The sequence below is a fragment of the Gluconacetobacter sacchari genome, assembly GCF_014174255.1.
In the GTDB taxonomy this organism is placed as follows: Bacteria; Pseudomonadota; Alphaproteobacteria; order Acetobacterales; family Acetobacteraceae; genus Gluconacetobacter; species Gluconacetobacter sacchari.
In genome coordinates, this window is the sequence record NZ_JABEQJ010000013.1 from 1 (window position 1) to 115,343 (window position 115,343).

95 protein-coding genes (1 of these 95 running past the window's edge) are annotated in these 115,343 nt (G+C 67.6%); 46 read left to right on the forward strand and 49 right to left on the reverse strand.

Going from position 1 to position 115,343, the window contains the following annotated elements; translation table 11 throughout:
* Nucleotides 1-287: 287 nt before the first annotated feature.
* Complete coding sequence (gene ubiM, locus HLH48_RS11020) at nucleotides 288-1,466, reverse strand: 5-demethoxyubiquinol-8 5-hydroxylase UbiM (RefSeq protein WP_182997565.1); 1,179 nt, start codon at nucleotides 1,464-1,466, stop codon at nucleotides 288-290.
* Between the two features lie 16 nt (nucleotides 1,467-1,482).
* The gene (locus tag HLH48_RS11025; RefSeq protein WP_182997566.1) at nucleotides 1,483-2,073 is read right to left on the reverse strand and encodes a nitroreductase family protein; all 591 of its coding nucleotides are present in this window, start codon (nucleotides 2,071-2,073) and stop codon (nucleotides 1,483-1,485) included.
* A gap of 179 nt (nucleotides 2,074-2,252) precedes the next feature.
* Here HLH48_RS11025 and hisB point away from each other — a divergent pair, with 179 nt between their 5' ends.
* From hisB to HLH48_RS11065, 8 genes are all read left to right on the forward strand, one after another.
* Nucleotides 2,253-2,849, forward strand: coding sequence for an imidazoleglycerol-phosphate dehydratase HisB (hisB, locus tag HLH48_RS11030; RefSeq protein ID WP_182997567.1), 597 nt, complete (start codon nucleotides 2,253-2,255; stop codon nucleotides 2,847-2,849).
* Nucleotides 2,846-3,238 (forward strand): hypothetical protein, encoded by a 393-nt coding sequence (locus tag HLH48_RS11035; protein WP_182997568.1) that lies wholly within the window; start codon nucleotides 2,846-2,848, stop codon nucleotides 3,236-3,238. The genes hisB and HLH48_RS11035 overlap by 4 nt, the downstream gene beginning before the upstream one ends.
* On the forward strand, nucleotides 3,235-3,906 hold the full coding sequence (hisH, locus tag HLH48_RS11040; protein ID WP_182997569.1) for an imidazole glycerol phosphate synthase subunit HisH: 672 nt from the start codon (nucleotides 3,235-3,237) through the stop codon (nucleotides 3,904-3,906). The genes HLH48_RS11035 and hisH overlap by 4 nt, the downstream gene beginning before the upstream one ends.
* A complete protein-coding gene (gene hisA, locus HLH48_RS11045; protein ID WP_182997570.1) occupies nucleotides 3,903-5,258 on the forward strand; it encodes a 1-(5-phosphoribosyl)-5-[(5-phosphoribosylamino)methylideneamino]imidazole-4-carboxamide isomerase in 1,356 nt (451 codons plus the stop codon). The genes hisH and hisA overlap by 4 nt, the downstream gene beginning before the upstream one ends.
* On the forward strand, nucleotides 5,258-6,031 hold the full coding sequence (gene hisF, locus HLH48_RS11050; protein ID WP_182997571.1) for an imidazole glycerol phosphate synthase subunit HisF: 774 nt from the start codon (nucleotides 5,258-5,260) through the stop codon (nucleotides 6,029-6,031). The genes hisA and hisF overlap by 1 nt, the downstream gene beginning before the upstream one ends.
* 28 nt (nucleotides 6,032-6,059) lie before the next feature.
* Complete coding sequence (locus HLH48_RS11055) at nucleotides 6,060-6,539, forward strand: phosphoribosyl-ATP diphosphatase (protein ID WP_182997572.1); 480 nt, start codon at nucleotides 6,060-6,062, stop codon at nucleotides 6,537-6,539.
* 18 nt (nucleotides 6,540-6,557) lie between these two features.
* Complete coding sequence (locus HLH48_RS11060; RefSeq protein WP_182997573.1) at nucleotides 6,558-6,938, forward strand: histidine triad nucleotide-binding protein; 381 nt, start codon at nucleotides 6,558-6,560, stop codon at nucleotides 6,936-6,938.
* A 119-nt stretch (nucleotides 6,939-7,057) separates the two neighbouring features.
* Complete coding sequence (locus tag HLH48_RS11065) at nucleotides 7,058-7,543, forward strand: hypothetical protein (RefSeq protein WP_246387248.1); 486 nt, start codon at nucleotides 7,058-7,060, stop codon at nucleotides 7,541-7,543.
* 45 nt (nucleotides 7,544-7,588) lie between these two features.
* On the opposite strand, the gene HLH48_RS11070 is transcribed toward HLH48_RS11065, so the two are convergent.
* The gene (locus HLH48_RS11070; protein ID WP_182997574.1) at nucleotides 7,589-8,728 is read right to left on the reverse strand and encodes an anhydro-N-acetylmuramic acid kinase; all 1,140 of its coding nucleotides are present in this window, start codon (nucleotides 8,726-8,728) and stop codon (nucleotides 7,589-7,591) included.
* Nucleotides 8,728-9,480 (reverse strand): GntR family transcriptional regulator, encoded by a 753-nt coding sequence (locus HLH48_RS11075; protein WP_182997575.1) that lies wholly within the window; start codon nucleotides 9,478-9,480, stop codon nucleotides 8,728-8,730. Before HLH48_RS11075 ends, HLH48_RS11070 begins: the two co-directional genes overlap by 1 nt.
* 315 nt (nucleotides 9,481-9,795) lie before the next feature.
* Between HLH48_RS11075 and HLH48_RS11080 the strand changes: the two genes are divergently transcribed.
* Nucleotides 9,796-12,237 (forward strand): TonB-dependent receptor, encoded by a 2,442-nt coding sequence (locus HLH48_RS11080; RefSeq protein ID WP_182997576.1) that lies wholly within the window; start codon nucleotides 9,796-9,798, stop codon nucleotides 12,235-12,237.
* Nucleotides 12,238-12,258: 21 nt separating this feature from the next.
* A complete protein-coding gene (locus tag HLH48_RS11085; protein WP_220795088.1) occupies nucleotides 12,259-13,545 on the forward strand; it encodes a serine hydrolase domain-containing protein in 1,287 nt (428 codons plus the stop codon).
* Here HLH48_RS11085 and HLH48_RS11090 read toward each other — a convergent pair.
* The 12 genes from HLH48_RS11090 to tkt form a co-directional block, all read right to left on the reverse strand.
* Nucleotides 13,539-14,162: a YitT family protein gene (locus HLH48_RS11090; protein ID WP_220795089.1), complete on the reverse strand. Its 624-nt coding sequence runs from the start codon at nucleotides 14,160-14,162 to the stop codon at nucleotides 13,539-13,541. The two genes, HLH48_RS11085 and HLH48_RS11090, sit on opposite strands and share 7 nt — an antisense overlap.
* Nucleotides 14,163-14,245: 83 nt before the next feature.
* Nucleotides 14,246-14,434 (reverse strand): hypothetical protein, encoded by a 189-nt coding sequence (locus HLH48_RS11095; RefSeq protein ID WP_182997578.1) that lies wholly within the window; start codon nucleotides 14,432-14,434, stop codon nucleotides 14,246-14,248.
* Nucleotides 14,435-14,496: 62 nt separating this feature from the next.
* Nucleotides 14,497-15,585 (reverse strand): retropepsin-like domain-containing protein, encoded by a 1,089-nt coding sequence (locus HLH48_RS11100; protein ID WP_182997579.1) that lies wholly within the window; start codon nucleotides 15,583-15,585, stop codon nucleotides 14,497-14,499.
* Nucleotides 15,586-15,610: 25 nt separating this feature from the next.
* Entirely contained in the window at nucleotides 15,611-16,180 is a 570-nt protein-coding gene (locus HLH48_RS11105; protein ID WP_182997580.1) for a gluconokinase, read from the reverse strand.
* Nucleotides 16,177-16,881 carry a ribose-5-phosphate isomerase RpiA gene (rpiA, locus tag HLH48_RS11110; RefSeq protein WP_182997581.1) on the reverse strand — a complete coding sequence of 235 codons (705 nt, stop codon included), beginning with the start codon at nucleotides 16,879-16,881 and terminating at the stop codon, nucleotides 16,177-16,179. The genes HLH48_RS11105 and rpiA overlap by 4 nt, the downstream gene beginning before the upstream one ends.
* 63 nt (nucleotides 16,882-16,944) lie before the next feature.
* Nucleotides 16,945-17,682: a 6-phosphogluconolactonase gene (gene pgl, locus HLH48_RS11115; RefSeq protein WP_182997582.1), complete on the reverse strand. Its 738-nt coding sequence runs from the start codon at nucleotides 17,680-17,682 to the stop codon at nucleotides 16,945-16,947.
* Nucleotides 17,682-18,500: a Cof-type HAD-IIB family hydrolase gene (locus HLH48_RS11120; RefSeq protein WP_182997583.1), complete on the reverse strand. Its 819-nt coding sequence runs from the start codon at nucleotides 18,498-18,500 to the stop codon at nucleotides 17,682-17,684. The genes pgl and HLH48_RS11120 overlap by 1 nt, the downstream gene beginning before the upstream one ends.
* A gap of 139 nt (nucleotides 18,501-18,639) precedes the next feature.
* Nucleotides 18,640-19,482: a Cof-type HAD-IIB family hydrolase gene (locus tag HLH48_RS11125; RefSeq protein ID WP_182997584.1), complete on the reverse strand. Its 843-nt coding sequence runs from the start codon at nucleotides 19,480-19,482 to the stop codon at nucleotides 18,640-18,642.
* Nucleotides 19,479-21,011: a glucose-6-phosphate dehydrogenase gene (gene zwf / locus HLH48_RS11130; protein WP_182997585.1), complete on the reverse strand. Its 1,533-nt coding sequence runs from the start codon at nucleotides 21,009-21,011 to the stop codon at nucleotides 19,479-19,481. The genes HLH48_RS11125 and zwf overlap by 4 nt, the downstream gene beginning before the upstream one ends.
* Before the next feature lie 240 nt (nucleotides 21,012-21,251).
* A complete protein-coding gene (gnd, locus tag HLH48_RS11135; protein ID WP_182997586.1) occupies nucleotides 21,252-22,247 on the reverse strand; it encodes a phosphogluconate dehydrogenase (NAD(+)-dependent, decarboxylating) in 996 nt (331 codons plus the stop codon).
* Between the two features lie 112 nt (nucleotides 22,248-22,359).
* Entirely contained in the window at nucleotides 22,360-25,227 is a 2,868-nt protein-coding gene (locus tag HLH48_RS11140; protein ID WP_182997587.1) for a bifunctional transaldolase/phosoglucose isomerase, read from the reverse strand.
* A gap of 118 nt (nucleotides 25,228-25,345) precedes the next feature.
* Complete coding sequence (tkt, locus tag HLH48_RS11145) at nucleotides 25,346-27,454, reverse strand: transketolase (protein WP_182997588.1); 2,109 nt, start codon at nucleotides 27,452-27,454, stop codon at nucleotides 25,346-25,348.
* A 400-nt stretch (nucleotides 27,455-27,854) separates the two neighbouring features.
* Between tkt and HLH48_RS11150 the strand changes: the two genes are divergently transcribed.
* From HLH48_RS11150 to HLH48_RS11165, 4 genes are all read left to right on the forward strand, one after another.
* Entirely contained in the window at nucleotides 27,855-28,925 is a 1,071-nt protein-coding gene (locus HLH48_RS11150; RefSeq protein WP_182997589.1) for an MBL fold metallo-hydrolase, read from the forward strand.
* Nucleotides 28,926-28,959: 34 nt separating this feature from the next.
* Entirely contained in the window at nucleotides 28,960-29,508 is a 549-nt protein-coding gene (locus HLH48_RS11155; protein WP_182997662.1) for an ankyrin repeat domain-containing protein, read from the forward strand.
* Between the two features lie 106 nt (nucleotides 29,509-29,614).
* Entirely contained in the window at nucleotides 29,615-30,685 is a 1,071-nt protein-coding gene (hisC, locus tag HLH48_RS11160; protein ID WP_182997590.1) for a histidinol-phosphate transaminase, read from the forward strand.
* A gap of 165 nt (nucleotides 30,686-30,850) precedes the next feature.
* Entirely contained in the window at nucleotides 30,851-31,114 is a 264-nt protein-coding gene (locus tag HLH48_RS11165; protein WP_182997591.1) for a mitochondrial import receptor subunit TOM20, read from the forward strand.
* Between the two features lie 73 nt (nucleotides 31,115-31,187).
* On the opposite strand, the gene HLH48_RS11170 is transcribed toward HLH48_RS11165, so the two are convergent.
* Nucleotides 31,188-32,870 (reverse strand): Na+/H+ antiporter, encoded by a 1,683-nt coding sequence (locus tag HLH48_RS11170; RefSeq protein ID WP_182997592.1) that lies wholly within the window; start codon nucleotides 32,868-32,870, stop codon nucleotides 31,188-31,190.
* 261 nt (nucleotides 32,871-33,131) lie between these two features.
* Between HLH48_RS11170 and gabT the strand changes: the two genes are divergently transcribed.
* Nucleotides 33,132-34,403, forward strand: a complete 1,272-nt coding sequence (gene gabT / locus HLH48_RS11175) for a 4-aminobutyrate--2-oxoglutarate transaminase (RefSeq protein ID WP_182997593.1) — start codon at nucleotides 33,132-33,134, stop codon at nucleotides 34,401-34,403.
* Between the two features lie 159 nt (nucleotides 34,404-34,562).
* Here gabT and HLH48_RS11180 read toward each other — a convergent pair whose 3' ends face one another.
* Complete coding sequence (locus HLH48_RS11180; protein WP_182997663.1) at nucleotides 34,563-35,855, reverse strand: DEAD/DEAH box helicase; 1,293 nt, start codon at nucleotides 35,853-35,855, stop codon at nucleotides 34,563-34,565.
* 364 nt (nucleotides 35,856-36,219) lie between these two features.
* Nucleotides 36,220-37,194, reverse strand: a complete 975-nt coding sequence (locus tag HLH48_RS11185; protein WP_182997594.1) for a TolB-like translocation protein — start codon at nucleotides 37,192-37,194, stop codon at nucleotides 36,220-36,222.
* A gap of 477 nt (nucleotides 37,195-37,671) precedes the next feature.
* On the opposite strand from HLH48_RS11185, the gene HLH48_RS11190 reads away from it, so the two are divergent.
* Nucleotides 37,672-38,721 (forward strand): MBL fold metallo-hydrolase, encoded by a 1,050-nt coding sequence (locus tag HLH48_RS11190; protein ID WP_182997595.1) that lies wholly within the window; start codon nucleotides 37,672-37,674, stop codon nucleotides 38,719-38,721.
* A 111-nt stretch (nucleotides 38,722-38,832) separates the two neighbouring features.
* On the opposite strand, the gene HLH48_RS11195 is transcribed toward HLH48_RS11190, so the two are convergent.
* Nucleotides 38,833-39,777: an alpha/beta hydrolase family protein gene (locus HLH48_RS11195; RefSeq protein WP_220795090.1), complete on the reverse strand. Its 945-nt coding sequence runs from the start codon at nucleotides 39,775-39,777 to the stop codon at nucleotides 38,833-38,835.
* A gap of 148 nt (nucleotides 39,778-39,925) precedes the next feature.
* On the opposite strand from HLH48_RS11195, the gene HLH48_RS11200 reads away from it, so the two are divergent.
* Nucleotides 39,926-40,708 carry a LytTR family DNA-binding domain-containing protein gene (locus tag HLH48_RS11200; protein ID WP_182997596.1) on the forward strand — a complete coding sequence of 261 codons (783 nt, stop codon included), beginning with the start codon at nucleotides 39,926-39,928 and terminating at the stop codon, nucleotides 40,706-40,708.
* 146 nt (nucleotides 40,709-40,854) lie between these two features.
* On the opposite strand, the gene HLH48_RS11205 is transcribed toward HLH48_RS11200, so the two are convergent.
* Genes HLH48_RS11205 through HLH48_RS11235 form a run of 7 tightly spaced genes read right to left on the reverse strand, consistent with a single transcriptional unit; the run spans nucleotide 40,855 to nucleotide 47,529 of the window.
* Nucleotides 40,855-41,421, reverse strand: coding sequence for a thioredoxin domain-containing protein (locus tag HLH48_RS11205; RefSeq protein WP_182997597.1), 567 nt, complete (start codon nucleotides 41,419-41,421; stop codon nucleotides 40,855-40,857).
* The gene (locus HLH48_RS11210; RefSeq protein ID WP_182997598.1) at nucleotides 41,418-41,957 is read right to left on the reverse strand and encodes a MauE/DoxX family redox-associated membrane protein; all 540 of its coding nucleotides are present in this window, start codon (nucleotides 41,955-41,957) and stop codon (nucleotides 41,418-41,420) included. The genes HLH48_RS11205 and HLH48_RS11210 overlap by 4 nt, the downstream gene beginning before the upstream one ends.
* Nucleotides 41,958-41,985: 28 nt before the next feature.
* A complete protein-coding gene (locus HLH48_RS11215; protein ID WP_182997599.1) occupies nucleotides 41,986-42,516 on the reverse strand; it encodes a hypothetical protein in 531 nt (176 codons plus the stop codon).
* 38 nt (nucleotides 42,517-42,554) lie between these two features.
* Nucleotides 42,555-43,115, reverse strand: coding sequence for a methylamine dehydrogenase light chain (locus tag HLH48_RS11220; RefSeq protein ID WP_182997600.1), 561 nt, complete (start codon nucleotides 43,113-43,115; stop codon nucleotides 42,555-42,557).
* Nucleotides 43,116-43,162: 47 nt separating this feature from the next.
* The gene (locus HLH48_RS11225) at nucleotides 43,163-43,777 is read right to left on the reverse strand and encodes a thioredoxin domain-containing protein (protein ID WP_246387249.1); all 615 of its coding nucleotides are present in this window, start codon (nucleotides 43,775-43,777) and stop codon (nucleotides 43,163-43,165) included.
* Nucleotides 43,777-44,952: an amine dehydrogenase large subunit gene (locus HLH48_RS11230; RefSeq protein ID WP_182997601.1), complete on the reverse strand. Its 1,176-nt coding sequence runs from the start codon at nucleotides 44,950-44,952 to the stop codon at nucleotides 43,777-43,779. The genes HLH48_RS11225 and HLH48_RS11230 overlap by 1 nt, the downstream gene beginning before the upstream one ends.
* A gap of 27 nt (nucleotides 44,953-44,979) precedes the next feature.
* Nucleotides 44,980-47,529, reverse strand: a complete 2,550-nt coding sequence (locus tag HLH48_RS11235; protein WP_264813051.1) for a TonB-dependent receptor — start codon at nucleotides 47,527-47,529, stop codon at nucleotides 44,980-44,982.
* Between the two features lie 283 nt (nucleotides 47,530-47,812).
* On the opposite strand from HLH48_RS11235, the gene HLH48_RS11240 reads away from it, so the two are divergent.
* The gene (locus HLH48_RS11240; RefSeq protein WP_182997602.1) at nucleotides 47,813-48,763 is read left to right on the forward strand and encodes a LysR substrate-binding domain-containing protein; all 951 of its coding nucleotides are present in this window, start codon (nucleotides 47,813-47,815) and stop codon (nucleotides 48,761-48,763) included.
* Nucleotides 48,764-48,793: 30 nt separating this feature from the next.
* Here HLH48_RS11240 and HLH48_RS11245 read toward each other — a convergent pair whose 3' ends face one another.
* From HLH48_RS11245 to HLH48_RS11265, 5 genes are all read right to left on the reverse strand, one after another.
* On the reverse strand, nucleotides 48,794-49,573 hold the full coding sequence (locus tag HLH48_RS11245) for a sulfotransferase family 2 domain-containing protein (protein WP_246387251.1): 780 nt from the start codon (nucleotides 49,571-49,573) through the stop codon (nucleotides 48,794-48,796).
* Between the two features lie 176 nt (nucleotides 49,574-49,749).
* Complete coding sequence (locus tag HLH48_RS11250) at nucleotides 49,750-50,541, reverse strand: class I SAM-dependent methyltransferase (RefSeq protein ID WP_246387252.1); 792 nt, start codon at nucleotides 50,539-50,541, stop codon at nucleotides 49,750-49,752.
* Nucleotides 50,542-50,742: 201 nt separating this feature from the next.
* Nucleotides 50,743-52,995, reverse strand: coding sequence for a TonB-dependent receptor (locus HLH48_RS11255; protein WP_182997603.1), 2,253 nt, complete (start codon nucleotides 52,993-52,995; stop codon nucleotides 50,743-50,745).
* Nucleotides 52,996-53,076: 81 nt separating this feature from the next.
* Nucleotides 53,077-53,874 carry an AraC family transcriptional regulator gene (locus HLH48_RS11260; RefSeq protein WP_182997604.1) on the reverse strand — a complete coding sequence of 266 codons (798 nt, stop codon included), beginning with the start codon at nucleotides 53,872-53,874 and terminating at the stop codon, nucleotides 53,077-53,079.
* A gap of 63 nt (nucleotides 53,875-53,937) precedes the next feature.
* On the reverse strand, nucleotides 53,938-54,099 hold the full coding sequence (locus HLH48_RS11265; protein WP_182997605.1) for a hypothetical protein: 162 nt from the start codon (nucleotides 54,097-54,099) through the stop codon (nucleotides 53,938-53,940).
* A 172-nt stretch (nucleotides 54,100-54,271) separates the two neighbouring features.
* Here HLH48_RS11265 and HLH48_RS11270 point away from each other — a divergent pair, with 172 nt between their 5' ends.
* The 3 genes from HLH48_RS11270 to HLH48_RS11280 are packed head-to-tail and all read left to right on the forward strand — an operon-like array spanning nucleotide 54,272 to nucleotide 57,710.
* Nucleotides 54,272-56,272 carry a S9 family peptidase gene (locus tag HLH48_RS11270; protein ID WP_182997606.1) on the forward strand — a complete coding sequence of 667 codons (2,001 nt, stop codon included), beginning with the start codon at nucleotides 54,272-54,274 and terminating at the stop codon, nucleotides 56,270-56,272.
* Nucleotides 56,269-56,727: an APC family permease gene (locus HLH48_RS23555; RefSeq protein ID WP_182997607.1), complete on the forward strand. Its 459-nt coding sequence runs from the start codon at nucleotides 56,269-56,271 to the stop codon at nucleotides 56,725-56,727. The genes HLH48_RS11270 and HLH48_RS23555 overlap by 4 nt, the downstream gene beginning before the upstream one ends.
* Entirely contained in the window at nucleotides 56,667-57,710 is a 1,044-nt protein-coding gene (locus tag HLH48_RS11280; RefSeq protein WP_182997608.1) for an amino acid permease, read from the forward strand. The genes HLH48_RS23555 and HLH48_RS11280 overlap by 61 nt, the downstream gene beginning before the upstream one ends.
* A gap of 14 nt (nucleotides 57,711-57,724) precedes the next feature.
* On the opposite strand, the gene HLH48_RS11285 is transcribed toward HLH48_RS11280, so the two are convergent.
* Nucleotides 57,725-58,363 (reverse strand): FMN-binding negative transcriptional regulator, encoded by a 639-nt coding sequence (locus tag HLH48_RS11285; RefSeq protein WP_182997609.1) that lies wholly within the window; start codon nucleotides 58,361-58,363, stop codon nucleotides 57,725-57,727.
* 231 nt (nucleotides 58,364-58,594) lie between these two features.
* On the opposite strand from HLH48_RS11285, the gene HLH48_RS11290 reads away from it, so the two are divergent.
* Nucleotides 58,595-60,733, forward strand: coding sequence for a PepSY domain-containing protein (locus HLH48_RS11290; RefSeq protein ID WP_182997610.1), 2,139 nt, complete (start codon nucleotides 58,595-58,597; stop codon nucleotides 60,731-60,733).
* 147 nt (nucleotides 60,734-60,880) lie between these two features.
* Nucleotides 60,881-61,981: a Rieske 2Fe-2S domain-containing protein gene (locus HLH48_RS11295; RefSeq protein WP_408871448.1), complete on the forward strand. Its 1,101-nt coding sequence runs from the start codon at nucleotides 60,881-60,883 to the stop codon at nucleotides 61,979-61,981.
* Here HLH48_RS11295 and HLH48_RS11300 read toward each other — a convergent pair.
* Nucleotides 61,978-62,979: a LysR substrate-binding domain-containing protein gene (locus HLH48_RS11300; protein WP_182997611.1), complete on the reverse strand. Its 1,002-nt coding sequence runs from the start codon at nucleotides 62,977-62,979 to the stop codon at nucleotides 61,978-61,980. The two genes, HLH48_RS11295 and HLH48_RS11300, sit on opposite strands and share 4 nt — an antisense overlap.
* Before the next feature lie 310 nt (nucleotides 62,980-63,289).
* Between HLH48_RS11300 and HLH48_RS11305 the strand changes: the two genes are divergently transcribed.
* Genes HLH48_RS11305 through HLH48_RS11325 form a run of 5 tightly spaced genes read left to right on the forward strand, consistent with a single transcriptional unit; the run spans nucleotide 63,290 to nucleotide 70,386 of the window.
* Nucleotides 63,290-65,740, forward strand: a complete 2,451-nt coding sequence (locus HLH48_RS11305; RefSeq protein WP_182997612.1) for a TonB-dependent receptor — start codon at nucleotides 63,290-63,292, stop codon at nucleotides 65,738-65,740.
* Between the two features lie 42 nt (nucleotides 65,741-65,782).
* A complete protein-coding gene (locus HLH48_RS11310; RefSeq protein WP_182997613.1) occupies nucleotides 65,783-67,153 on the forward strand; it encodes an aminotransferase in 1,371 nt (456 codons plus the stop codon).
* Nucleotides 67,150-68,565 (forward strand): amidase family protein, encoded by a 1,416-nt coding sequence (locus HLH48_RS11315; protein WP_246387253.1) that lies wholly within the window; start codon nucleotides 67,150-67,152, stop codon nucleotides 68,563-68,565. The genes HLH48_RS11310 and HLH48_RS11315 overlap by 4 nt, the downstream gene beginning before the upstream one ends.
* A 31-nt stretch (nucleotides 68,566-68,596) precedes the next feature.
* Entirely contained in the window at nucleotides 68,597-70,114 is a 1,518-nt protein-coding gene (locus HLH48_RS11320) for a sodium:solute symporter family protein (protein ID WP_182997614.1), read from the forward strand.
* Nucleotides 70,111-70,386 carry a hypothetical protein gene (locus HLH48_RS11325; RefSeq protein ID WP_182997615.1) on the forward strand — a complete coding sequence of 92 codons (276 nt, stop codon included), beginning with the start codon at nucleotides 70,111-70,113 and terminating at the stop codon, nucleotides 70,384-70,386. The genes HLH48_RS11320 and HLH48_RS11325 overlap by 4 nt, the downstream gene beginning before the upstream one ends.
* A gap of 4 nt (nucleotides 70,387-70,390) precedes the next feature.
* On the opposite strand, the gene HLH48_RS11330 is transcribed toward HLH48_RS11325, so the two are convergent.
* Nucleotides 70,391-71,347, reverse strand: a complete 957-nt coding sequence (locus HLH48_RS11330) for a GlxA family transcriptional regulator (RefSeq protein ID WP_182997616.1) — start codon at nucleotides 71,345-71,347, stop codon at nucleotides 70,391-70,393.
* Nucleotides 71,348-71,476: 129 nt separating this feature from the next.
* On the opposite strand from HLH48_RS11330, the gene HLH48_RS11335 reads away from it, so the two are divergent.
* Genes HLH48_RS11335 through HLH48_RS11345 form a run of 3 tightly spaced genes read left to right on the forward strand, consistent with a single transcriptional unit; the run spans nucleotide 71,477 to nucleotide 74,443 of the window.
* Nucleotides 71,477-72,370, forward strand: coding sequence for a BKACE family enzyme (locus HLH48_RS11335; RefSeq protein WP_182997617.1), 894 nt, complete (start codon nucleotides 71,477-71,479; stop codon nucleotides 72,368-72,370).
* A gap of 4 nt (nucleotides 72,371-72,374) precedes the next feature.
* Nucleotides 72,375-73,853 (forward strand): carnitine 3-dehydrogenase, encoded by a 1,479-nt coding sequence (locus HLH48_RS11340; protein WP_182997618.1) that lies wholly within the window; start codon nucleotides 72,375-72,377, stop codon nucleotides 73,851-73,853.
* Nucleotides 73,850-74,443, forward strand: a complete 594-nt coding sequence (locus HLH48_RS11345; RefSeq protein WP_182997619.1) for an alpha/beta hydrolase — start codon at nucleotides 73,850-73,852, stop codon at nucleotides 74,441-74,443. Before HLH48_RS11340 ends, HLH48_RS11345 begins: the two co-directional genes overlap by 4 nt.
* A 268-nt stretch (nucleotides 74,444-74,711) precedes the next feature.
* Here the strand turns inward: HLH48_RS11345 and HLH48_RS11350 are convergent, their stop codons facing one another.
* The 7 genes from HLH48_RS11350 to HLH48_RS11380 form a co-directional block, all read right to left on the reverse strand.
* Nucleotides 74,712-75,659 carry a glycine betaine ABC transporter substrate-binding protein gene (locus HLH48_RS11350; RefSeq protein ID WP_182997620.1) on the reverse strand — a complete coding sequence of 316 codons (948 nt, stop codon included), beginning with the start codon at nucleotides 75,657-75,659 and terminating at the stop codon, nucleotides 74,712-74,714.
* Entirely contained in the window at nucleotides 75,659-77,182 is a 1,524-nt protein-coding gene (gene betC / locus HLH48_RS11355) for a choline-sulfatase (RefSeq protein WP_182997621.1), read from the reverse strand. The genes HLH48_RS11350 and betC overlap by 1 nt, the downstream gene beginning before the upstream one ends.
* A gap of 238 nt (nucleotides 77,183-77,420) precedes the next feature.
* Nucleotides 77,421-78,722 carry a sensor domain-containing diguanylate cyclase gene (locus HLH48_RS11360; RefSeq protein WP_182997622.1) on the reverse strand — a complete coding sequence of 434 codons (1,302 nt, stop codon included), beginning with the start codon at nucleotides 78,720-78,722 and terminating at the stop codon, nucleotides 77,421-77,423.
* A gap of 92 nt (nucleotides 78,723-78,814) precedes the next feature.
* Nucleotides 78,815-80,494, reverse strand: a complete 1,680-nt coding sequence (locus HLH48_RS11365; protein ID WP_182997623.1) for a SulP family inorganic anion transporter — start codon at nucleotides 80,492-80,494, stop codon at nucleotides 78,815-78,817.
* Between the two features lie 3 nt (nucleotides 80,495-80,497).
* Nucleotides 80,498-81,931, reverse strand: coding sequence for a DUF2252 domain-containing protein (locus HLH48_RS11370; protein WP_182997624.1), 1,434 nt, complete (start codon nucleotides 81,929-81,931; stop codon nucleotides 80,498-80,500).
* Nucleotides 81,932-81,998: 67 nt separating this feature from the next.
* Nucleotides 81,999-82,310, reverse strand: coding sequence for a winged helix-turn-helix domain-containing protein (locus tag HLH48_RS11375; protein ID WP_182997625.1), 312 nt, complete (start codon nucleotides 82,308-82,310; stop codon nucleotides 81,999-82,001).
* 6 nt (nucleotides 82,311-82,316) lie between these two features.
* Nucleotides 82,317-82,940 (reverse strand): hypothetical protein, encoded by a 624-nt coding sequence (locus HLH48_RS11380; RefSeq protein WP_182997626.1) that lies wholly within the window; start codon nucleotides 82,938-82,940, stop codon nucleotides 82,317-82,319.
* 351 nt (nucleotides 82,941-83,291) lie between these two features.
* Between HLH48_RS11380 and HLH48_RS11385 the strand changes: the two genes are divergently transcribed.
* Nucleotides 83,292-84,836: a carbohydrate porin gene (locus tag HLH48_RS11385; protein ID WP_246387254.1), complete on the forward strand. Its 1,545-nt coding sequence runs from the start codon at nucleotides 83,292-83,294 to the stop codon at nucleotides 84,834-84,836.
* A gap of 36 nt (nucleotides 84,837-84,872) precedes the next feature.
* Here HLH48_RS11385 and HLH48_RS11390 read toward each other — a convergent pair whose 3' ends face one another.
* Nucleotides 84,873-85,652 carry an alpha/beta hydrolase gene (locus HLH48_RS11390; protein WP_246387255.1) on the reverse strand — a complete coding sequence of 260 codons (780 nt, stop codon included), beginning with the start codon at nucleotides 85,650-85,652 and terminating at the stop codon, nucleotides 84,873-84,875.
* Nucleotides 85,653-85,767: 115 nt separating this feature from the next.
* On the opposite strand from HLH48_RS11390, the gene hflX reads away from it, so the two are divergent.
* Nucleotides 85,768-87,120: a GTPase HflX gene (gene hflX / locus HLH48_RS11395; protein ID WP_182997628.1), complete on the forward strand. Its 1,353-nt coding sequence runs from the start codon at nucleotides 85,768-85,770 to the stop codon at nucleotides 87,118-87,120.
* A 67-nt stretch (nucleotides 87,121-87,187) separates the two neighbouring features.
* Here the strand turns inward: hflX and HLH48_RS11400 are convergent, their stop codons facing one another.
* Nucleotides 87,188-87,682 (reverse strand): VOC family protein, encoded by a 495-nt coding sequence (locus HLH48_RS11400; RefSeq protein WP_182997629.1) that lies wholly within the window; start codon nucleotides 87,680-87,682, stop codon nucleotides 87,188-87,190.
* Between the two features lie 120 nt (nucleotides 87,683-87,802).
* Here HLH48_RS11400 and HLH48_RS11405 point away from each other — a divergent pair, with 120 nt between their 5' ends.
* Complete coding sequence (locus tag HLH48_RS11405; protein ID WP_246387256.1) at nucleotides 87,803-88,384, forward strand: amidohydrolase family protein; 582 nt, start codon at nucleotides 87,803-87,805, stop codon at nucleotides 88,382-88,384.
* Nucleotides 88,385-88,455: 71 nt separating this feature from the next.
* Here the strand turns inward: HLH48_RS11405 and HLH48_RS11410 are convergent, their stop codons facing one another.
* On the reverse strand, nucleotides 88,456-90,549 hold the full coding sequence (locus tag HLH48_RS11410) for a S46 family peptidase (protein WP_220795092.1): 2,094 nt from the start codon (nucleotides 90,547-90,549) through the stop codon (nucleotides 88,456-88,458).
* Between the two features lie 251 nt (nucleotides 90,550-90,800).
* Nucleotides 90,801-93,251 carry a membrane-bound PQQ-dependent dehydrogenase, glucose/quinate/shikimate family gene (locus HLH48_RS11415; protein WP_182997630.1) on the reverse strand — a complete coding sequence of 817 codons (2,451 nt, stop codon included), beginning with the start codon at nucleotides 93,249-93,251 and terminating at the stop codon, nucleotides 90,801-90,803.
* Nucleotides 93,252-93,899: 648 nt separating this feature from the next.
* On the opposite strand from HLH48_RS11415, the gene HLH48_RS11420 reads away from it, so the two are divergent.
* The 6 genes from HLH48_RS11420 (at nucleotide 93,900) to HLH48_RS11445 (ending at nucleotide 100,095) form a co-directional block, all read left to right on the forward strand.
* The gene (locus HLH48_RS11420) at nucleotides 93,900-95,504 is read left to right on the forward strand and encodes a carbohydrate porin (RefSeq protein WP_264813071.1); all 1,605 of its coding nucleotides are present in this window, start codon (nucleotides 93,900-93,902) and stop codon (nucleotides 95,502-95,504) included.
* A 197-nt stretch (nucleotides 95,505-95,701) separates the two neighbouring features.
* The gene (locus tag HLH48_RS11425) at nucleotides 95,702-96,904 is read left to right on the forward strand and encodes an aspartate aminotransferase family protein (RefSeq protein ID WP_182997631.1); all 1,203 of its coding nucleotides are present in this window, start codon (nucleotides 95,702-95,704) and stop codon (nucleotides 96,902-96,904) included.
* Complete coding sequence (gene argF / locus HLH48_RS11430; RefSeq protein ID WP_182997632.1) at nucleotides 96,901-97,896, forward strand: ornithine carbamoyltransferase; 996 nt, start codon at nucleotides 96,901-96,903, stop codon at nucleotides 97,894-97,896. The genes HLH48_RS11425 and argF overlap by 4 nt, the downstream gene beginning before the upstream one ends.
* Entirely contained in the window at nucleotides 97,893-98,213 is a 321-nt protein-coding gene (locus tag HLH48_RS11435; protein WP_182997633.1) for a hypothetical protein, read from the forward strand. The genes argF and HLH48_RS11435 overlap by 4 nt, the downstream gene beginning before the upstream one ends.
* Nucleotides 98,214-98,236: 23 nt before the next feature.
* Nucleotides 98,237-99,196 (forward strand): Hsp33 family molecular chaperone HslO, encoded by a 960-nt coding sequence (gene hslO / locus HLH48_RS11440; protein WP_182997634.1) that lies wholly within the window; start codon nucleotides 98,237-98,239, stop codon nucleotides 99,194-99,196.
* Nucleotides 99,197-99,264: 68 nt separating this feature from the next.
* Nucleotides 99,265-100,095, forward strand: coding sequence for a hypothetical protein (locus HLH48_RS11445; protein WP_182997635.1), 831 nt, complete (start codon nucleotides 99,265-99,267; stop codon nucleotides 100,093-100,095).
* Nucleotides 100,096-100,250: 155 nt separating this feature from the next.
* Here the strand turns inward: HLH48_RS11445 and HLH48_RS11450 are convergent, their stop codons facing one another.
* The gene (locus tag HLH48_RS11450) at nucleotides 100,251-102,338 is read right to left on the reverse strand and encodes a protein-disulfide reductase DsbD family protein (RefSeq protein ID WP_182997674.1); all 2,088 of its coding nucleotides are present in this window, start codon (nucleotides 102,336-102,338) and stop codon (nucleotides 100,251-100,253) included.
* A 130-nt stretch (nucleotides 102,339-102,468) separates the two neighbouring features.
* Between HLH48_RS11450 and hrpB the strand changes: the two genes are divergently transcribed.
* The 6 genes from hrpB (at nucleotide 102,469) to HLH48_RS11480 (ending at nucleotide 109,677) form a co-directional block, all read left to right on the forward strand.
* Nucleotides 102,469-105,027, forward strand: coding sequence for an ATP-dependent helicase HrpB (hrpB, locus tag HLH48_RS11455; protein ID WP_182997636.1), 2,559 nt, complete (start codon nucleotides 102,469-102,471; stop codon nucleotides 105,025-105,027).
* 75 nt (nucleotides 105,028-105,102) lie between these two features.
* Nucleotides 105,103-106,209 carry a S1C family serine protease gene (locus tag HLH48_RS11460; RefSeq protein ID WP_182997637.1) on the forward strand — a complete coding sequence of 369 codons (1,107 nt, stop codon included), beginning with the start codon at nucleotides 105,103-105,105 and terminating at the stop codon, nucleotides 106,207-106,209.
* Between the two features lie 110 nt (nucleotides 106,210-106,319).
* Nucleotides 106,320-107,000, forward strand: a complete 681-nt coding sequence (locus HLH48_RS11465; RefSeq protein WP_182997638.1) for a winged helix-turn-helix domain-containing protein — start codon at nucleotides 106,320-106,322, stop codon at nucleotides 106,998-107,000.
* A 21-nt stretch (nucleotides 107,001-107,021) separates the two neighbouring features.
* Nucleotides 107,022-108,584, forward strand: coding sequence for a HAMP domain-containing sensor histidine kinase (locus HLH48_RS11470; protein ID WP_182997639.1), 1,563 nt, complete (start codon nucleotides 107,022-107,024; stop codon nucleotides 108,582-108,584).
* Between the two features lie 20 nt (nucleotides 108,585-108,604).
* Complete coding sequence (locus tag HLH48_RS11475) at nucleotides 108,605-108,934, forward strand: hypothetical protein (protein WP_246387257.1); 330 nt, start codon at nucleotides 108,605-108,607, stop codon at nucleotides 108,932-108,934.
* Complete coding sequence (locus HLH48_RS11480; protein ID WP_182997640.1) at nucleotides 108,931-109,677, forward strand: SIMPL domain-containing protein; 747 nt, start codon at nucleotides 108,931-108,933, stop codon at nucleotides 109,675-109,677. The genes HLH48_RS11475 and HLH48_RS11480 overlap by 4 nt, the downstream gene beginning before the upstream one ends.
* A 92-nt stretch (nucleotides 109,678-109,769) precedes the next feature.
* Here HLH48_RS11480 and HLH48_RS11485 read toward each other — a convergent pair whose 3' ends face one another.
* Complete coding sequence (locus tag HLH48_RS11485; protein WP_246387262.1) at nucleotides 109,770-112,040, reverse strand: TonB-dependent receptor; 2,271 nt, start codon at nucleotides 112,038-112,040, stop codon at nucleotides 109,770-109,772.
* Nucleotides 112,041-112,883: 843 nt separating this feature from the next.
* Nucleotides 112,884-115,343: the 3' portion of a TonB-dependent receptor gene (locus HLH48_RS11490; protein ID WP_182997642.1), read on the reverse strand. It continues 144 nt past the right edge of the window; 2,460 of the gene's 2,604 nt are visible here — the last part of the coding sequence; its start codon lies beyond the right edge, outside the window — the gene reads right to left on this strand; the stop codon is at nucleotides 112,884-112,886.

Here is a 115,343-nt window from a genome sequence, read left to right on the forward strand (position 1 = left end):
CAAACCCAGGCTAAACCCAGATCAACCAAACCCTAACAAACCTACTCTTCGCAGGCCATCAGAACGCCGCCAACATATCCCTTCCATTCCAGATTCTATTGTCAATGAACATCTTCTAATCTCATCCACCCCCAACAGGGCCAAAGAAACTAGCAGAGCCAGGCCACCAGGTCAAGAACAGCAGCCCCGGCGGTGAACAGCGATCTACACCCCACCCCAAACACCGTCAACAGAGAAAAAGACCCGCATAACCTTTTTTCTGACCCGCAAATCAGAAAACGGCAGTTTCACGCCACTTTCCCACGGTCAATCAGCAGGTTCGTCACCACAGCCTTGAACGGAGACAGAGAATCCGCCGCACGCAAACCAGCACGACGAACCGCACGAAAGGGAGAGCCGTCGCGCGTATACAAGCTCGCAATCCCGTTGGTCGCACCAAACAGTGGGGCCGTGGACAGACGGTGACGGATGGAAAAGCGCCGCAATGCCGCCGCCGACCCAGGATCGCCGTCGCGCGCCATTCCGGCCGCGATTTCCTGGGCGAGGATATCCTGACCCTTGAGACCCAGATTGAAGCCGTGCGCCGTGATCGGATGCATGCCCACCGCCGCGTCACCGATCAGCGCGAAGCGCCGCGCCGCGAAGCGATGCGCATAGACCGCCCGCAGGGGGTAGACGTGGCGCGTGCTGACCAGCCGCATCATGCCCAGCCGATTGCCGATGCGGGCCATGATCTGCTCATTGAAGTGATCGCGCTCCATCGTTCGCAGCGCCTCGATCTGCTCGGGCGGCAGGGTCAGGACCAGCGAGGAGGCACCCCCATTGACGGGCAGCAGCGCGATGGTCTGCCCGTCATCGAACCATTGGATCGCCACATGATGGTGCGGCGATTCGTGCGCCATGCGGCAGACCAGCATCGATCGATGGAAATCATGGATGATCGCGCCGATGCCTTGCAGGCGGCGGATTTCGGAAAACCGGCCATCGGCCGCGATGGCCAGGCGCGACGTGACGTCGCCCCCTTCGGCCAGCACGGTGACGCTATCGCCCTCGTCGCGCACGCGGCGGGTCGCGACGCCGGCACGCAGGGTGATGCCGGGACGGGACGCGGCCTCTTCATACAAGGCCCGGCGGATCAGGTGGTTGGAGACCAGATAGCCCAGCGCCTCGACGCCCTGGCCGTTGGTATCGAAGGTCAGCGGATGATTGTGCCGTCCGGTTTCCACCCGCGCTTCGCGCAGGGGGGAAATGCCCACCGGCGGGATGCGTGCCCAGGCCCCGGCATTGCGCAGCAGCGAGACCGAATGATGGGTCAGGGCGATTTCCCGCCCGTCGAAGGCGGGTTCGGCCAGCACGGCCTGGGACGCGCGTTCCAGCACGGTGACCGACAGGCCGGCGCTTTCCAGCGACAGGGCGGTGGCCAGGCCGGCGGGACCGCCGCCGATGATCGTAACGTCGCTGCGCATGTCGCCCTCCCGCATGCTAGGCCTTGTCCGCCCCGAAGGTAACGGGCGCGCCGTGCCATTCCGCCACGTATCCTTCCACCGGCCGGCGCGCCGGCGCCGCCCGGTTCCGCTCCGGCGTGCCGACGAACAGGAAGCCCGCCAGCCGGTGCGGCGCCGGGAAGCCGAGGGCGGCGGCCAGCGCGGGGTCGACGGCCATGTCGCCGGTCACCCAGACGCCGCCGAAGCCGGTCGCATGCAGGGCATTGAGGACGTTCATCGCCGCCGCCGCCACCGCCATTTCCTGCTCGATCAGCGGGATCTTGTCCTCGGGGCGCAGATGCATGCCCAGGGCGATGGTCAATGGCATGGTGGAGAAGCGACTGCGGCGCTTTTCGATCTTCTCGGCCGGTACGTTCGGGTCCCGCGCCAGCATGCCGGCCACCACGAGTGCCGCCAGTTTCGGCCGGGCCTCACCGCGGATCAGCACATAGCGCCACGGCCGCAGGCGGCCATGGTCGGGCGCGCGCATCGCGGTGGAAAGGATATCCTCCAGCACCGATCCCTCGGGCGCGGGTTCGGACAGGGCGTCGGTCGATGAGCGGGACAGCAGGCTGTCGAGCGCGGCCATGGCGGGGCTCCTTTCGGTCTGGGGCCCCGGCAGCGGTCGCGCGGCCCTGGCCGGCACCATGCCGCAGAAGGAGGGGGAAGCCAATATCCGCCACCCCTGGCGCGGGACGCCCGGGGGACGCAGACTCCACACAGACAGGAGAGTGGCCTAACGCGGCCCCGTCCTGTAGGAGAACGGGCATGGATACTGCCCGCACAGCCACGATTCATCGCGTCACCAGCGAGACCGACATCACCCTCCGGCTGGATCTGGACGGCACCGGCCAGTCCCGGATCGCCACCGGAATCGGTTTTTTCGATCATATGCTGACCGCGCTGGCCCGCCATGGCCTGTTCGATCTGGAGATCGAGGCCAAGGGCGACCTGCATATCGACTTCCATCACACCACCGAGGATACCGGCATCGCGCTGGGGCAGGCCTTTGTCCGCGCGATCGGCGACAAGCGGGGCATCCGCCGGTTCGGCCACGCGCTGGTGCCGCTGGACGAGGCGCTGAGCGAAGTGGTGGTGGATATCTCCGGCCGCCCCTTCCTGGCCTGGTCGGTGGATTTCACCCGCGACAAGATCGGCGAGATGGATACCGAGCTGTTCGAGGAATTCTTCCGCGCCTTCGCCATGAGCGCCCTGCTGACGCTGCACGTCACGCAGAAGGCCGGGCGGAACTGCCACCATATCGCCGAGGCCTCGTTCAAGGCGGCGGCCCGGGCGTTGCGCATGGCGGCGGAGCCCGACCCGCGCGCGGCCGGAAGCATTCCCTCGACCAAAGGCGTGCTGTGACGACCTATTCCTCCTGGTTTCGGAGCGACGGCCGGCGGCCGCCCATTTTGGTGGCCGAACGCCTGTCCTGGCGCGTGCTGCTGCTGGGCTGGCTGGGGCTGGTGATCCAGGGAAGCTGGATCGCCGGGCTGCTGGCGGGCGCCGCCAGCCTGATCCTGCTGGGCGCGGTCGCCGCGCTCCATCTGCCGGTCCCGCCGTTCTGGATCGGGCTGCATCTGCTGCTGGGCCTGTGCGCCGCCGATATCAGGGAATGGGAATTGCGCCTGAACGGCCTGGCCGCCGGCCCGGTGGTCGTGGCCCAGGGCCGCGAGGCCGCGCTGCTGCGCCTGCTGGAGCGCAATCCCACGCTTGCGCGCACGCGCGGCGAGACGGCGGAGGCATCGGCATGACGGCCGCGACGCGTTCCATCGTCGTCATCGATTATAATGGCGGCAACCTGGCATCGGCCGCGCGGGCTTTGACGCGCGCGGCGGCGGATAGCGGCATCGACGCCGAGGTGACGATCTCGGCCGATCCACGCGCGGTGCGCGCGGCGGACCGGATCGTACTGCCCGGGCAGGGCGCCTTCGCCGACTGCGCCGCCGGGCTGGAGGCCGTGCCGGGGCTGCGCGCGGCCATCATCGACGCGACGGATGCGGGGACACCCTTCCTGGGGATCTGCGTGGGCATGCAGTTGATGGCCGAACGCGGGCTGGAACATGCCGTCACCCCCGGTTTCGGCTGGATCGCGGGCGAGATCGCGCCGATGGAGGCGCCGGGGCTGCGCCTGCCGCAGATGGGGTGGAACCGGCTCGACTTCACGCCGGGCGCGCATCCGCTGACCGACGGGTTGGACGCGGACGCCCACGGCTATTTCGTCCATTCCTATGCCTTGCGCCATGGCGTGCCGGACGAACTGGTGGCGACCACCGAGTATGGCGGGGCCGTGCCGGCGATCGTGGCCCGTGGCAACCGCGCCGGCACGCAGTTCCATGTCGAGAAGAGCCAGACGGTCGGCCTGCGAATCCTGTCGAATTTTCTGCGCTGGGCTCCGGCCCGTGAAGGAGCCCCGGCATGAGCGGCATCGGCAGATCCACCGGGGACCAGCCGCGCAGCGAACGGGTCCAGTCCCTGACGGAGGACGATATCCAGGCGCTGTGCGAGGCCACCGACGCCGCGATCCTGGATGGCGGCGGGTTCGGCTGGCTGAACGTGCCGGGCCGCCAGGCGATGGAGCGGTATTTCCGCGGCCTGCTGATGGTGCCGGAACGCATGCTGTTCGTGGCGCGGCTGGACGGCATCATCGTCGGCGCCGCCCAACTGGTTCGCCCGCCGCGCAACAACGAAGCGCAGGCGATGAGCGCCACGCTGATGCATCTGTATGTCGCGCCCTATGCCAGGGGGCACGGGCTCGGCCGGCTGCTGCTGCTGGAGGCCGAGCAATGCGCGCGGGCGATGGGCTATCAGATCCTGAACCTGGATGTGCGCGAGACGCAGGAGGCCGCGATCCGGCTGTTCCGCACCTTCGGCTTCTATCAATGGGGCACCCATCCCAGCTATGCCCGCGCCGACGGGCGGACGATGCGGGGCCTGTTCTTCACCAAGCGTCTACAGGATAATGAGCGGGTGGTGCCCGCCCACCCGCAGGCGGCTTCCGTTCCCATTCCCGCCACAGGACCCGCCAGCGTGACCGGCCACAGCCTGACCCTCTATCCCGCCATCGACCTGAAGGACGGTGCCTGCGTGCGCCTGCGCCGGGGGGAGATGGATGACGCCACCGTCTATTCCGACGACCCGGGCGCGCAGGCCCGCGCGTGGATCGCGGCCGGATGCGGCTGGCTGCATGTGGTCGATCTGAACGGCGCCTTCGCCGGAAGATCGGCCAATCGGGCGGCGATCGAAGCCATCATCGCCAATGCCACGGTGCCGGTGCAGTTGGGAGGCGGGTTGCGCGACCTGGACAGTATCGAACGCTGGCTGGCCGCCGGAATCACCCGCGTGATCCTGGGCAGCGTGGCGGTGAAGAACCCCGAACTGGTCCGCTCCGCCTGCCGCGCCTTCCCCGGCCGGATCGTCGCCGGCATCGATGCGCGGTCGGGACAGGTGGCGACCGAGGGCTGGGCCGAGACCTCGGACATGAGGGCCATCGACCTGGGCCGCCGGATGGAGGATGTGGGCGTTGCCGCAATCATCTTCACCGAGATCAGCCGCGACGGCATGCTGACGGGCATCGACATTCCCCAGACCGCCGAACTGGCGGACAGCCTGTCGATCCCGGTCATCGCCAGCGGCGGTGTGGGCGATGTCGAGCATCTGCGCGCGCTCCGGGCCGCCACCGTCACCGCGCCGGGGATCGAGGGCGTGATCGTCGGCCGCGCGCTGTATGACGGACGGGTGGACCCGGCCGATGCGCTGCGGATCCTGTCCTGATGCTGAAGCTGCGGGTCATTCCCTGCCTGGACGTGAAGAACGGACGGGTGGTGAAGGGGGTCAATTTCGTCTCGCTGCGCGACGCGGGCGACCCGGTGGAGCAGGCGGCGGTCTATGACGCCGCCGGCGCCGATGAACTGACCTTTCTGGACATCACCGCCAGCCACGAGAACCGCGACACGATCCTGGACGTGGTCAACCGCACGGCGGAGAAGATCTTCCTGCCGCTGACCGTGGGCGGCGGCGTGCGCGCCACGGACGACATGCGCCGCCTGCTGCTGGCCGGCGCGGACAAATGCGCGATGAATTCCGCCGCCGTCGGCCGCCCCGACCTGGTCAACGAGGCCGCGCGCAAATTCGGCAGCCAGTGCGTGGTCGTGGGTGTCGATGCCCGCTCGGACGGCCATGGGTCGTGGGAGGTCTATACCCATGGCGGCCGCACCCCCACCGGCCGCAACGCCATCGACTGGTGCCGCGAAGTGGTCGAGCGCGGTGCCGGCGAGATCCTGCTGACCAGCATGGACCGCGACGGCACGCGCAGCGGCTTCGACCTGGATCTGCTGCGCGCCGCCTGCGGCGCGGTGCGGGTGCCGGTCGTGGCCTCGGGCGGCGTCGGCACGCTGGCGCATTTCGTCGAGGGCGCGCGGGCCGGCGCCACCGGCCTGCTGGCCGCCAGCGTGTTCCATTTCGGCCAGTTCACCATCCCGCAGGTCAAGCAGGCCCTGGCCGATGCCGGCCTGCCGGTTCGCCGCACGCCCGCCGCCAGATCCTGAACGGCGCAGATACCCAAGCGAGGGCCCGATGCCAAAAATCCCCAAGATCACGCGCAAGAACCCCGACACCAAGGCCGCCGGCAAGAAGGGGGTCACCAAGAAGACGGCCCGGAAGAAGGCCGCCCCCGCCGCCGTCGTGAAAGCCGCCCCCACCCTGCCCGCCGAGCCGGCGGCAACGGCGGAGATCCTGGACCGGCTGTTCAATGTCGTCGTCTCGCGTCAGGGCACCGATCCGACCGTCAGCCATTCGGCGCGCCTGCTGTCGCGCGGCCGGCGCAAGATCGCGCAGAAATTCGGCGAGGAAGCGGTCGAATGCCTGATCGAGGCCGTCGCCGGCAATACCGAGGAACTGGTCGGCGAAAGTGCCGACGTGCTGTACCACCTGATCGTCATGTGGGTTGATGCCGGCATCCATCCGTCGGATGTATGGGCCGAACTGACGCGCCGCGAGGGCACCAGCGGCATCGCCGAAAAGGCCAGCCGCCCCCGCGACCCGCTGGCGGTGTAAACGCAAGGAGGCATGTCCATGGCCGTTTCCGGACGGGGTCCGTACGATCCGCAGAACGTCTTTGCCAAGATCCTGCGCGGGGAAATCCCGTGCCGCAGGGTCTTTGAGAACGAATATGCGCTGGCGTTCCACGACATCGCGCCCCAGGCGCCGGTCCATGTGCTGGTGATCCCCAAAGGGCCTTATGTCTCCTTCGCCGATTTCAGCCAGACGGCCGGCGAGGCCGAGATTGCGGGCTTTACCCGCGCGGTCGGGCATGTGGCGGCATTGCTGGGGCTGGAAGATAGCGGATACCGCCTGCTGGCCAACATGGGGGTCACGGCGGGGCAGGAAGTGCCGCATTTCCATGTTCATCTGTTTGGCGGGGCCGCGTTGGGGCCGATGCTGCATCGGCCCTGAACGGACGCCCTGGCACGAGGCCTGCCTCCTGCCCCTCGATTGCCAGAACAGGGGTGGCGTCGGCCGGAATATTGATTAAAATATTTCAAAACATTGCCACGAACGGGGAGCGAACGGGAATGAATGTGTGGAACCGCGTGCCGATGCGTGCCCTTGCCGTCGTGGGCATGGTGGCCTGCCTGCCATCCTGTGCCACGACCGCCGAGCGGATCGCGCAGAAGGAGGACCATCTGGCCGCGGCGGGCTTTGCCCTGAAACCCGCCACGTCACAGCAGCAGCAGGCCATGCTGAATCGCCTTCCGCCGCATCATTTCGTCCGCCGGACGCATGGCAACGCCGTGTTCTACGTGTATGCCGACCCGACGGTCTGCGATTGCCTGTATGTCGGCGACCAGGCCGCCTACGACAATTACCAGAGCTATCGCCAGCAGAAGATGCTGGCCGACGAGCAGCAGATGACGGCGACGGAATACCAGGACGCCACATGGAACTGGAACGCATGGGGCCCGATGACCGGCCCCGGCTGGGGCGGGTGGAACCCGGCCTGGAACCCTGCCTGGGGCAACTGGGACCCTGGCATGGGACAGTATAACGCCGGCTGGTAAGCCGGGTCCGGCGGCGCCGGAAGCGCTTTTGGTCGAGGGCAGCGATCACCCGTCTCGCCGGGTGTTGTCCGATATGTCGCGGAGCCAGTCCGGGATTGGGGAAAGCGCCGAGCAGGTCAGGCGCCCGCCGGACAGGCACGCCGGACCGCCGGTGATGGCGGGGGCGGAAAGCGGCAGGCGCCGCAAGGCGCGCACCGCGAGAAAGCCGAAACATTCGGCCTCGATCATGTCGCCATCGCGGCCGGTCGCCTCGATCGGGTCGACCGGCGCCTGGAGCGCGCGCGCCAGACCCTCCATGATGACCGGATTGTGACGGCCGCCGCCGCAGACATACCAGTGCCGCGGCGGCGCGGGCAGCGCCGTGCGGCGCACCGCCTCGACGGTGAAGGCCGCGAGCGTCGCGGCGCCATCCTCCGGGGTGCATCCGGCGACGATCCGCAAGGCGGAGGCGAATGTCAGGCGGTCCAGCGATTTCGGGGCCGGACGGGCGAAATACGGGTCGGCGAGCATCCGTTCGAGCCGGGCATGGTCGATCGTTCCGGCGCGGGCAAGCCGGCCGTCGATGTCGCAGGCGATTCCGGTATGGCTGAACGCCCAGTCGTCGAGCAGGGCGTTGCCGGGTCCGGTATCGCAGGCCAGGATGCCGCCATCGGCGTCGATGAACGTCACGTTGGCCACGCCGCCGATATTGAGGACGGCGAGCGGACCGGCCATATCGCGCATCAGGGCGGCATGGAACCACGGCGCGAGCGGCGCGCCCTCTCCTCCGGCCGCGACGTCGGCGCCACGGAAGTCATGGATCACGGGCAGGCCGGTTTCGCGCGACAGCAGCGCCGCGTCGCCGATCTGCCATGTGCGCCGCTCGGCCGGCGCGTGGAGGATCGTCTGGCCGTGGAACCCGACAAGCGCCACGCCGGAGACGAGGCTGCCCAGATGCCGCACCGCCTCGACATGCCGCAGCGTGATCTCCCGCTCGACCGACAGGAGTTCGGGATCGTCGGCGGGAAGCGAGACTGCCCGGTCGAGCAGCGCGCGAGCCCGGGCCCGCAGCGCGGGTGAATAGGCAAGGCTCACACCCTGGCCGCAGCGTTCCACCCGTTCGCCATCCGTGCGGATGGCGGCGGCGTCCACGCCGTCCAGCGACGTGCCGCTCATCAGGCCGATGACGGTCAACATCCTGGCCATCACGGCTCTCCCGCGTGGCGCAATTCGACGACGAAATCGTAGAGATCGGCGCGATAGGACGAGAATGTCACCTCAAGGACTCTTCCATCGGCGAGAAAGGACCGTCTTTCGATTTCCAGCACCGCGTCCGGGCTGTCGAGCCGCAGCAGGTCCCGCTCACGGGACGTGGCGAGGCGGGCGCGTATGCGCTGCAACGCCCGGACCGGCAGCAGGTCGCGGGTTTTCAGGGCGTCGTAAAACGAATCCCCGACCGCGTCCGGGGCGGGCAGATAGGATTGCGAAATCACCGCGGCCTCGATCGCCATGGGCTGGCCGTTGGCGGTGCGGATGCGTTTCAGGCGAATGACGCGGTTTCCGGGGGCGATCCCGAGTGCCATCGCCTCGTCCGAATTCGCCCTGGCGACGCATTTGTCGAGCCAGATCGAGCCGGGCTCATAACCCCGCGCCCGCATGTCTTCCGAAAAGCCGAGCAGGATGGAAAGCGGCTGCTCGATCCGCCCGGCCACGAATGTGCCGGCGCCGGGCTTCTGGTTCAGGATGCCCGCCTCGACCAGTTGACCCAGCGCCTTGCGGATGGTCACGCGGGACACGCCGGTCATTTCAGCCAGTTCCCGCTCGGGGGGGATGGCGTCGCCCAGGCGCAGGGTGCCGCCGGCAATCAGGTCCCGCAGCCTGTCGCCGACCTGGAGATATAGCGGCTTGCGGTCATCCGGATCGGGCGTCAGAGCGCGGAAAAGCTGTTCGGTCGTCATGATGTCCATCGCAACCCCGATAGCCCCGAAAAACGCGACGCGCGGGCGCGCCTTCGCATTGCGCCAATGTAACGCTTTTATAATACCATATCAATACCTTGTGTGGGCTTCATTGTCTGAAGACACACCACAAATCCGGGTGATCTTCACATAGTTGCCCAAAAATTAAGAATCCACATCTGATTCGATAGCGGAATGCCTTGTGTGCGGTTTAGTTTGGTATTAAATTGGACTTGTACGTTGCGCGAAGACGGGCGCGGCCGGAACGTTTCGGTTGGCCTGCCGCCCCTCCCTGAAGACAGGAGTGACTATCTGATGCGTCATCGCATTTGCTGGATTCTTGCATCGGTTTCCCTGATGGCGCTCCAGGTGGGCAGGGCGGAAGCGGCACCGGTTTTCGCCCATCGGAAGGCCGCGTCGCGTCCTGTTCACCACGCGCGGACGCCGGTCACCGGACACGGCACGCTGCCGGCGCCCGGGTCCGCCGCATTGCCGCCACGACGGAAATCGCCGGACGTGGCGCAATCGTCTCCGGAAGAGATCAATGTCCATGCGGCGATCCAGACCGCAACCGGCGTCACGGGTTCGACCCCGGGCGGCGGCCTGATGCCGGAGCAGACGGCCGCCAAATCCATCAGCGGCCTGACGCGGGACTTCATCGCCAAGCAGAGCCCGACCAGCAGCCCGCTGACGATGATGGCGAGCTTGCCCGGAGTCGTCACCAGCAGCGGCGATCCGCTCGGCACGAGCGATCAGCAGGCCGGCCTGTCGGTTCGCGGGCTCACGCAGTTCGAGCTGGGCTATACATATGAGGGCATCCCGGCCGCCGACCCGCTGAACTTCTTCATTTTCACGAGCACGACGGCGGATAACGAAAATATCCAGAGCCTCAGTCTCGCGCAGGGGTCGGCGGATATCTCGGCGCCGCTCTACAACGCCGTCGGCGGCCAGCTCTCCGAAACCTTGCGCGATCCGTCGCAGCATTCCGGCGGCCTGATCAACCTGGCCTATGGGTCCTATGGTCTGAATCGCGAATTCGGCAGGGTCGACAGCGGCGAGATCGGCCATAGCGGCGTCAAGGCGTTTGCTTCCTTTTCGTATGAAAGCGCCGATAACTGGCGCGGCCCCGGCCGCATGACCCGATACCATGTCGATGCCAAGGTGCTGAAGGAGTGGGGGAAGGACAACCGGACATCGTTCGTCCTGTCCTATAACAGTCCGACGGGCTATTATCTGCAAACGCCGTCTCTGGCGCAGTGGAAGGCGCTGGGGACGAAAGCCAATTATGCAGCCAGCTTCCGGACCGGCGGCGCATCCTACTATCGCTTCGAGGAAAACCAGCGGAATTCCCTGATCCTTGGCGCACCGCTCCATGTCCGCCTCGCGGATACGCTCACTGCCGATGCCACGCCCTATTACACCTATTTCTGGGGATACGGAGATGGCGGCACCACATTGGGCACGGCCAACAGCTATGTCGGCAACCAGGATACCGGCCCGCTTCAGGTCGGATCGACGGCAAAATCGATCATTGCCGCGGCGATCGACACATTCCACGAGCAGCATAGCGGCTTGAACGCGGCGCTGCACTGGACGACGAAGCACAATACCCTCTCGATCGGATACTGGTATTCCTACTACACCCAGCAGGAGCACTCGTTTTACGGCCAGGCGGACGAGAATGGGAACGTCGCCTCGATGATCGGCGATTATCCGATCTATACCGCGGCCGGCATTCCGCTGTCGCGATACAACATCAATTTCGTCCAGCAGACGAATTCGATCTTCATTCACGACCAGGTCAGGGCATTTGACGACAGGCTTATGATCGAGGCGGGCTTCAAGGAAGCGATGGTCTCGCGCATGTCGACCCAGTTGATTCCCGGGGCGCACTACAAGACGACCGCGAATTATGCCGAACCGCTGCCGCAGTTTGCCGCGCGCTTCAAAATCACGCCGCATGACCAGATCTATATCAACGGGACGACGGCCTTCCGCGCGCCGTCCTCCATCCTGACGATGGCCGATTACTTCAGCACGACGACGGGCGTGCTCGCCCACAGCCGCGCGACCAACCTCGCCCCCGAATATTCGATCGGCGAGGAAATCGGCTATCGGCATTATGGCCTGGTGAACGTCTCGCTCGCGCTCTTCAACTACAATCTGACGAACCGGCAGCTCAGTTCGACGGTCTATCTCAACGGGGTCGCCACCACGGCATCCATCAATGCCGGCGGCCAGACCTCCAGGGGCGCCACGCTGGAACTGGGCCTGCGTCCCTGGCATCATTTCAGCCCGTATCTGTCCGGGCAGTATCTGCATGCCACGATCGACAACAACCTTCCCGCCGGCGGCGATTTTCTCGCGACGCGGGGCAAGACGGCGGTCAATACGCCGGAATTTTCCGGCGCGATCGGGCTTTCCTACGACAATGGCAGCGTGTTCGGCAATTTTGCCCTGAACTATGTCGGCTCTCAATACACGACATTCATGAACGACCAGAAGATCCCGTCGTACATGACCGCGAACGTAACGGCCGGATATCGCTTTCCGAGCTATCATTTCATCAAACATCCGCAGATCCAGCTCAACCTGGTCAACCTGGGCAACAGCGGTTATCTGTCGGGCGCATCGAGCCTTGTCGGAAACGCGAAAAAGACGACGGGTGTCCGTGGCAGCGCCATTGCCGCCCAGACCCCGCTCTACTACGTTGGCGGCGGATTCGCCGGCGTGGTCTCCGTGACGGCCGGGTTCTGATACATGGCGGGGGTGAACGGTATGCGACGGCTCGGGATCTTCGTCGGCATTGCCCTGGCTGCTGCCGGCCATGCCACCTGCCTGGCCGCGTCCGCGCCGGAAGCCTGCGGGATACTGGACAGCATGCCGGCTGGTGGCGACGACGGCAGGTTCGCCGGCATCGATCAGGCAATCCGGCAGGGTCTCGGCCCGGACGGGCTCTATCCCGGCGCCGTCATCCTCATCGCCCATGACGGTCATGTCGCGCACCTCGCGGCATTCGGGAACGCGCAGGACCTCGTCGTCGGCAAGGACGGGCGCGTGGCGCCCCTTGCCCCGCCGCGTCCGATGCGGACGGACGAGATCTTCGACATGGCTTCCGTTTCCAAGATGGAGGCGACGACCGCCGCGATCCTGCATCTTGTCGACCAGAACCGCCTGCATCTGGACGACCGGCTGGGCCGGCTGCTGCCGGTCTTCGCCGGAACGGACAAGGCGGCGATGACCGTCGAGCAGCTTCTGACGCACCGCGCCGGCTTGTGGGAGTGGCAGCCCACATGGCTGCACCGGGATGCGACGGGCAGCGTGCTGCCGTTTCTGGCGCGACTTCCACGCCGCTACGGAATCGGCGAGCGCTGGGCGTATTCCGATCTCGGCTTCATGATCCTGGGGGCGATCGTGTCGCGCGTGAGCGGCATGCCGCTGGACGCCTATGTCCGCAAGGAACTGTATCTGCCGCAGAAGATGCCCGATACGGGCTATCTGCCCTCTCCGGCGCTTGCCCCGCGCATCGCCGCGACCTCCCAGGGGGATGCCTATCAGCGGCGGATGGCCGAAACCGGCAAGCCTTTCCCCATCATGTTCCCCCCCGACCGCGCCGGCCCCGTGGCCTATCGCACGGATTTTCTCGTCGGGCAGGTCAACGACGCCAATAGCTGGCTGGGCTGGGACGGCGTGGCGGGACATGCGGGGGTGTTTTCGACCGCGCTCGACCTGGCCCATTATTTGCAGACTCTGCTGAACGGCGGCTGCTACGGCAACTGGCGGCTCGCCTCGCCAGCGGTGCTGGCCCGTTTCGAGCAGACTCCGTTCGATGCGAAACAGGCTCTCGGTTTCCGAAAAATCCAGATTGATGGCGTGACGACGCCGATCTTCGGTCATTCCGGGTTTACCGGGACGCAATTCATGTTTGCCCCGGCGCTAAACCTGTCCGTCGTGCTGCTGACGAACAGGCTGCACCGCCCGGATTCGGCATCGCTGCATTATCCCGCGCTGACGGCGCTGTGGAATCAGGTCATGCGCGGCGCGGTGACGGCAGCTATTCAGTAGCCGGTATAGCGACCTGGCCGATGGAAGGTGGCAACCACGCCACTGATCGCGACCGCGCTGATGGCGGAAAGGCCGACATGGGGCAGGTCGATCGCCAGCGTCGACATGGTCAGGATGAAGCAGTCGATGGCCAGTTGAACCTTGCCGACGTTCCAGCCCCGGTGCTTGTAGAGCCACAGCGTGACGACGCCCGTGCCACCGACGCCGGCCTGGTGGCGGGCGAGGGACAGGATGCCCATGCCGATGACGGTGCCGCCGAAGAAGGCGGCCCAGAGAGGCGCGATGAAACCGAGCGTCATGATATGGGGGAACAGTAGCGCGAACAGGGTGATGCTGCTGCTGACCAGGAAGGTCTTGACCGTGAAGGCCCACCCCATCGTGCGGCTGGCGAAGATGAGGAACGGGATATTGATCAGTGTGAACAGCGTGCCGGCCGACAGCGGCAGGATATAGGACAGCAGCAGCGCCACCCCGGCCACGCCGCCGGTGACCAGCCCGGCACGATGCAGGCAGGCCAGGCCCAGCACGATCAGCGAACAGCCGATCACGAGGGCATAGGCGTCCTCGAACAGCGAATGGCGCAGGGCGGCGGAAGCGTCGGCGGACGGGCGGGACATGGCGGCCATGGATCGGAGCGAGGAAAGGCGGAACCTTTCCTAAAAAGCCTGCCCCGGCGTGTAAAGGGCGCCGCCCGCCCCCGTCAGTGCGTGGCGCGGTCGATATCGCGGCCGATCTTCTCGGCCGGTCCCTTGGGCGGGTCCACGGTATCCTGCACCTTGTCGCCCAGGCGATCGATCTTCTGGCCCAGTGTCTCGGGCTTCTTCTTGCATCCCGTCAGGGCGACGCACCCCAGGGCGACACCCAGCGCGATGTGGACGAATGGACGCATCGGCAACTCCCTCGTTATCCTTGGTATTTCAACGTCCGCATGGTCCGAAGTTTCCCTGCCGGTCAGTGGCCGGGCGCGGCGGGGGCGTCATCCTGCTCCTGAACCGCGACATCGGCGAGGCGCGACTGGGCGAGGCTGAAGCCTGCCGATGCCGGGGCACCAGCCGCCGGATGGGTGTCGGAAAAATAAAGCATGCCGGTCGGGAAGGCGAACAGCACCCGACGCCCGCGAAAGAAATCCATCCCCAGCATGTTGAAGCGCGCGCCCGTCACGTCGGCGGCCAGGGCGTCGGCGTGCCAGGTACCGATCACGATATGATCGAAACGGTGCCGCCGGCCGATGATGGCCGTTCCGGCATCGGTGCGCGAGCGCGGATCGCCCGCCAGGGTCGCGGCGGTCACCCCGATATCGGCGGCATCCGCGGTCCGCACGATCGAGGCGTTGGAGGCGGGTTCGGCCTGCATGCCGAGCGGCGCGCCGCCGATCGACACCTGGAGCATGACCATCATGCCCCGCCCGTCGGGCAGCAGCGGCGCGGCATAGGTCCGCTCGCCCAGCAGCGTCGGCAGCGGCGGGCAGGCCGGGGCACCGCTCTCCTTGAACAGGGTGACGGTATGGCCGGGAAAATCCATCAGCACATCGTAGTTGCCCAGGATATCGTAGCCCACCACACCCAGGACCGGGCGGCCCGCCACCCGCGTGTCGCCGATCTGGCCCAGGATCACGGCCCGGACATGGTGCGCCGAGCCCCGGTCCAGCCGTAGCTCGTCCACCTCCGTCTCGGCGGTTTTGCCGGTACCGGTCACCGTTTCCACCGTCAGCGGCCGGCCATGGGGGTAATGCGTGCCGGGGCGCTCGAAAACCCCGAGCGATTCCTGTGACAGGCCCAGGAACGCCATCCCCTCGATCCCGTCGAAACTCACCGGAACCCCGGGGCTGCCGTCCCCCGTCAGCAGGGGCAGCGACAGGACATGCGCCACACAGCGCCCCGACGGGACGATCGCCGACGCGGCCGATCGCGCGGCCGGTGGCACGACCGGCGACGCCTTGGTGCCCGCCGCCACCGGGGTGGATGGCGTCGAGGCAGCCATCATGACGGCCGCCATCTTCGCCAATCGTGCCGGCAGCAACCTAGCGGGTGGGCGCGTCATCCCCCCATGCAGGCATTATCAGCCCTCAGCGGTCAAGAAGACTGTATCGAATCTGGCTGAGCACGCGGGCGATCACCTCGGCCGGCGGCCCCTCGCAATCCACCACCAGCGCGTGTTCGTCGGGGGTCGGCTCTTCCAGGGTCGCGAGCTGGCTGGGCAGCAGCGTGGGCGACATATAGTGCCCCTGGCGGCGGGACAGCCGCACCTCCAGGATCGCTTTCGGCACCTCCAGGTAGACGAAGACGACCTTCTGCGATCCCTGGCGCAGGATATCGCGATAGGAGCGCTTGAGTGCCGAACAGGTCAGGATACCGCCGCCGCCGGTGGTCAGCCGCTGCGCGATCCAGGCATGGCAGCGTTCCAGCCACGGCTGCCGGTCCTCGTCAGTCAGCGGGATGCCGGCCTGCATCTTGTCGATATTGGCCTGGGGGTGAAGCAGGTCGCCCTCCTGATACGGCCAGCCCAGCAGATTGTGCAGGCCCTCGGCCACCGAAGTCTTGCCGCTGCCCGACACACCCATCAGCACGATGACATGAGGGGGAATCCCCTCCGCCACCGGCAGGGGCGCGTGATGCCCCTCGCCCGCCGCGCTCATGCCGCCACCAGACGGGTCAGGCCCTGGCGGCCGGCCACGACCACTTCCGAGGTGCGGCTGACGAACAGGCCGCTTTCGATCACGCCGACGATGTCGCCGATCGCCGCTTCCAGCGCCTTCGGGTCCGCGATCGGGCCGAAACTGCAATCCAGGATCAGGTTGCCGCCATCAGTCATGAACATCTCGCCATCCCGCTTGATGCGCAGCGCCACCCGCGCGCCCAGTTCGCCCAATTGCCGCGCCGTGCTTTCCCAGCCGAAGGGCGTGACCTCGACGGGCACCGGCGACCGACTGCCCAGATGATCGACCAGCTTGCCCTCGTCGACGATGACGACGAAGCGCCGCGCCGCCGCCGCCACGATCTTTTCGCGCAACAGAGCGCCCCCCAGGCCCTTGATCAGGTCCAGCGAGCCGCGCTCGACCTCGTCCGCGCCGTCGATGGCCAGGTCGAGCTGCGCGTGGCTGCCGAAATCGACCAGCGTAATGCCCAGCGCCCGCGCCTGCTCCGCCGAATGTTCCGAGGTCGGGATGGCGACGAAACGCAGCCCCTCCGCCCAGCGCCGGCCCAGCGCCTCGATCATCAGCGCCGCGGTGCTGCCCGTCCCCAGGCCCACCGCCATGCCGTCCTGCACCATTGCCGCGGCCTCCTCGGCCGCCCTGCGTTTCAGCTCGACCGTCGGGTCGGAATTCTGACCGCTCATCCTGTTCCCTCTCCGGAACCTGCCGGACCCGCCGGCGGTTCACTTGTTTTTATCCTGCGACGGTCATACGCCAGCCGCGGCCTGGTCCACCAGCCAGGTCAGGTCGCCTTCGGTGGTGATGTGGCTGGCCGGTTCGACCGGATCGCCGGCGCGCACGCGGGCGAAGACCTGGCGCTTGCCCGCCCCGGCCAGCATGAAGACCACATGCCGGCTGGAATGAATGGCCGGATAAGTCAATGTCAGGCGCGTATGGGGCGCATCGTCCGGCACGCAGGTCGAGACCCAGAGCGTGCGTTCCTGCAACACCGGCTGGCGCGGGAAGAGCGACGCGGTATGGCCGTTATCGCCCAGCCCCAGCAGCACGACGTCGAACAACGGCCGGCCCGCCTGCAAATCCGTCGCGCCGTAGAGCGCCTGTAATTCCGCCTGGTAGCGCGCGGCGGCCTGCACCGGGTCGCCCTCGGTGGGCATCGGATGCACCTGGGCGGGCGGAATGGCGATATGCGACAGCAGCGCCGCCTGCGTCATGGCATAGTTGCTGGCCGGATCGGACGGCGGCACGAACCGCTCGTCACCGAAGAACAGATGCGTGCGCGCCCACGGAAAGCGGGTGGCATAGTCCGCCGAGCCCAGGATTTCATACAGCCGCTTGGGCGTCGACCCGCCGGACAGCGCGACCACGAACGGCCCGTCCGTCTTGGCCAATGCCTGTTCGGTCAGCCATTCGGCCATATGGCGGGCGATCGCCTCGCCATCGGCCAGCACGACCACCTGGCCGCTCGTGACATCATGACCATCCATTACGAATCCTCTCCGAGAATATAACGCTCGATCCCCACCGCGAATCCTTCCTCCTCGGACGAGGTGGTGACGTGCGTGGCCTGCGCCTTGACCTCGTCCGACGCCTGGCCCATCGCGATCGACAGGCCGCTGGGGCGGAACATCAGCACATCATTGGGCTGGTCGCCCAATGTCGCGATCCGCGCCGCCGGAATCCCCAACAGCCGCTCCAGCGCCGCCACCACCCCGCCCTTGTTGGCATCGTGATGGGTGACATCGACATAATAAGGCTGCGACCGCGCGGCGGAGGCCGCATCGCCCAGCGCCTGTTGCAGATCGTGCTCCACCCGCTTCATCAATTCCAGATCGTCGGAGACGCCGGTGATCTTGACCACCTGGTCCAGCGCGGCACCGACATCGGCCGCGACCTTGGGCGGGAATTTCACCGTCCATTGCTCGCGCGCCACATGGGGGGCGTCTGCGTTGCCGACGATCCAGTCATTGCCGTTATAGACCCAGGGATCGACCTTGTGGTCGCGCAGGATCTCCAGCGTGCGGCGCGCCACCTCCGGCGTCAGCGTGTGGGATTCGATCACCGAATAATCCGGCCTGACGATCATGCCGCCATTGAAGCCGGCGATCGGCTGGTCGATCCGCAGCGGATCGATCACCATCTTCATGCCCAGCGGCGGACGGCCGCTGGTGATGGTGAACAGGATGCCCCGCGCACGCAGCCGCTCCACGGCGCGGATCGCGCGCGGGGTCAGAATCTTCTCCCGCGTGACCAGGGTTCCGTCGACATCGGCCAACACCAGCCGGATCTGGTCGGCTGTACCCATTTCCCTCGTCCTCCGTCTTCAGGGAAGGCCGGGCTCTGCCCGAACCCGGAAGGGGACGGTCGCCCCCTTCACCCCTGGTCGTTCAACTGGTTGCCAAAGGCGACCGCCCTTGGCGGGGTGCGGGGCGGCGCCCCGCGAATCAGGCGCGCGGGAGGACATGATCATGCATCGCCCGCGCCCAGCCGTCCTCGGTATTGGCAGCGGTCACGAAATGGGCGTGCGCCTTCACGACCTCGGGCGCGTTGCCCATCGCGATCGCGACACCGGCCTCGTCGAGCATCGGCACGTCGTTGTTCATGTCGCCGATGCACGCCACCTCGGCGATATCGACCCCCATCAGGCGCGCCAACTCCATGGCGGCATAGCCCTTGTTGGCCTGCGGATGGGTGATATCCAGGTAATAATCCGACGAGCGATGCACGCTGGCACGTCCGGCCAGCAGGGTGCCCAGCCGCGCCTCGACCCGCGCCAGGAGCGGATAATCGTTCGACGCGCCCATGATCTTGCCCACGTCATGGTAATGGCCGGAGAAATCGGGCACCACCACCGGGTCGGTCTGCACCGTCTGGCGCTCGCGCGCCACATAGGGGCCGTGCGGATCGGTCAGCAGCCAGTCGCGGCCGATGAACAGCCAGGCGCTCACCTCGTCCTCGCGCAACGCCGTCACCGCCTCGCGCGTCGTGTCGGGCGCCAGCGAGCGTCGGGACAGGATGGTGCCGTCCGCCCGCGTCACCAGCCCGCCATTCAGCCCGGCATAAGGCGTGTCGTTTTCCAGCGGCCCGAGGAACATCTCCATCCCGCGCGGCGCGCGGCTGCTGACCAGGCACAGCGCGATGCCCGCCGCGCGCAATGCCCGCGCCGCGTCGAGCGTCGCGGGCGTAAGGTGCTTGTCGGGCGTGACCAGCGTGCCGTCGATGTCCGAGACCACCAGCCGGACACGCCCGGACGGGCCGGGACGATCGGTCGATCCGGGCGCGCTCATTTACCCAGCGCCAGCCAGTGGCGACCGTCGCGGGCCAGCAGCGCATCGGCCTCCACAGGGCCGGAGGAGCCCGCGGCATAGGCGCAGAGCGGCGCCGCCCCCACCCGCGCGCTCCAGTCCAGCGCCGGCTGTACGACCTGCCAGCCAGCTTCGATATTGTCGGCGCGCTGGAACAGGGTCGCATCGCCGATCAGGCAATCATAGATCAGCGTCTCGTAGCCGGTGCTGGGCCCGTCGCTGAACCATTCGGAATAATCGAACTTCATCCGCACGCCGCCCAGCCGCACGGTCGGGCCCGGCACCTTGGCGCCGAATTGCAGGGTCACGCCTTCGGTCGGCTGGATATGCATGGTCATGATATTGGGCGTCAGCCGCTCGACCGGCGTGTCGCGGAACAGCGCGTAGGGCGCATGGCGGAAATGGATCGCGATCTCGGTCCGGCGTTCCGCCAGACGCTTGCCGGTGCGCAGGTAGAACGGCACCCCCGCCCAGCGCCAGTTATCGACCGCCAGTTTCATCGCCACATAGGTTTCGGTCTGCGAATCCGGCGCCACGTCGGGCTCGTCGCGATAGGCGGGCACGTCTTCGCCGCCCAGCATGCCGGCAACATACTGGCCGCGCACCATGTCGTCGGCCCCCACGCAATGCGCGGCCTTCAGCACCTTGGATTTCTCGTCGCGCACCGCGTCGGCGTCGAAGGAAACCGGGGCTTCCATCGCCGTCATGGCCAGGAGCTGCATCAGATGGTTGGGCACCATGTCGCGCAGGGCGCCCGTGCCCTCGTAGAAGCGGCCGCGCCGCTCCACCCCCACGGTCTCGGCCGCCGTGATCTGGACGTGGTCGATATTCTGCCGATTCCACAGCGGCTCGAAGAACCCGTTGGAAAAGCGCAGCGCCAGGATGTTCTGGACCGTTTCCTTGCCCAGGTAATGGTCGATCCGATAGATCTGCCGCTCGCGCAGCACGCCCAGCAGGTGGCGATTGAGTTCCTTCGCGGAGTGAAGGTCGTGGCCGAAAGGCTTTTCGACGATCACACGACGGAACGAGCCGTCGGTTTCCACGACCAGCCCGGACTCGCCCAGCCGGTCGCTGATGGACCCGAAGAAGCGGGCCGCGACGGCCAGATAGAACACGGCATTGCCCGACCCGATCCGCTCGCCCAGGCTGGCGAAGGTCGATGCCTCGTCGAACGATCCGCGCAGGTAGGAAATCCGGCTCGACAGCCAGGCCCAGATATCCGGACGCAGCGTGGTGGCGGCCGTGCCGCGCCGCGCCACGAACTCCTGCAACGCCTCGTGGAACTGCGCGCGCAGCACGTCGTCGGACAGATCCGCCCAGTCCACGGCCACGATCGAGAATGCGTCATCCAGCAGTCCGGCGCAGGCCAGATTGTAGATGGCAGGCACCAGCAGCCGCTTCGTCAGGTCACCGCCGCCGCCGAAAATGACGAAGGCGCATGGTGGCGCGCGCCGTGGCGGATGGCTGCTCCCTTCGACCTCGGAGGACGCGGACGCGATGATTCCATCCATGTGGGACGTTTCCCTGTATTGTTTCCATCCGGTGTTGTGGGCATCGAGAGGTCGTTCCGAGGCATCGGCGGAAAACGCATGAACGAATCAGAGCTTTCCGGTTCTTTTTTTCAAAAAGGTTCAAAAAGGAACGAAGGTCGGCCGCCTCTTCATCATTGGCCCGCAACACGATCACGCTTTCGATACGTGCCTGTGGAATGCATTCCACAGGCACGACTTTACCGTCTTTGACGCAATAGCTTACTTTTTCTCGACATGCCCGCCGAAGCCGAAGCGCATGGCGGAGAGGATCTTCTCGGCGTAATTGTTGCCGGTGCGCGAGCGGAAGCGCGTGAACAGCGAGGCGGTGATGACCGGCGCCGGCACCGATTCCTCGATCGCGGCCTCCAGCGTCCAGCGGCCTTCGCCGGAATCCGCGACCTCGCCGGTGAATTCGGACAGCGAGGCGTTCTTGGCCAGGGCTTCCGCCGTCAGGTCCAGCAGCCAGGACGAGACCACGCTGCCACGACGCCAGACTTCGGCGATGTCGGCCATGTTCAGGTCGAAGCGCTGGTCCTCGGGCAGGAGCGGCGCGTTCTTGCTCTTCATGATGTCGAAGCCTTCCGCGAAGGCCTGCATCATGCCGTATTCGATGCCGTTATGGACCATCTTCACGAAATGGCCGGAACCGGCGGGGCCGCAATGCAGGTAGCCCTTCTCGGCGCGGGGGTCGAGGCCCGGCTTGTCGCGATCGGGCGTGGGGGCCACGTCGCCCTTGCCCGGCGCCAGAGCATCCAGGATCGGGTCGATATGGTCGGCCGAGTCCTTGGTGCCGCCGTACATCATGCAGTAGCCGCGCTCCAGGCCCCACACGCCGCCGGACGTGCCGACATCGATATAATGGATGCCCTTTTCCGCAAGCTGGGCGGCGCGGCGGATATCGTCCTTGTAATAGGTGTTGCCGCCGTCGATCAGGATATCGTCACGGCCCAGCAGGCCCGACAGTTCCTGCACCGCCGCCTCGGTGATCTCGCCGGCCGGCAGCATCAACCAGACGATCTTGCGCGCCGCCGTCAGCTTGCCCACCAGGTCGGCCACACTGTCGGCGGCGACGCCGCGCCCGCCCTCGGTCCGGTCGCGGACCTTGCCCACCGTGGCGGGGTCGCGATCGAACAGGACCACGTCATGCCCGTGGCGCGACAGGCGGACGGCGATGTTGCCGCCCATGCGACCCAGGCCAATGATGCCGATTTGCATATTCGTTCCATCTCCATGGCGCGGCACGGTGCCGCGCATAAGCCAGCCCCCCGGACGATTCTTTCATGAAACCGGGGGTGCCCCGCCCGCGTGCGGGCGGGGCCGTCCAGATTCAGAGGGCGGCGGCGATCGCCTGACCCAGTGCCCGCAGGCCCGATGCCAGATCGCCGGTGATGTGTACCCGCAGCGCGCGCCGGCCGCGTTCGGCCAGCACGTCGAAATCACCCCGCGCCTGCGCGGCCTTGACCACGCCGAACGTGTATTTCTCGCCCGGTACCGGCAGGTCGGCGACATCGTCCGTCGTGATCTGCAAGAACACGCCGCTGTCGGGGCCGCCCTTGTAGGCCTGGCCGGTCGAATGCAGGAAGCGCGGCCCGAATTCGGCCGCCGTCGCCACTTTCAGCGCGTCGCGAATAGCCAGGCGGGTGGCCTGGATCCAGGCGATGGTCGCCTCGTCGCGTTCGACATAGGCCAGCAGCCCGACATAATCGCCCGCCTTCACCCGGCCGAAATGGGCCTTCAGGATCTCCGCCGTCGAACCGCCCTTCAGCGCCGCCGCGTTGGTCGGGTCGGCGAAGAAGGAAAAGGCACCGTCGGTCGCGAACGGCGTTTCCGCCGGCAGGGTGCCCGTTTCGTTGTAGGCGGTCGTCAGCTTCTTGGTTTCGATCTTCGAGGCCTCGACATCCGGCTGGTCGAAGGGATCGATCCCCAGGATCGCGCCCGCGACGGCGGTGGCGAATTCCCAATGGAAGAATTCCTGCGCGATCTGGAGCGGATGGTGCAGCGTGATCGTCACCACCGGCTCGCCGGCCGCGACCAGGGCGCGGATCGCCTCGTCCTGCTCGGCATCGGGCTTCGATGCCAGGCGCAGATAGGCGAAGACGCGATCCTTGCCGTACAGCGCGGGCGCGCCGAGCGTTTCCTGGTCGATCGGGACCAGACCCTTGCCGATCTTGCCCGTCGATTCCGCGATCAACTGCTCCAGCCAGGCGCCCAGATCGTAGATGCCGGGCGAGGCGACGATCGTGACCTTGTCCCGCCCGAACTGCGTCGCCGCGACACCCAGCACGGTGCCCAGCAGCACGCCCGGATTGAGCGTGGGCGGCACCGAGGCGGCGGAGGCGCGCACGCCATGCAGCGCGCTGTCCAGGAAGGGCTTCAACGGCACGCCGGAGGCGGCGGCCGGGACGATGCCGAAATTCGACAGGACCGAATAACGGCCGCCGATTTCCTTCTCGCCGTAGAAGATCTTCCAGAACCCGTCCTGCTTCGCGACCTCTTCCATGTGCGAGCCCGGATCGGTCACCGCCACGAAATGGCTGCCCACCTTGTCGCCCAGCACCTTCTTCGCGGCTTCGAAGAAATAGGCCTTGAGGATGTTCGGCTCCAGCGTGCCGCCCGATTTGGACGAGACGATGAACAGGGTCTTCGCGAGGTCGATCTTGTTCTCGAAGGCGCGAACCTGCTGCGGATCGGTGCTGTCGAGCACGTAGAGATGCCCGAAGCCCTCATGCTTGCCGAAGGTCTCGGCCAGCACTTCCGGCCCGAGGCTCGATCCGCCCATGCCCAGCAGCAGGATGTCCTTGAAGCCCCTTGCCTTCACGTCGGCCTGGAAGGCTTCCAGCGCCGGCAAGTCGGCCAGGCGGTCATCGACGATGCCGAGCCATTTCAGCCATTTGGCCTCGTCCTTGCCGGTCCATACCGTGGCGTCGCGCGCCCAGATGCGGCGCACGGTGCCGTCCTTGCGCCAGGATTCCAGGCTGGCCTTCACCGCCGCGTCGATCTCGGCCGGCAGGTCCAGCTTCGTTGCCGTCAGCTTGTCGCCCAGCAGGGCGTTCTGCTTGCCGGCCACCGAGCCCAGCAGGTCGTCGAACGCATCGGCGAAGGACGAGACGCCCTCGTCGACCAGCGTCGCCGTCACGCCGGCCAGGCCCAGCCCCAGCCGCTCGGCCTCGGCCAGCACATGGCGCGCGCCCTCGACATCCTCGGTCAGCGAGGCGCGGACCTTGCCGTGGTCGCGAAAGGCGTCGAACGTCGCGGGCGGGATGGTGTTGACCGTCTCGGGCCCGATCAGTTCCTCGACATACAGCACGTCGCTGTAGGCCTTGTCCTTGGTGCCGGTGCTGGCCCACAGCAGGCGCTGGGTCTGCGCGCCCAGGGCCGCCAGCTTCTGCCAGCGCTCGGACTTCGTCACCTCCTGCCAGTGCAGATAGGCCATCTTGGCATTGGCGATCGCCACCTTGCCGCGCAGGACCTTCAGCGTCTCGGCGTCCTTGTCGCCGGCCGCCACGCGCTGGTCGATCGCCTTGTCGATCTTGCCGTCGATGCGGCTGACGAAGAAGGAGGCGACGCTGGCGATGCCGGACACCGGCAGGCCCTTGGCGTGACGGTCTTCCAGGCCCGCGATATAGGCTTCCAGCACCGCCTTGTAGGCGTCGAGCGAGAACAGCAGGGTAACGTTGATGTTCAGCCCGTCGGCGATCACGGTGCGCACCGCCGGCGCGCCCTCGTCGGTGCCGGGGATCTTGATCATCAGGTTGCGGGCATCGACCGCCTTCCACAGGCGTCGCGCCTCGTCGACCGTGCCGTGCGTGTCGCGGGCCAGATAGGGCGAGACTTCGAGACTGACATAGCCGTCCAGCCCCTTGGTCTCCTCATAGACCGGATACAGTACCTTGGCCGCGGCCTTGATGTCGTCGATGGCCATGGTCTCGTACAAGGTGCCGGCATCGACGATGCGATGGGCGAGAATGTCCTTGTATTGCGGATCGTAATCCGTGCCCTGGCCCATGGCCTTCTGGAAGATGGCGGGGTTGGAGGTCACGCCCTTCAGCCCGTCCTCGTCCACCAGCTTCTTCAGGCTGCCATTTTCGGTGTACGACCGTTGGATGAAATCCAGCCAGGGAGACTGGCCGAACGATTCAAGCGCCTTCAGCGGATTGGCGCTGCCCTGCACACCCGCCTTTTGTACGACGTTCATGGTGTTGCTCCTTTTTCATGGCGGGGCTGGCCGGCATCGGGCCGGCCAGCCCCGTCTCTTTCCGATCAATCCGGGCCGGACCGCCCCTTCGCCAGGCGGAGGGAGCGGCCACGGGTGATCATTTGGCCAGCAGCGCGCGGGCCTGTGCCAGCACGGCGTCGACCGTGAAGCCGAACTTCTTCATCAGCGCGCCGGCCGGGGCGGAGGCGCCGAAGCCATGCATGGCGATGATCGCGCCCTGCAACCCGACATAGCGGTCCCAGCCGACCGGCGAGGCCATCTCGACCGCGATACGCGCCGTGACCGACGGCGGCAGCACGCTGTCGCGGTATTCCTTCGGCTGGGCCTCGAACAGGTCCCATGACGGCATGGACACCACGCGCGCCTTCACGCCCTCTGCCTTCAGCGTCTCGTAGGCCGAAACCACCAGCCCGACCTCGCTGCCCGTCGCCATCAGGATGATGTCGGGCGCGCCGTCGCTGTCCGCCAGCACATAGGCACCCTTGGCCAGACCGCTCGCCGGGGCATAGACGGTGCGGTCCAGCGTCGGCAGGTTCTGCCGGCTGAGGATCAGCACCGACGGGCGGTCGGTCATCGGGATCAGGGTGCGCCAGGCCTCGGCGACCTCGTTGGCGTCGGCGGGGCGGAGCGTGGTCACGCCCGGCGTCGCGCGGAGCTGCACCAGTTGCTCGATCGGCTGATGGGTCGGGCCGTCCTCGCCCACGCCGATCGAATCATGGGTGAAGATATACACCACCGGCTGGTTCATCAGCGCCGACAGGCGGATCGGCGGCTTCATGTAATCCGAGAAGATCAGGAAGCCCGAGCAATAGGCCCGAATGCCGGACAGCGAGATGCCGTTGCAGATCGAGCCCATGGCATGCTCGCGCACGCCGAAATGCAGGTTGCGCCCGCCATAGGTGCCGTTCCATTCCGGCGGCTGGAACGCGCCCGCGCCCTGGAAGGTCAGGTTGGTCTTGGTCGAGGGCGACAGGTCGGCCGAGCCGCCGATCAGCCATGGCAGGTTCGGCGCGATGGCATTCAGCACCTCGCCCGAACTCTGGCGCGACGCCACGCCCTTGGCGCTGGCCTCGTAAGTCGGGATGTCCTTGTCCCAGCCGGCGGGCAGGCGTCCGGTCAGGATCTCGTCCAGTTCCGTCGCCAGTTCGGGATATTCCTTGGCGTAGGTGGCGTACAGCGCCTTCCATTTCGCGCTGGCCGCGGCGCCACGGGCGCCCAGCCCGTTCTGGAACGTGGCCTGCACGCCGTCGGGGACGTAAAACGTTTTCTCATCAGGCCAGCCGTAAGCCTTCTTGGCCCCGCGGATTTCTTCCTCGCCCAACGGTTCGCCGTGCGCCGAGGCCGTCCCGGCCTTCTTGGGCGCGCCGAAACCGATGACCGAATGGACGATAATCAGGGTCGGACGGCTGGTCTCGGCCTTGGCGTCGGCCAGGGCCGCCAGGAACGCCCCCTGGTCGTTGGCGTCGCGGACTTCCAGCACATGCCAGCCATAGCCCTCGAAGCGCTTGCCGACATTCTCGGTGAAGGCGATATCGGTCGAGCCCTCGATCGATATCCGGTTGCTGTCATAGATCCAGGTCAGGTTGCCCAGCTTCAGATGGCCGGCGGTCGAGGCGGCCTCGCTGGCCACGCCCTCCATCATGTCGCCGTCACCGCAGAAGGTGTAGACATGATAGTCGAACAGGTCGAAGCCCGGCTTGTTGAAGCGCGCGGCCAGCCATTTCTCGGCGATCGCCATGCCGACCGAATTGCCGCAGCCCTGGCCCAGCGGCCCGGTCGTCGTCTCGACGCCCGCCGTGTGGTGGTATTCCGGATGGCCGGGGGTGCGGGAATCGAGCTGGCGGAACTGCTTCAGGTCCTCCAGCGTCAGGGCCGGGGCGTCCAGCACCTTGCCGTGCCTCACGTCGCGCACGCCGGCCAGATAGATCAGCGAATAGATCAGCATCGACGCGTGACCGATCGACAGCACGAAACGGTCCCGATTCGGCCAGAGCGGATCAGCCGGGTCGTAACTCAGCACGTTCTGCCACAGGGCGAAGGCAGGTGCCGCCATCGCCATCGGCGTGCCCGGATGCCCGGAATTCGCCTTCTGAACCGCATCCATCGACAGGGTACGAATCGTATCGATACACAGCAGATCCTCGGCAGACGGCCCTGCCGCCGCACCCTCGAACGCCCGAACGGGCTGGGTGATCATAGAACGCATTAAACCACCTTCTTCCAATGGGGAGTTACCCTGTCTCGCTCATCTGACCGGGCTCCGCGCCCGACTCCCGCCGCATGCGGCAGTGCGCATGACGACGGACAAGATTTGTCACAGAAGGGCGGTCATCACCCGTCCACTGGGACCTTATTCTTCATTTTTTTGTCATCCGGGTATGGCCCTGGCAGGCAAACCGGATGAAAAACCGGGGCAACCTTGTCACGGTCCCCCCATCCTGAGCAAGTCGTCCCGCGACGCCGGAATGACCGCCACTATTACAGCGCCCGGTGGCGCCAGGTTTCCAGTCCCGAATTTTCACGAATTCTCGACCGATTTTCCGAAGCGCGCATTTTCCTGGCGCGCCAGGACACGCCATAACAAAATCGAGACCAAGGAGACGCCCATGCCGCCATCCCGCCTTCCGATGTCGGATCATTGCGACGGACGCCGATTCTTCAACCCGGCCGCCATCCTGCCGGCCGCCGCCGGTGCCCGGCAGGGCGGCCTGGGGGAGATCCTGCGCTGGCAGCGCCGCAGGCGGGGCCTGCCCGCCTGGTCGGTCCCGCCCGTCGCGACACCGACCGGCGACCCGTACGCCCTGCCCGCCCCCGGCACCGTCCATGTCACCTTCATCGGGCACAGCACCTTTCTGCTGCGCCTGCCCCGGGCCGACGGCACCGCGCTGACGGTGCTGACCGACCCGATCTTCTCCGACCGCTGCTCGCCGGTCCGCTGGGCCGGCCCGCGCCGCGTGCTGCCGCCGGGGCGCAGCCTCGACGCGCTGCCCCGGGTGGACCTGGTGCTGGTATCGCATTGCCATTACGACCATCTGGACCTGCCCAGCCTGGCCGCGCTCGCCCGTCGCGACGCGCCCGCCGTCGTCACCGCGCCGGGCAATGCGCGCCATATCCGCAAGGCCGGCCTGCACACCATCGTGGAATGCGACTGGTGGCAGGGGCATGACATCGGCGCGCTGCGCGTCACCAGCACGCCGGCACGGCACGGATCGGCGCGCACGCCCTTCGACGCCAACCGGGCGTTGTGGTGCGGGTTCGACATCCGCCCCACGGGCGACGGGCCGGCACCATCGGTCTTCTTTGCCGGCGATAGTGGCCACGGCCGGCACTGGGCGCAGATCCGCGCCCGGCTGGGCGCGCCGGACATCGCGCTGCTGCCCGTCGGCGCCTATGATCCGCGCTTCCTGATGGAGCCGGTCCATATCACGCCCGAGGAGGCGGTGTCGGCCATGATCGACCTGGAGGCCGGGCAAGCCGTGGGCATGCATTACGGTACCTTCCGCCTGACCGACGAACCCTATGACGAACCGCTGCGCCGCCTGGCCGCCGCCCGCGCCGCCGCCGGGCTGGCGGCGGATCGCTTCGTCGGGCTGGGCCACGGCGAATGCCGCGCCCTGGCCGCCGCGCGCGAGGCCCGCGCGCATCGCGGCCTCGCGCCCCAGGGCGCCAGCGGCTAGAACCGGCACCAGGACCAGCCGCAGCGAGACCATGATGACCCACACCAATTCCGACACCCCGTCCGTCCCGGCGGATGAAGACGCCCCCTCCTTCACCCCCGAACAGATCAGCCGCCTGTTCCTCGACGCCGCGCGCGACGGCCAGGCCGACCTGGTGGCCAGCTTTCTCGACGCCGGGATGGACCCCGATACGCGCAACGAGCGCGGACATTCCGCGCTGATCCTGGCCGCCTATAACAGCCATGCCGACACCGTCGCCGCACTGCTGGCGGGCGGCGCCAGCGTGGACCTGCGCGACGACAAGGGGGCGACCGCCCTGGCCGGCGTCGCCTTCAAGGGCGACCTGGCGGTGGCGCGGCAGTTGATCGCGGCGGGGGCGGCTCTCGACGCGCCGAACCATGCGGGCCGCACGCCGCTGATCTTCGCCGTCATGTTCAACCGCGCCGCCATGGCCACCTTCCTGCTGGACAGCGGGGCCGACCCCGACCTGCGCGACGGCGAGGGCAACAGCGCGCGCCTGCTGGCCGGGCGGCTGGGCCTGACCGAACTCGCCGCGCGGATGCCGGCACCGCCGGCCGCCTGACACGCATGCGGGGCGGGGCATATCCGTCCGGTGCGCCTTGCGGTAGAACGAACGCGGCCCGGCATCAGCCGGGGCGCCTCACAGCCTTGCGTCAGCGGAACCCGTCATGAGCCGTTTCTGGAGCCCCATCGTCCACAGCCTGACACCCTATGTCCCGGGCGAGCAGCCGAAACTGGCGAACCTGATCAAGCTCAACACCAATGAATCGCCCTATGGGCCGTCACCGGCCGCGCTGGCGGCGATTCGCGCCGCCGCCGACGAGACGCTGCGCCTGTATCCCGACCCCGGCTCGGACCGGCTGCGCGCCGCCATCGCCCGGGCGCATGGGATGGAAGCGGACCAGATCTTCATCGGCAACGGATCGGACGAGGTGCTGGCCCACACTTTCCAGGCCCTGCTGCGGCACGACGCGCCGCTGCTGACGCCCGACATCACCTACAGCTTCTATCCCGTCTATTGCGGCCTGTACGACATCGCCCATGAACGGGTGCCGCTGGACAGCGCGATGCGCGTCGATGTCGCGGCCTATTGCCGCCCGTGCGGCGGCATCGTGCTGCCCAACCCCAACGCGCCGACGGGCATCGCGCTGGGGCTTGACGACATCGCAACCCTGCTGCGCGCCCACCCCGACCGGGTGGTGGTGATCGACGAGGCCTATGTCGATTTCGGCGCCGAGACCGCGATCCCGCTGGTGCGACACCACGCGAACCTGCTGGTGGTGCGCACCCTGTCCAAGTCGCACGGGCTGGCGGGGCTGCGCGTGGGCTATGCGATCGGCCAGCCGGACCTGATCGAGGCGCTGAACCGCGTCAAGGACAGCTTCAATTCCTACCCGCTGGACAGGCTGGCCCAGGCGGGCGCGGAAGCCGCGATCGACGATCGGGAATGGCTTGCGCGATCCACGGGAAAAATCATAGAAACGCGAAGCGGGCTGGTCGCCAGCCTGAAGACTCTGGGGTTCGAGGTCCTGCCCTCGCAGGCGAACTTCGTGTTCGCCCGCCACCCTGATCGTGATGCCGCCACTCTGGCCGCCGCTCTGCGGGAACGGTCGATCATCGTGCGTCACTTCAGGGAACCCCGGATCGTGGAATGGCTGCGCATCACGGTCGGCACCGACGAAGAGTGTCGGATCCTGGCCGAGGCGCTGAAAGCCATCCTGAACCGAAACGCGGACTGACCGCCGATCCTCTACCGGACACGGGCCCCCGGGCCTCCGGCGGGGGCGCCCTGCGGCCAGGGGCTCTGGTACCCGCTCATGGCCGTTTGCGCGCCTGGCGCGTTTCTTCACCATCGTCCGGGCCTGCCCGGTCATTTTCATTATTCTGACATGGACACCACCATCATGCGCGCATTTCACGGCCAGATGTCCGACAACCAGCCAATCCGGCGCACGCACGCGGAAAAGCAGAAGCAATTGCGCGACCTGCGCGAAACGCTCGCGGCCATGAAGTCGCACACCGCCCCGACCCTGCGCGAAAGCGTGCAGAAGCGCATCCGCCAGCTCGAAGCCGAACTGGCCGCGGCGCCGGTGCTGAAGGATTCCAGCCCCGGCACCCGCCCCGCGCGCACCGAGGGCCGTGGCCCCCGTCGCCCGCGCACGCTCTGACCTCGGGCCCGCCCGAATCCGGCAGGGGTCGCGCTGACCCCTGCACCCCATTTCACCGCCCCCTGACGGCCTGCTAGCTCACGCGGGGGAGGCTGCGTGCCCGGTTCCTCAACACCTGTTCCTCGTAATCCATTTCCTGCATCAGGACGGATTCGGTGTCGTCGTTGATATATTGGGCGTCCCGCAGGTTGCGCAGCTCGATCCGCGAGGTGCGCAGGTTGTTCAGCCGCAGGGCCAGTTCCAGCCTCATGCGACGGATCGACACCAGTTGGGCGGCACTGGCCTCGCCACTGGTGTTGCGGCGCAACTGATTCATCCGGTTTTCATATTCCTGCATCAGCCGGGCGATGATTTCGATCCGCATTTCGCCGGCCTCGTCGCGTGTCTTGGCGCGGGTGGTCAGGCTTTGCTGCTCGTCGCGCATGGCGCGCAGCATCGTGCGGACCAGGACCAGCCGCGCCCAACTGACTTCGCGCGCCTGGGGGTCGACATCGCCGTCGGTCAGACCCTTCGTCAGCCAGGGCAGCGTGAAACTGGCCATCAGCAGCGACACCAGGATCACCCCGACCGCCACCGTCACCAGCAGGTCGCGCGCGGGAAAGCCCGCCACGCCCTCGGCCGCCTGCGGCAGCGACAGCACGGCCGCCAGCGTGACGGCGCCACGCACCCCCGCGACGGTGGTGACCAGCAATCCGCGCCAGCCGGGCCAGCGGAACACCCCGTGATCATGCCGGGCCCGCCAGGCCGCGGCACCCAGGATCAGCGCCACCCCGGCCACGCGCAGGATGCACATCGCCAGATGGATGGCGACGATCAGCAGCAGCAGCAGCCAGGGCGAGCGGTCGGCGGACCGTACCAGCGCCATGCCGCTGCCCGCCAGCGCCGGCAGTTGCAGGCCCAGCAGCAGGAAGATGACGGAATTGAAGATGAACCCGACCATGTCCCACATCGTGCGGGCCTGAAGGCGCGTCGTGATCTGGGTTTCCTGGAGCACGCCGGTCAGCTTGATGGTCATGCCGCCCGCCACCGCCGCCAGGATGCCCGAGCAGCCGACCGCCTCGGCCGACATGTAGGCGGCGAAAGGCAGCAGCAGCATGAAGGTGATCTGGGTCGGCGGATCGTCATACCCCCGGGCGAGCAGGATCTTGTCCAGCCGCGCCGCCGCCAGGCAGACGCCGATGCCGATCGCGATCCCGCCCAGCGACAGCAGGCTGAACGTGGTCAGCGCCCCGCGCAGCGAGAACGCGCCGGTCATGGCCGCGACGGTCGCGAAACGGAAGCAGACCAGGCCCGAGGCATCGTTCAGCAGGGACTCGCCTTCGAGCATGTGGACGATGGTGCGCGGCACGGAGGCGCCCAGCATGCCGCCCACCGCCACCGCATCGGTCGGCGACAGGACCGCCGCCAGAGCGAAGCAGACCGGCAGCGGCAGGAGCGGCAGCATCCAGTGAATCGCGTACCCGCACAGGATGGTCGTCGCCAGGACCATCGGCCCCGCCAGGGCGAAGATGATCGTGCGCAACTGCCCGAATTCGCGCATCGGCATATGGAACGCGTCGCGAAACAGCAGCGGCGGAATGAACAGCAGCATGAACATGTCCGGATCCAGCCTGACATGCAGCCCGGCGATCGACCCCAGCACGCCCAGGGCGATCTGCAACAGCGGCAGCGGAACCGACACCGGCAGCAGACGTACGGCCAGACTGCTGAAGGCCGCGACAAACAACAGGATCAGGCTGAGGATAACGTCATGCATCGGCGGTCTTCGACCTGTTCCCCCGCTTTGGCGCGCGAGGCGGACAGCACCTCCGGTCCAAGATGGGCGCACCATACACATGCCCTCCCGGACTGACCACCGGAGGCTCCATGACACGATGGTGACAGAAAGGCACCACCAACGACCGACAAGGCGTCTCCCGCCCAGAACACGCGGACGATACAAGCGCCATCGGTACGGCGTCGGCGGTGGCGCCCCCTCCCCCGCGATCAGCCCTTCAGACAACGAGGACAGGCGAGCATGTCATCCAGCAATTCCGCCCTTCAGGCGCGGCGCGAGGCGGCAGTGCCGCGCGGCGTCGGCTCGGCCACCACCATCCATGCCACCCGGGCGGAAAATGCCGAACTGTGGGATGTCGAAGGCAGGCGCTACATCGATTTTGCCGGCGGCATCGCGGTGCTGAATGTCGGGCATCGTCACCCGAAGGTGATGGAGGCGGTGCGGCGGCAGCTCGACCTGTTCACCCATACGGCGTTCCAGGTCGCGCCGTACGAATCCTATATCGCGCTGGCCGAGCGGCTGAACGCGCTGGCGCCCTTTCCCGGCCCGGCCAAGACCATCCTGTTCACCACCGGCGCCGAAGCCACCGAGAACGCGGTGAAGATCGCCCGCGCCGCCACCGGGCGCAGCGGCGTGGTGGCCTTTACCGGCGGATTCCATGGCCGCACGCTGTTGGCCTCGGCCCTGACGGGCAAGGTGCAGCCCTACAAGGCACCGTTCGGCACCATGCCCGGCGGCGTCTATCACCTGCCCTTCCCGGCCGGCGATAGTTCGGTCGCCGACAGCCTGCGCGCGCTCGACCTGCTGTTCGCCGCGGATATCGACCCGACGCAGGTCGCCGCCATCATCATCGAACCCGTGCAGGGCGAAGGCGGCTTCCGCGCCGCCCCCGCCGCATTGCTGCACGCCCTGCGCGCGGTCTGCGACACGCACGGGATCAAGCTGATCGCCGACGAGGTGCAGACCGGCTTTGCCCGCACCGGCAGGATGTTCGGCATCGAACTGTCCGGCGTGGCGCCCGACCTGGTGTGCGTCGCCAAGTCGCTGGGCGGCGGCATGCCACTGTCGGGCGTGATCGGCCGGGCCGAGCTGATGGATGCCGTCGGCCCCGGCGGGCTGGGCGGCACTTATGCCGGCGCGCCGCTGGCGTGCGCCGCCGGGTTGGCGGTGCTGGACGTGATTGCCGAGGAAGGGCTGGTGGAACGCGCCGACGTGATCGGCGCGCGCATCCGCGACCGGCTGGACGCGCTGCGCGGCAAGCCGGGGCTGGTGCCCTTCAGCGCCGCGCGCGGGCCCGGTGCGATGATCGGTTTCGACATTCTGGAAGCCGACGGCAAGACCCCGCGCAAGGGTGGCGCCGGCATCATCTGCGCCCGTGCGGCCGAACGTGGGTTGATCCTGCTGTCCTGCGGTGTGCTGGGCGAGACTGTTCGCATCCTGGTGCCCCTGACCGCACCTGACAGCGTGATCGAGGAGGGGTTGGCGATGATCGAGCAGGCTCTGGCGGCCTGAAATGTGGAGAGGCTGTTTTGGAAGGAACGGCCTCTTCTTTGCCGTGAGCGATTTGAATCCAGGGCTCCGCCCTGAACCCGGCAGGGCCTGAGGCCCTGCACCCCAGTCATTTGGTTTCCACAGTGCGCTGCCCTTTGGTGGCGGGCAGCGGCCGCCTGGTCAGGCGGCCCCGGCGGCCATCTTGGCGGCTGCCCGCGCGGCCTGCTTCTCTTCCTCGGTCCAGACTTTGCGCTCGCGCTTCTGCTGCGGCTTGATTTCCTTGGGCGGCGCGCCGCCCAGCAGGGGCGGACGCATGGTCGAGTTGCGCGCCGCTTCCGAATGCCACGGGTGATCGTCCTGGACGGTCAGGGTGCGACCGATTTCCTGTTCCACATCCCGCAGCCAGACGCGCTGCTCGGCATCGCACAGCGTGATGGCAAAGCCGTTGCGCCCGGCGCGGCCGGTGCGGCCGATACGGTGGACGTAGCTTTCCGGCAGGCTGGGCAGATCGTGATTGAAAACATGGGTGACGGTATCGACATCGATGCCGCGCGCCGCGATATCCGTCGCCACCAGGACTCGCGCGGTGCCGGCGCGGAAGGCATCGAGCGCGCGCTCCCGCTGGCCCTGCGACTTGTTGCCGTGCAGGGCCTCCGCCGTGATACCGGCCTCGGTGATGAAGGCGCAGACGTCGTTGGCGATGTTCTTCTGCAACGTGAAGACGACCGCCTGGCCGATGCCGGGCGTTTGCAGCAGGTGCAGCAATGCCGCCTTCTTGTCTGCGGCATCAACGAACATGACCGACTGTTCGATCCGGTCGACAGTGGTCGAGGGCGGAGCGATCTCGACCCGTGCCGGGTCGCGCAGGAGGCTTTCAGCCAGCGCCGCGATGGATTTCGGCATCGTTGCCGAAAACAGCACCGTGTGCCGGTCCTTGGGCAACGTCGCGACGATGCGTTCGATCGGCTTGGCGAAACCCATATCGAGCATCTGGTCGGCTTCGTCGAGCACCAGTGCCTCAAGCTGCGACAGGTCGCACAGGCCCTGATCGACCAGATCCAGCAACCGCCCCGGCGCGGCCACGATGATGTCGACACCCGCCTTGAGGGCATTGACCTGATGAAACTGGCTGACGCCGCCGAAGATCGTCGTCACGCTGAAATCGAGATGACGGCCGAAGCTCTCGAAACCATCCGCGATCTGCGAGACCAGTTCGCGCGTGGGCGCGAGAACCAGGACGCGGGCGCCGCCCTTGGGCGCCGGGCGAGGCGACGCAGCCAGGCGATGCAGCAGCGGCAGCGCGAAGGAGGCCGTCTTGCCCGTGCCGGTCTGGGCCATGCCCAGCAGGTCGCGGCCCTCCAGCAGCAGCGGGATCGACTGGGCCTGGATCGGGGTGGGGGTGACATACTCTTCCTCGGCCAGCGCGCTCAGCAGGGCCGGCGCCAGGGAGAGATCGGCGAACGTCATGGACATGGTCAAGCGGCGCCTCCGGCGCTCAGTCAAGGCTGCGCCTGTTCGGGCTTCGCTGGTTGGGGACGCGGGGGTTCTTACGGGAGATGCCGCATTGCGTCAACGCGAGGAGCAGGGGCTGTTACGGAACGCTGGATCGAGAAAGCGTTGCTGAACACGTCTCCTGAGTTCATGCTCGGTTCGAATGAAGGGTTCGGCGTCGCAGGAGCGCCGCTGCACGACAGGATGGCGCTAAACAAGCAGGCGAGATTTCCTAGAGAAAGTTGCAACAGCCGGTAATGCGTACGCGTCGGCACAAGACACCCCTCCATGCGGTTTTTCCTCGCGGGATTGTCTCCTTGCGCGCCTTTGGCGGGAACTCGCATCATCATAGATGACTGCACACATCGTCAATGGGCCGGTGCATCGCAACGAACGCGCCGATCGACACTTTGTAGGGCCGCATGAGTCCGTTGGCATAATTGGCCTGCTCCAAGCGGAAAGCCGCGCTGTTGGCTGGTTTCGTGCGCGGCGTCGTGACACTTGAGCGGGCACTGGAGAAATATAACGTCTGCCCATCCGGTGATAAACCGGTTGCGACCTCGTTGCCGGTGCTGTTGATCGGGGCATCAAAATGCAACGGCGTACACCAGCCGGTTGTGGTTCGGAACGCGATAAACAGATCCTTTGCGCCCAGCGTGCCCGCACGGTTGCTGGCGAAGACAATGAAGCTCTCATCCGGCGCGATGGTCGGATCCATGTCGCGGGTCGTTTTATCCGCACCAGGGATGACGATGGGCGACGGTGCCGCAAACCCATGACCTACCGGCGCGGCGCGATAGATCGCCGTTCCGGTTGAGCCCATCTTCATGAAATACAGGACGCCGGCTCGGGTGAAGCTCGGATAAAGGTCATTGTCGGTCGCCGAAGCTGGCTCGGGCAGGGCCAGCGTGGTCAGGCCGGTCTTGAAATCGTATCGATACAAGCGATAGACCGCCCCGGTGGCGGGACGGATCGAGGCGAACACGATCGACGTGCCGTCAGGGGACACGGCCGGGTCGGTGTCCTTGTCCACTCCGGAGAACGGTGCGACTTGAGGGGCGGACCATAGGCCGTGCCGTCGCATCGCGGCGAAAATGGTCAAGCCATCCCATGTCGGCTGGCTTTTGGAGAAATAGACGGTATTGCCATCTGGAGTGAATGCGGCGTTCAGAGTAAAGCCCGGATCGCTGGAGAAGGGCTGGAATACGCCGAACCCGGCGGGGGAAACGGGAGGGTTATCCCCGGCGAGCGCAGTTTGCGTCATACCTGCGAGAAGGGCCAGTCCGAGGCCCCATCGTCCGAGCAAGGAAGGGCGTACCATTGACGTTGCCAGTCTCCTTGCTGGGCGTTGACGGCGATGTCGCCGCCGCCGTAACGTTTCTGGAAGCGACGATAACCACGAACCGTCCGCTCTCAAACATGAATCATAATAAGATTATAGAAAGGTAATTTGCGGTAACTCCTGCATGGCAGTTGCCGCAATATGCGTAATGCAGATTGGCTACTCTCGTTGAGACGGTATTTATGACTCCTGCGAACCGAATCTTCATGGCAATTACCTGCGCGAGCATGCCGGTTTTTCTCTGTGCCGCTGCGCCGCCGCCCGATGGGACGCCCGTCACCTTGGCGCATGAAGCACCCGGCTGCGCCGGCCCTACGCCCCACGCGTGCATCGGCTTGGCGCTTGAGGCCATGGGTGGCGCGAGTCGCCTGGCCGGCGTGCGAACGGCACGATATGCTATCATCGGCCATCGTGAGGAAGCGGAACAATCCTGACGATATCCTGCATGACGAGCCGATGATGCTGCTACAGGCCGCAGCAAAGGCGCCCGATCTACGCTACGCCGCGCCCGAATGGCTGCACGCGGCACCGCATATGGTGGTGACATTCACGGATCACGAGCAGCCGGTTCGTCTCGTCCTGAATGCCGGAAGCCATTTGCCCGACGCGATCGAACGGATCCGGACATTCGAGGATCTCTGGAATGTCTGGGGCGACGTCAATCAGCGCATCTATCTCGACAGCTGGCAGGATGTCGGCGGCCTGCTTTTCCCCGCGAGCCGGGTCGATCAGCGCAACGGCCAGGAAACGGCTCACGAGCAATATCTGGACGTGCGATTCGATCCGGCTCTGGCAAGCGAGGCCTTCCCCGTCGATTCAGCGGCAGCCGCCAAAAGCCTGCGGTCGCCGGGATGGGACCGGCCGTTTCCACCACAGGCGCAAACGATCATTCCCGGGGTCTGGCTATTCCAGGGGGCATGGAATGTCAGCGTGATCGAACAGGACGATGGCCTGATTCTGCTCGAAGCGCCGATTTCCGCGTCCTATACGGCACAGGCGCTGGATGCTGCCGCACGCCTCGTGCCGGGCAAGCCCGTCAAGGCCGTGATCTCGACAACGGACTCCTGGCCGCATGTCGCAGGACTGCGGGAAGCGGTGGCACGGGGTATTCAGGTCTATCAGCTCGATCTGAACCGACCGTTGCTGGATCGATTGATCGCTGCTCCTCATACCCTGCGACCCGACGACCTTGCCCGTCATCCCCGGCCGCCGCAATGGCACATGGTGGATCAGGCGCTTGCGATTCCCAGCCTTCGCAATCCGATCATGCTGATCCCGATCCGGGGGCCGTCGACCGAGCGGCAATACATGGTTTACTGGCCCGATGCGAAACTGCTTTACGCGAGCGACACGCTGGTACTGAACCCGGACAATTCGTTGTATAATCCCGAACTAATGCATGAAGTGGCAAAGGCGGTTGCGCGGGCGCATATCGCGCCGCAGACCGTCTACGCGATGCATCAGGCACCGATACCGTGGAGTAGAGCGATAGGGATGGTGCCGTAAGATTGGGCGTCCGCTGTCGGGAAGGCATGAGCTTACATCTGTCGTCTGGAAAGAGGGCGGAAGCCGCCCTCAACCACTATCAATGCGGCTGTCCTCTATATGTCCTTCTTTTCAGCGCAGCACCCGCGTGAAGAACGCCACGATATCCGCGTCGAGCTGGCGGTGAAACGCCGCCCTGTCAAAGCCCGCGGCACTTCGGCAGATCGGCACCGGTGCGGCACAGGGGGCAAGGAAGTCGAAATGGCCTGCTCCGGGGACGTCATGAAACTCTGGTGCCCGGGGCAGGTCGGCATGCACCGCATCGGCGTAGAATGGTGCGGGCAGGACATGGTCGTCATCCGCTCGCCAGAGCTGCACGGGAACGGTTATGCCTGACAGGCCAGTCCGCCCGAACGTGTAGCCGAGTGCGGGAGCCGCCACGACGATCGCCTTGATGCGGGGATCGCGGCGATTGCTCCAGCCAGGAAGCGGGCCCGGATGCTGCCGGACGAGCTGGCAGTCATAGAAATCGGGATGCGCCGCACAGTGGGCCATGACGCGGGACAGGTCCGGTTGACCGCCGGCTGCCGCGAGCACGGTAAAGCCGCCCGAGGAGAACCCGAATGCGCCGATCCGGGCCGGGTCGAGGAGAGCGTGCGAGGGCCAGGCCGAAAGCATGTATGTGATCAACCCGCTTAGCGCTTTCGGGCGGTCCTCGACATGGGTCGCGCGGCTTTCGTCGCGCCAGTTATCACCGGGATGGGTGAGACTGGCGACAACGAACCCGGCCTGCACCAGTGCAGCAGCGGTATCGAGGTGGCCGGAAAATGCGCCGCCGTGACCGTGCGAGATGACGACCAGCGGCAGATCATGGCCGACCGGGACGGCTTCCGGGACAACGTCCTGCTCGTAAAGGCCGAGATGCTGATGCTTTGGCTGGCCCGCAGCCGGATACCAGATGCCGATCTCCGTGCCGTCCGGCAGATGTCGGTATTGGAACCCGACCTGCGGCGTTGGGGCTGCGAATGCCTGGACCCAAGGCAGGAGCAACAGAAGGGCGAGCAACCTGACGAACATGATGAACCTCTCGAGCGATGGAAGAGCTGTTTCTGGTCTGCCCAAGCTGTAAGGCGCTGAAAAGCGGGGGTTTCGCGAATGGGCGAACCGGCACGCGCACGGGCGAGTGGGTCGCCTCGGAGTCCGAGAGCGTGTAGGCTTGGGACCGATGACCGAGATTGCTCTCCCGCCGTTGCTGCGTTCCCCCCGAATCCGTGTGGCCCTGATCGTAACGACGGCAGGGTTGTGTCTGGGGCTGCTGGCACCGTTCGGCAGCTACCTCAACGCGGGTCTTGGCTCGCGTTTGTTCTATTGGTGCGGGTCGGTCTGGCTCGGGTTCCTGCTGCTTTTAGGCGCATGGCATGTGTGGCTTCGCTTTGCTGCAAATCGTAGGCAGCGGCGATGGTTAACGCTCGTGGCGTTGTTGCTTGGGGTGATGGCCGTTCAATCCGTAGCGACGCACTTGGCGGCATTCGCGATCTGGCCGGATCTGCGGTCGCATGGACCGGGCTGGGGCGTCTGGTGTCTGCAAAACGGGCTCACCGAAGGTTGCGGGTTCGCGGCGTTGCAAGTCATGCGTCGAAGGTCGACGCATGATGTGCCGGCGGTTGACGAGACACCGGCACTTCCCGAACGCCCAGTGCGCGTCTCGCAGCTTGGTCAGGATGTCATAGCGTTGCAAATGGAAGATCATTACGTCCGGATCCATACGTCTGCCGGATCACAGCTGGTGCATATGACGCTGACGGAGGCGATCGAGGCTTTAGGCCCGGCTAACGGCCTCAAGACCCATCGCTCCTGGTGGGTGGCGCGTCACGCTGTCGAGCGTATCGAGGGCACGCCGCGCTCCATGCGGCTTCAACTGCGAGGCGGTCTGGCGGCGCCAGTGGCACGTGGTGCGGTGACATTGTTGCGCGACGCGGGCTGGATCGACGCTATGACGGCCGAGTAGGGTCGCGTCAGCTTCCGGGAGTTGCGATCGCTCTTTCGTTCGTCAGGAATGAGGCGAAAACGGACTGAACGTTTCCTTTCCATTCGACCGGGTTTCCAAAGGGCGACTGCCCTTTGGTGGGTCCAGGGCAAAGCCCGGGTTGCCTTTCACGCCGCCGCGGAATGCCCGGCGACGGTGGGCAGCAGGGTTTCGACCTGGCGGCGGGTGTTGACCACGTCGCGGGCGAGGATGGTGCCGCTGTCGTCCAGCAGGACCAGGGTGGGGAGGCGATTGACTTGCAGGACCAGGCCGAGTTCGACGCCGGTGATGAAGGGGATGTCGCTCAGCGCGAAACGGTCGCGCATCGCGGCGAGTTCGGGGGGAGCACCGTCGCCGACCAGGACGGGGTCGAGGCCGCGTTCGCGAGCCACGTCGAGGGCGATGGGCAGGACACGTTTGCAGACGGGGCAGTCGGCGCCGACGAAGAGGAGCATGCGGATGGTGCCGGCGGGCAGGCGCTCGCCGACCGGGAAGGGCGCGCCGTCCAGCGTGCGCATGGTGATGCGGGGGATAGGCTGGCCGACGTCGAGGCCGCGCTGGGGGGTCTGCTGGCCGATGGGGGCGATGCGTTCGTGTAGGATGCCGATCTGGCGCGCGAGGGCCAGCACGACCAGCACCAGGGCGACGATGGCGGCGAACAGCAGCCCCTGCGACACGATCAGGACGGTCATCATGCGGAATGTTCCTCGGGGCCGGAAGTGGCCGATATCAGGTGCGACAAAGCGAGGGCGAGCGCCAGCAGGCAGGCGCCGGCGGCCAGCGCCTGGTAGCGGAGCGGCAGAGAGGCGGGCAGACCCGTGAGGGGGGGCAGGAGAGAGGCGGGGATCAGCAGGGCGCTGCGGGCGACGGCGGCCCAGGACAGGCGGGCGGATGCCATGCCGGGCAGGCAGCCGCAGGAGAGGTCGGTCCGGCCGCGCAGCAGGTTGATGGCCATGGCAAGGCCGAACAGCGCGAACAGCAGGGCGGCGCCGATGCCGGCAGCAAAGGGGGCGAACCCGGCCAGCAGGGATGCCCCCATGGCGGTTTCGGCCCCGGCGAGGACCCAGGCGGCGGGCTCCAGCAGGGTGCCCGGCACGAGACGGTAGGCGGCGAGCGTGGTGAGGAAGGTATCGTGATCGCGCAGTTTGGCGATACCGGCGGCCAGCAGCAGCGTGCCGATGCCGCCGGCCAGCAGCGCGCCGACCAGGGGGAGGAGGGTCGGGCCGGTCATGATGGGTGCCTGCGGGGGAAAGAGTCTGTCATCTGGCTGGTCCGGCTCCGGTATATTGGCCCTCGCGCGCGGCCTGCGCCACGTCATAACCGTGCAGGGCGGCCGCCGCCGGGCAGGCGCGGGTAACGGCGCGTACGATCTGGTCGCGGTAGCCGTGCAGGTCGGCCGTGCGCAGAGGATCGGCACGCAGGGCAGCGATTTCGGCGGTGGTGTAGGGGCGGCTGTTGGCCGGCACGCTGGCGCCGCCGAAGGTGAAGACTACGAAGTTCATCATCCGGGCCAGATCCGCCGACGAGAGGTTGGCGAAGGCGACGTTGGGCAGGCGAACGAGATAATCCCGCCCCTCGGGCGTGCAGAGGAAATAGCCGACCTGCCCGGCGAGATCGGGCACGACCTCGCGCCCCGAGCGGCCCTGTATGCCGTGGCAGCCGCCGCAGCCCATCAGATAATGACCCTGCACCGCCGGAATGACGGGCAGCGGGCTTGCCACCGGGCCGGCGCGCGCCGGCCCCTGCACCGGCAGGATGGCAAGGAAGAGGATCGGGAATCGCAGACGCATCGCCGCCTGGCGCCATCTGTGGGGGGCGCCCCCGCCCTTCACCCGGCCTGGCCGATGATGGCGGCGGTGGAGCAATGATAGGCGGTCGAGGCCGTGCCGAAGCACCAGATGATGTCGTTGCTGGCCTGGGGACGATAGATCGGCATTTCGCGATCGGCGGTGTTGCAGCCGCATGATTTCGGCGCGGCGCAGATGTTGCGGCCGCAGCAGTCGCGATAGGCGATGACGTAGGAGCGGCCGTCGTCGGGATTGCGGCAGGTGCCGATCCAGGAGACGGGCGATGGCTCGGTGCCTGGCGGGCAGGTATGGACGCCGCCGCCGCAGCAGCCGCACAGCACGCCGTCGATGGCGCAATGGCGCCAGTAGGTGCATTTGGTGGGGTCGGTGCTCTGTGCCCGGCGTTCGAAATCGGTCAGGGTGGCGGCCGGGTTGGGGGTAGGGGCCGGCGCGGCGTCGGCCCGACGTACCGGCAGCAGCGGGAAGGCGGGGGCCACCGCCATGGCCGCGCCCATCCGCCCCAGCATGCCGCGCCGCGAGGAACGGGCCGCCAGCCGGCGCGTGACGGCTTCGCCCAGCGTGTCGAGGAAGGAAACCGGCATTGGCGAGTGACTCCTGAAGGTTCCGGGGACCGGGCGAGACGGCGCGATCATGCCGCGCGGGGCCGCGCGTCCAGATAGGATTGCACCGAGACATGGCCGGTTTCCCCGGCGACGACGAGGCTTTCCAGATGTTCGCGATTATTGACCAGGCCCTTGGCCACGATCGTGCCGGATGCATCGAGCAGCAAAGCGAAGGGCAGTTTGTCGATGCCGAGCACGCGCCCGATCTCGGGATCGTTGACGAAACGCGACGGCGGCAGCCCGAAACGGGCAACCAGGTCCTGCTGCATCGCGTCGGTATCGTCGCCCAGGCACAGCAGGGCGAGGGCTTCACGCCGCGCGAAATCCTGCGCGATGGGCAGCATCTTGCGGGAGATGGGGCAGGTGCCCGACACGAACAGCAGCAGCGTGCGCGTGCCCGCGGGTTGCGGGCCGCCCACCGTCAGCGCCGTGCCGTCCAGCGCGCGCAGGGGGTGCGCCGCCAGGGTCTGGCCGGGGGCCGGACCGCCGGACGTCATCAGCGCGCCGACCGGCGCCACCCTGGCGAACAGATGCCGCATGCGCCGGAACAGCAGGCCCAGCACCGGCGCCAGCGCCAGCAGCAGCAACCAGTCCAACGCCTGGGCCCAGGCCAGGACCGTCATCGATGCCGCCTGCTCCATCACCCGTTACCGGCCGGGAGGTCGGGCGCCACGATCATCGACTGGGCGTGCGCCTCGACCGTGCGGCGGACGGCGCCGGTCCGCGCGTCGATCACGATCATCGTGCCATCCTGCGACGTGGCATAGAGCAGCGGGGCGGCGTCGCCGCTGACGGCGATGCCCCGCGCGGGCATCGGCAGGTCGATGCGCCGCACCAGCGCATGGCGGGCGGGATCGAGTTCCCATATCTCGGTGCCGTCGGTCTTGTGCGTCCAGTACGTGCCGACATGCATCAGCACGAACAGATGGCCGCTGGCGCGGTTCCAGGCGAAGGGCTGCTTGCCGCCGGGGCGCCAGGCCTGTTCCTGGACGCCGGTACCGGCCACGGGCTGGCCGGCCGCCGCCTGGATCGACCAGGGGGCCGCGATAGCGGGCTTCTGGCCCAGCGTGGCCGCGTAGACCTTGCCGGTATAGGAGACGAACAGCGCGTGGCCGGTTGCGCGGTCGACCAGTCCCTGCTCGAAGATCGGGTCGTTATTGGCGTCGAAGAACGGCGCGGTGTGGGTCACGGTCGGAGTGTCGCCACCCGCATAGCCGACATTGGTCAGCGAGCCGTCGCCGCACAGGCTGGAAAATCCGTTCTGCTTCCATGGAAAGACCAGGGCGCAGCCGGGGATGTCGACCGTGCGCGCCACGGCGCCCTTCGACAGATCGACGATCGTGACCGAGGTTGCCGGGCTCATGTCGAAGACATAGCCCCATCTGCCGTCGGGACTGACATCGAAATCCTGGCCTTTATACACCGCCAGCGCGCGGGGCGGCAGCGTGATCTCGCGCCGCAGGGCCAGGGTATGGGCGTCATATTCCTGGATCAGATCCTGCCGCGTGCCGTGATCGACACGCGACCAGATCGTGTCGGCGACGTAGAAGGTGCGCCGGTCGGGCGACAGCGCGATATTGCCCAGGATGCTGGCCGGCAGCGTGCCCAGGATCCTGCCCGCGTCGGCGTCGTAGATCGTATAGGCGTCGCGGTCGGTCGCCGGCAGGACCCAGTGTGCGCCGACCGCCGGCAGCGTCGCCACGTCGCTCTGCTCGGCCTGCAGGACGGGGGGCGCCGCCCGCGCAAGGCCGGCCGGTGCCAGCAGCAGCGCGGCCATCGCCGCGCGCCGCGCGGCCTTCCTGTTCCAATTCACCATCGCCGCCTGCCCCCGTTGACCCCAAGATCAGTATTCGGCGCTGATCGTGCCGAAATATTCCCGCACCGCGCCGCGCTCCAGCGACTGGTAGTCCCCGCCATCGCCGGACTGGCCGCCGATCGGGAAGCCGTTCTCGCCCATCATCGCGATATATTTCTGGTTGAACAGGTTATAGACCTCGAACGCCAGCGTCACGTTCTTCAGCACGCTCAGATTGCCGAAACGGTATTTGGCGCCCAGATTGGCCAGCCAGTACGGCGCGATGCTGGTGTCGTTCAGATAGGAGAAATAGCGCTTGCCGTAGTAGTTCACGTCGAAATGGGCGGACGCGCCCTTGTATTCATACCCCAGGCTGGTCTTGTACATCAGCGGCGGGTAGGCGACCATCTGCTTGCCCTTGATGTCGCAGTCGCCATCGAGCGGGCAGATATTGACATGGTCCGCGTAGGCGAAGTGGTTGTAGCTGATCGAGTTGGTCCATGTCAGGCCGCGCGCCAACCCTTCGAACGGCTGCACTGTCAGCGACGCGTCGGCGCCCCACATCGTCGCGTGCTTCGAATTCACCACCGAGGTGACCGGGTTGTTCAGCGAGCCGACCGAGGCCGAGATCAGGCGGTTATAGGCATCGGAATGATAGCCGTCGACCGAGGCCTGGATCTTGCGCGAGGTGTAGCGGTAGCCGACCACATAGGAGAAATCACGCTCGTTCGGCAGGCTGTGCTGGAGGGATTTGAACGTGTCCTGCGACGACACCGCCCAGGGAGAGACCTCGCCCCCCGAAGGCGCCACCATGAACGGGCGCATGTTCTCGGCGAAATCGAAATAGACTTCGTGGCCCCGGCCGAAATGATAATCGAGATTGACGGCCGGAAGGAAGGCGGCGGCCGAGGTCATCGATCCGTTGGGCAGGCCCGAATCGGCACCGACGCCCGTGCCGTACCCGGCATTGACATTGCCGTAATATGCGCCGCCCGCCGTCGTCTGCAACACCGAGCGGAAGCCGTACGTCACGGTCAGCCCCTCCACCGGGCGCCAGGCATCCATCAGATGGAACTGGAAGCTGTTGGTCGTCCACTTGAAGCCGTAGCCCTGCATGAATGCCGGACCATAGGTGGTGTAGGGGCCGACCGTCTGGAGCGGGGCGCCCTGGCCGTAGACCGGCTCGTTGTACCAGAACAGGTCGGCGCGCTGGGAATTGTTTTCATACCAGCCACCGGCACTGATGGTGTGGTGCCCGATCCGCCAGGTGAAGGCGCTGGTAAAGCCGAAGCGCTGGTAGGACGGCTGCCAGACCTCCTCCGACAGCGGCGCGCCGGTGCCCGGCGACGGAGTCGTGGGGGCGCCATATGTCGCATGCCCGTCGTACGCGGCACCGTAGAACACCGTATTCCAGCGCAGGCGGTCGGTCAGCGCCAGGTCGGCGTTGATGTGGCCCAGGAAATCCTGTGACGCCTGCCCGGCGTCATAGAACGCGGTTTCCGCGCCCTGGTCGGTCAGCGCCCAGGAGGCCGGAATCGTCGGGCTGGTGCCCGCCGGGAAGATCAGGTTCGTGCCGCCGACATTATAGGTGCCGGGGCCGGTATAATTCACCAGGCCGGAATTCACATAGGTATATTCCGAGGCATTGTAGCCGCCCCGGTAGTTCGGTGCCCAGGATTCCGTCCGCCAGCCGGCATTCTGGAGAATGCTGAGCGACTTGTCCGCATAGCCCCAGACCGCGGCATTGTTCCAGTTGAACGACGCGGTGATCCGGCTGTCGCTGCCGACCGGCTGGACGAGCTTGGCGTTTACCGTCTGCATGAAACCCGGCGTCGCGGCGTCGTATTTCCGTTCGTCCGAACGCTGGTAGGCGATGTAGAATTTCGTGCCGCTCCGGTTCAGCACGCCGCTGTCGGCGCGGACGTAGGTGCGCAGCGTGCCGTAGCTGCCGAACACCTGCGAAACCTTGGCCGCCGTCCGGTCCTTGGGGTCGGTGGTATGGAAGCGCATCGTGCCGCCGAGGCTGGAATTGCCCGGCAGGTCGACGCCCCCCGCGCCCTGCGAGACCTCGACGCCCTGGATATCGTCGGAAATCCAGGCATCGGCGATGTTGATGCCGTTGACGCTGATATAGGTCTGGTCGTTGAGCGGGACGCCATCCAGCGTCATGCCGATCGAATCCTGGAAGAAGCCGCGCACATAGACGCTGGTGCCCCAGGTATCGAGACCCAGCGGATCGCTGGAACTGAAGCTGACGCCCGGCAACTGGCCGACCGCTTTCAGAATGTTCGTGCCCGCCACCTGTGATTCCAGCATCGCGCGGGTGACGCTGGTCTCGGCGCTGTGGGAGGCATGGCGGCTGCCCAGGACGTCCAGCGCCTCCGCCGCCGCGCGCGGCACGACCGGCTGGGCCGCCGGGCCCGGGACGTGGCGAGACTTCGGCGCCGCGTGCGCGGCCTTCTTCGCGGACGGTGCCGATGCCGTGGCGGGCTCCGCCGCCGCCCGGGCGAAAGCCGGGGCGGCGATCAGGCCGCCGATGACGCTGCTCAGAACCGCCGTGCCCAATAGCCGAGCGCGCAGGAATTGTCCGTCTCGCACCCAAACCCGTCCTGCTCGCATGTGGCCTCTTCCCCCCCCAACGCGGCGTCGCGCGTTCATAGCCATGGACATCTCCGTGAATGCAGTCTCGAAACAAGGACGGTCCGCTGACAAGATATATTGCGATCGCCCGGCGGCTTTCGCCGGAACAGATGCGCCCGCGACACACCCGTTAGTCTATCGAAATAATGTGCAACAGTTGCTTTCGTTGCCCTCGTGGTGACAAAAAGGCACCATTCTCCTGATCGCACCAATCGTTTGTTTCCTTCGTTCCGGGCATTCCATGGCAGACAGACGCGCTTTTCCGCCCTTTGGCCCGCTCCGTGCCTTCGACGCGTTCGGCCGCACGCGTGGCATTCGCCGCGCGGCGGAATGGCTGCGGATCGATCATGCCGTCGTCAGCCGCCATCTGCGCGCCCTGGAAAAATGGGCCGGCGTGCGGCTGCTGGATCGGCCCGGCGGGGGACTGACCGAGGCGGGCAGGATCTATCATGAGCGGATCGCCACCGCGCTGGACGAGATCGCCCGCGCCACCGAGGCCCTGCGCGCCGGCGACCTGCCGCAACTGAGCGTCTGGTGCGTGCCGGGCTTCGCCTTTCACTGGCTGGTCCGCCGGCTGGGCAGCTTTCGCGCCGACTATCCGGATATCGACCTGCTGCTGCGCCCGGCCGATGCCCGCGCCCGCTTCTGGTCCGATGGGGTCGATGCCGATATCCGCTACCAACTGGACGGCAGGCACCACGAGCCGCAGCCGGGCATCCGCCAGGCGGAACTGGCCCGGCCGCCCGTCTTCCCGGTTGCCAGTCCGGATTTCCTGCGCCGCGCCGGGCCGATCCGCACGATCGGCGACCTGCTGGCGCAACCGCTGCTGGCCGAGGAGGATAGCGGCGAATGGCTGACCTGGTTCGCTCGCCAGGGCCTGGCCGCGCCGGGCATGGTTCCGGCGGTCCGGCTATGGCATGCCCATCTGGTGCTGGCCTCGGCCCGCGAGGGCCAGGGCGTGGCCCTGGCCAATCCGTTTCTGCTGGAAGACGATCTGCGCAACGGAACGCTGGTGCGGGTCGGGCCGCCGGAGGCGCCGTTCCCGGGTGTCGCGATCGGGGCCTATACGCTGTTCATCCCCGAAAATGGTTGGGACCGCCCCGCTTTGGTGCGTCTGCGCACCTGGCTGACCCAGGTCGCCGGGGCGTTTCTGCCGCCCGAGGCGCCGCCGGGCGACCCCGGGGATGCCTGAAACGCCGCGCGACCGTCCCTTCCCGGATGTTCAGCCGGCGATCTGGTCGAACAGCGCGACGTCCCGGCGATAGAACGCGAGGATGCGCGCCCGCTGCCGGTCGGTCGGCACCAGGCCATGGGGCCGGCCCTCGTTCAGGTGCGGCGCGCGGACGGTGCCCAGTCCCGGCACCCGGTCGGACAGGCGCGCGATATCGTCCATGCGCAGCAGGTGCCGTACCAGGCACCGCCCGGCCCGGTCGGCGACGTACCAGGATTGCGGACGGAAGATATGGTCCATGCCATAGACCGACCCGGCCTGCTCGACATGATCGAGCGCGTCGTCAAGCGAGCGGAAGCGCATATACCGGTCGCGGAATCCGGACGCGACCATGCGGTCGCGGCTGCCGCCGTTGCGGGCATAGCTGTAGGCCGACAGGAAGCGGTCCACCGGGTCGCGCAGGATCGCGAAGCTGGGCAAGGCACGCGCCATGTCCGGCATCACCCCCTGATAATAGCGGATGGATTCGTGCGAGACCGGCTGGCCATAGACGGCGGTGGCGACCGAGGTCCCGGCATTCTTCGGCACGTGGATGAACAGGGCGCCGCGCCGGGCGATCAGCGCCATGCGATCGCGCCGCTTCGCCCCCATGGGCAGGCGGACGCCGGCCCGCCCCGTCCATTCGTGAATGTCCGTCGGCAGATGGAACCCCATGAGACGGGCCACATGCGCGAAAGCCCGGGCGGAAGGCGCCGCCGCGCGCTCCCGCTCGGAAGGTCCGATGTCCGTGGCCGCCTGCAAGGCTGAAATCGTCTTCTGTTGGACAGCCATGGCAGTTCCCCCGTTCGAGACAGACGAGGCAACCTAACAGAAGAAACCGCCACGGAAAGCCGCACGACCGGCCATGTTACATTTGGAAATTATTTGAACGATTGGAAATAACTCTCTTTTCCGATCCTTCGCCTGATCTTGCTTCCCGCAAGCCGTCCTCGTTTAAGAATGACGATTTACCGCGCCGGCTTGCGGAATTTCAGCACGACCTGATCGGTATGGCCCCGGATCGCGGGGTCGAACACCGGCAGGTCGTGGGCGTCGTTGGGGTTGGCCAGGACCTTGCTTTCGCTTTCGAAATGGAAGCCCGCCGCCTCGACCTGCCGGCGGATGATCGCCGGATCGATCCGGTGCAGTTTCGTCACGTCGCCGCCCACGGCGGGATCGGCCACATGGTCGACCACGATGAACGCGCCGCCCGGACGCAATGCGGCGAAGACCGACTTGTCGAACGCCAGCGCCGCGTCGGCGCCGGCACCGTAATAGACGTCGTGATAATTCTGCGATGTCCAGGCCAGGTCGAGCGGCCGGGGCAGGCTCAGCGCGTCCAGGGGCTGGATCACGACCGAGACGTTGGAGAAGACCGGCATCGCGGCGATGGCCTTGACGGCGTCCGCCGCCGCGGGCTTCTTCGCCACCAGCCCAGTCGGCACCACGGCCCAGACATGGCCCTCGCCGCCGACCACGTTGCTGAACAGGCGGGTGAAATATCCCCGGCCCGGCATCACGTCGGCGACGTTCATGCCGCGCTTCAGCCCCGCGAAGGCCAGCAGGCTGGCCGGCTTGCGATCCTTGTCGCGGGCGACGTCCTCGGCCGGCCGATCCTTGTTGGCGACCGCCGCGGCGATCCCGACCGCGGCCCCGCGCCGGCCCTGATAGAGGGGGGACTGCGCGCCGGCCGGCGCGATGGCGGCGGCCGCGACGGCCGCGCCCATCATGACGGTCACGAGAAAAGTCCGAACGGCCATGCCTTGCTTCTCCATACCCGCGCCGGCAGCCCGCCTGACCGGTCGCCCGTGCCCGGAATCCTCTGCCGGGACATGCGCTGACCATAAGGCCGATTCGAAACAGGCGGAAGGGCACCCCGGCCTCCAACGAACCGGCCGGGGGAACGTTCCGGCCCATGCCCTACCGAGGCAGGTCTCCATGATCGGGCCGGGCGGCGGCCGTCAGAAATCCGCGGTGAAGGAGAATTTGTAGGTCCGGGGCAGGCCCTCCAGCAGGTACCCGCCATAGGCCGAGGCCCAGTAGCGGGCATTGCCCACGTTATCGACACCGAAGCGCAGCGTGATGGGCTTGTGCGCGGTGACGAAGGTATAGCGAGCGCCGAGATCGAAACGCGTCCAGACGGGCAGATGCAGCGTATTGGCGGTGTTGACCCATTGCTTGCCGGTATTGACCACCCGCCCGGTCACCGTGCCGCCACGCAGGAACGGCAGGTCATATTCGATATTGGCGTTGATCGAATAATTGGGCACGCCGATCGCGCTGTGCCCGTTTTGCAGGCCGCCGGCGGTGCGGGTCAGATCGGCGTCGATCAGCGTCGCACCCCCGTTGAAGCGCAGGCCGGGCATCAGTTCGCCATTGACGTTCAGTTCCGCCCCGCGATTGCGCTGCATGCCGTCGACGGTGAAGATATACTGGCCGCCGCTGCCATAGGGCGCGGTATAGGCGTTGGGCTGCGAGATCTGGTAGAAGGCCAGGGACGCGGCAAAGCGGCCGATATCGTATTTGGCGCCGACTTCGTACTGCACCGACCGGTAGGGCGGAAAGACCTGCCCCAGATTGACGACGTTGCCCGATGCCGTGGGCCCCTGCGACAGGCCCTCGATCCGGTTGAAATAGATCGCGGTCTGGCGGATGGGATGCACGACCAGCCCGACGACGGGCGTGATCGCGTCCTGGTTGTAATCGGCGTTGCGGGCGCCGCGACCCGGCGCGTGGTAGTCGAAGCCGGCCACCATCAGGTTCTGGTACCGGAAACCGCCGGTCAGCGCCACGCGATTGTCGAAGAAGGACATCGTGTCGGAGAAGAACAGGCTATAGAGCCGCGTGCCGCTGATCTGCCTGGGGTCGGCGACGTTGCCGCCGGTATAGGTCTGGTCCGGCACGCCGGTATAGGCGGGGCGATAGAGATTGGTGGCGCTGTATGGCCACGCATAGGCATAGGCGCTGTCGCTTTCCTCCCACAGCGCCGAGCCGCCGGCATTGATCTCGTGCCTGACCGGCCCCGTCGCGACATGCGCCCGCACGCCGCCGCGCGTGCTCTTGTTGGTCTGCACGTAGGGGACATAGAGATTGCCGTTGGTGCTGTCGCCGGTGCGGGCGTCGTTGACGGTCAGGACCTGGTAGTTGCCCTGCTCGTGGCCGCCCAGGCCGCCAAATGCCGCATAAAGCGTGACATGTTTCGACAGGTCGTGTTCGACATTGAGCATGCCGAAGATGTAGTTGAGGTTGTTGTAGGTCCAGGGCTGGCCGAAATTGGCGCCGGGCGAGACCGGGCGCGGCACGTGGGTGACGTCGGCGCCGAGGAAGATCGCCGGGCGGCCCCAATTGACCCCCTGGTTCTGGAAATTCATGTCCAGCGTCACGCGGGTCCGGTCGTCATGCCAGTCGAAATCGCCGCCGACGGCGACCGAATGGCGCCGTTCGTGGTCGATGGAATCGGTGCCGTCCATGCCCGCGACATTGACGCGGGCGCCAAACGCGTGATCGGTGCCGAAACGCCGGCCCAGGTCGACGCTGCCGCCCCCCATCGCGCCGCTGGTGTAATCGCCGGTCAGGCGGGTGATCGGGGCTTCGGTGGCGTGCTTGAACATCAGGTTGATGTTGCCGCCGATCGCCGACCCGCCCGGTGCCGCGCCGTTGAGGAAGGCGCTGGCGCCGTTGAGCACCTGCACCTGGTCATAGAGCTGCGGCGAGACGAGCTGGCGCGGCGTGATGCCATACAGGCCGTTGATCGCGACGTCGTCGCCATAGACCTGGAAGCCGCGAATGATGAACATCTCGGAAAAATTGCCGTAGCCGTAGGTGGTGCGGACCGACGGGTCGTTCTCCAGCACCTGGCCCAGCGTCTGCGACTGCTGGTTCAGGATCAGGCTGGCATTGTAGCTGCGGACGTTGAAGGGCACGTCGATCCCCTTCTTGTCGCCCAGCACGCCGAGTTGGCCGCCGCTGGAAACCTGCATCTGGTTGCGGCGCTTGGCCTCGACCACGATGGTTTCATCGCGCGTCGCCGCCGGCGATCCGGCCGGCAGGGCCGCGGGGGCTGCCGCCCCGCCATCGGCCTTCCTGCCCTTGGCCGGTTTGCCGGCGGCCGCGTGGGCGACCCCATGCGACGACACGCCGGCCAGCAATGCCAGCAGCGCCAGGTTGAGGGGCTTCCTGTGCCGGGCACGGGTCGGGTGGCAGGTCTTCCGCATTGTGGGGGGCACTCGCGATGCTGGCGCCTCGATCGAGGCGGCGTTTTTTGTTTGAAAAATCCGTTTTATGGCGGGTAGCTTTTATATCTTCGCGCTCCCCCGGCAATACGCGCTGGGCGACATGCCGAAGATGCGATGAAAGGCGGCGCTGAAGGCGCTGGGGCTGTCATAGCCGACATCGTAGGCCGCCACCGTGACCGACCGCCCCTGCTCCAGCAGGGCGATCGCCTCGACCATCCGGGCCTGCTGGCGCCAGCTTGCCAGGCCCATGCCGGTCTGCTCGCGGAACAGGCGCGTGAAGGTGCGCCGCCCCATGCCGGCCTCGATCGCCCAATGGTCCAGGTCGCGCCCGTCGGTCGGGTCCAGCAGCAGGGCGCGGCAGACGCGCGCCAGCCGCCGGTCGGACGGCATGCTGATCCGCAGCCCGACGCTGGGCATGCGGTCCAGTTCGTCGAGCAGCAGGCTGGTCAGGCGGACCTCGCGCCCATGGGGCGGAAAGGGAAAGCGGAATTGCAGCACTTCGTCGATCAGCGCGCGCACCAGCGGCGTGGTCTCGAACACATGGCAGCGGTCGGGCCATTTATTGAGCGTGTTGTCGACATAGAGCGTGCGGAACTGCACCGCCGCGCGGGTGGTCACCTGATGATGGGTGCCGGCCGGGATCCAGATGGCCCGGTTCGGCGGCAGGATATAGCTGGCGGCATCGGTCGTCACCGTGATCACGCCCGACACGGTCAGGGCGAGCTGGCAGCGCTCATGGGCATGGAACGGGTCGGAAAAGCCCGGAGGATAATGGTCGGCCAGGCCCACGACCGGGCTGGCATCGTGCGGCAGGTCGCTGCTGCGCTTGATCGGAAGGATCTTCGCCTGCGTCGACATTCTTCCCCTCCCCTCCTTCACCCCAATACCGGCGGCCCCGGCTCCTGCCCCTGAATTGTTACGTTAATAGGTCGTTGCGAATTCGGTCTGTTCAGGCAGGGCCAGCCACCGTCTCGATAGGGCCAAAACAGATCCGGCGTGGCGGCCCCGCCCGATCGCGGCTGTCGGCGGCGGGCCGAGCTTCGTCTCGAACAGGCCGTCCTCGCGCGTCGGCATGCGCCACATGCGCCGTTTTCATTTCCGGATCAATCCCTTGGTCCGCGCGCCGATCCGGGCGCGCGCGGGCGGCGACCGCATGGACAATGCGGCGCGCCGATGGAACGATATCGCGGCGAGCGCAACGAGTCCTGTCGTTTGCCCCACCCCCATGACGCACCGTCCAGACCGGGACCCGATAATGGCGCGATACGGTTCTTTCCTCTGTCTTTCCGCCACGCGACCGGTCACGGCCCTGGGGATCGCCTTTCTGGGCGCGCTGGCGGCGTCTTCCTGCTTCGTCCGCGCGGCGCGGGCGGCGAAGCCGATGATCACGCCGGAACAGATCAGCGCGCTGCGCGGTGTCGGCGATGTCGCGCTGGCGCCCGACGGCAGGCATATCGTCTATGGCGTGCGCGCCTTCGCCGACCCGGCGCGGCCGCCGGTCACCCGGCTGTGGCTGCGCGCCGTCCAGCCGGATGGGCCGGCGGCCGCGCTGGATGGCGCGCAGGACAATGACAGCCATCCCCGCTGGTCGCCCGACGGGCGCCGCCTGGCCTATATCGGTCGGCATGGCGGCGCGCACGACACGCTATGGCTGACCGGCCCGGCGGGCGGCGCCCCGCATGCGCTGGGGCCCTTCGCGGGGGACGTGACCGACTTCCGCTGGTCGCCGGACGGCAAGGCGCTGGCGATCCTGGTGCGTCCCGCCTCCGCCGCTCCCGGCGCCCCCGGCGCACAGATGGCGGGATCGGCCCCGGACGACGCTCCGCCCGGCCCCGGCCTGGCCATCGTCACGCCGGCCGACGGGCACGTGCGGCCGGTCGCGCTGGACGCGCGCGCGGTGTTCGATGTCGATTGGGCGCCCGACGGGCGGTCGCTGGTCGTGCGGACGGGCCGGTCGAGCGGCCTGGACGCATTCTGGTATCGCTCGGCCGTCAGCATCGTCGATACCGAAGGGCATGTCCTGCACCGCCTGCCGGGCCACGCGACGGCGGTGCATCCGGTCTTTTCGCCCGACGGGCGGTCTCTGGCCTGGGGGCATTTCGACGACAAGGGAATCGTCGGCGCGGTCAGCCGCTATGATCTGTCGGATGGCCGCAGCCATCCGATGGGTGCCGGCTGGTCCGGGTCGATCCGCGCCATGGCGTGGAATCCGGACGGCAGGAGCCTGACGGTGCTGGGCCTGGACGACGTGACGCCCTGCCTGGCGCGGCTGGATGCCGCCGACGGCACCGTGCGCCGGACGGTCGGACTGGGCGGCCAGCCCTACGCGTTTTCCATGGCCGGCGACGGCACCGTGGCGCTGCCGGCCAGCACGCCGAGCCGGGCGGAGGATGTCTGGATCGTCCATGACGGCCACGCGCGGCCCCTGACCGACCTGAACCCGCAGGTCGCCGGCTGGCCGCTGGGCACGCAGCAGGTGGTCCGCTGGCGCGGCCGGGACGGCACGGCCCTGAGCGGCCTGCTGGTCCTGCCCCCGGGTCGGGAGCATGGCCTGCCGCTGTTCACCCAGATCCATGGCGGGCCGTACGAGGCCTGGACACAGGGCTGGCTGGGATCATGGCATGACTGGGCACGGCTGCTGGCCAGCCACGGCATCGCCGTCTTTCTGCCCGACCCGCGCGGGTCGGAGGGGCGCGGCACCGCCTTCGCCGAGGCGACGCGCGGCGACTGGGGCGGCGCCGACGCCCGCGATATCCTCGACGGCATCGACATGCTGACCCGCCGCGGCATCGCCGACCCGAAGCGCCTGGCGCTGGGCGGATGGAGCTATGGCGGCTTCATGGCCGCCTGGATGGCGGGGCATGAGGAGCGGTTCCTGACCGTGATCGACGGCGCGGGCATCACCGACCTGCGGGCAATGGCGCTGTCGACCGACGTGACCACCGGCTTCCTGCCGCCCTATTTCGGCGACCCGATCGACCGGGCGGCGGAGTATGCCGCGCATTCGCCGCTCGACGCCGTGGCGCGGGTGCGGATTCCCGTCCTGCTGCTGCATGGCATGGCCGATAGCCGCGTGCCGCCGGACCAGGGGCTGATGTTCTTCAACGCCCTGCGGGCGCGTGGCGCGCGGGTGGTGCTGGCGCGCTATCCCGGCGCGCCGCACTGGTTCGGCGGCGCGGTCGGCGCGACGGTCGAGGCGGATGTGCAACGGCGGGTCCTGACATGGCTGACCCCGATCCTGAAACCCGTGCCATGAGCGCCGGCCCCACGCTGCGCCGGGCGCTGGGCCCGATGGACCTGCTGCTGCTGGGCGTCGGCTGCGTCGTCGGGGCCGGGGTCTATATCCTGCCCGGCGTCGCGGCGGCGGAATATGCGGGTCCGGCCGTCACACTTTCCTTCCTGGCGGCCGGGGGCGCCTGCGGGCTGACAGGGATCTGCTACGCCGAGCTGTCGACCGCGATGCCGATCGCCGGGGCATCGTACAGCTATGTCACCCGCGCCTTCGGGCCGGGGGCCGCCCTGTGGGTGGGCTGGATGCTGACGCTGGAATTCCTGCTGGCCGGCGCGGCGGTCGCCACCGGCTTCGCCAGCTATCTGCAAAGCCTGCTGGTGGCGCTGGGCCACGGTCTGCCGTCGGCGCTGGTCCAAGCGTGGGACCGGCCGCCGGTGCGCCGGGGCCGCATGCCAATCTGGCCGCCCTCGCCGCGCTGATGCTGGTCGCGGCGGCGCTGGTGCGCGGCGTGCGGGAATCGGCCCGGGTCAATACCGCGCTGGTGGTGGTGAAGACGGGCGTGCTGCTGGTCTTCCTGGGCATCGGGATCGGCCATGTGACGCCGGCCAACTGGTCGCCCTTCCTGCCGCCGTCCGAGGGCGGGTTCCGCTTCGGCGTGCCCGGGGTGCTGCGCGCGGCCTCGATCGTCGTCTTCGCCTATCTGGGGTTCGACACCGTCGCGACGGCAGCGGCCGAGGCGCGCCGGCCGGCACGCGACCTGCCGATCGGCCTGATCGGCACGCTGCTGGCCAGCGCGCTGCTCTATGCGCTGGTCTCGCTGGTGCTGACCGGGCTGGTGCCGTTCCGCAGCCTCGACGTGCCCGACCCGGTGGCCGAGGCGATGGCGGCGGTGGGCTATCCGCGCATCGGCATCCTGCTGCGGGTCGGCGCGCTGACGGGGCTGGCCTCGGTGATGCTGGTCAATACCTACGGCCATTCGCGCATCTGCTACGCCATGGCCCGCGACGGGCTGCTGCCGGGCTGGTTCATGCGGCTGCACCCGCGCCACGGCACGCCGGGGCTGGGGATCGTGCTGGCCGCCCTGCTGGCGGGGCTGCTGGCGGCGCTGTTTCCCATCGGGGTGCTGGCGGACCTGGTCAGCATCGGAACCATGGTCGCCTTCTCGGGCGTGGCGCTCAGCGCCATGCGGCTGCGGGTGACCGCTCCCGACATGGCGCGGCCCTTCCGCATTCCGCTGGGCGGCGTGCGTGTCGGCGGCCTGTGGCTGGGGGTGGTGCCGATCTGCGCGCTGGCCGTCTCGGTCGGCACCATCCTCATCGTCCTGGCCGGCATCGGCCAGCAGGCGCTGGCCGGACGGCCGTCGGCCGCGATCTTCCTGCTGCTGTACCTGGCGGCCGGACTGGCCCTGGCCCGGCATCAGGCCAGGCGCCGACGGCGCGGAGAGGCGGACAGCCGGGCCTGACGGCCCGGCGGCGCTCAGCCGCCGGGCGCGCGGCCGAACGCCGCCATGTCCTCGGCCACCCGCCGCTGCTGCAACGTGCCATGCGACAGCGCGTCATGCACGCCCTGCCAGTCCTCCGCGCCGTTATGCTGGCCCAGCCGGATCTGGCCCCGCAGCGTGGCGATGGGAATCTCGAACCCCGCGATCGCGCCCAGCAGCCGGTCGATATAGCCGCCGACCGCACCGGGCCGCCATGCGCCGCCATCGGGCATCGCCAGGGCGCTGCTGCGGTCCAGGATCGTGCGCAGGGCGGCCGGGTCCTCGATCACGGCCGGGGTGCCGGTGGCATGCGCGGCGGTGTACAGCCAGGTCGGCACGCGCGGGCTGGTGCGGTACCAGTCGGGCGAGACGCCGGCATCGGCGCCCAGGAAGGTCACCAGCACCGGACGCCCGGCGGCCAGGTCGGCCAGTTGCGGATTGCGGCGGTCCAGATGGCCGACCAGCGTCCCCAGCGGCCCCCGGTCGCGGTCCAGCAGCAGGGGCAGGTGGCAGGCTACGGGCGGACGGGAACCGGCGCCGCCGGGCAGGGTGACGACCGTGGCCAGGCGCACCCGCGCCATCAGGTCGTGCAGGCGCGCGCTGTCGTCGCAGGCGTAATCCGGTGGAGCGTACATGGCAGGCATTTCCGGCTGGACGAAGGGGATCGGGCATTCTAGCACCGTTCCGGCCGCCGACCCGTGCCGCCGGGCCAGAACCCACCGCCGCCGGGCCGGCCCCAAGCCGGCCGTCGCGATTCCGGAGCGTTTCGTCCCATGGCCCGGCCGCTGGCCTCTTTGACCCTTTCCGACACGCCCGGCCGGCCGGTTTCGTCAAGAATGGCGCCAAGACAGCGGAGCCCGACGATCGTGACCTCACCCCCTCTCGCAGACCCGCCAGGCCTCCTGGACCCGGAGATCGCGGCCTTTCGCCGGCATATGGCCATGGCGGGGCAGGACTTCCCGCCCTTCGAGACCCTGCCGCCCGACGCCGCCCGCGCCCTGGCCGCCCAGGCGCGCGCGACGCTGCCGGCCAGGCGCCCGGCCGTGGCGCATGTCGGCGACATCGTCATCGAAGAGGCCACACCGCCCCTGCGCGCGCGGATCTTTTCCCCCGGCCCGGCGGCGGAGGGCGTGCTGGTCTATCTGCATGGCGGGGGCTGGACCCTGTTCGGCCTGGATACCCATGACAGGCTGATGCGCGAATATGCCGTCGGCGCGAACCTGGCGGTGGTCGGGCTGGATTACGCCCTGGCGCCGGAACATGTCTTTCCCGTCGCACTGGAACAGGTCATGGACTGCCTGCGGGCGTTGCCCGACCATCTGGGCCCGCTCGCGGACCTGCCGCTGTTCGTCGGCGGGGATTCGGCCGGGGCCAACCTGTCGCTGGCCGCCGCGATCGGACTGCGCGACGCGGGTGCCGGCCTGCATGGGCGGCTGCGCGGCCTGCTGCTGAGCTACGGCGTGTATGACAGCGCGTGCGACACGCCGTCCTATACCCGGTTCGCCGGGCCGGACTTCATGCTGACGCGCGACGAGATGCTGTTCTTCTGGCAGCGCTACATCCCCGATGCCGCCCGGCGCGCGCTGCCGCTGGCCTCTCCGCTGCGGGCGGATCTCGCGGGCCTGCCGCCGGTTTTCATGACCATCGCGGAATGCGACGTGCTGGCCGACGAGAACCATGCCATGGCCGACCGCCTGCGCGCCGCCGGCAACGCCGTCACCGCCCGGTCCTATCCGGGGGCTACCCACTCGTTCCTCGAGGCGCTGGATGTCGCCGGCCTGGCCGCCCGGGCGGTGGGCGACCAGATCGCCTGGCTGCGCGCGCGCCGCCCGGGACGGGGCGGCGGCATGACCCTGCGCCGGGGCCTGTTCCTGGCGCATCGCTATGCCGGGCTGGGCATCGCGCTGTTCCTGATGCTCGCGGCGGCGACGGGCACGGCGCTGGTCTTCCGCGACCGGGCGGATGCCGCGCTCAATCCCGGCCTGTTCCGTGTGCCGGCGGGGCCGGTGCGGCCGGCGGCCGAACTGATGGCACGCGTTCTGGCCGCCCATCCGTCCTGGCGCGTCGTGCGCTTCGACCTGCGGCCGCGCTCGGGCTCCGCGCTGCGCGCCGTGATGACCCGCGCCCCCGGCGCCGCGCCCGAGGACGTGTTTATCGACCCGCGCGACGGGCGGGTGACGGGCACCCGCACCCGGCAGGGCCGGCCGGACCGGGCCCATGCGATGCAGCTTCTGTACGACCTGCATGACACGCTGGCGCTGGGCAACGCCGGGCGCCTGTTCATGGGAAGCATCGCGGCCTGCTGGCTGGCGCTGACGGTGGCGGGGCTGGTCGTCACCCTGCCGCGCCGCCGGCCGCTGCTGGCCGCCTGGCGGCCGGCCTGGGGCCTGAACCGCCAGATGCTGGCCCGCCGTCTGTGGCCGGAACTGCACCGGACGATCGGACTGTGGACGATGCCGTTCATGATCGTGATCGCGCTGACCTCGGTGGCGATGAATTTTTTCGACGAGGCCTTCGCCCCGCTCGCAGCCTTCCTGTCGCCGCCCCGCGCCGGCTCGCCCTTCGCCGAGGGCGCCCCGCCGCCGCCCGCCCGTTCCGGCTCCGTTCTGGACTATGCGGCGGCCGAGGCGATCGCCCGCGCCTGGGCCGCGCGCGCCTATCCCGGCGCCATGCCGGTGGCGCTGGCCGACGATCCGGCGCGGGACCTGTACGGCGTGTCGTTCGCGCCGGGGGGTACGCCGCTTTATACCGGTTTCGGGCGGATCACCTGCGAGATCGACCGGCATGACGGCCGGATCGTCTGGGTCGACGATCCGCGCCTGGACGGTGCCGGCACGCTGGCGATCCGCCTGCTCTATCCGCTGCATAGCGGCCAGATCGGCGGCTGGCCGACGATGGCCGGCGTGCTGGCGATCGGCCTGGCCTGCGGGTTCATGATCGTCTCCGGCGTGCTGCCCTGGCTGCGCCGGCAGACCGGGCGGCCCCGTCCCCGCCGGAGGGCATGACGGCGCGGCGCAGGTCCCTTATCCTCGCGCCGATCGCGTCGCGCCCGGCCATCGTTTCATTTCCTGCAAGGCTTGGTTTCACAACTGGGGCAAGACAACGGCCTTGCCCGGGAAGAGAATACGCGGTCAGGAAGAACCGGAACGGACATGACCATGGACCAGATCACCCTCGCCGCGCGCGCCGATGCCGGAATCGGCGCCCCCGATCTGCGCACGGTCGATTGCGATCCCGATTTCTGGTACCCCGTGGCCTGGTCGCGCGAGCTGAAGGCGGGCAAGACCATCGGCACCCGCTATGCCGGCCTGCCGATCGCGCTGGTGCGGCCCGTCGAGGGCGCGGTCTTCGCCCTGGAAGATCGCTGCGCCCACCGGCAGGTGCCGCTGAGCAAGGGCACGGTGACGGGCCAGGCGGTGCAATGCTGCTATCATGGCTGGGCGTACGGGCGGTCGGGCCGGTGCATCGACGTGCCGTACCTGGGCAAGGGCAAGCTGCCCAACGGCGTGCGGAGCTATCCCTGCCGCGAGCAGGGCGGGCTGATCTTCATCTTCCCCGGCGATGCCGACAAGGCCGAATCCGTGCCCCTGCCCAGGCTGGCGCATGTCGGCGACCCCGCGTTCCGCACCCGGCAATTCGGCCCCCGCGTGGCCTGCCACTATACCTTCATGCATGAGAACCTGATGGACATGAACCATCAGTTCCTGCATCGCCGCCAGATGGGCCAGATCCGCGCGCGCTTCCTGGGCCAGGACCGGGGCGAGGATTTCGTCGAGGCGCGCTACAGCTTCGCGCGCACCGACACCCGCCAGCCGCTGGCCGAGGCGCTGATCTTCGGCCGCCACCGCGACCTGAAGGGACGCGAGCAGCCGGTGGAGGAAGTGGTGACGGTGCGGACCGAGTATCCGTACCAGACGCTGCGGATCGTCGACAAGGACGGCGACCTGATGATGGATCTGTGGGTGGCCTATGTGCCGCAGAGCGCCGACCAGCGCACCAGCCGCGCCTTCGGCCTGCTGTCGGTGCGCCGCCCCGGGATTCCGTTCCTGATCGACCTGATCTGGCCGGCGCTGGCGGTCTTCACCAACCGGATCTTCGAGGAGGACCGCGAGGTGGTGGAACTGGAGCAGCAGGCATGGGATGCCCAGGGCGGCGACCGGAACCGCGAGGTCTTTCCGGTGGTCAACCATCTGCGCGCGCTGCTGACGCGCTGCGGCGTGCCGGGCAGCGGGCCCGATCGCGGCAGCCGTTAAGGCGTCTCGCGGGCCAGGAACGACGCGACCTCGGCCGTCATCCAGTTGCGGAAGCGCGCGAATTGCGGGCGGTTCCAGTTGCTTTCGGGTGCGATCAGGTAATAGCCGCCGATAAAGACCCGGCGGAACGCCTGCCCCGGCAGCGTGACCCGGACCAGCGTCCCGCGTTGCAGGTCGTCCCACGCCAGGAAGATGTTGGCCAGCGAGATCCCCTGCCCATGCCGCGCCGCCGCCAGGGTGATGCTGGCGTGCCCCAGCCGCCCGAACGGCACGAACAGCGCCGGGCTGACTTTGTGGCCCGACAGGAAGATGTGCCATTCCTGGCTGTCCTCCGCCTCGATCAGCGGTTCGGCCAGCAGGTCGGTGATGGTCCGCAGGCGCCCCGCCACCTCGGTCGCCAGATCGGGGCTGGCCACCGGAAACATCGCCGGCCGCGCCAGTTGCACCTTCTTGAAGCCGGGCGGGAAGCTTTCCAGCTCCTTGTCGCGGAGATAGCGGATATCGGCATGCAGATCGTCGCGATCGAAATCGGGAAACCGGTCGAACGGCCGGACCACCAGATTGACCGACGGCTCGCTGCGCCGGAAGGCCCCGACCCGTCCCGCCAGCCAGAGCGAGGCGAAGCCCGAGACGCAACTGATGCGGATCGACTCGTCCATGCGCGGGCGCAGCCGCTCGGTCGCGTGCGACAGGCCATCGAGCGCCCTGATGATCTCCTCGTGATAGGCAAGGCCCTTTTGCGTCAGCGTGCCGCTGGCCCGGTCGATCAACGCGACCCCGACCCAGTCTTCCAGCGTGCGCAGGTGGCGGCCGACGATCGTATGGCTGACGCCCAGATATTCCGCCGCCTTGCGTACGCCGCCGGCATGGCCATAGGCCGCAAAGGCGCGCAAGGCCCCGAAAGGGGGAAGCAGAAGCCGTTTCTTCGTCGACACGATCTGGTCCGCCAGGCTGTCCGGGGCAAGCTTACGGGCCGGCGGCAGGCGCTGTAAAGCCATTGGAAACCCGGGGTGCCCACCCGCCGGCAGGACGTCATCCGTCCCGGCAAGGGGCCGAAACCATGGCCGGCACACGCGGGCCCCGGGTGGAAACTTTTTGTTTCCACGCACGAAGAAAAAGTCGCTATCGAAACATTTTCAGCCGATGATATCGTTGCTCGTAATGAGATGGATTTATTTTCTCATTGTATGAAATTCAAAATAAAAATCAAAAAATACCGTCGATGCGTCATTATTCATCGACCATTCCACGGAACGACCCTGTGCAGGCCGGATATGGCCAGACGCTTCACTTCCAGGAGGTCCTGTCATGCGATCACCGACCCATCCGCGACGACGGCTTCTGATTTCCGGCCCCATCATTGCCTGTAGCGGCATCTGGGTAGTCGGGCCGGATGCCCGGGCCGCGACATCCGACACCCCCGCCCATCACGCACGCCACGCCACCGCCCAGGGTGCCGGCCCCATCGCCACCCGCGTCGCACCGGCCCCGCCGGCGGCCGAGACCGTTTCCGTCACCGGCGGCATCACCACGCCGACCGGCGTACGCAACACCACGCCCGGCGGCGGCATGATGCCGGTTCAGACCGCCCCGAAATCGCGCAGCGAGGTCACGCGCGATTTCATCGCCAAGAAGCCGGCCAACACCACGGTGCAGGCGATGCTGGCCAGCATGCCCGGCGTGTCCTACGCGCGATCCGATCCATACGGCCAGATCTCGCGCGGGATCATGGTCCGCGGCCTGAACTACACGCAGGTCGGCTACCTGGTCGAAGGCATTCCGCTGACCGACGCCGTCTATCTCAGCCCCGATGCGATCGGCGGCAGCCCGGACATGGAAAACGTGTCGTCGGTGGCGCTGACCCAGGGTTCGCCCGACATCAGCAGCCCGGCCTATTATTCGGTGGGCGCCGAAATCCGCACCACATTGCGCGATCCGGCGCGAACGGCCGGCGGCCTGCTGGAATCCAGCTACGGCACCTGGAACATGAAGAAGGAATTCGCCCGGATCGATACCGGCGAAATCGGCCATACCGGCATCCGCGCCTTCATGTCCTATTCCTGGAGCTACAACCGGTTCTGGCAGACGCCCGGTTCGCTGACCCGCCACCATGTCGATGCCAAGGCGATCAAGGAGTGGGGCAACGGCAACAGCGCCGGCGTGACCTTCCTGTGGGGCCATTATACCTCAGCCGGCATCAACGCCAACGGCTCGGCCAACCCGACCAAGGCGTCGTTCGAAAAACTCGGCACCTCGTCGCTGTATTACAATACCACCTATACGCCCGGCGTCGGCAGCTACTGGCCGCTGGCGCGCCTGCGCAACGACGTGCTGGCCATCGTCGCCCCCGTGCGTCTCAACCTGGGCAGCGGGCTGAAACTCTCGGTCACGCCCTATTTCATCAGTTGGGACAAATGGACCAACTACGGCGAAACCATCAGCCAGGACCACAGCTATTACGGCACCCACCTGGTCGGTCCGCTCAGCCTGCCTGATGTCGGTGCCAACGGCAGGCAGACGGTCGAGGTCGTCGACCCGCAGCACCAGCACATGCTCAGCCTGATGACGGACCTGGCCTGGACCCGTGGCCACAACACGCTGCGCGCCGGATACTGGTATTCCTATCTCGACATGACCGAACGGGCCAACTACGCGGCGACCAGCGCCCAGGGCCTGCCGGCCAATGCCTGGGGGCGCTTTGGCGTGACCACCGCCGACGGACAGGTGATGTCGGGGTGGGACATCGTGTTCCGCCAGCAGACAAACGCCATATTCATCGAGGATACCTATACCGCCTTCGACGACCGGCTGAAACTGAATGCCGGCTTCAAGGAAGTCATGATGCAGCGCTGGGTCAGCAACCTGATCCCCGGCGCCGCGACCTACAAGAACGGCGCGAACTATGCCGAGCCGCTGCCGCAGGTCTCGGCCAGCTTCGACATCACGCCCAACGACCAGATCTATGTCAACGGCACCACCAGCTTCAAGGCACCCGACCGCAGCGAAGCCTATATCGACATCTATGACGCCGCGTCCCCCATCCCGATCCAGGGCCATCCGCAGGACATGAAGCCCGAATACGCGATCGGCGAGGAACTGGGCTATCGCCACAATGGACTGGTGCATCTGTCGGCGGCGCTGTTCAACTACAACATGGTCAATCACGACGTGCTGTCGACCGCCTTCGTCGGCGGATCGCTGGTCACGGCGCCGATCATTCTGGGCGGGCAGACCATTCGCGGCGCGCAGCTCGAAATCGGGCTGCGTCCCTGGCATCATTTCAGCCCGTATGCCTCGGGCTCGTACGTCCATGCGACGACCGACAACGATTTCAAGGTCGGCAACGACGTGCTGCCCACGGCCGGCAAGATCGCGGTCAACACGCCCGCCTTCGCCGGGGCGATCGGGCTGGCCTATGACGACGGCACCTATTTCGGAAATTTCAACCTGAATTACATCGGCAGCCGCTACAGCACCTTCATGAATGACGAGAGCATGCCGGGTTACCTGACATCCGACATCACGCTGGGCTACCGGATGCCGAACCTCCATGTCGCGCACGCCACGCTGTACCGGCCGCAGTTTCAGTTGAACCTGATGAATATCGGGAACAACATCTACTATGCCCAGGCGGCGGGCCTGACATCCAATGCGCACACCATGACGGGCCTGCACGGCACGACCATCGCGGGCAAGAGCCCGACCTACCAGATCGGCGGCGGCTTCGCGATCGCCGGCGCCATCACGGTCGGATTCTGACGACAGGAAACACATGCTTACAGATCAGGAAATATCTATAGTATGACGCAGGATATCATGACAACGGAAATGCGCGACGCCCGCTACGTCATGCATCCGCTGACCGACGCCCGCGCGAATCTGCAAAGCGGGTCGCTCATCATCGACCGGGGCGAGGGGATCCATGTCTACGACCTGGCGGGCAACCGCTATATCGAGGCGATGGCCGGCCTGTGGAGCGTCGGGCTGGGCTTCAGCGAGACCCGGCTGATCGAGGCCGCGACGCGGCAGATGGAACGCCTGCCCTATTACCACCCCTTCACCCAGAAGGGGCATGGTCCGATGGTCGACCTGGCGGAACGGCTGGTGACGATGGCACCGGTGCCGATGAGCAAGGCGTTCTTCACCAATTCGGGCTCCGAGGCCAACGACACCGTCATCAAGATGCTGTGGTATCGGGCGAATGCCCTGGGCCAGACGTGCCGCAAGAAGATCATCAGCCGGCATCGCGCCTATCACGGCATTACCGTCGCGGCGGGCAGCCTGACGGGTATCCCCGCCAACCATACCGGTTTCGACCTGCCGCTGCCCGGATTTCTGCACCTGACCACGCCGCATTATCGCCGCTTCGCGCAGCCGGGCGAAAGCGAGGAGGATTTCGCCACCCGCCTGGCCACGGAACTGGAAGAACTGATCCTGCGCGAGGGGCCGGACACCATCGCCGCCTTTTTCGGCGAGCCGGTGATGGGCGCCGGCGGCGTGATCGTGCCGCCGCGCACCTATTGGGAAAAGATCCAGGCCGTGCTGGCCCGGTACGAGATCCTGCTGGTCGCCGACGAAGTCATCTGCGGCTTCGGCCGCACCGGCCGCATGTTCGGCTGCGAAACATACGACATCCGCCCCGACGTCATGGTGCTGTCCAAGCAGTTATCGTCGTCCTACCTGCCGATTTCCGCCATCCTGCTGAACGGGAAACTGTTCGAACCGATCGCGGACCAGACGCATGCCATCGGCACGTTCGGCCATGGCTTTACCGGCGGCGGCCATCCGGTCGCCGCCGCCGTGGCGATCGAGACGCTGCGCATCATCGAGGAACGCGACCTGGTAGCCCACGCCGCCGCGATCGGCGAGCGGATGCAGCAGCGCCTGGCCACGCTGGCCGATCACCCGCTTGTCGACGAGATCCGGGGCGTGGGGCTGATGGCGGCGGTGGAACTGACGCCGTCGCGCGCTGCCGACCCCGCGTCATGGCCCGTGGGCGCGCTGGGGCGCCGGGCCGCGCTGCATCTACAGCAGCATGGGGTGATTGCGCGCTCCGTGGGCGACGCGCTGACCTTCTGCCCGCCGATGATCATCGACGGTGCGGGAATCGACGCCATCGTGACGGCGCTGCGCACCGCACTTGATCTCTGCCTGAAGGAAATGGCGCCATGACCGATCTGTGCGATATCGACGCGACGACCCTGCTGGCGCTGTATGCGAGCGGCGCGGTCTCGCCGGTCGAGGTCACCCGTGCGGTTCTGGATCGCGCCGCCGCCATGCAGCCGGTGCTCAATCCGTTCGTGCGGATCGACGCCGAACCCGCGCTGGCCGCCGCCGCCGCCTCGGAACGGGCTTGGCGCGCCGGCCTGCCGACCCGGCCGCTGGAGGGCGTGCCGGTCTCGATCAAGGATACCGCGATGACGCGGGGCTGGGTTCTGGGGCGCGGGTCGCGCCTGTCGATCGGCCAGCCGGCGGCCACCGAGGACGCGCCGTCGGTGGCGCGGCTGCGTGCGGCGGGGGCGGTCATCTATGCCTGCACCACGACGTGCGAGGGCGGGTGGAAAGCGGTGACCGACAGTCCGCTGACCGGCATCACCCGCAATGCCCACGATCCGGCGGTCACCCCCGGCGGCAGCAGCGGGGGCGCCGGGGCCGCGCTGGCCTCGGGCTGCGGCCCGCTGGCGCTGGGCAGCGACGGCGGCGGCTCGGTGCGCGTGCCCGCTAGCTTCAGCGGCATCTTCGGCATGAAGGCGACCTTCGGCCGGGTGCCGCAATGGCCGATCGGACCCCATTATTCCGATCTGTCGCATTACGGACCGATGACGCGTTCGGTCGCCGATGCGGCGCTGATGCTTTCGGTAATGGAAGGATACCATCCCAGGGACCCGTACAGCTTTCCGCCGGCGGCACCCGGCGCCTTTCTGGCCGGCCCGCTGGCGCTGACGGGCCTGCGCGTGGGCGTGACGGAGGATTTCGGCTGCCTGCCTGTCGATCCGGCAGTACGGACCGTCTTCCGCGCCGCCGTCGCGCGGGCCGAACTGGCGGGCGCGACCCTGGTGCCGGTACCGGATTTCGCGGATTGGCGGCCTACCTACCGCATATTGTGGCAGGCCGGCGCGTGGCAGGCGCTGCGCCACCTGCCGGCCGAGCGGCTGGACCTGGTCGATCCCGCGTTCCGCGCCGAGGCGTTCAAGGGCGCCGCCATCCCGACCGGCGACCTGATCGAGGCGCAGATGCGCCGCATCGCCTACCGGCAGGAGGCCGCGCGCCTGTACGAGACGATGGATGTCATGCTGTCGCCCAGCGTGTCGGTCCTGCCCTTCACCGCCGGACGGACCGTCCCCGATGCCTCGTGGCCCGACTGGCTGGAATGGGGCGGCTTCGCGTTCCTGGGCAATATGACCGGCCAGCCGGCGGCGTCGATCCCCGCCGGCTTCTCGGCGTCGGGCCTGCCGGTCGGGGTGCAGGTGTCGGGCCGTGGGCAGGACGACGTGACGGTCATGCGCGTCTGCCAGACCCTGGAGGGGCATCTGGCGGAGGGACGCCGCGCGCCGTCGCAGGTCGTGGAGCGGCTGAACGCCTGACGGCCAGGGCAGATCGAAGGGAGGAGCGCCGATGGGCATCGCATTCGGAATCGTCGGCCTGTTCTGTGCCGGCCTGGTCGTGCTGTTGCAGGCCAGCTACCGCAAGGACCGGTCATTCTCGGACTATGCGGTCGGGGGCCGGTCGTACGGGGCATGGCTGCAATCCATGTCGTTCCTGAACAGTTGGTGGCCCGGCGGCCTTCTGCTCTCGCTGACCGGCATGGCGCTGGGCAGCGGCGTGGTCGCTTTCTACATGCCGATCTACAGCCTGCTCACCGTGCTGCTGATGTATCTGATGGCGCGGCGGGTCTGGCTGTGGGGGGCGGCGAACGACCTGAAGACCCAGGCCGACCTGCTGCGGCTGCGCTATGATTCCACGGCGCTGGCGGTCACATCGGCGGTCGTCAGCGTGGTGTCGATCATGCCCTGGCTGGTGTTGGGCTTCAAAAGCCTGGGCGCGATGTTTTCCGCCCTGTCGCTGGGCCGGCTGACGCCGGGCCAGGCGGTGGCCTGCGGTGTGGCGCTGATCCTGGCGCGGCAGGTCTGGACCATCCGCATGGGCATGCGCGGCCTGGTCATCTCGGACATGTATCAGGGGATCGTCGCCTATGTCGGCGGCACCGCGCTGATCCTGGGTCTGATCGCCTGGATGGCGGGACAGGGCCTGTCGCCGGCACGCCTGCCCGCGCATCTGCTGCGGGTGCCGGGTGCCGACGGTGCCGGCGGCGGCCCGCTGACCCTGTTCTCGATGATCCTGACCGGCACGCTCGGCGGCTGGTGCTGGCCGCCGATCTTCGTGCGGCTGTATACCGCCGACAGCGTCCGCAGCATGTTGCGCGCCGGAGTGTTCAGCGCGCCGCTGTCGCTGCTGTTCTCGATGGCGCTGGTGGTACTGGGCCTGATGGCCGCCGCCCTGCCCGGCCTGCATGGCGACGCGGACATGGCGTGGTTCGAGGTGGCCCGCCTGGCGGCGGGGCCGGTCGGGCTGGGCCTGGCCGGTACGGTGATGCTGGCGGCGACGATGGGCGGGGTGGACGCCATCATCCAGGCCATGGGCACCCAGGTCGCCAACGACATCGTGGGCGCCGGCCGCGTGCTGCCCTACCGGACGTCGATCCTGACGGCCAAGGGCACCATGGCCGTCGCCACCGCGCTGGCCGCCGGCATCGCCTGCCTGCCGATCGCGCATCTGTCGATGCTGGCGCTGCTGTCCTACCAGGGCATCATCCAGGTCGCGGTCGCGCAATATGGCGGACTGTTCTGGCAGCGGGGCACCGCCACCGCCGGCATCGCCGGCATGATCGCGGGCTTTGCCACCGCCATCCTGCTGGAAACGGCGTTCCACGGCGCGGCAGGCCATTTCTGGGGGCTGAGTTCCGGCGTGATCGGGCTCGCGGTCAATGCCGCGACCTATATCGCCCTGTCGCTGCTGGCCCCCCACGGGGCAGCCGAAACCCGCCGGGTCGCCCTGTTGTTCGCCGGCACCGGGGAGCAGCGCGACACCCTGGCCGTTCCCTCCATTCCCCTGCCGCAGGAAGATACCGCATGACCCCGCTCCGCCCCCGCGCCACGCCGATCGTCGCCTGGATGGCCGCGAACTTCGCCGCCGCCCTGCTGCCTCCGGTCTATCTTTCTCTGGGCATCGCCACCCTGGTGCTGCCCGGCCTGCCCTGGTCGATCGCCTATTTCCTGGGGCTGGGTCTGTCGATCGTCGGCTGCCTGCTGGCGGCCTATCGCGACGATGAAAGACGCGGCTATTTCACCACCTGTTCCGCGCAGGACGGAGATCGCGCCGGCAGACCGTCCGACCATCCCGTATGAAACCTCACGGTTCCACCCGATCGGCGGCGGGGGGCATGCCGAAGGCATCGCGATAAGCGCGGGAAAAGCTCGACCGGCTTTCGAACCCCGTGGCGGCGGCGATTTCGGTCACCATCAGGTCGGTCTCGCGCAGCATCGTGCGGGCGCGGGCCAGGCGCAGCCCGCGATGATGCGCCACCATCCCCCGGCCGAACGCCTGAAGGAATACCCGTTCCAGATGCCGTGCGGAGCAATGGGCGATGGCGGCCAGTTCGCCGATATCCAGTCGGCGGTCGGTCGTCTGTTCCATCAGGGCGACCACCCGCGCCAGCCGGCGGTTATGCGCCACCGAACGACCACGCTGCGGTGCCTTCTGCGCCGCGCCGGAGCGGCGGATGATCGTGTGGATGAACTGTTCCGACACACGCCGCGCGAAGCGCGCGCCGCGCAGGTCGGCGATGCGCGCGAGCATGAGGTCGATCGACGCCGTGCCACCCGCGCAGGTGAAGATGGCGCCGTGATCCTCGAACAATTCTTCCGACGCGATCCAGTCCGGAAACGCCTCGACGAAAGCGGGCCGGGCCTCCCAATGCATCGTCATCGGCGTGTCGCGCCCGACCCCGGCCCGCGCCAGCAGGAAGGCGCCGGTATCGATCCCGCCTAGTTGGGTACCGCGCCGCGCCAGCGCGCGCAGCGTCCGGTCATGCGCCCGCGCCGGCCCCGCCAGCGGCGAGAAGCCCGCGCAGACCACCAGCCAATCCAGCGACGGCGCATCCGCGCGCACCGCATCGGCCAGCGGCCGCGCCGCCTCCATGCGCATGGCGTTGGACGCCATGACCGGCCCGCCATCCAGCGACAGGATATCCCACTGGTACAGCGCCTGCCCGGCCAGCCGGTTCGCGACCCGCAACGGCTCCGCCGCGCAGAGAAACCCCAGCGCCGAAAAGCGGGGAATCAGCAGGAAACCGATGCGGCATGTCATGGGCGCTACCGTATCGTGGCGGAAAGCGGCACGCAAAGGGCGGGAATGGTCACGCATGCCGGGGCGGCGCGCGCGACACTCGATGCGGGACAGAATGCCGACTGTCCATCGGCACGAGGACGAACCCGCATGAAGACCAGCCTGTTCATCACCTGCGCGGTCACGGGGGCCGGCGATACGGCCTCGCTCCATCCCGGCCTGCCGATCACGCCCAAACAGATCGCCCAGGCCGCGATCGAGGCCGCCCGGGCCGGCGCCGCCGTGGCGCATATCCATGTGCGCGACCCCGAAACGGGCAAGGCGGCGCGCGATGTCGCGCTGTATCGCGAGGTCGTCGAACGCATCCGCGACGCCGATACCGACGTGATCATCAACCTGACGGCCGGAATGGGCGGCGACCTGGTGCTGGGCGACGGCGAGACGCCTCTGCCGCCCGACGCGGCGCAGACGGACATGGCCGGCCCGACCGAACGGCTGGCGCATGTGGCGGAACTGCTGCCCGAGATCTGCACGCTCGATTGCGGGACGATGAATTTCTCGCTGGGCGATTACATCATGGTCAACACGCCCTCGATCCTGCGCGCGATGGCGCGGCAGGTGCAGGCGCTGGGCGTGCGGCCGGAACTGGAAGTGTTCGATACCGGCCATCTCGCCTTCGCCAAACAGATGCTCAAGGAAGGATTGCTGGACGCGCCGCTGATGATCCAGCTCTGCATGGGCGTGCCCTATGGCGCGCCCAACGACCTGCTGACGCTGCAAGCGATGGTCAACGCCCTGCCGGCGGAGTGCGTGTACAGCATGTTCTCGCTCGGCCGCTTCCAGCTTCCCTATGTCGGGCTGGCGCCGATGGTCGGCGCGAATATCCGCGTGGGGCTGGAGGACAATCTCTATCTCGCGCGCGGCCGACTGGCCAGCAACGCCCAGCTCGTCGAGCGCGCGGCGACGATCCTGGGCGCGATGAATGTCGAGATCCTGGGCCCGCAGGCGGTGCGTGACCTTCTCAGACTGACGAAGCGGGGATAATGCCATGACCGGACAGGATTTTTCTCCAAAACGCTGCGCGCTGGTCGGCGGCGGGGTGATCGGCGCCGGCTGGGCGGCGCGTTTCGTGCTGAACGGCCGCGATGCCGTCCTTTACGATCCCAGCCCGGAATCCCGCGTCCGCGCCGAGGCCATCCTCGCCATGGCGCGCGCCGCCTGGGCCAAGCTGCTGCCCGGCGCCCTGCCGCAGGAAGGGCGGCTGCACATCGCCGCGACGCTGGACGAGGCGCTGGACGGCGCGGATTTCGTGCAGGAAAGCCTGCCGGAGATCGAAACACTGAAATGCGCCGTGCTGGCGCGGATCGACGCCCTGCTGCCGGCCGGCGTGCCCATCGCGTCCTCCACCTCCGGCCTGCTGCCCACCCGCCTGCAAGCCGGGCTGCGTCACCCCGGGCGTTTCGTGGTCGGGCATCCGTTCAACCCCGTCTATCTGCTGCCGCTGGTGGAAATCTGCGGCGGCGAACAGACATCGGCCGAGACCAGGACGCGCGTCGCCACCTTCTATCGCGCCATCGGCATGCAGGTCCTGCATGTGCGCAAGGAGGTGGACGGCTTCATCGCCGACCGGCTGCTCGAAGCCCTGTGGCGCGAGGGGCTGTGGCTGATCGAGGAAGGTGTCGCGACCACCGCCGAACTCGACGACGCCATCCGCTATGGCGCGGGGCTGCGCTGGGCCTTCATGGGCACCTTCCTGACCTATCGGCTGGCGGGCGGCGACGCCGGGATGCGGCATTTCCTCGCCCAGTTCGGCCCGGCGCTGAAACTGCCCTGGACCAGGCTGGTCGCGCCGGAACTGACGCAGACGCTGATCGACCGCGTCGCCACCCAGTCGGACGACCAGGCGGCCGGCGTGGCGGTGCGCGCTCTGGAAAGCCTGCGGGACGAGGCGCTGGTCAAGATCGTCCGCGCGCTCGCCACCGTCGGTCCGCAGGGCTACGGAGCGGGAGCGACGCTGAATGCCTTCGTCGCCGGCCGCGCGACCGTCCGGCAGGACGGCGCGCCGACAGGCTGGCAGGGCGTCGTGCCGCCGGATTGGATCGATTATAACGGCCACATGACCGAACATCGCTATCTCCAGTTGTTCGGCGAGGCGACGGACCGCCTTCTGCACGCGATCGGCGCCGGGATGGATTATGTCGCGGCCGGGCAGAGTTTCTATACGGTCGAGACCCATCTGCGGCATCTGGGCCAGGCGTATGGCGGCATGGCGATCACGGTCCGGACCCGCATCCTGGACGCCGACGACAAGCGGCTGCACCTGTTCCACACACTGACCGAGGCTGGCGGCGACACGCCGCTGGCCACGGCGGAGCATATGCTGGTCCATGTCGACACGGCGCGGGGGCGCGGCGCACCGATGCCCGGTGCCGTGGCCGAAGCCATTGCCCTGCTGCGCGCGGCGCAGGGCGGAGAGCCGCGACCCGAGGGGGCGGGACGCGCCATCGCCATGCCGCGCCGGCCATGAAGCCGGGCCGCCTGATACGCGCCGCGTGGCTGGCCGCGGCCATGCTGGCCGCCCCGGCGGCGGCCGGTACCGAAACGCCGGCGCGGTTCGACGACGCGCGGCGGATCGCGTCCCTGCCGGACGGGATCGACATGGCCTATATCGATCGCGGCCCACGCGACGGGCGACCCGTGATCCTGGTCCATGGCTATACCGACAGCGCGCGGGACTGGCTTCCCGCCCTGTCCGCCTTCGCACCGCGCGACCGGCTGATCCTCATCGATCTGCGCGGGCACGGCCATTCTTCCAAACCCGAATGCTGCTACGCCCTGGTCGATTTCGCGTGGGATATCCGCCTGCTGATGGAACGGCTCGGCCTGCAACGGGCCGACCTGGTCGGCCATTCCCTGGGCAGCCTGGTCGTCCAGGTCTTCGCCGAAAACCGGCCCGACCGCGTGAAGCATGTCGTGCTGATTGCCTCCACCGGCGGCCTGTCTCCCACACCCACGCCGCGCGAGCGTGCCGGACGCACGGCCGGTTTCGACTCCCGGACGCCCATCAGCCGGTTGCGCGAGCCGATCGATCCGGACTCCGCCTTCATGCGCGCCTGATGGTCGTCCCCCACGCCGGTCGATCCCGATTTCCTTCGACGCCTGCGCACGGACTCCGCCCGGATCCCCGCCGCCGTGTGGCGCGCCGTGCTGGACCAGACCCTGACCGGCTTCGACCCGCAACCCGGCCTGGCCCGGCTGAAGGCGCGCTGCCGGGCGCGCAGGTGGCGATCTATCCCGGGCTCGGCCATAATCCGTTCTGGGAACAGCCGCGCGCCGTCATGGCGCGGATTGATCGGTTTCTTGATCAACCTTGATTATTTCCGTTCTACGGCTCTTTCCCCAGCATCGCCTCGACAGCCGCGCGACCGGCGCGGCCGTCGCGCGTCACCACGTCGTCCAGCCACCCCGACCAGGCGTCGGGATGGTCACGCAGCCAGCGCCACGCGACGATGGACGGTTTGACGCGATCCCGCTGGATCGCCAGCATCATCGTATTTTCGTCCTGAACGCTGAAACGGATGCGCGAAAGCAGGCGCGCGGCGTTGGGGCAGGCGGTGTCGTAGCCGGCGCGGACCACGGTATGGACCGATGCCCCGCCATCGGGCCCGAACACCGCCTCCCCCCCGGTCAGGTAGCGGATCGGAAAGCGCATGTTCATCGGGTGCGGTTCCCAGCCCAGGAACAGGATCGGCCGGTGGCTCTGCACGTCGCGGTCCAGTTGCGACAGCATGCCCTGCTCGCTGCTTTCGACCAGACGGAAGCGGCCCAGGTCGAACTGGTTGGTACGGATCATGTCCAGCACGAGGGCATTGCCGTCATTGCCCGCCTCCAGCCCGAAAATCATGTAGCCCAGTCGCCGGCCCCAGGATGCGATATCCTTGTAATCGCGCAATCCGGCATTCCAGACATAATCGGGCACCGCCAGCGTGTAATGCGCGCCGGACAGGTTGGTCGCGATGCGCTTGACACTCCCGTCGGCCAGGAACGGCGCGATCGCCGTATGGCCTGACGGTTCCCAATTGCTGAGGAAAGCATCCACCCGCCGGTCGCGCATGGCCACATACGTCATCGTCAGCGTCAACATCGGAACCTGCGGCCGGTAGCCCAGGGCGTCGAACAGCCGCTGGGCGACGGCGGTGACGGCCTCGGCATCGGTCCAGCCGACATCGGAGAGCCGCACCGGCGTGCAGGATGCGGGATCGGCGCCGCGCGCTCCCCGCGCCGAAACGCACAGGGCCACCAGCCCCGCGAGCAGGATTCGCGCCGCCCGCATCACGGCGGCCCCTCCGGCCCGGCGTGACCGGGCGCGGGAAAACGCGCCCGGCGCTCCAGGCGTTCCAGATCCATATGGCTGCGGATATAGAGCGCGCGCGCGTCGCGCACGGGCTGATGGTCCCAGGCGGGCGGCGCGCCCTGGCGCAGGGCCTCGGCCACCAGCCGGCGGCGGCGCTGCGACGCCAGCACGTCGGCATGCAGCGCGGCCAGGTCCCACCGCTGCCCGATCTCGGCCAGGAACGCCGCGCGCACGGCCTGACAGGCCGGGCCCGCCGCCAGGTTGCGACTCTCGCCCGGGTCGGCCCGAAGATCGTACAACTGGTCCGGATCGGCCGGACAATGGACGAATTTCCAGCGCCCGCGCCGGATCATGACGATCGGCGCGATCGCGCCCTCGGCGGTGTATTCGCCCAGCGCCAGCCCGTCATCATCATCCCCCGCGCAATAGGGCAGCAGCGAGCGGCCTTCGCCGGGCAGGGAGTCCGGCCGGCCGGCCAGATCGCACAGCGTGGGCAGCACATCGACCAGGGACACGCAGGCCCGCACCCGGCGGGCGCCGAAGCGCGCGGGCGCGCTGACGATCAGCGGCACGCGGCAGGCATCGTCGAAGAAGCTCATCTTGTACCATTGCCCGCGCTCGCCCAGCATCTCGCCATGGTCGGCCAGCACGATCACGACGGTGTCGCGCGCCAGCCCGGTTTCGTCCAACGTGGTGAGAATCCGGCCGAACGAGTCATCGACGAAGGAACAGGCGCCGTAATAGGCGCGGCGCGCCGCGCGGATCTGGGCCTGGGTCACCGGCTGCAAATCCGCGCCGTTGATGTGCCGCAGGCGGGCGGCATGCGGATCATCCGCGCTTGCCGGCAGCACCGGCATGTCGATCTCCTCGTCCGTGTAGCGGCTCCACCACGGATCGGGGATCGTGAAGGGATCGTGCGGATGGGTCAGCGAGACCACCATGGCGAACGGCCGGCGATCGGGATCGCGCGCCAGGTCATACAGCTTCTGCCGGGCACTGAACGTTACTTCCTCGTCGAAATCGAGCTGGTTGGTACGCACGCACGGCCCGGCCTCGGTGACCGAATTCATGGTATGGTACCATTCCAGCCGTTCGTCGAAGCGCGTCCAGTCGGGCGTCCAGTTGAAATCGGCGGGATAGATGTCGGTCGTCAGGCGGGTTTCGAACCCGTGCAACTGATCGGGACCGCAGAAATGCATCTTGCCCGTCAGGATCGTCTCGTACCCCGCCAGGCGCAGATGATGGGCGAAGGTCGGCGTCTGCGAGGGAAATTCGGCGGCATTGTCATACGCGCCGATCCGCGAGGCCAGCCGGCCGCTCATGAAGGTCGAACGGGACGGCGCGCAGAGCGGAAAATTGCAATAGGCGTTCTCGAACACGACGCCGCGCCGTGCCAGCGCATCCAGATGCGGCGTCTTCGCGACCGTGCCGCCATAGGCGGACAGGGCGCCCGCCTTCAACTGGTCTGCCATCAGGATCAGGATATCGGGGCGTTCGCGCATGATCAGGCTGTTCCGTTCGTTCAGCGGCACCGGCTCCGGTGACGATCGCCCAGGGCGGCATCATTATGCGTCGCGCCACGTCGCGCGTCGCAGACAATCGGCGCCCACGCGAGACAGGATCGAACGCCATCCGATTATTCGAAGATGGCAAACGCCTGTTGTAGAAGATTTCAGACAGAATCTTGTATTGTTCTGACATCTGCCCCACGGGGGGCAGAAACACGCGGCCAGGCCGCGATCAGCCCTCGTCCGGGGCATAGGACAGCCGGTTGCGGCCTGCCTGCTTGGCCATGTACAGCGCCTTGTCCGCGCGGGCCAGGACCTGCTCGCCATTCCGGTCGGTCGGCAGCATCCGGGCGATCCCGACACTGACCGTCAGCGAAATGGCCACGTCCTCGAACCAGGCCTGCGTCTCGGCAAGCTCGCAGCGCAGGCGGTCGCCGATCCGGCCGGCTTCCTCCGACCCGATATTGGGCAGGCAGACGGCGAATTCCTCGCCCCCCATCCGGCCGGTGATGTCGTTGGAACGCAGCACCGAACTCATGATCGCCGCGACATGACGGATCACCTCGTCGCCCGCCGCGTGGCCGTAGCGATCGTTGATCGATTTGAAATGATCGACGTCGATCATCATGACCGCCACCCGGTCGATCCGTGCCTGGACCAGGCCGGACCATGTCTTTTCCATCCGCTCAAGGAACGCCCTGCGGTTCGGCAGGCCGCTCAGATGGTCCAGCCGCGCCAGGTCGTGAAGCTGCTGCTCCATCTCCATGCGCTCGGTCACGTCCGTCACCAGCCCGTGCCACAGCGTCTCGCCGTCCGGCAGCCGGGCCGGGCGGGCGTCGATCTGCCGCCAGAACACGCCCCGCGCCGGCAGATCGACACGAAAGATGCATTGCCAGGGCACCAGGTCCCGCTGGGACGCGTCGAGCGAGGCGCGATACATCGCCCGGTCGTCGGGATGGATGCGCGCATGAATGGGCGCGGTACTCGTCGCCACGTCTTCGGCGGTCAGCCCGAAGATCTCCCGGATGCCGGAACTGACATAGGTCATCCGCGCCATGCCGTCGGGCGTGCGCCGGGATTCGAAGATCAGCCCGGGAATCTGGTTGGTCAGGTTGGCCACCAGGCTGGTGCTCTGCTGCAACCGCTCGGCCATCAGGCGGGTCGAGGTGATGTCGGTGGTCGTGCCGACCATGCGCAGCGCCCGGCCCCGCGCATCGCGGCTGATGACCATGCCGCGGCTCAGCACCCATTTATAGTGTCCATCCTTGCAGCGCAGCCGATACTCGGCGGCGTAGACCGATGTGCGCGCGTCGAAATGATCCTGCATGGCCGCCTGGACATAGGCCAGGTCGTCGGGATGCACGCGATCGTAGCTATCGTCGATCCGCGACGGGAGTTCGCCCGGGGAATAGCCCAGTATTTCGAGCCAGCCGGAAGAATATCGGATTGTGCCGGTGACGACGTCGCGGTCCCAGATACCGGTCCCGCTCCCTTCGATCGCCAGCACCATGATGTCATGAAAATCGTCCACCATGCGCCATCAGACCCCGCCGCTCCCCATTCACACTCATAGCCGACCTTATCCTTCTCGAAAACCGGGGAAGGAGGTGCCGGCCCCTGGGGGCGTCAATCGCGCCCCGCCGCCCCGACGATGGCGCGCCCGGCGCGGATCGCGGGATGCAGCGCGGGGAAGCAGGCATCGGCGCCCGCGACCGCCGTGATCCGGTGCCGGTCCATATCGGCGCGCAGATAGGGTGAAACGCGGCCGAACAGCACGCGCACCCCGCGCCCGCGCAGGTCCGCCAGCAGGTCGCGCAGCGTACCGGCGGCCGAGAAATCGATGTCGGTGATCGCACTGGCGTCGACGATCAGGCAGCGGAGGCGGGTCGGCGCGGTATCGGCCAGCAGGCGCGCATCCTCCGCGAAGCGCGAGCAGTTGGCATAGAACAGGTCGGCGCCGAACCGGTAGACGATCAGCCCGTCCTCCGTCTGTATCCCCGGCCTCACCGGCACCGGCTCCAGCGCGCCGGTGGCGCCATCCACCAGCAGCACCATGCTGTGCGGGCGGTAGCTGTGGCGGACATGGCGGAACAGCGACAGCGCGATCGCCAGGAAGATACCCTGCTCCACCCCCACCCCCACCACGGCGGCGGCCGTGGCCACGGCCAGGCGGAATTCGCCGGGGCTTTCGCGGCGGATGGCCAGCAGGCCGCGCCAGTCGATCATGCTCGCCGCGACGGCAAAGACGATGGCGGACAGCACGCAGCGCGGCAGGTCGCGCAGCGGCCCGGTCAGCACCAGCAGCACGACCAGCGTGACCAGCGCGAAGACAAGCTGGGCGCGCTGGCTGCGCGCGCCCGCGCGCAGCGCCATCGCCGTCTGGGTAGGGCTGCCATTGACCACGAAGGCCCCGGTCAGCGCGGCGGCGGCATTGGCCGCGCACAGGCCCAGAATGTCGGCGTTCTCGTCCACGCTTTCGTGACAGCGCAGGGCGAAGGCGCGCGAAGTCGCGGCACTCTGCGCGATGATCACCACCACGCAGGAGGCGGCGACCGGCAGCAGGGCCAGCATCTCGTTCCACGTCACGTCGGGCAGGCGCGGCGATGGCAGGCCGCCCGCGATCGGGCCGATGACCGCCACCCCGCGCCCCGCCAGATCCAGCGCCCGGCTGGCGGCGATGGCGCCCACCACCGCGACCAGCGCCATCGGCGCGCGCGGCACAAGCCGCCCGCCCGCCAGGATCAGCGCCAGCACCAGCAGCGACAGCCCGCCGCACAGGATGCTGGCCCCCGGCAACCCGCGCACGACCTGCGCCAGTTGCGCCAACGGATTGTGCGCCGGCGCCGCCACGCCCACCATGTCGCGCGACATGGCGATGCAGACCTGCACCCCGACCCCGGTCAGGAAGCCGACCAGCACGGTGCGCGAGAAGAAATCGGCCAGGAAGCCCAGCCGGAACAGCCGCGCGCCCAGCAGGAATGCCGACGCCAGCCATGCCACCGCGCCGACCAGCGCCACGTAGCGCGGGCTGCCGGCCACCGCCATGCCCGCCAGCCCGCTGGCGATGATGGCGGCGGTGGCGGAATCGGCCGCCACCACCAGGTGCCGCGACGACCCCAGCACGGCGAAGGCCACCAGCGGCAGCAGCACGGTATACAGGCCCGTGACAGCCGGCATGCCGGCGATGGCGGCATAGCCCAGCACCTGCGGGATGTTCATCGAGGCCAGCGTCAGGCCGGCCAGCGCGTCGCTCCAGCCGCCCGGCGCGCGCAGGCGCGCCAGCGGGCCCCCGGTTGCGGCCGCCATGGTTCAGACCCTTCCGTCCCCCGTCGGCAGGCGCCCGGCGGCGATCGCCTGGCGGAATGTCGCCCAGTCACGATGGGTCTGCGCGGCGTAGAGCAGCGCGAAGCCGCCGATCGCATCGGCAAAGGCCCGGCCGCGCCCCAGATAGGCCGCCAGCGCCACCGCGTCGCCCGTCCGGGCGTGGGCACGGGCCAGCGTGCGGCCGCAGAGCGGCGCATAATCGGCCAGCCCCTGCTGCGCGACTTCGGTGCCGATGGCGGCAAGCCGGGAATCCTTGAGGCGGCGGACATAGAATTGCCGCCCGGCGCCCGAGAAATCGTGGCGGATGTCCTCGGCCTCGTCCTGCCCCTGGGTATGGGTCCAGCCGAGGAAAGTGTCGGACGCCGCCTGCATCATGCGCTGGCCGGTGACCACCCGCTGCCCCTGGTTGCGGAAGACCGAGACCCCGGCATGGGCGGCGAGCACGGAGTCCTGCGCCTCCTTGATCTGGAGCAGCAGGCTGTCGCCATCGGCGGTGGCGAACAGGCCGATGGCGCAGAACGTGCCCACGCTGCCCACGCCGACGACCTTGAAGATCACGTCGCGCAGACGGTACCGGGCGAGCAGGATGCCGCGTTCGGGCGGCTGGGTGGCGACGTAGCGGGCGAAGGCGTGGCGCAGGACCTCGTCATGCTCGGGCAGGCGCATGACCAGCGGGGGCTTTTCGCGCAGCGAGGGCGCGCCGGTATCGTCGGCGACCAGGCCGAAATGGCGGCGGGCGCTCGCCATCCGTTCGGCCAGCAGGGTACGCGCCCGGCGCCGCGCCCGCGTGTCGTCGAAAGCCTCGATCGCGGCGGCGAGGTCGATCCGGTTGGTCCAGATTTCCAGCGGCGTCAGCGGGGCCAGCCGCGCCATTTCGGCCGCGTAGGCCCGAGCCGCCCGCACGGCCAGTTCTCGCGCCGCGCCGTCCGACAGCCCGGCCTCCTGCCCCGCCAGCACCAGCGAGGCCGCCAGACGCTTGATGTCCCACTCGAAGGGCGCGGGCAGGGTTTCGTCGAAATCGTTGATGTCGAAGACCGGCGCGCCCTCGGGCGAGGCGTAGGCGCCGAAATTGGCCAGATGGCAGTCTCCGCAGGCCTGCACCCTCGGGCCGGTCCAGGCCGTCTGCGCCAGGTCCGCCGCCATCACGGCGGCCGCGCCGCGCAGGAAGGCGAAGGGCGAGGCCGCCATGCGCTGGTAGCGGACCGGCAGCAGGGCGGCGATGCGGCCCTCCCCCTGCCGTTCGAGAATCGCCACCGGGTCGGCGCGGCCGGGGGCCGGAACCCAGTCGGCATGGGCGCCGCGCGGCAGGCTCTGCCGCAGGGCGCGGCCGCCGGCATGGCGGTCGCGCCGGGTGGACAGGGCGGTGGACAAGGCGCTGGCGTGGCCCAGGGTGGGGAAATCGGCTGGATAGGCGGTCATCGCCGGATGTTCGCAAGTCGCGGGGCCGCCGTCACGTGCAAAACATCGTCACCGGCCCCGCGCACGGTCATCCCGGCGGCGTGGCCTGGTCCACCAGCCGCCGGAGCGCGTCGAGATAGGCGATGAAGGCGGAACGGCCGCTGTCGGTCAGGATCAGCCGCGTCAGGGGGCGCCGGCCGGCGAAGCCTTTGTTCTGCACCACATACCCGGCCTCTTCCAGCTTGCGCAGATGGGTCGACAGATTGCCGTCGGTCACGCCCAGATGGGCGCGCAGGGCCGTGAAATCCGCCATGCCGGCCGAGGACAGGTAGGCCATGATGCCCAGCCGCACACGGCCATGGATCACATCGTCGATCTGCCCGATATCGAAATGGTCCATGACCGGTCAGGCCGCCCGGCCTTCGCGGCGCAGCAGGACCCAGCCCGGCAGCGCCACCAGCAGCAGGATCAGCAGCCCGTAGAGCAGCAGGACGGCGGAACTGTCGATCGTCGCCGCCACCGCCAGCGCGCCGGCGAAAGCCCCCGCCGCGACCAGCCGCAGCCAGGACTGGCCCGAGATGACGGCGGTGGCGCTCCATCCCGCCCCGTACAGCGCGAGGACCAGCGAGGGAAACATGACCCAGACGATCGGCGTGCCGCAGCGCCAGGCCAGGATCAGACCCGCGAGGAACATGATGCCGACCCCTGTGCCGAGGCCGCTCCACATCATGCCGATGGCGCGATTGACCATGACCACACTGCCGGGGCGGCCGGGCTGCGCGCGGTTCAGGACCCAGATCACCGGCAGGTAGACGACCATGGCCGCCAGCCATACCCAGACCTGCGCCTGCGGCGGCAGGCCCGCCCGCCCGGTCGCGACCGCCCAGGCGACGACGCTGGCCAGGCCGAACAGCAGCCCGGCACCGAGGAAGTAAGGGCCGCTGGTCAGCGGCGCGCTGCGTCCGGCCTCGGCCAGGGCACGCATGAAGGCCAGGTCGTCACGCAGCGACGTTTCGGGGCGGGTGGTCATGAAAGCCTCGCGAGATTGCGGTGGAAAGGACAGTCGGATGGAGAAAGCGGACGGCATCTCGCCGGCACGGTCCGGAACAGCGGCAAGATGCAAAACCCTCCCGGCGCGATGGGACCGTATCGACAGGAGGAGATGTAAAACAAATTACTCTCTAATTCAAAGTTAATTTTTTTGAAAATCCATCGGCATCGATCCCGGCCGCATTCCCGCGTCAGCGCCGCCCGCCCGACCGGCGCTCCATATCGTCCAGGAGACGAAACCGCTTTCCCTCCCGCATGTTTATGCCTGCACGAGGCAGCCCCCGAAGGCACGGGAAAGACTTCCCATAGAAATATAAAGAAGATGTGGAACATGAGACGCGGCAACACCCCCTCGGAGAAGAACTCGCCTTTCGCGATGTCCGTCCGGGCGGCATGGCGGCCCGCGGCGGCCCGGGCCCTGTGCGCGCTGGCGGTCGCCTTCGTCACGCATGCCGCCTTGCCGGCCCGGGCCGCCGATCCGGACCCCTTGGCCGCCTGGCCCTTCCAGCGGGAAGCCCAGACGGCGAACACCCAGCCGATCGGCAGTCTCGAACAGACCATTCCCGGCTTCCTGCAATCGCCGTACGGCCCCCCGTCATTCGGCGCGCCCTACGGCACCACCCACGCATTCGGCGATTGGGGCGGCGTCCAGCCATGGTTGCAGAATCACGGCGTCTATGTCGCGCTCGGCCTCTATGAAGGCATTTCCGGCAATGTCTCCGGCGGCAAGCGGCAGAGCTACACCCTGGCCGGCCAGGTGGGCGCCACGGTCGATATCGACTGGCAGAAATTGCTGGGCGCGGGGGCGTGGTCCGACGATTTGTGGCTGCACACGCTGGCGGTCAATGGCAATGGGCAGAATCTCAGCCGGCTGTTCGGCGACAACGGCAACCAGGTGCAGCAGATCTATGGCGCGCGCGGTAACGTGGTCGCGCACCTGGTCTGGGCCTATTTCGAAAAATCATGGTTGCACCACAAGGTCGATCTGGCCGCCGGCTGGATTCCGACCGGCACCTTCTTCAACAATTCGCCATGGGTGTGCAGCTTCATGAATGTGTGGCTGTGCGGCAACGTGACGCCGACCAAATATCTGGCAGGCGGGCGCGACTGGCCGTCGGGCAATATCGGCACCGTCCTGCGGCTGATGCCGAACCCGCAGGTCTATGTCATGGGCGGGCTGTTTGCCGTGTCGCCGCATAGCTACAATGGCGGCATTTCAGGCTGGGCGTGGGGCCAGGACAATCTGGGCAAGCTGGCGACGGAAGTGGAAGTGGGCTGGATTCCCGAATTCGGGCCCAACCATCTGATCGGCCATTACAAGGTCGGCGCACTCTACGACAATTCGCGCTATGACGATCTTTACGACGATGGCCACGGCCAGCCCTGGATCGTGACCGGGCGGCTTCCGCGCCGGCAGAGCGGGCAGACGTCGGTCTGGGTGCTGGCGGATCAGATGCTGATCCGCAACGGCGAGGGCCCGATGAACGGGCTGGTGCTGACCGGACAATATTCCTATGCCGATGGCAAGACGTCGCAGATGAACCATCATCTGGTCGCCGCCCTGCTGGATACCGGCGCGCTATGGGGCCGGCCGCTGGACAGTGTCGGCATCAATGTCCAGTGGGCCAATTTCAGCCGCAGCGCCATCCTGTCGCAGGAAGCGGCGGCGGCCCACGGCCTGCCGTTTCGCGGCGCGAATTTCGGCACGCCCTATGGCATCCAGGGCCATGAAACGATCTATGAAGCCTTCTATTCGGTCCACCTGATGACCGGCGTGTCGCTTCAGCCCGATTTCCAGTACGTCAACCATGTCGGCGGCACCACGGTCTTCAAGGATGCCGTCGTCCTCAGCACCGTCGTCAGCGCGCTGTTCTGATATCGGAGCCCGTCCGACCAGCGCGGTCGCGCGCCGTCAGCGATGGGCATCCATCCATCGGCTGATCGCGTCCACGGTCTGCGCCTCGATCCCGTCATAGCCATGCGGCGTGAGGGAATCGCAGTTTCGCGCCGCGCGCGTCAGGCCGCCGGACACCATCAGCACGCGCACGTCGCGGCTGCCGGTCAGGGCCGCGGCGATTCTCGGGGCGGCGTCGGGAGGCGCGACCGCGCAGCGATCGTCGCGGTTGGCGACGATCAGGGCCGGACTGCGGACCAGCCGGGGATCGGCACTGAAGACGGTTTCGTGGCTGCCGCCCATGACCGACACCGATTCCGTCAGGATGACGCCGGCCACCCGACCCGCCGGCGCGTGCGCCGCGCCGTTCATGGCCGCGATCGATCCCTGGCTGGTCCCGAGCAGGAAGACCGCACCCGCCCCATGCGCCCGGACAAAGCCGATCAGCGCGTTCACGATGGCGGCATAGCGGGGAGAACTGCGGACGCCCCGCAGGCTCGCGCCGTCGATCGCATCCGGGATCAGGACCCCATAGCCCTGGGCGACCCAGAGCGCGCGCGTCCGCACGACAAAATTGGTGCCGTGACGCAACCGCCCGTCCGGTTCCAGACCGATCTGTCCGGAGCCTCCGGGCAGCATGATGATCGTGCCCTTGGCGCCGGGCGGCACCCAAAAGAGAACGCGCTGGCGCGTGCCGTCCGGCAGACGGAGATCCAGCACCCGCTCGTCATGCCCGGACGCCGCCGCCGACACCCCCGCCGCGACCACGGGCATGAAGAGTGACGCGATCAAAGCCATGACCAGGGCGTGACCGGCCGGTCGCCGGGACAGGAAGGCAAGACATGCCGGGCATCGGGTTTCCAGGCGGATACGATGTCCGAGCCACCGCCATATTCGTGCTATAGGCTTGGCGATGGAGACCAGACCCCCCATTCCACTCGCCGTTCTTGTTGGCATCCAGACCCCCGATGTCGATGATGTCGCCCATGAAGCCAGCCTCGCCGAACTGGGGCGGCTGGTCAAAACGCTGGGCTACGAGGTGGTCGGCTCGGTGTCGCAGAAGCGCGAAGGCACGGGTGCCGCGTCGCTTCTGGGCGCCGGCAAGCTGGAGGAACTGGCCGCCCTGACCGGCGGCAGCGGCGTCGTCACCTCCATGGCCGCGCCCCCGATGACCAAGGCCCGCAAGCGGTTCGAAGGCGCCGCCGAGGCCGCGCGCCCGGCCGAACCCGATCCGGACGCCCCCCGCAGGCCCGAATGCGTCATCGTCGACCATGAACTGTCGCCCAGCCAGATCCGCAACCTCGAACGCGCCACCGGCGCCCAGGTGCTGGACCGCACCGGCGTCATCGTCGAGATCTTTCACCGCCATGCCAACACCCGCGAGGCGAAATTGCAGGTGGAGATGGCGCGCCTGAAATATGTCGCCCCCCGCCTGCGCGAATCCGCCACCGGCGGCGGCCGCCAGCAGGGGCCGGGGGCCGGCGAAAGCAACCTCGCCCTCGACCGCCGCAAGATCCGCGACCGGCTGGCGGAACTGAAAACCCAATTGGAGGCGGTGCAACGCGACAGCGACCATCGCCGGTCCGCCCGCCGCGACCAGTTGCGCGTTGCCCTGGTCGGCTACACCAATGCCGGCAAATCCTCGCTGATGCGCGCCCTGACCGGCAGCCAGGTCCTGGTGCAGGACAAGCTCTTCGCCACGCTCGACACCACCGTCCGCATCCTGCAACCCGAAACGCGCCCGCGTGTCCTCGTCTCCGACACGGTCGGGTTCATCAAGCAACTGCCCCACGATCTGGTCGCCTCGTTCCGCTCCACCCTGTCCGAAGCGCTCGAGGCCTCGCTGCTGCTCTACGTGGTCGATGCCTCGGACCCGACCTATGAAGCGCAACTGGAGGTCAGCCGCGGCGTGCTGCGCGACATCGGCGCGGATGCGGTGTCGTCCCGGCTGGTCCTGAACAAGATGGACCGGGTCGACGCCACCCGGCGCGCCGCCCTGCTGGAAAAACACCCCGACGCGATCATGCTCTCCGCCCACGCGCCCGACGATGTCAGCATGCTGCGCGACACCATCGTCGCCTTCTTCGAGGCCGAGATGGTCGACGACGTGCTGGTGCTGCCCTACGCCAGGCAGGCGCTGATCGGCGAGATCTATGAAAGCGCGCGCGTCCTGTCCGAAGACCATGACGAGACCGGCCGCGTGCTGAAGGTACGCGGCCTGCCCGGCGCCATCGCGCGCCTGCGGCGAAGCCTCGCGGCCCGATGAAGGCCACGGGGGAACACGGGTCGGCCCATCCGCGCAAACGACAGGCGCATGTCCGACGGCCTTCGCGTCACGCCGGCCCGTCGCCCCTGCGGGCAGCCTCGATCCGCGCGATATCGATCCGGCCCATGGTCATCATCGCGTCCATCGCCCGCCTCGCGGCGGCGCGATCGGGGTCCTTCAGCGCGGCCAGCAGCACGCGCGGCACGATCTGCCATGAAAAACCCCAGCGGTCCCTGCACCAGCTACAGACGCTTTCGCTGCCGCCATTGCCGACGATGGCATTCCAGTAGCGGTCGGTTTCCGCCTGGTCTTCGGTGACGACCTGAAAGCTGACCGCCTCGTTCGGCTGGAAGGCACGGGTGCCGTTCAGGCCGACGAATGCCTGCCCCAGAACCGTGAATTCCACGGTGAGTTCGCTGCCCTTGCTGCCGCCCGGATAGTCGGATGGCGCACGGGTCACCTGGCCGACCGCGCTGTCGGGAAAGGTGGCCGCATAGAATTCCGCCGCGTTCCGCGCCTCGCCCTGGTCGAACCAGAGACAGGTGACGATCTTACCGGACATGGCCGCTCTCCCACGTTTTGAGGCCGTCATGCGCCAGATGGTCCGCGCCGGACCGGGTTCAAGGCCCGTCGCGCCGATCCGCCGATCAGGTTGGCACCTTCGTGTCAGCATGACACACATGTGAAATATTTACGTATTCGTATCGTATTCTGCGTGACGCCTACACTGCGCGAGCCCTACGCCGCACGGACCCGACGCTGCATTATCGAGGGCATCCTCATGCCTGACGGGATGGAAATCCCGGACCAGGGGTTTCGTATCGCCGCGCGCAGATTCGAGGAAGAGGCCTTGTGGACATGGACTCCATCATCCACCCTGCGCCCACAGACCGTCATGGACCTCGCGGCCCGGAACGGCGTCGGCCTTCCCGCGACGGATCCTGAAAAATTCCATCAATTTTTAGATTTTTATGATTTTATTGCACGTCTTGAGGTCATCGGGATCGGAATGGATTGCGCGGAGTTCAAGGGGCCGCCGGACCTGTTCCAGCATGCGTACGCCCTGGCGCGCTCCGCCGGATTGCGCCGCACCGCCCATGTTCCCGGTTTCCGCGATGGACGATCCGCCGATGTTCGGAACCGACATCGGCACCATCTATGTCACGATGGCGCAGGTTCTGTCGCTGGACATGCGCGAGGTCGCAACCATGTCCCCCCGCCATCGATGCGGCATGGCTTTCCGACGCGGAAAAATCGGCCATGAAAACGGATTTTCAGAGGGCCATGGACGCGCTGGTCACGGACATGCGGGATTTCGTCGCGTAATACGGCCGCCTACAGATGCCCTTCGGTCAGTTCGGTCGCCAGCGCCTGGTTTTTGTAAACCACCTTCAGCGCCTCGATGATGGCGGCGGTGTCCACCGCCACGGCGCGGTTGGTGCTTTCGTCGTAATAGAAATCACCGCCGATCGAATGGATGTTGCCGTCGAAGATCAGCCCGACCGCATGGCCCCGCGCATCGATGACGGGCGATCCGGAATTTCCGCCGATAATGTCGTTGGTCGTCACGAAGTCGAAATGCGTCCCGAGATTCAGCTTGCCGCGTGCCGCCAGCCATGCCGGCGTCAGCTTGAACGGGTCGCTGCCCGTCGCCCGCGCATACAGACCGGCGAAATCGGTAAAGGCCGGCACCGGCTTGCCATGTTCGTCCCACCCTTTCACCACGCCATAGGAAATACGCTGCGTGAACGTCGCATCGGGGTAGGTATTGGCGCCGTCCCGGGCAAACCGCGCCTTCGCGATGGCCTCCGACGCCTGGCGCATCGGGGCATGCACCTCGTCGTCCATGCGGTCACGCAGGGCGCGCGCCGTGGGCTCGATCGTCCGCGCCAGCACGATCATGGGGTCCGTCGAGGCCCTGATCGCCTCGGCCCCTCCCTTCCAGAGCGCCAGGCGCACCTTCGGATCGGCCAGCTTCGTGCCATGCACCAGCCGGGCGGCCAGGATTTCCGGATTGTCATGGCCCAGGACCAGATGCACCGTTTCATTATCCGCGCCCAGGACCTGGCGCAGCCTGGTCAATGACAGGGCCAGCATCATGTCGTCCAGGCCGGGATGCACCGGCGCCGGCGATCCCAGCATCGCCTCGATCGCCGGAAGGTTGGCGTCGTGCCACCCCGTCAGGCGCTTGGCGTCCGGCTTTTCCCGCTCGGCCGTGCCGCGCACCAGCAGCTTGGCATAATGAAACAGGTCGCCCTGAAAGCCCATTGGCGACCGGGCCCCCTCCAGCATGACGTACGGTATGAAAATATTCCGCTCGGTGGCCAGGGCCGCGTCGATCTTCCGCCACGGATCGCCATAATCCGCCTTGCGCGCGGCATCCGCGGCAATCCAGTCGCGCAGGCCCTTTTCGAAGGCCTGCTTGCGCGCCAGCATGGTCGGGTCGGCCAGCGTTTCGACCCAGCCGGTAAACACTTTCAGGCTGTTCTCGACGCCGAACAGTTCCTCCTGTGCTTCCTGCCGCTGCGCGAGGCCCTGCCGCCCATACTGCCACAGCGCCCCATCCAGCGTGGAATAATAGCCGATCAGCAAAGGTACCGTGACATCGCGTTCGAACGCCAGTTCCGCGACGGTCTCCTCGCGGGAGGTCGAGCCCGGATTGCCCGAGGTAAAGACCAGTTGGCCGTCCCGCGGTCCCGCCGGGTCAAAGGGGAAATACTGCGTATGGGCCGGCTTGCCGTTCTCGTACACCCGCAGGAACGCCATATCCAGATCATAGCGCGGGAAATTGAAATTGTCCGGGTCGCCGCCGAAGAAGGCCGCATTCTGGTCCGGCGCCATGACCAGGCGCACGTCCTGGTAGCGCCTGTATCGGTACAGGGCCGTGCGGCCACCATGATACAACGTCACCACGTCACACCGCCACTGCTTGGGGTCACCGCCCACGCAGTCCTTCTCCAGGGCACTTTCCTCCGCCTGGCGGGCCTTGGTGTACTCCGCGCCCTGCCTGCCCGCCAGCGCCTTGTCCATCGCCTCGGTCACGTCGGTAATGCGGTTCAGCCCGTCCAGCTCCATCGCGGGGCATTTCGGCTCGCTCGGCTGCCCGTGCGGGGCACTGTATCCGTTGCTGAAATAATCGTGGTTCTTGTCCGACAATTGCTGCAAGCATTCGTTGGCGCAATGATGATTCGTCATCACCAGGCCATCGGCGGAAACGAACGACGCCGAACAGCCCAGAGCCAGCCGGGCCGATGCCTGCGTCACCCGCGCGATCCACTCCGCCGACGGCGTAAAGCCGTATTTGTCTTTCAATGCGGTCAGCGGCAGATGGTCCATGGTCCACATGCCTTCATCCGCCCGGACAGGCAGCCCCCACACCGCGCTCGATAGGACAAGGGCCGCCGTGGCAAGCGTGCGTGGCAACATCATCGCGGAAAACTCCATTACATTCCCCGAACAGGCTGGCCCTGAACAGGCTGACAGGCGGATCGTTCGAACACCGAACTTAAACCGGGATTGTCGAAATGACCTCGATCTCGTAGTAAAATCATGCTGTTATGTTATAATGTTGCACATGGCCGCGCGACGTGCAAGTGCCACGGCCCGTCATTGCGTCGGGCCCCGAAATGCAAAAAGCCCCCGCCGTCGGAACGGCGGGGGCCCGGCTTGTCGTGTCCCGGTTATGGCGGATTGTCGGCGCCTTGCCGGCCCGCGCCTCCATCGGGGAGGGCGTAGGCGATCACGTCGTCGGCCACGTCGGGCGAATGGGCGGCGCCGCCGACCGAGATCACGACATATTCCTTGCCCGTCCTGGGGGATTTGTAGATCAGCGGCGCCGCGACCGCCCCGGCCGGCAGGGTGGCCTTCCACAGTTCCCGGCCGGTCATGCTGTCCAGCGCGCGCAGATAGTAATCCTGCGTGCCGGCGAAGAAGACCAGGCCCGATGCCGTCGTCGTGGGGCCGCCCAGCGTAGGCATGCCCATCGGGATCGGCAGGTGGCTCTTGACCCCCATCGGCCCAAGCTGTTCGGCCGTGCCCATCGGCACCTGCCACAGCAGCTTTTTCGTGCGCAGGTCGATGGCGCTCATGGTGCCGAATGGCGGCGTGTTGCACGGCACCTGCAACGGAGATTGCAGGATGTCGATGCGCACGCCCGAATAGGGGCCGGCGATCTGCGGACGCAGCGTGCCCATGAAGCCGGGGACCTCGTCCGTCGAGATCTTGTAATGTTTGGCGTCCTCATGGTTCACCAGCATCATCCGCAGCGGCATGCGCATGTCGTTGACGAACAGGATGTCGTTCGCCTCGTCGATCGAAATGCCGCCCCAGTTCATGCCGCCCAGCAGGCTGGGCCACTCGATATAGGGCTTCTCGCCGGGCGGGGTGAAGGGTCCTTCATAGACCGAATTCCTGAACATGATCCGGCAATAAAGCTGGTCGAAGGTGCTGACACCCCACATCGACCGCTCGGACAGCGGATCGGCGCCGATGGTCGGCATGCCGACCGAGAACGGCTGCGTCGGCGACAGGTGCTCGCCCTGCGCGGCCGGCGCGGTCGGGACGGCCCGCTCTTCCACCGTGGTCACGAATTCGCCGGTGCGGCGGTCGATGACGAAGATATGGCCGGTCTTGGTGGTCTGGATCAGCGACGGGATCTTCTCGCCGCTCGCGTTGGTCACATCGTACATCACCGGCTGCGACGGCAGGTCGTAGTCCCACACGTCATGATGGACCAGTTGCCGGACCCATCTGGTCTTGCCGGTCGTGGCGTCGACGGCGACGACCGCCGCGCCGAACCTGTTCTTCACCGCGTCGCGGTCGCCACCCCAATAATCGGGCGGTCCGTTGCCGGTGGGCAGATAGACCTGGTTCAGCGCCTTGTCATAGGTCGGGATGGCCCAGACATTCGGCGTTTCCAGCGTGAATGCCGTGTCCGGATCGGGCGGAACCGGATTGTCGGGGTTGCCGACATCCCACGCCCAGGCCAGGGCGCCCGTGCGCACGTCATAGGCCCGGACCACGCCCGAGGGCTCGCCATGCACGATGTCGCGCACCCAGCCGCCGATCACGGCCAGATGGCCCATGACGACCGGCAACGCCGTCGGGTGATAGCGCCTGCCGCCTTCCGTCGGTCCCATGTTTTTCTTGACGTCGACATAGCCGTTTTCGCCGAAACCCGCGCAAAGCTGCCCGGTATGGGCATCCAGCGCGAACAGGCGGGCATCGACCGTCGAGACCAGGATACGCTGCCGGCAGGGCTGGTCCGCCGCCACCTGCCTGTCGGCGTCGCCCAGGCTGTCATCCCTGGTGACGTCGTAATAGCCGACGCCCCGGCACGAGACATGCTCGGCGGCATGGGCATGCGGGTCGAAGCGCCATATCTGCCTGCCGCTATCGGCGTCGATCGCGGCAATCACGTCTTCGGGCGTGCAGGAATACAGCACCGGACCGACCTGCATCGGCGTGTTTTCATCGACGCCGGCGCCCGGGCCCGTGGTGCGGCGGCCGGTATGATACACCCAGGCCACCTTCAGGTCGGCAACGTTGCCCGGGCCGATCTGCGTGTAGGGCACGTAGCGCGTGCCGTTGATGTTGCGCCCGTAAAACTGCCAGTCATCCGGCTGGGGCGCCATGGCGGAGGCCACGCGCGCCTTGTCGGGCGCCTCGCCCCGGAATCCGCCATGGGGCGAGAACGCCTCGACCAGCGTCACGACCAGGCCGAGCAGGACGGCCACGCCGCCACCGGCGCTGATCCGCCGGGTGGTGGCGGGCACCTGGGGCAGCACCGCCGCCAGCAGCAGGCTGAGCATGAACAGGATGGCGGGCACGACCAGGCGCGGCAGCAGCGGCCAGTAGGACAGGTCAGGCGCGTCATGGAGCGCCCAGAGAACCGTCGCGACGAAAATCGCGACCGACAGGGAAATGGCCCAAGAGACGCGGCTCCGGACGAGAAAGAGCGCGCCCAGCGCCACATAGGCGATGCCGGCCAGCAAATAATAGAAAGAGCCGCCCAGCGTAACGAGCTGAAACCCGCCAGCGACCAGGGCCAGCCCGACGGCGAGGCTGACCAGAACAAACGCAACCCGGCATCCGTCGCTGATCATCGATCGCTGATTCGCTTTATTGTCCATTCTTCCGTTCCAAGGTTGGCGGCTTCGCCGTCACACGCATCGCGTTCGGTCAAGCCGGATCGGCATTGGAAGCATCGCGAATGCTTTCGTCTTCCACCCGATAACTTTCGGGATGTCTACGCCCGTTCCTTCTGTATTTCCATAATGCGGCCCAAGACATCTTCGGAATTTTTATTAAAATTTATCAATCAACATTGACCGATCTTTATTTCCACGCCCCCTTTTGTGCCATGAATCCGGCCGCCGGCACGACACGACACCGGCATTTCATGACGATGAGGGGGTAAGAAAATGACGCATCGGTAACTTCATCTCATATATTATTAATGAAATTTAATTTATTTACCGACAATCAGGCCATGCGACGGCCTTGACCCGCACGGGCGATTCTCGCTGACCGATCGACGCGCGTGTGACGCCTCTTCGTACGCCACAATCGGAAAAATATAGATTTTTTCTCTATCCAGCGCGTTCCGCGATCGGCCGCGGCATGCCGGCGCGACCATGAGGGCCACGAGCGGACATCGCGCCCCCATAACAATTCCCCAACATTAATGACCCCTGCCTCCTCTTGAAAATTTTCTGATTATAGTGTCCATGCTCGCACCAGACAGGTTGCTATATAAAAAATAATGGAGCCTCCTTGTTGTGATAACTACAATAGCCGAAATAAGCGGCAACACATTACTCCCTCATCCGTTCCGTCGATCGACCGTTCGTGGACTCTGGCTGGCCGCCCTTGTCGGGCTGACGGGCGGGGCCGCGACCCACGCCGCGGCGACCGCCGCCACCCTCGCCGATCCATCCCACGCCGGCGCGGCGGATCGACCGCATGTCCGGGCCGCGCGGCCCGCCCGGAGCGCCACGACCACCAACGCGCAAGGCTATGATCGCGGCAACCATCATCATGCGACCGAACTCGATGCCCTGAGCGACGGCGAGGGACCGTCCTGGCTGCTGCCGTCCGAACTGGACGCGCAGCGCCGCACCGACATGGCGGACCCCTATTACGTGCCAACGGGTGCCCCCGGACATCTGCTGCCGCCCATCATGCCGTTCCGCGAGCGCCTGCGGAAAAAGGGCTTCACGTTCGCCCTGACCTACAAGAGCGAGGGGATGGCCGACATCCATGGCGGCATCCGGCGCGGCATGGATTACGTGCATGAATTCACGCTGCAAATGAATTTCGACCTGGGCCGGATGGCGCCGGCCCTGCATGGCTGGACCATCCATACGCTGGTGATGAACCGCGCCGGGCGCGAGGTCTCGCATGATCTTGTCGGCGATTACTACATCAACCTGATGGAAGTGTACGGCCTGTCCGGCCATGTCGTCGCGCATCTCGTCGATTTCTATGCCGAGAAGAAGCTGCTGGACAACCGGCTGGACGTCACGTTCGGCCGCATGTCGCTGACCCATGTCTTCGCCACCTCGCCGCTGCTCTGTTCGTTCATGGTCACCTGCTCGGCCCCGGTGGCGCTGAAGGTCGATCCCGCGTTCGCCGTGTATCCCAAGGCGACCTGGGGCGCGCGGGCACGCTTCCGCCCCACGCGCGACACCGCGATCCAGGTCGGCGCCTACGAGGTCCAGCCGCTCGCCGCCGGCCCCAGCGGCTGGGCCTGGGCCAGCGAAAACGCCACCGGCCTGATGCTGCCGACGGAATTCACGTGGGAGCCGTTCCTGACGCGCGACAAGCTGCCCGGCCATTACGTCCTCGGCTACGCGCACGACACCACGCGCTACGCCGACGCCCTGGGGGCCCGGCCGTCTTACCTGGTCGCGCAGCCGGGGCGCGAGCGCAGCGCGCCGATGGACATGTTCTGGTTCGAGAGCGACCAGATGATCTATCGCACGGGCGGCCCCGGACAGATGGCCGGCGGCTACCTCATGGCCGGCTATATCCACAACACGCCCCATGTCGCGTCGATTTCCGACGAAGCCTATGGCGGCCTCTCGTTCAACGGGCTGATCCCCGGGCGCGCGACCGACCGGCTGGGCATCCTCTATTCCTGGTACCATGTCAGCGACCGCAGGCGCGAGGGCCAGACCATCGCGCAGGATGCCGGCCTGTCGCTGGGCAGCCAGGTCCGCGGCCCGCAGACCGACTCCCACGTCATCGAGGCCTATTACGGGATCGCGACCTGTCCGGGGCTGCTGATCCAGCCCGAGTTCCAGTACATGATCCGGCCGGGCGAAACGTCGCATATTCCCGACGCCGCCCTCGTGGGCCTGAAAGTGGTCGCCTCGCTGTAGGCCGCCACCCGCCACATGGCTGTTCCGCCGCCGGGGGCCCATAGAGAATTTGACTTGAAGCCGCGCCCGCCCACATCATGCGGGTGAAGGCGAAAGAGCCCACCCGCCGCGGCGCGTGGGCCATTTCGTGTTCAACATAATCAACCTCGCCGACATCCGACGAAGCCGGACAACGAAACGATAAGGTTCCGATCTCCATGATTCCCGCCCTGATGCCCACCTACAACCGTGCCGATCTCGCTTTCGAGCGGGGCCAGGGCGCTTGGCTGTACACGGCGGACGGGCGACGATTCCTCGATCTCGGGGCCGGGATCGCGACCTCGTCGCTGGGGCATGACCATCCGCAACTGGTCGCCGCCATCGCGGGGCAGGCGGCACGGGTGATGCATGTCTCGAACCTGTACCGCGTGCCGCAGGCCGAGCGGCTGGCCGCGCGGCTGGTCGCCGCCAGCTTTGCCGACAGCGTCTTCTTCTGCAATTCGGGCGCCGAGGCGAACGAAGGCATGGTCAAGATCATCCGTCGCGCGCAGGCCCATGGCGGCCACCCCGAGCGCTCGCGGATCATCTGCTTCAACGGCGCCTTCCATGGCCGCACGCTGGCCATGCTGTCCGCCACCGGCAATCCGAAATATCTCGACGGGTTCGGCCCGGTGGTCGAAGGGTTCGATCATGTGCCGATGAACAACATGAACGCCCTGCGCGCCGCGATCACGCCCGAGACCGCCGGCATCATGATCGAGCCGGTACAGGGCGAAAGCGGCGTCAATGCCGCCGATCCGCGCTTCCTCCAGGAACTCCGCGCCGCCTGCGACGAATTCGGCCTGTTCCTGGGCATGGACGAGGTACAGAGCGGCATGGGCCGGACCGGCCGGCTGTTCGCCCATGAATGGTCGGGGGTGACGCCCGACGTGCTGTCGACCGCCAAGGGCATCGCCGGCGGCTTTCCCATGGGGGCCATCCTGGCCACCGAGGCGACCGCGAAATACCTGACGCCCGGGTCGCACGCCACCACCTTCGGCGGCGGGCCGCTGGCCTGCGCCGCCGCCAACGCGGTGCTGGACGTGCTGCTGGCCCCCGGCTTCCTGGACCAGGTGCAGGCGCGCGGCACGCAACTGGCCCAGGTGCTGGATGCGCTGGTCGGCGACTTCCCCGACCTGTTCGCCCAGTGGCGCGGCCTGGGGCTGATGCTGGGCCTGCGCTGCATCGTCCCGGTCACGCTGATGCAGGAGGCGGCGATGCATGAAGGCGTGCTCACCGTCACCGCCGGCGACAACGTGCTGCGCCTGGTGCCCCCGCTGGTGCTGACCGAGGACGATTGCGCCGAGGCCGGCCGCCGCCTGCGCCGCGCGGCGGAACGCGTGCGGGCCCACCAGGCCGCCTCGGCGGAGAACGCGGCATGAACGCGCTGCCCGCCTCCGCCGCCACGCGGCCGGCGCCGCGCCATTTCCTGGAACTGCGCGATTTCGACGGCGCGACCCTGCGCGCCATCCTGGCACTGGGCAGCCGCATCAAGCACATGCAGCATGGCAGGGCGCGCCCGCTGCACCCGCGCCTGCCGCTGCTGGGCCGCACGCTGGGCCTGATGCTGTCCAAACCCTCGACGCGCACCCGCGTGTCCTTCGAGGTCGGGATGCGCCAACTGGGCGGCGACGTGATCCTGCTGTCCCCCGCCGACATGCAGTTGGGGCGGGGCGAGACGGTCGCCGATACCGCCCGCGTGCTGTCGCGCTTCGTCGATGCCATCGTGCTGCGCACCGGCAATGCGGCGGCGCTGCGCGAGTTGGCGCACTGGTCCAGCGTGCCCGTCATCAACGGCCTGACGCCGCATTCGCACCCGGTGCAGATCCTGGCCGACATCATGACGTTCGAGGAGCATCGGGGGCCGATCGCCGGCCGCACGATCGCCTGGGTCGGCGATGGCAACAATGTCGCCACTTCGTTCATCGAGGCGGCACGCCTGTTCGGCTTCCGCCTGCGCCTGGCGACGCCCGAGCGCCACGCGCCGCCGGCCGAGACCGTCGAGTGGGCCCGCCAGGGCGGTGCCGACATCACCCTGACCGCCGACCCGCGCGAGGCCGCGGCCGGGGCCGACTGCGTGGTGACCGATACCTGGGTCAGCATGTCCGACAGCGGGTCGGCGCAGCGGCTGCTCGCGTTCGATCCCTACCGGGTGACGGCCGGGCTGATGGCCCTGGCCGCGCCCGGCGCCCTGTTCATGCACTGCCTGCCGGCCCATATCGGCGAGGAAGTGACCGAGGAGGTGTTCGAAGGCCCCCATTCGGTGGTGTTCGACGAGGCCGAGAACCGCCTGCACGCGCAGAAGGGCCTGCTGGTCTGGGCGCTGGGCGGCGAACAGTGGCTGGAGTACGGAGAAGAGGAACCGCCGCGATGACCGGACCGGCCGAGACGCCAGCCCACCCGACGACCACCGAGGAGGTCCCCTCCACCCCCGGCTGGGTGGAGGGCAGCGTCGAGGCCGCCTTCGCCACCCTGCCCTGCTCGGGGCCCGGGGTGATGGTCCTGCGCAACGCCTATCTGGACTGCCTGGCCAACGCCCCCCGGACCGAGGACCTGGACACCGCGCACGACCGTTGCCGCCAGGCGCTGCTGAAGGGGCTTGCGGCGCGGGAGAAGATCGGCCCCGAGGCCCTGCGCGCCTTCGAAACCCGGCTGGAAGCGATCGAAGCCGAAATCAGCGCCCGCATCTGACGATGCCGTAACCGGAACCCAGTATGATCGACACCCCCGCCTTTCTCGACGCCCATCGGCCGGACGTGCCCGACCTGGTGGTCCCCCAGGGCGTGACGCCGTTCTATCTGGCCGGGCGCCCGGTGCGCGGGCGGCTGGTCCGGCTGGGCGCGCTGGCGGACGCGCTGCTGAGCCGGCACGACAATCCCGACATCGTGCTGCGTCTGGCGGGCGAGGCGCTGGCCCTGGTCGGCGGCCTGGCCTCCGCCCTGAAATTCCAGGGCTCGTTCTCGCTCCAGGCCAAGGGGGACGGCCCGGTCTCGCTGCTGGTGGCGGACTGCACCCATGCCGGCGCGCTGCGTTTCCATGCCCATTCCGATGACGACGCGGTGGCGGCGCTGGCGGCGCGCGACCCCGATACCGACGCCGCGCGGCTGCTGGGCGGCGGCTACCTGGCCTTTACGGTCGACCAGGGACCGGACACCGAACTGCATCAGGGCATCGTCGCGATAACCGGCGCGTCCCTGTCGGACATGGCGGCCCATTATTTCGAAACCAGCGAGCAGCATGCCTGCTGGGTGCGCCTGGCCTGCGCGCATACCGACCTCGGCTGGCGGGCCGCCGCGCTGGTCCTGGAACGCATCGCCACCGAAGGCGGCCTCGCGGCCCAGACGCTGCCCCAGGGCGACGAGGCGGAGATGTGGTCCACCGCCGTCACCCTGGCGGCAACGGTGACCGACGCGGAACTGCTGGACGACGGCCTGTCGTCCGAGGCCCTGCTCTATCGGCTGTTCCATGCCGAGGATGTCTGCGCCGACCGTCCCCGCGCCCTGGCATTCGGCTGCCGGTGCAGCCGGGCGCGGCTGTCGGGCATTCTCGAAACCTTCGGCCACGAGGACCTGGACCATATGGCCGAGGACGGCACCATCAGCATGCATTGCGCGTTCTGCAACATCAGCTTCCGTTTCGGCCGCGACGAAATCGGGGGCCCCGCACCGGATTGACCGGCCGGGCGGGGAGCGGCAGTTTTCCCCGACGTCCTGTGTCGACCCCAACGTCGGAGAACCCCGTCATGCGTCCCTCCCGCCGGGCTGCCCGGTTGCCCCTGCTGCTCCTGCTCGCTTGCCCGCTGCTGCCGCTCGCGGCCTGCGAGGACACGCCGCCGCCGACCTTCGCGCCGATGCGCTACGACTACCTGCCGGTGCTCCGCCTGAACGTCGCCACCATCAACACGGTCGATAACGGGCAGCCCGGATCGGTGCCGGGCGATATTTCCGGCCGTGCCCCGACGCCGCCCGACCAGGCGCTGCAACATATGGCCGCCGACCGGCTGATGGCCGCCGGCAGCACCGGAACCGCCACCTTCACCATCGACCGGGCCTCGATCCTGCATCAGCCGGGCGGCACGCTGGCGGGCCAGATGGATGTGCATCTGGATGTCTCCAGCCCCAACGGCCAGCGCCAGGGCTATGCCGAGGCCCATGTCCGCCGCACCTTCGGCTCAAGCGCCACGGACAGCGACGGCAATGCCGATTCCCCGGCCAACCTCTATGCGCTGACCTCGCAGATGATGAAAGACATGAATGTCGAGCTGGAATTCCAGATCCGGCATCATCTGGCGGACTGGCTGGTCGATACCGCCGGCACCACGCCGAGCGCGATCCAGCAGCAGCAGCTCGGCCTGCCCGGCGCCGCCGACGCGGCGGCGCCCCCGGCCACGGCCACCGCCGCCTCGCCGGCACCGGTGCCCAGCGAGCCCAATGCGATCTTCCCGACCGGCGGCCCGGTGGACACCGGCGGCACCGCCGCGCCGACGCCCCAGGCGAAGTCGCCGCCGCCCGGCTATCTGACCCTGCCGCCCGGAACGGCGAGCAGCCCGCCCGCCGCCAGTTCCGGGTATTGATTGGCGGATCTTTTTTCCGGCTGGGCAGACCCTCTTCTTTTTCTGAAGAAAAAGAAGCAAAAAGACCTTGATTCGTTCGGGGCCGCCGTGTGGACCGGCAGAAAACCCCTGAACGAATCACGGTTTTTTGGTTCTTTTTTTAAAGAGAACGTCTCTTACTCCTTCAGTGCCTCCAGCACCAGCCCGCTGGTCAGGATCTGCGGCAGAACCCGCCCCTGCGTATTCCCCGGCGGATAATAGACGTAAAACGGCACCCCGGCCCGGCCATGCGCTTCCAGGAACGCGCTGATCGTGGTGTCGCGATTGGTCCAGTCGCCCTTCATGTAGACCACGTGCCGGTCGCGAAACGCCGCCTGCACGGGGGCGGAGGACAGGGCCACCCGTTCGTTCACCAGGCATGAGATGCACCAGGCAGCCGTCATGTCGACGAAGACCGGGCGCCCCTGCGCCTGGAGCGCCGCCAGCCGCGCGGGCGAAAAGGCCTCGGTGCCCGCCGGGCCGGACGCGACCAGCCCGGTGCCGGCCCGGCCCGCGCGCAGGCCGGGCAGCATCGCCACGGCCAGCGCCAGCGCCGTCAGGGCCAGGGCGCGGCACAGCCGCACCCGCCGCGCCGGCCCGTCGCCCATCGCCATCCCCTGGGCCAGCCCGGTCAGCCACGCCGCCAGCCCGACCAGCACCAGCCCGGCACCCAGCACCGCGATCGCGGTCGCGCCGGCCTGCAAGGCCAGCACCCACATCAGCCATACGCAGGTCGCCAGGATCGGAAAGGCCAGTGCCTGGCGCAGGATATCCATCCACGCCCCCGGGCGCGGCAGGTGGCGCGCCAATGCCGGCACCCCGGCAAGGACCAGATAAGGCGCGGCCAGCCCCGCGCCCATCGCGACGAACACCGCCATCGCCATCCAGGCCGGCGCCGTCAACGCGCCCGCGATCGCCGCCCCCATGAACGGCGCGGTGCAGGGCGTGGCCACCAGCACCGCCAGCACCCCGGTCATCGCGTCGCCCATATAGCCGCCGCGCGTCACCCCGGCGCCGCCCAGCGCCGCAATCCCGTTGCCCATGCCGAACACGCCCAGCAGGTTCAGCGCCACGGCGAACAACAGCCAGCACACGGCGGCGACGAAGGCGGCGGACTGGAACTGGAACCCCCAGCCGGCCACAGCCCCGGCGGCGCGCAGGGCCAGCATGACGCCGCCCAGCACCATGAACGCCCCGACCACGCCGGCGGCATAGGCCCCGGCCCCGGCCAGGCGGGCCATGACATGCGCGCCGGCCAGACGGGTCAGGGCCATCGCCTTCATCATCAGGACGGGAAACACGCAGGGCATCAGGTTCAGGATCAACCCGCCGGCGAAGGCCAGCAGCAGCATGCGCGCGCCGCCCACCGCCCTGTCCGGCGCGGGCACGGCGGCCCCCGCGGATGCCATCGCCGGGCCCGGCCGGGCGGACACCGACAGCGCGCGCGTCTCGCCCGCCGGGTCCCGCAGCATCAGCACGCCGTCCAGCGTCGGGGCGGCATGAAAGGCGTCGCCGGGCTTCAACGCCAGGGTCAGCGTTCCGTCCGCGACGGTCAGGGCCTGGTCGGCATCCTGGTCGATGGCGCCGGTGGTCAGCGGCATGAACCACGCTTCGCGCACCGCCGCCCGGGTCAGGCCCTCGCCCGTCAGGCGCAGCGTGCCGTCGGGCGCGATCGTCGCGGCGAAGGGCGAGGCAACGGGCCGCGCCGCCGCCGCGCGCGCGAACAGCGGCGCCTCGGCCGAGGGCGCCGGCTCGCCGGGCGGCAGCGTCAGGGTGAACTGCCCCTGCTCGGGCACGCAGACGGCGGCACAGACCAGCCATTCGGCGGTGGCCTTCAGCACCATCGGCGCGTCGCCCGCCCCCGACGGCCGCAATTCGGCCGGCAGCAGCACGTCGCCCGTATAGCCGTAGGACATCAGCGGGCCGTCGCGCAGCCGCTCGGGCGCCGGCCAGGCGATGGCGCCCGAGGCCCCCCCGGCTCCGCCGCTGGCCTGCACCGACAGGCTCGGCGCCTCGCCCGCATCGCCGGGATTGATCCAGTAGGTATGCCAGCCAGGCTTCAGCCGCAGCAGCAGCCCGACATGCAGCGCCGCGCCCGGACGATAATGGTCGGTGTCGGCGACCAGGGTCGCGACGTCGCGCTCGCTCGTCTGCGCGGCGCTCTCGGCCGCCAGGGCCTGGGTCGCGACAGCCTGGGCCAGGGACAGGACCGCCACCAGGGGCATGACGAACGCAGACACGAACCGGGACAGGATCAAGGTATGGAGGCTCCGGACAACAGGGGAAAGGCGGATGGCGGAACGGCGATGCAGCCGGTGGATTGCCGGTTCCAGGCCATGGACGCATAAGCAGGATATGGAATTCGACCCCGCCCTGCAAAGCCCCGCCCATGCCGGGATCTCGATTCCGGCCGAATTGCCGGTCGGCGCGATCCTGCCCGACCTGTGCGCCAGCCTGGTGGAGACCCCGTCGGCCGTGCTGGTGGCCCCACCCGGCGCGGGCAAGACCACCACCGTCCCGCTGGCCCTGCTGGACGCCCCCTGGCGCGGCGACGGGCGGATCGTGATGCTGGAACCGCGCCGGCTGGCCGCCCGCGCGGCGGCCCAGCGCATGGCGGCCCTGATCGGCGAGGAAGCCGGCGGGCTGGTCGGCTATCGCACAAGGCTGGAAGCCGCCATGTCCGACCGCACGCGGATCGAGGTGGTGACGGAGGGGCTGATGGTGCGGCGCCTGCTGTCCGACCCGACGCTGGACGGCGTGGCCTGCGTGATCCTGGACGAAATCCACGAACGCTCGCTGGATGCCGACGCGGCGCTGGCCTTCTGCCTGGACACCCAGCGCAGCCTGCGGCCCGACCTGCGACTGGTGGCGATGTCGGCCACCATGGACGGCGCCGCCCTGTCGACGCTGATGGGCGCCACCCTGATCGAAAGCGCGGGCCGCGCCTTTCCGGTCACCATTCGCCATGCGCCGCGCGACATCACCCATCTGCGCGAACTGCCCGACGCCATGGCGCGCGCCATCCGCGCGGCGCTGGCCGAGCATGAGGGCGACATCCTGGCCTTCCTGCCCGGCGTCGGCGAAATCCGCCGCGCGCAGACCGCCCTGGCGGGGGCACCCGCCGAGATCCTGCCCCTGTATGGCGACATGCCGCCGGGCGAGCAGGACCGGGTGCTGCGCCCCCGGCCGGGGGCCGGACGGCGGGTGATCCTGGCGACGTCGATCGCCGAGACCTCGCTGACCGTGCCCGGGGTACGGGTCGTGGTGGATGGCGGCTGGCGGCGCAGCCCGCGCCTGGACCCCGGCACCGGCCTGACGCGGCTGGACACGGTGCGGATCTCGCGCGCCGCCGCCACCCAGCGCGCCGGCCGCGCGGGGCGCGAGGCGCCGGGTGTGGCGATCCGCCTGTGGAGCGAGGCGACCGGGCGCGGCATGGCCCCGCACGACCGGCCGGAGATCCTGGACGCCGAACTGACCGGCCTGCGGCTGGACACCGCCGCGTGGCAGGCCGCCATGGGCACGCCGCCGGAGCAACTGCCCCTGCCCGATACCCCGCCCAACGGCGCGTTCGAGGCCGCCCGCACCCTGCTGGCCGCACTGGGCGCGATGGACGACGAGGCGCGCGTCACCCGGGACGGCGAGCGGATGGCGGCCCTCGGCGCCCACCCGCGCCTGGCGGCGATGATGCTGTCGGCCCGCGATGCGAACGAAGCCGCGCTGGCCGCCGATCTGGCCGCCCTGCTGGAGGAACGCGACCCGCTGCGCCCCCGGCCCGCGCCGGGCGGGCGCGGCGGCGCCCCCGCCGTGCCGCCGGCCGACATCGCCCTGCGGCTGGACCTGATCGCGGGCGGCGACCACGCGGATGCCGATCGCGGCGCGCTGGCGCGTATCCGCCAGGCGGCGACCCAGTATCGCCGCCGGCTGGGCCTGCGCGCCAATGTCGCGGCACAGGGCGACGCGGCGGCATTGCTGGCCGCCGCCTTCCCCGACCGCATCGCGCAACGGCGGGGCGAGGCCGGCAGTTTTCGCCTGTCGGGCGGCGGCGGCGCGCGGCTGGGTCGCACCGACCGGCTGGCGGATGCCGGCCTGCTGGCGGTGGCCACGCTGCATGTCCGCACCGCCGCCGAAATCCGCCTGGCCGCGCGGCTGGACCCGGACGACCTGCCCGAGACCATCCGCCGCCGTGCGACCGAACAGGTGGAGACGACGCTGGACCCGGTCAGCGGCGCGGTGCTGGCCCGGCGGCGCCTGCGGCTGGGGGCGCTGGTGTTGCGCGACCGCACGGTGACGGCGGCGGCCGACGAGGTGGCGACATTGCTGCTGCGCCAGGCGGCCGACCGGCTGGACGCCACGCTGGGCTGGACGCCATCGGCGCGGCAGTTCCAGGCCCGCGTCGCACGGGCCCGCGCCCTGCCGGGGTACGAGGACCTGCCCGACCTGTCCGACACCGCCCTGGCGGCGGAGGCCGCCACATGGCTGGCCCCGTGGCTGGCCGGACTGAACCGCCTGTCCGAGGTCGCGGCGCTGGACGTGCTGGCGATGCTGCGGGCGCGGCTGGACCACAAGCGCCTGACCTGGCTGGAGCGGGCCCTGCCGCCGGCGCTGGACCTGCCCGGCGGACGGGTGCCGATCGACTATACCCAGCCGGTGCCCACCGCCTCGGCACGGGCCCAGACTTTCTATGGCGTGCGCGCCACCCCGCGCCTGGCCGACGGACAGGTGGCCTTGCAGATCGCGCTGCTGTCGCCCGCCGGGCGGCCGCAGGCCATCACCGCCGACCTGGCGGGATTCTGGACCGGAGGCTGGGCGGACATGCGCCGCGACATGCGCGGCCGCTATCCACGACACGACTGGCCCGAGAACCCGGCCGACGCCGCGCCGCCGGCCGGGCCCCGGCGGCCGGCGCGCTCATGACGGCAAGGCGATCCTGCGCTATCATGACGGCCGCACAACGCGCCGGCCAGGCGCCCTGATCAGGATTTCCAGCCCATGCGGCGGACGGCAAGCCGGTTTTTCCTCCTCGCTCCGTCCGCATTGGCCGCGGCCCTGCTGGCCGGCCCGGCGCGCGGCGACGACGCGTCGCTGTTCGCGCCTCCGGTGCCGCCGCTCGTCGCGTCCGGGCCGCTGACCTTCGCGCCGCTGGTGCGCAAGGTGGTGCCGGCGGTGGTCAATATCGCCGTGACGCAGGATGCCGACGACCGGGCCAGGCGCCAGCCGGTGCCGCCGGGCGTGAAAGGCACGCCGTTCGAACACCGGTTCCGCGACCGGATGCGCTCGCGCGGCGAGGAGATGATCGGCGCCGGCTCCGGCTTCATCATCGACCCCAGCGGCGTGATCGTGACCAATACCCATGTGGTGGGCGAGGCCGACCGCATCACCGTCTCGCTGTCCGACGGCACCGAATATCCGGCGCGCCTGGTCGGCAGCGACGACCTGACCGATATCGCGGTCATCACCATCCAGGCGCCGCGTCCGCTGCCCTATGTCACCTGGGGCGACAGCCGGCAGGTCAATGTCGGCGACTGGATCATGGCGGCGGGCAATCCGTTCGGGCTGGGGTCGTCGGTCACGGCGGGCATCGTCTCGGCGCGCGGACGTGATATCGGCGCCAGTCCGTTCGACGATTTCCTGCAACTGGACGCCCCGATCAATCCGGGCAATTCGGGGGGGCCGTCCTTCAATCTCGGCGGGCAGGTGGTGGCGCTGAATACCGCCATCGTGTCGCCGACCGGCGGATCGGTGGGAATCGGCTTCGGCATTCCCTCGGAAATCGTCGCCCCCATCGTCGCCGAACTGCGCCGCAGCGGGCATATCGATCGCGGCTGGCTGGGCGTCACTCTGGCGGATGACGACGGGCATGCCGGCGTGCGCATCACCGACATCGACCGGGGCGGCCCGGCGGAAAAGGCGAAGCTGAGGACCGGCGACATCGTGCTGAACGTGGGCGAGGAGCCGGTCGACAGCGCGCGGAGCCTGATCCGCGCGGTGGCGGCGGACCATCCGGGATCGGCCGTGCAGGTGCATATCCGCCGCCACAATACCGACCTCACGGTTTCGGTCGTCGTTGGCCATCGCCCCGCCGACATGGACGACTAGCAATTTCCCCGCTCTGGCCAGCCCCCCGCAGGCCGGGTAAGGTCATGGATTGGTGCGGAGAAGCATGCTTCGACCGTGCCGATGCGAAGCCAGAGCGGAGCGGGACCGACATGCATATCCTGGTCGTCGAGGATGATCCGACCGTACGCAATTTCGTCGCCAAGGGCCTGCGCGAGGCGGGGCATCTGGTCGAACCGGTCGATAACGGCAAGGACGGGCTGTTTCTGGCCGTCAGCGAGAATTTCGACCTGATCATCCTGGACCGCATGCTGCCGGGCGGCATCGACGGGCTGCGGCTGCTGGAGACCATTCGCGCGCAGAACAATACCACGCCGGTGCTGCTGCTGTCGGCCCTGGCCGATGTCGACGACCGGGTCCAGGGCCTGAAGGCGGGCGGCGACGACTACGTGACCAAGCCGTTCGCCTTCAGCGAATTGCTGGCGCGGGTCGAGGCGCTGTCGCGTCGCGGCCGCAGCGAGAACGCGCCGCAGACGCGCCTCGCGGTGGCGGACCTGGAGATCGACCTGCTGTCGCGCAGCGTGCGGCGCGGCGGCCAGCGGATCGACCTGCAACCGCGCGAATTCAGGCTGCTGGAATATCTGATGCGCCATGCCGGCCAGGTCGTGACCCGCACCATGCTGCTGGAAGGCGTGTGGGACTATCATTTCGATCCGCAGACCAACGTCATCGACGTCCATGTCTCGCGCCTCCGGCAGAAGGTGGACAAGCCCTTCGACACCCCGCTGATCCACACGATCCGCAATGCCGGCTACATGCTGCGGGCGGATTAGGGCGGAACGCGCGAACTGGCCATGTCTCCCGCACCGCCGACACCCCCGGACCCGGCCCAGGGTTCAGCGGAACGGCCGCGGCGGCGTTTCCGCCTTCCGCGTTCGGCCGGCCTGCGCTTCTCGCTGGGCTATGGCCTGCTGTTCGCCCTGTCGTCGATCCTGTTCATGTCCTTCATCTGGTGGGGCACGATCGGGTTCCTGGAACGGCAGGTGGAAACCGCGATCAATGCCGACGCCCGGGCGCTGAGCCAGCGCTGGGCCGAGGGCGGGCTGCCGACGCTGGCCCTGACGATCGACGACCGGCTGGAACAGAATCTGGACGACGACGCGATCTACCTGATGGTCGACCCGACCGGCCACCGGCTGGCCGGCAACCTGTCGGAATGGCCGGCGCGGGTGGTCCGGACCGACCGGTGGTACAGGCTGGACGTCACGCGCGCCGGCATGCGCGACACGGCGCAGATCCACGCCTTCACGCTGCCCGGCGGCTTTCGCCTGCTGGTGGGGCGCGATGTGCGCGCGCGCGCGGTGCTGCGTCGGCTGCTGACGGATTCGCTGCTCTGGGCATGGATGATGGTCACGCTGCTGGCGATCTGCGGCGCCGCGCTGGTCCACAGCATGTTCCGCCGCATGATCAAGTCGGTGGCCCAGACCACGCAGGCCATCGCGCATGGCGACATGTCGCGCCGCATGCCCCTGGTCGGCAATGGCGACGAACTGGATCAGGTGGCCGAGGCGATCAACGAGATGCTGGACCGCATCGTGCGCCTGATGGACGGGGTGCGCCAGGTGTCCAACGCCATCGCCCACGACCTGCGCACGCCGATCACCCGTGCCCGCACCCAGCTTGAAGACGCCGCCCTGCATGCCCGCGACACCGCCGAGCTGCGCGCGGCGGTCGAACGCGCGGTGGGCGACCTGGACAACGTGACCGCGGTGTTCGAGGCCCTGCTGCGCATCGCGCAGATCGAGGCCGGGTCCCGCCGCTCGGCCTTCGCGCCGTTCGACCTGGTGCCGCTGCTGACCGATATCGGCGACCTGTACGAGGCCGTGGCCGAGGAGCGCCAGATCCATCTGGTGCTGCGCCTGCCGCCCGACCTGCCCTTTTACGGCGACCGGGCGATGATGCAGCAGGCGGTGGCCAACCTGCTGGACAACGCCATCAAATTCTCGCCCCCGGGCGGCACCGTGACCCTGGCCGGCGCTCTGGGGCCGGCGCTGCCGGGGCTGGCCCCGGGCATGCCGACGCACGACGTGGTCTCGATCGCGGTCACCGACGAAGGGATCGGCATGAACGAGGCCGACCTGGCCCGGGCGTCGGAACGCTTCTTCCGCGCCGAGGCCGCGCGCAACACCCCCGGCGCCGGGCTGGGCCTGTCGCTGGTCCAGGCGATCGTCCAGTTGCATGGCGGCACGCTGCGCCTGTATCCGCGCCAGCCGGGGCTGGCGGTCCGCATGGTGATGCCGGTGCCGCGCGAAGCAGTCCCCCGGTCCGGCCGTCCGCTCCGGCGGGCCGCCGCCCCCGGCCGAAGGCCGGCGAGGGTAACGGAGACTTCACGATCGCCCCATGGGGGTGATACATGACGACCATTAGGCTCCAATCCATGCATTCACAGCCCCTCGCGATCACGGCACTGGCGGTCATGGGCCTGTACCTGGGCGGCATGGCGCCGCCGCCGGACATGGACAGCCCGCTGGCGGCGGCCGGCCATGAAGCGGCCGACCCGAACCATCCCGTGATCGTCACCAGCGACAGCCGGGCCTTCTGCAACCAGTTGGCCGCCGTCATCGATGCCTACGGGCCGCCCCTGCGGCACGAAGTCGATGATTTGCGTGCCCAGGGCACGCATCTGTGCCATGAAGGCAAGGTGCGCTCGGGCATCGTTCAACTGCGCCGAGCCCTGATGGCCTTGAAGGAAGACACGCATTCATGACCGAGTTCCGCCGTCATGCGCTGCGGGCTGGTGCCCTGGCAGCCGCCATTCTCCTGCCCCTCGCCGCCTCCGCGCAGGAGATGCCACCTGAGCCGGAGCCCGGCATGCCGGAAATGCTGCCCCGCCATGGCCCCTCCGGCACCGAGCTGACACTCTCGGGCACCGGCACCGTCCATGCCGCGCCCGACCGGCTGACGGCGACCCTGTTCGCCGAAGCCGGCGCCGCCAGTGCGGCGGCGGCACAGGCCCGCGTCAACGCCCTGGCCAATACGGCCATCGACGCCGCCAAGGCGGCCGGCGGGCTGACGACGGTGACCGAGGATTACTCGACCCAGCCGAACGAAGGCGGCAAGGGCCCGGCCTGGACCGCCCGGCAGACCGTCCGCCTGACGGGGGCCGATGGCGCCGCGCTGCTGGCCCTGGTGGGGCAGCTCCAGGCGAAGGGGCTGGCGCTGAGCAGCCTCGACTGGTCGCTGTCGGACGACCTGCGCCAGAGCCTGACCCGGCGGGCCGAAGCCGCCGCGCTGACCGACGCACGGCAACGGGCCGACGCTGCGGCGAAGGTGCTCGGGCTGAAGATCACCTCGATCCGCTCGATCACGCTGTCCGACCGTGGTGGCCCGCGCCCGATGCCGATGATGATGATGGCCCGCGCCGCCTCGGCCCCCGTGGCGCCCGGCGCCCCGGCCGAACAGCAGGACGTCTCGGCCTCCGCCTCGGCCACCTTCGTCCTCTCCCGCTAATCGTTCCAGCGGCGCGACCATGAAAAAAGCCCGGACGTCTGTCCGGGCTTTTTTTGTCGCGGCATCGTTCCGCCTGGGTGGCGGAAACGACCTTAGAAATCGACGCTTGCCGTGCCGCCGACGAAGAAGGGCGCCGCAATCGTATAGGAGGTGCTGCCGCCGGCAATCCTCGTGCCATGCACGCCGATGGTCGAGAGACCATTGGCATTGGTACCGTTGACGAAGCCGAGATAATGCCTGTTCGTGATGTTTTGCAGGTTCAGCCGCAGGGTCGGCGCCTTCATCGGCCCGATATCCTTGAAGCGATACCCCGCATTCACGTCCATCGTCAGATAATCCGGGATAGACTGATCGTTGATGAAGGTCGAATACTGCTTCGCGACATATTTCAGTCCATAACCCGCGAAGAGATGACCATCGTCATAATCGAGATGGAAGCCGAACTGATATTTCGGCGTCTGGGGCGCGAACTTGCCCTTGCTGAACACATAGTCGCCGTTGCCTGCGCCGACGTTGCTGTCCGTCCGCGCATTGACATATTCGGCCGAGAAATAGGGGCGCAGATGGTAGAGGATCGGCCGCGTCCCGATTTCGAAATCGACACCGTCGGCGTGTGACCCGCCCCCGTTGATGCTGCGCGAATAGGTATAGCCGGTCGGATCGATCACCGTCTGGCTGTAGAGGCGATTGGTGAAATTATAGTGGAAATACGTGATCGTGCTGCTGACCAGCGGCCCCTGGTAGCGCCACCCGAATTCTTCCGAAATCGAAATCTCCGGCTTGACGTTCAGGTTGGCCTTGGTGGCGTACCCCTGGCCTTTCTTGTAGGCGCCTGAATCAAACAGGGACGTGTTCTGCGGAATGCGGAAATTCGTCGTGGAAGAAGCAAAAAGCTGGTTTTCGTTGTTGATCTTGTAGCGGATCGAAACGGCGGGCAGCGGCTCCTGCCACGATCCGTTGACGTAGGGGCCGGTCGACGTATCCGGCAGGAAATTATGTCCCTGGCGATTGATGAACGTGTATTTCAGACCGCCTTCCAGCGTCAGCCGGTTGTTCAGCAGCGACAGCGAATCGTCGATAAACAGGGTATTGACGCGCGTCTGCGTCATCCAGTCGCGATATTGCGCCGTGATGCCATTGGACAGGACCAGGTTCGGGCCACCGCCGTACTCGTTGAGCGGCGCGCCGGTTTCCATGTTGACCAGGCTGTACGGTCCGGTCTGGATCTGCTTGGAATATTCGAACCAGTAGCCGACCGTCAGGCGATTGATGCCCGTATGCAGGCTGAGCTTCGTGACCGAGCCGGGGCGGTAGGTCTGCGTATTGGACGGGTTATAGAGCAGCAGCGACGAGGTGTTGGACGCGTTATAGGGCCCGATGGACGCCGAAAGCGACTGCGCTCCGTATTGCTGGCTCTTGAGGCTTTCGTTATACGCGCCGCCGCCATTGCCGTTGCCGTACCAGAAATAGGGCGTTTCCGTCAGCGTCAGATTGTCCGTCAGCGTGAAGGTGGACGGCGCCGAGGCGTAAATGTTGGTGAACGGGTTGCGATGCAGCTTGTAATAGTTGCCGCTTGGGCTCTTCGGATTCCATGTGTCGCTGTAGGTGTTGTGAATCCCGAGCGATTTCCAGGTCGCGAGCGTGCTGGTCGGGAACAGGATGCTTTCGCTCTGGTTGCCGATCAGCGAGAACGAAATGACATTGCCGTCACCCCAGGCATTCACCCATTTGGTCTCGCCGTGGAACTTGGTCTGGTTGCCGGGGCCGCGCCACGAATGCTCGTCGGCGTACGAGAAGGACATGAAGCCCTTGAGGTGGCTCCGTCCGATCAGGCCCGTATTGACGCGCGCGAAGATCCGCTTGGAATCGTAATTGCCGTACGTGCCGTCCAGATGGGCACCGAAGCGATCGGTCGGGTCGATCAGATACATGTCGACCGCGCCACCCGTCGCGCTGATATGCGGGCTGTCGAGATCGGCCGAACCCTGCTCGACATTGATCATGCGCAGGTTTTCGGAATCGACGATTTCCTGCGGGTAGACGGCGTAGTTTCCGATATCGTTGATCGGAAACCCTTCGAGCGTAAAGCCGATCTGGGTCTGGTTCAGGCCGCGCATCGTCATCTGGCCGCCGTTGATACCCAGCGGATCGACCGACGACGTGTTCACGCCCGGCAGATACTGGATCAACTGCATCGGGTTCAGGCCCGGCGTCTGCTTCTCGATGAATTCGGAGGTGACGGTCGAACGGGACTTCGCCGCGTCTTCATGGACCATCATGCCGCCACCGACCGCGGTATGACGCTGGCCATGCACTTCCAGCACTTCGGAACGCGTGTCCGTCGGCGCCGTCGCCCCCATCATCGACGGAGCGTTATCGCCCTGACGCGCGGCCTGATCCGGCACCTGAACTGCGGCGGGTGCCGCCGGTGCCGTCGCCGTCTGAGCCATCGCATGGGATGTCAGAATCGTCGAACAACACAAGGCCGCCCATATCGAACGAAAACGCATATGTTACCCCTCTCCCGAGCAAAATCGCCCCAAAAGCTGTCTGCCCGGTCAGTCTGTTGCAGACCGACCCTATAATAAAACTCTCTCCACTTTTCACGTGCTTATTATGGATTTCATAAAATGTTCAAAAACATATTCAACGTTCACAATAAATCACAATAAAATTTTGCACTGCGCACGAAAAAGCACTCCGCCATTTCAGAAATGGCGGATCCTCCCATGGGTCCGGACCGTCCCGATGGGCGGTCCATCCGCGTTCCATATCCATATGGAACGCTTAAGTAACGATATTGCAGCGCGATGATAGAGTCGAGGTTTCTTCATCCCAGCCATGCTTGCGGCGCAATGGCAGACGTCATCTGCCCGGCTCATCCTGCCCTTGTCAACGCACTTCCTGACCGATCGCACAACAAAGCGCCGACCTTTGATATCTTTGCAACAGTTCGGGGCGTGCCGTTCGCGGGTGAAAAACCCCCACTGCTCGCGCGATGGGACACGGCCGATCCGGTCCCGCCAGTCCCCGGAAGACCGTCCCCCGGCATGTCTCGCAGGTGGTCCTGCATCGAACCGCCGCGGCGCGCGGAATACCGCAAAAACAAACCCCGCCACGGCGGCGGGGTTTGTCAGCAGTCCCAGCCCGGACAACGGTCCGGGCGTTCTTGTTGAGCAGGCGGTCGTCCCGCCCGCCCTTTGACGTCAGAACCCCGTGCTGATCGACGCAAGCGCAGCGAAGGGCGAGGCGATCGTATAGGTCGGCGCGGCCGGTGTGATCTTGGCCCCATTGGTCGCCGTGGTGCCAAGGGCGGTAACCCGCGGGCTGGACACCGAGCCCAGATACCGGTTGTCCGAGATATTCTGCAGGTTCAACTGGATATGCGGGCTCTTGAAGAAGCCCCAGTCGCGGAAGCGATAGCCGACCGAGATGTTCATCCTGACATAGCCCGGAATGGACTGGTCGTTGATGAAGGTCGAATATTGCCGGGCAACGTATTTGAGGTTGAAGCTGCCATATTCATGGCCGTTATCGTAATCCAGCCCGAACCCGAACTGATATTTCGGCGCCTGCGGGGCGACCTTGCCCTTCGTCGCGGCGGCGCCCGACGTCGTGTAGGTCTTGGTTCCGACTTTTATGGTTGCCGTATCCACGAGGTTGCTGTCGGTCCGCGCGTCGAGATATTCGGCCGAGAAGTAGGGGCGGATATTATAGAGCGGCCGCGTGCCGATTTCGAAATCCACGCCGTTGCTGTGCGCGCCACCCGCGTTCAGGTTCGTCGTCCAGTAGTTGGCCGGATTCTCCGGATCCACCGTGGTCTGCGAATACAGGCGGTTGGTGAAGTTGTAGTGGAAATAGCTCAGCGAGGACGCCACGAGCGGCCCCTGGTAGCGCCAGCCGAATTCCTCGGAAATCGAGATTTCCGGCCTCACCGTGCTGGAACCATGCGTGCTGTAGCCGCCGTTGCTGTAATAGGTGCCGGCGTCATACAGGCCGTAATTGGCCGGCTCGCGGAAGTTGGTCGACACCGACGCGAAGAGCTGGTTCTCGTTGTTGACCTTGAAGCGGAAGGCCGCCGTCGGCAGCGCCGTGGCCCAATGCTGCGTGATATACGGGCCGGTCGAGGTATCCGGCAGGTTGTTCTTTCCACGCCGCGAAACGATCGCGTATTTCAGCCCCGCATCGATCGTCAGGCGGTTATGAAACAGCGACAGCGTATCGCCGATGAACGGAACATGGATCGTCGTCTGGGTCACCGAATCGCGATACTGGGCGGTCATCCCGTTGGACAGCACCAGATGCGGGCCGCCACCCCACACATCCACCGGGCTGCCGTCCGGCGCGATCATGCCATAGGGGCTGGTCATCATCTGCTTCGAATATTCGAACCAGTAGCCGATCATCAGCCGGTTCACGCCATTCGTCAGCGTCACCTTGGTCACGCTGCCCGGACGATAGGTTTCCGTGATCGTCGGACCATATAGCAGGATATCGTTGGCGGCCCCCTTGGCGCTGGAACTGGTATAGCCGCCGATCGATCCGGTTACCTTATGCGATCCATATTGCTGGCTTGCCAGATTTTCCGAATAGGCGCTGCCACGGCCACCGTCGCCGTACCAGAAATATGGGGTCTCGGTCAGCACAAGGTGATTGGTCAGCGTAAAAGTCGAGGGTGCGCTGGCATAGATGTTGGTGAACGGATTCTGGTTCAGCTTGTAGTAATTATAGTTCGCGGCCGTGACGGTGTCCTGGGGCGACTTGTAGACGGTCGGCAGGTTCGTCCCCGTCCATTGCGACGCATAGACGGTATTCGAAACCGTGGCGCCGTTCGCGTCCTTGCTGGTCGCGATCGGGCCACCCATGACGCCGATGCCGTATTTCTTCCAACTGGACATGTTGACGGTGGGGAAAGCGCTGCTGACACCCGTATTGCCGACGATGGCCAGCGAGATGCGGTTGCCCTGCCCCCAGTCATTCACCACCTTCATTTCGGCATGCTTGCGGCTGGAATGGCCCGGGCCGCGCCACATATCCTGCTCCGCATCCGAGAACGAGAAATAGGCGCGCATATTGGTATTGCCGATCAGGCCGGTATCGATGCGCAGAAAGCCCCGGGTGGCGCCATAGGACCCATAGGTAAAGTCCGTCCTGCCGCCGAACCTCTTCTTGGGGTCGATCATGTACATGTTCACCGCCCCGCCCGTGGCGTTGATCGACGGGCTGTCCAGGTCGGCCGACCCCTGCTCCAGATGGACGGTGCGCAAATTCTCGGAATCCACGATCTCCTGCGGATATACCTGGAAACTGCCGATATCGTTGATGGGAAAGCCTTCGAGGGTGAAGCTTATCTGCGCCTGGGTCATGCCGCGCACGGTCATGTTGCCACCCGTCAGGCCCAGCGGATCGCTGTCCGAGGTGTTCACGCCCGGCAGAAGCTGGATCAACTGCATGGGGTTCAGGCCGGGCGCCTGCTTTTCGATATAGTCGCGCGTGATCGTCGATACCGATTTCGGCGCGTCTTCCTTCACCATCAGGCCGCCCCCCAGGGCCTGACGATTCACGCCGTCGGAATAGGTATGGCCGACGATATCCACGTCTTCGTTACGGACGTCGGTCGGTGCCGTGGCCCCCAGCATGGACGGCTCGGCCTGCGTCTGGTCCTG

Coding starts and splice junctions, on each gene's coding strand:
- ubiM (WP_182997565.1), bottom strand. CDS start 1,466: ATGCGCAGCGACGTTACGATCATCGGCGGCGGTCCCGCCGGCCTGGCC.
- HLH48_RS11025 (WP_182997566.1), bottom strand. CDS start 2,073: ATGGCCGCGCTCGACAGCCTGCTGTCCCGCTCATCGACCGACGCCCTG.
- hisB (WP_182997567.1), top strand. CDS start 2,253: ATGGATACTGCCCGCACAGCCACGATTCATCGCGTCACCAGCGAGACC.
- hisH (WP_182997569.1), top strand. CDS start 3,235: ATGACGGCCGCGACGCGTTCCATCGTCGTCATCGATTATAATGGCGGC.
- hisA (WP_182997570.1), top strand. CDS start 3,903: ATGAGCGGCATCGGCAGATCCACCGGGGACCAGCCGCGCAGCGAACGG.
- hisF (WP_182997571.1), top strand. CDS start 5,258: ATGCTGAAGCTGCGGGTCATTCCCTGCCTGGACGTGAAGAACGGACGG.
- HLH48_RS11055 (WP_182997572.1), top strand. CDS start 6,060: ATGCCAAAAATCCCCAAGATCACGCGCAAGAACCCCGACACCAAGGCC.
- HLH48_RS11060 (WP_182997573.1), top strand. CDS start 6,558: ATGGCCGTTTCCGGACGGGGTCCGTACGATCCGCAGAACGTCTTTGCC.
- HLH48_RS11065 (WP_246387248.1), top strand. CDS start 7,058: ATGAATGTGTGGAACCGCGTGCCGATGCGTGCCCTTGCCGTCGTGGGC.
- HLH48_RS11070 (WP_182997574.1), bottom strand. CDS start 8,728: ATGGCCAGGATGTTGACCGTCATCGGCCTGATGAGCGGCACGTCGCTG.
- HLH48_RS11075 (WP_182997575.1), bottom strand. CDS start 9,480: ATGACGACCGAACAGCTTTTCCGCGCTCTGACGCCCGATCCGGATGAC.
- HLH48_RS11080 (WP_182997576.1), top strand. CDS start 9,796: ATGCGTCATCGCATTTGCTGGATTCTTGCATCGGTTTCCCTGATGGCG.
- HLH48_RS11085 (WP_220795088.1), top strand. CDS start 12,259: ATGCGACGGCTCGGGATCTTCGTCGGCATTGCCCTGGCTGCTGCCGGC.
- HLH48_RS11090 (WP_220795089.1), bottom strand. CDS start 14,162: ATGTCCCGCCCGTCCGCCGACGCTTCCGCCGCCCTGCGCCATTCGCTG.
- HLH48_RS11095 (WP_182997578.1), bottom strand. CDS start 14,434: ATGCGTCCATTCGTCCACATCGCGCTGGGTGTCGCCCTGGGGTGCGTC.
- HLH48_RS11100 (WP_182997579.1), bottom strand. CDS start 15,585: ATGACGCGCCCACCCGCTAGGTTGCTGCCGGCACGATTGGCGAAGATG.
- HLH48_RS11105 (WP_182997580.1), bottom strand. CDS start 16,180: ATGAGCGCGGCGGGCGAGGGGCATCACGCGCCCCTGCCGGTGGCGGAG.
- rpiA (WP_182997581.1), bottom strand. CDS start 16,881: ATGAGCGGTCAGAATTCCGACCCGACGGTCGAGCTGAAACGCAGGGCG.
- pgl (WP_182997582.1), bottom strand. CDS start 17,682: ATGGATGGTCATGATGTCACGAGCGGCCAGGTGGTCGTGCTGGCCGAT.
- HLH48_RS11120 (WP_182997583.1), bottom strand. CDS start 18,500: ATGGGTACAGCCGACCAGATCCGGCTGGTGTTGGCCGATGTCGACGGA.
- HLH48_RS11125 (WP_182997584.1), bottom strand. CDS start 19,482: ATGAGCGCGCCCGGATCGACCGATCGTCCCGGCCCGTCCGGGCGTGTC.
- zwf (WP_182997585.1), bottom strand. CDS start 21,011: ATGGATGGAATCATCGCGTCCGCGTCCTCCGAGGTCGAAGGGAGCAGC.
- gnd (WP_182997586.1), bottom strand. CDS start 22,247: ATGCAAATCGGCATCATTGGCCTGGGTCGCATGGGCGGCAACATCGCC.
- HLH48_RS11140 (WP_182997587.1), bottom strand. CDS start 25,227: ATGAACGTCGTACAAAAGGCGGGTGTGCAGGGCAGCGCCAATCCGCTG.
- tkt (WP_182997588.1), bottom strand. CDS start 27,454: ATGCGTTCTATGATCACCCAGCCCGTTCGGGCGTTCGAGGGTGCGGCG.
- HLH48_RS11150 (WP_182997589.1), top strand. CDS start 27,855: ATGCCGCCATCCCGCCTTCCGATGTCGGATCATTGCGACGGACGCCGA.
- HLH48_RS11155 (WP_182997662.1), top strand. CDS start 28,960: ATGACCCACACCAATTCCGACACCCCGTCCGTCCCGGCGGATGAAGAC.
- hisC (WP_182997590.1), top strand. CDS start 29,615: ATGAGCCGTTTCTGGAGCCCCATCGTCCACAGCCTGACACCCTATGTC.
- HLH48_RS11165 (WP_182997591.1), top strand. CDS start 30,851: ATGCGCGCATTTCACGGCCAGATGTCCGACAACCAGCCAATCCGGCGC.
- HLH48_RS11170 (WP_182997592.1), bottom strand. CDS start 32,870: ATGCATGACGTTATCCTCAGCCTGATCCTGTTGTTTGTCGCGGCCTTC.
- gabT (WP_182997593.1), top strand. CDS start 33,132: ATGTCATCCAGCAATTCCGCCCTTCAGGCGCGGCGCGAGGCGGCAGTG.
- HLH48_RS11180 (WP_182997663.1), bottom strand. CDS start 35,855: ATGTCCATGACGTTCGCCGATCTCTCCCTGGCGCCGGCCCTGCTGAGC.
- HLH48_RS11185 (WP_182997594.1), bottom strand. CDS start 37,194: ATGGTACGCCCTTCCTTGCTCGGACGATGGGGCCTCGGACTGGCCCTT.
- HLH48_RS11190 (WP_182997595.1), top strand. CDS start 37,672: ATGATGCTGCTACAGGCCGCAGCAAAGGCGCCCGATCTACGCTACGCC.
- HLH48_RS11195 (WP_220795090.1), bottom strand. CDS start 39,777: ATGTTCGTCAGGTTGCTCGCCCTTCTGTTGCTCCTGCCTTGGGTCCAG.
- HLH48_RS11200 (WP_182997596.1), top strand. CDS start 39,926: ATGACCGAGATTGCTCTCCCGCCGTTGCTGCGTTCCCCCCGAATCCGT.
- HLH48_RS11205 (WP_182997597.1), bottom strand. CDS start 41,421: ATGATGACCGTCCTGATCGTGTCGCAGGGGCTGCTGTTCGCCGCCATC.
- HLH48_RS11210 (WP_182997598.1), bottom strand. CDS start 41,957: ATGACCGGCCCGACCCTCCTCCCCCTGGTCGGCGCGCTGCTGGCCGGC.
- HLH48_RS11215 (WP_182997599.1), bottom strand. CDS start 42,516: ATGCGTCTGCGATTCCCGATCCTCTTCCTTGCCATCCTGCCGGTGCAG.
- HLH48_RS11220 (WP_182997600.1), bottom strand. CDS start 43,115: ATGCCGGTTTCCTTCCTCGACACGCTGGGCGAAGCCGTCACGCGCCGG.
- HLH48_RS11225 (WP_246387249.1), bottom strand. CDS start 43,777: ATGGAGCAGGCGGCATCGATGACGGTCCTGGCCTGGGCCCAGGCGTTG.
- HLH48_RS11230 (WP_182997601.1), bottom strand. CDS start 44,952: ATGGTGAATTGGAACAGGAAGGCCGCGCGGCGCGCGGCGATGGCCGCG.
- HLH48_RS11240 (WP_182997602.1), top strand. CDS start 47,813: ATGGCAGACAGACGCGCTTTTCCGCCCTTTGGCCCGCTCCGTGCCTTC.
- HLH48_RS11245 (WP_246387251.1), bottom strand. CDS start 49,573: ATGGCTGTCCAACAGAAGACGATTTCAGCCTTGCAGGCGGCCACGGAC.
- HLH48_RS11250 (WP_246387252.1), bottom strand. CDS start 50,541: ATGGCCGTTCGGACTTTTCTCGTGACCGTCATGATGGGCGCGGCCGTC.
- HLH48_RS11255 (WP_182997603.1), bottom strand. CDS start 52,995: ATGCGGAAGACCTGCCACCCGACCCGTGCCCGGCACAGGAAGCCCCTC.
- HLH48_RS11260 (WP_182997604.1), bottom strand. CDS start 53,874: ATGTCGACGCAGGCGAAGATCCTTCCGATCAAGCGCAGCAGCGACCTG.
- HLH48_RS11265 (WP_182997605.1), bottom strand. CDS start 54,099: ATGTGGCGCATGCCGACGCGCGAGGACGGCCTGTTCGAGACGAAGCTC.
- HLH48_RS11270 (WP_182997606.1), top strand. CDS start 54,272: ATGGCGCGATACGGTTCTTTCCTCTGTCTTTCCGCCACGCGACCGGTC.
- HLH48_RS23555 (WP_182997607.1), top strand. CDS start 56,269: ATGAGCGCCGGCCCCACGCTGCGCCGGGCGCTGGGCCCGATGGACCTG.
- HLH48_RS11285 (WP_182997609.1), bottom strand. CDS start 58,363: ATGTACGCTCCACCGGATTACGCCTGCGACGACAGCGCGCGCCTGCAC.
- HLH48_RS11295 (WP_408871448.1), top strand. CDS start 60,881: ATGACCATGGACCAGATCACCCTCGCCGCGCGCGCCGATGCCGGAATC.
- HLH48_RS11300 (WP_182997611.1), bottom strand. CDS start 62,979: ATGGCTTTACAGCGCCTGCCGCCGGCCCGTAAGCTTGCCCCGGACAGC.
- HLH48_RS11305 (WP_182997612.1), top strand. CDS start 63,290: ATGCGATCACCGACCCATCCGCGACGACGGCTTCTGATTTCCGGCCCC.
- HLH48_RS11310 (WP_182997613.1), top strand. CDS start 65,783: ATGACGCAGGATATCATGACAACGGAAATGCGCGACGCCCGCTACGTC.
- HLH48_RS11315 (WP_246387253.1), top strand. CDS start 67,150: ATGACCGATCTGTGCGATATCGACGCGACGACCCTGCTGGCGCTGTAT.
- HLH48_RS11320 (WP_182997614.1), top strand. CDS start 68,597: ATGGGCATCGCATTCGGAATCGTCGGCCTGTTCTGTGCCGGCCTGGTC.
- HLH48_RS11325 (WP_182997615.1), top strand. CDS start 70,111: ATGACCCCGCTCCGCCCCCGCGCCACGCCGATCGTCGCCTGGATGGCC.
- HLH48_RS11330 (WP_182997616.1), bottom strand. CDS start 71,347: ATGACATGCCGCATCGGTTTCCTGCTGATTCCCCGCTTTTCGGCGCTG.
- HLH48_RS11335 (WP_182997617.1), top strand. CDS start 71,477: ATGAAGACCAGCCTGTTCATCACCTGCGCGGTCACGGGGGCCGGCGAT.
- HLH48_RS11340 (WP_182997618.1), top strand. CDS start 72,375: ATGACCGGACAGGATTTTTCTCCAAAACGCTGCGCGCTGGTCGGCGGC.
- HLH48_RS11345 (WP_182997619.1), top strand. CDS start 73,850: ATGAAGCCGGGCCGCCTGATACGCGCCGCGTGGCTGGCCGCGGCCATG.
- HLH48_RS11350 (WP_182997620.1), bottom strand. CDS start 75,659: ATGCGGGCGGCGCGAATCCTGCTCGCGGGGCTGGTGGCCCTGTGCGTT.
- betC (WP_182997621.1), bottom strand. CDS start 77,182: ATGCGCGAACGCCCCGATATCCTGATCCTGATGGCAGACCAGTTGAAG.
- HLH48_RS11360 (WP_182997622.1), bottom strand. CDS start 78,722: ATGGTGGACGATTTTCATGACATCATGGTGCTGGCGATCGAAGGGAGC.
- HLH48_RS11365 (WP_182997623.1), bottom strand. CDS start 80,494: ATGGCGGCCGCAACCGGGGGCCCGCTGGCGCGCCTGCGCGCGCCGGGC.
- HLH48_RS11370 (WP_182997624.1), bottom strand. CDS start 81,931: ATGACCGCCTATCCAGCCGATTTCCCCACCCTGGGCCACGCCAGCGCC.
- HLH48_RS11375 (WP_182997625.1), bottom strand. CDS start 82,310: ATGGACCATTTCGATATCGGGCAGATCGACGATGTGATCCATGGCCGT.
- HLH48_RS11380 (WP_182997626.1), bottom strand. CDS start 82,940: ATGACCACCCGCCCCGAAACGTCGCTGCGTGACGACCTGGCCTTCATG.
- HLH48_RS11385 (WP_246387254.1), top strand. CDS start 83,292: ATGAGACGCGGCAACACCCCCTCGGAGAAGAACTCGCCTTTCGCGATG.
- HLH48_RS11390 (WP_246387255.1), bottom strand. CDS start 85,652: ATGGCTTTGATCGCGTCACTCTTCATGCCCGTGGTCGCGGCGGGGGTG.
- hflX (WP_182997628.1), top strand. CDS start 85,768: ATGGAGACCAGACCCCCCATTCCACTCGCCGTTCTTGTTGGCATCCAG.
- HLH48_RS11400 (WP_182997629.1), bottom strand. CDS start 87,682: ATGTCCGGTAAGATCGTCACCTGTCTCTGGTTCGACCAGGGCGAGGCG.
- HLH48_RS11410 (WP_220795092.1), bottom strand. CDS start 90,549: ATGATGTTGCCACGCACGCTTGCCACGGCGGCCCTTGTCCTATCGAGC.
- HLH48_RS11415 (WP_182997630.1), bottom strand. CDS start 93,251: ATGGACAATAAAGCGAATCAGCGATCGATGATCAGCGACGGATGCCGG.
- HLH48_RS11425 (WP_182997631.1), top strand. CDS start 95,702: ATGATTCCCGCCCTGATGCCCACCTACAACCGTGCCGATCTCGCTTTC.
- argF (WP_182997632.1), top strand. CDS start 96,901: ATGAACGCGCTGCCCGCCTCCGCCGCCACGCGGCCGGCGCCGCGCCAT.
- HLH48_RS11435 (WP_182997633.1), top strand. CDS start 97,893: ATGACCGGACCGGCCGAGACGCCAGCCCACCCGACGACCACCGAGGAG.
- hslO (WP_182997634.1), top strand. CDS start 98,237: ATGATCGACACCCCCGCCTTTCTCGACGCCCATCGGCCGGACGTGCCC.
- HLH48_RS11445 (WP_182997635.1), top strand. CDS start 99,265: ATGCGTCCCTCCCGCCGGGCTGCCCGGTTGCCCCTGCTGCTCCTGCTC.
- HLH48_RS11450 (WP_182997674.1), bottom strand. CDS start 102,338: ATGCCCCTGGTGGCGGTCCTGTCCCTGGCCCAGGCTGTCGCGACCCAG.
- hrpB (WP_182997636.1), top strand. CDS start 102,469: ATGGAATTCGACCCCGCCCTGCAAAGCCCCGCCCATGCCGGGATCTCG.
- HLH48_RS11460 (WP_182997637.1), top strand. CDS start 105,103: ATGCGGCGGACGGCAAGCCGGTTTTTCCTCCTCGCTCCGTCCGCATTG.
- HLH48_RS11465 (WP_182997638.1), top strand. CDS start 106,320: ATGCATATCCTGGTCGTCGAGGATGATCCGACCGTACGCAATTTCGTC.
- HLH48_RS11470 (WP_182997639.1), top strand. CDS start 107,022: ATGTCTCCCGCACCGCCGACACCCCCGGACCCGGCCCAGGGTTCAGCG.
- HLH48_RS11475 (WP_246387257.1), top strand. CDS start 108,605: ATGCATTCACAGCCCCTCGCGATCACGGCACTGGCGGTCATGGGCCTG.
- HLH48_RS11480 (WP_182997640.1), top strand. CDS start 108,931: ATGACCGAGTTCCGCCGTCATGCGCTGCGGGCTGGTGCCCTGGCAGCC.
- HLH48_RS11485 (WP_246387262.1), bottom strand. CDS start 112,040: ATGATGGGGGCGACGGCGCCGACGGACACGCGTTCCGAAGTGCTGGAA.